110 protein-coding genes and 1 pseudogene (2 of these 111 cut by a window edge) are annotated in these 112,595 nt (G+C 65.4%); 59 read left to right on the plus strand and 52 right to left on the minus strand.

Translation table 11 applies throughout. The features are described from left to right. From AZKH_RS19960 to AZKH_RS20030, 15 genes are all read right to left on the minus strand, one after another. Positions 1 to 60: the beginning of an AEC family transporter gene (locus AZKH_RS19960; protein ID WP_015437606.1), read on the minus strand. The gene continues 831 nt to the left of window position 1, outside the view; the window shows 60 of its 891 coding nt (coding positions 1-60); its start codon is at positions 58 to 60; its stop codon lies beyond the left edge, outside the window. A 64-nt stretch (positions 61 to 124) separates the two neighbouring features. Then, complete coding sequence (locus tag AZKH_RS19965) at positions 125 to 1,291, minus strand: CaiB/BaiF CoA-transferase family protein (protein ID WP_015437607.1); 1,167 nt, start codon at positions 1,289 to 1,291, stop codon at positions 125 to 127. A gap of 14 nt (positions 1,292 to 1,305) precedes the next feature. After that, positions 1,306 to 2,538, minus strand: a complete 1,233-nt coding sequence (locus tag AZKH_RS19970) for a phenylacetate--CoA ligase family protein (protein ID WP_015437608.1) — start codon at positions 2,536 to 2,538, stop codon at positions 1,306 to 1,308. Positions 2,539 to 2,810: 272 nt separating this feature from the next. Continuing rightward, positions 2,811 to 3,659, minus strand: a complete 849-nt coding sequence (locus AZKH_RS19975) for an ABC transporter ATP-binding protein (protein ID WP_015437609.1) — start codon at positions 3,657 to 3,659, stop codon at positions 2,811 to 2,813. 99 nt (positions 3,660 to 3,758) lie between these two features. Beyond that, positions 3,759 to 5,084 carry an ABC transporter substrate-binding protein gene (locus AZKH_RS19980; RefSeq protein WP_015437610.1) on the minus strand — a complete coding sequence of 442 codons (1,326 nt, stop codon included), beginning with the start codon at positions 5,082 to 5,084 and terminating at the stop codon, positions 3,759 to 3,761. 89 nt (positions 5,085 to 5,173) lie between these two features. Next, on the minus strand, positions 5,174 to 6,241 hold the full coding sequence (locus AZKH_RS19985) for a branched-chain amino acid ABC transporter permease (protein WP_015437611.1): 1,068 nt from the start codon (positions 6,239 to 6,241) through the stop codon (positions 5,174 to 5,176). A 39-nt stretch (positions 6,242 to 6,280) separates the two neighbouring features. Next, positions 6,281 to 7,207: a branched-chain amino acid ABC transporter permease gene (locus AZKH_RS19990; protein WP_015437612.1), complete on the minus strand. Its 927-nt coding sequence runs from the start codon at positions 7,205 to 7,207 to the stop codon at positions 6,281 to 6,283. 34 nt (positions 7,208 to 7,241) lie between these two features. After that, positions 7,242 to 8,072, minus strand: a complete 831-nt coding sequence (locus AZKH_RS19995; RefSeq protein WP_015437613.1) for an ABC transporter ATP-binding protein — start codon at positions 8,070 to 8,072, stop codon at positions 7,242 to 7,244. An 11-nt stretch (positions 8,073 to 8,083) separates the two neighbouring features. Further along, positions 8,084 to 10,060: a long-chain fatty acid--CoA ligase gene (locus tag AZKH_RS20000; protein WP_015437614.1), complete on the minus strand. Its 1,977-nt coding sequence runs from the start codon at positions 10,058 to 10,060 to the stop codon at positions 8,084 to 8,086. A 273-nt stretch (positions 10,061 to 10,333) separates the two neighbouring features. Next, a complete protein-coding gene (locus tag AZKH_RS20005) occupies positions 10,334 to 12,307 on the minus strand; it encodes a cytochrome c family protein (protein ID WP_015437615.1) in 1,974 nt (657 codons plus the stop codon). 101 nt (positions 12,308 to 12,408) lie between these two features. Beyond that, positions 12,409 to 14,580, minus strand: coding sequence for an MtrB/PioB family decaheme-associated outer membrane protein (locus AZKH_RS20010; RefSeq protein ID WP_015437616.1), 2,172 nt, complete (start codon positions 14,578 to 14,580; stop codon positions 12,409 to 12,411). Between the two features lie 18 nt (positions 14,581 to 14,598). Continuing rightward, positions 14,599 to 15,546: a DmsE family decaheme c-type cytochrome gene (locus AZKH_RS20015; RefSeq protein ID WP_015437617.1), complete on the minus strand. Its 948-nt coding sequence runs from the start codon at positions 15,544 to 15,546 to the stop codon at positions 14,599 to 14,601. 32 nt (positions 15,547 to 15,578) lie between these two features. Beyond that, positions 15,579 to 15,926 (minus strand): c-type cytochrome, encoded by a 348-nt coding sequence (locus AZKH_RS20020; RefSeq protein WP_015437618.1) that lies wholly within the window; start codon positions 15,924 to 15,926, stop codon positions 15,579 to 15,581. A gap of 275 nt (positions 15,927 to 16,201) precedes the next feature. Continuing rightward, on the minus strand, positions 16,202 to 16,852 hold the full coding sequence (locus AZKH_RS20025) for a response regulator transcription factor (protein ID WP_015437619.1): 651 nt from the start codon (positions 16,850 to 16,852) through the stop codon (positions 16,202 to 16,204). Between the two features lie 12 nt (positions 16,853 to 16,864). Continuing rightward, positions 16,865 to 18,901: a cache domain-containing protein gene (locus AZKH_RS20030; protein WP_041656432.1), complete on the minus strand. Its 2,037-nt coding sequence runs from the start codon at positions 18,899 to 18,901 to the stop codon at positions 16,865 to 16,867. Positions 18,902 to 19,079: 178 nt separating this feature from the next. Here AZKH_RS20030 and AZKH_RS20035 point away from each other — a divergent pair, with 178 nt between their 5' ends. Further along, a complete protein-coding gene (locus AZKH_RS20035) occupies positions 19,080 to 19,718 on the plus strand; it encodes a DedA family protein (RefSeq protein WP_015437621.1) in 639 nt (212 codons plus the stop codon). A gap of 117 nt (positions 19,719 to 19,835) precedes the next feature. Beyond that, positions 19,836 to 21,710: a bifunctional diguanylate cyclase/phosphodiesterase gene (locus tag AZKH_RS20040; RefSeq protein ID WP_015437622.1), complete on the plus strand. Its 1,875-nt coding sequence runs from the start codon at positions 19,836 to 19,838 to the stop codon at positions 21,708 to 21,710. 81 nt (positions 21,711 to 21,791) lie between these two features. Here AZKH_RS20040 and icmF read toward each other — a convergent pair whose 3' ends face one another. Continuing rightward, positions 21,792 to 25,070, minus strand: coding sequence for a fused isobutyryl-CoA mutase/GTPase IcmF (icmF, locus tag AZKH_RS20045; protein ID WP_015437623.1), 3,279 nt, complete (start codon positions 25,068 to 25,070; stop codon positions 21,792 to 21,794). 153 nt (positions 25,071 to 25,223) lie between these two features. Here icmF and AZKH_RS20050 point away from each other — a divergent pair, with 153 nt between their 5' ends. The 3 genes from AZKH_RS20050 to AZKH_RS20060 all read left to right on the plus strand — a co-directional run bounded on the left by AZKH_RS20050 (position 25,224) and on the right by AZKH_RS20060 (position 29,213). Beyond that, positions 25,224 to 26,303 carry an AraC family transcriptional regulator gene (locus AZKH_RS20050; RefSeq protein WP_015437624.1) on the plus strand — a complete coding sequence of 360 codons (1,080 nt, stop codon included), beginning with the start codon at positions 25,224 to 25,226 and terminating at the stop codon, positions 26,301 to 26,303. Positions 26,304 to 26,385: 82 nt separating this feature from the next. Continuing rightward, positions 26,386 to 28,485, plus strand: a complete 2,100-nt coding sequence (locus AZKH_RS20055) for a PAS-domain containing protein (RefSeq protein ID WP_015437625.1) — start codon at positions 26,386 to 26,388, stop codon at positions 28,483 to 28,485. Then, positions 28,482 to 29,213 carry a response regulator transcription factor gene (locus AZKH_RS20060; RefSeq protein ID WP_015437626.1) on the plus strand — a complete coding sequence of 244 codons (732 nt, stop codon included), beginning with the start codon at positions 28,482 to 28,484 and terminating at the stop codon, positions 29,211 to 29,213. The genes AZKH_RS20055 and AZKH_RS20060 overlap by 4 nt, the downstream gene beginning before the upstream one ends. On the opposite strand, the gene AZKH_RS20065 is transcribed toward AZKH_RS20060, so the two are convergent. The 5 genes from AZKH_RS20065 to AZKH_RS20085 form a co-directional block, all read right to left on the minus strand. Further along, the gene (locus tag AZKH_RS20065; RefSeq protein ID WP_015437627.1) at positions 29,158 to 29,988 is read right to left on the minus strand and encodes a metal ABC transporter permease; all 831 of its coding nucleotides are present in this window, start codon (positions 29,986 to 29,988) and stop codon (positions 29,158 to 29,160) included. The two genes, AZKH_RS20060 and AZKH_RS20065, sit on opposite strands and share 56 nt — an antisense overlap. Then, a complete protein-coding gene (locus AZKH_RS20070; RefSeq protein ID WP_041656434.1) occupies positions 29,985 to 30,899 on the minus strand; it encodes a metal ABC transporter solute-binding protein, Zn/Mn family in 915 nt (304 codons plus the stop codon). Before AZKH_RS20070 ends, AZKH_RS20065 begins: the two co-directional genes overlap by 4 nt. A 29-nt stretch (positions 30,900 to 30,928) precedes the next feature. Further along, a complete protein-coding gene (locus AZKH_RS20075; RefSeq protein ID WP_015437629.1) occupies positions 30,929 to 32,356 on the minus strand; it encodes a hypothetical protein in 1,428 nt (475 codons plus the stop codon). A gap of 73 nt (positions 32,357 to 32,429) precedes the next feature. Then, the gene (locus tag AZKH_RS20080; RefSeq protein ID WP_015437630.1) at positions 32,430 to 32,789 is read right to left on the minus strand and encodes a hypothetical protein; all 360 of its coding nucleotides are present in this window, start codon (positions 32,787 to 32,789) and stop codon (positions 32,430 to 32,432) included. A 112-nt stretch (positions 32,790 to 32,901) separates the two neighbouring features. Then, positions 32,902 to 34,569 carry a hypothetical protein gene (locus tag AZKH_RS20085; protein WP_041656435.1) on the minus strand — a complete coding sequence of 556 codons (1,668 nt, stop codon included), beginning with the start codon at positions 34,567 to 34,569 and terminating at the stop codon, positions 32,902 to 32,904. Between the two features lie 125 nt (positions 34,570 to 34,694). Between AZKH_RS20085 and AZKH_RS20090 the strand changes: the two genes are divergently transcribed. Continuing rightward, a complete protein-coding gene (locus AZKH_RS20090) occupies positions 34,695 to 35,171 on the plus strand; it encodes a VOC family protein (protein ID WP_015437632.1) in 477 nt (158 codons plus the stop codon). Between the two features lie 15 nt (positions 35,172 to 35,186). On the opposite strand, the gene AZKH_RS20095 is transcribed toward AZKH_RS20090, so the two are convergent. The 6 genes from AZKH_RS20095 to AZKH_RS20120 form a co-directional block, all read right to left on the minus strand. Next, on the minus strand, positions 35,187 to 36,053 hold the full coding sequence (locus tag AZKH_RS20095) for a neutral zinc metallopeptidase (RefSeq protein WP_015437633.1): 867 nt from the start codon (positions 36,051 to 36,053) through the stop codon (positions 35,187 to 35,189). Between the two features lie 97 nt (positions 36,054 to 36,150). Next, entirely contained in the window at positions 36,151 to 38,385 is a 2,235-nt protein-coding gene (locus tag AZKH_RS20100) for a bifunctional diguanylate cyclase/phosphodiesterase (protein ID WP_015437634.1), read from the minus strand. Further along, positions 38,369 to 39,499, minus strand: a complete 1,131-nt coding sequence (locus AZKH_RS20105; protein WP_015437635.1) for a sensor histidine kinase — start codon at positions 39,497 to 39,499, stop codon at positions 38,369 to 38,371. Before AZKH_RS20105 ends, AZKH_RS20100 begins: the two co-directional genes overlap by 17 nt. A 70-nt stretch (positions 39,500 to 39,569) precedes the next feature. Beyond that, the gene (locus AZKH_RS20110) at positions 39,570 to 40,355 is read right to left on the minus strand and encodes a gamma-glutamyl-gamma-aminobutyrate hydrolase family protein (protein WP_015437636.1); all 786 of its coding nucleotides are present in this window, start codon (positions 40,353 to 40,355) and stop codon (positions 39,570 to 39,572) included. Between the two features lie 33 nt (positions 40,356 to 40,388). After that, positions 40,389 to 41,507 (minus strand): YbdK family carboxylate-amine ligase, encoded by a 1,119-nt coding sequence (locus AZKH_RS20115; protein WP_015437637.1) that lies wholly within the window; start codon positions 41,505 to 41,507, stop codon positions 40,389 to 40,391. Continuing rightward, a complete protein-coding gene (locus tag AZKH_RS20120) occupies positions 41,504 to 42,709 on the minus strand; it encodes a cation:proton antiporter (protein WP_015437638.1) in 1,206 nt (401 codons plus the stop codon). Before AZKH_RS20120 ends, AZKH_RS20115 begins: the two co-directional genes overlap by 4 nt. 451 nt (positions 42,710 to 43,160) lie before the next feature. On the opposite strand from AZKH_RS20120, the gene nifA reads away from it, so the two are divergent. The 17 genes from nifA to AZKH_RS20205 all read left to right on the plus strand — a co-directional run bounded on the left by nifA (position 43,161) and on the right by AZKH_RS20205 (position 57,619). Next, entirely contained in the window at positions 43,161 to 44,792 is a 1,632-nt protein-coding gene (gene nifA, locus AZKH_RS20125) for a nif-specific transcriptional activator NifA (protein WP_015437639.1), read from the plus strand. Between the two features lie 271 nt (positions 44,793 to 45,063). Beyond that, positions 45,064 to 46,629: a nitrogenase cofactor biosynthesis protein NifB gene (nifB, locus tag AZKH_RS20130; protein WP_015437640.1), complete on the plus strand. Its 1,566-nt coding sequence runs from the start codon at positions 45,064 to 45,066 to the stop codon at positions 46,627 to 46,629. Between the two features lie 42 nt (positions 46,630 to 46,671). Next, positions 46,672 to 46,893 (plus strand): 4Fe-4S binding protein, encoded by a 222-nt coding sequence (locus AZKH_RS20135; protein WP_015437641.1) that lies wholly within the window; start codon positions 46,672 to 46,674, stop codon positions 46,891 to 46,893. Between the two features lie 12 nt (positions 46,894 to 46,905). Next, positions 46,906 to 47,280, plus strand: a complete 375-nt coding sequence (locus AZKH_RS20140) for an iron-sulfur cluster assembly accessory protein (protein ID WP_015437642.1) — start codon at positions 46,906 to 46,908, stop codon at positions 47,278 to 47,280. 10 nt (positions 47,281 to 47,290) lie between these two features. Beyond that, entirely contained in the window at positions 47,291 to 48,061 is a 771-nt protein-coding gene (locus AZKH_RS20145) for a 4Fe4S-binding leucine-rich repeat protein (RefSeq protein WP_015437643.1), read from the plus strand. Between the two features lie 25 nt (positions 48,062 to 48,086). Further along, positions 48,087 to 48,428, plus strand: coding sequence for a nitrogen fixation protein NifZ (locus AZKH_RS20150; protein WP_015437644.1), 342 nt, complete (start codon positions 48,087 to 48,089; stop codon positions 48,426 to 48,428). Continuing rightward, on the plus strand, positions 48,425 to 48,667 hold the full coding sequence (locus AZKH_RS20155; RefSeq protein WP_015437645.1) for a nitrogen fixation protein NifZ: 243 nt from the start codon (positions 48,425 to 48,427) through the stop codon (positions 48,665 to 48,667). Before AZKH_RS20150 ends, AZKH_RS20155 begins: the two co-directional genes overlap by 4 nt. A 17-nt stretch (positions 48,668 to 48,684) precedes the next feature. Continuing rightward, the gene (locus AZKH_RS20160) at positions 48,685 to 49,083 is read left to right on the plus strand and encodes a DUF3024 domain-containing protein (RefSeq protein WP_197538736.1); all 399 of its coding nucleotides are present in this window, start codon (positions 48,685 to 48,687) and stop codon (positions 49,081 to 49,083) included. 14 nt (positions 49,084 to 49,097) lie between these two features. After that, entirely contained in the window at positions 49,098 to 50,243 is a 1,146-nt protein-coding gene (locus AZKH_RS20165; protein WP_015437647.1) for a cysteine desulfurase family protein, read from the plus strand. 31 nt (positions 50,244 to 50,274) lie between these two features. Beyond that, positions 50,275 to 50,484, plus strand: coding sequence for a putative nitrogen fixation protein NifT (gene nifT / locus AZKH_RS20170; protein WP_015437648.1), 210 nt, complete (start codon positions 50,275 to 50,277; stop codon positions 50,482 to 50,484). 1 nt (position 50,485) lies between these two features. Beyond that, on the plus strand, positions 50,486 to 50,749 hold the full coding sequence (locus tag AZKH_RS20175; protein ID WP_015437649.1) for a hypothetical protein: 264 nt from the start codon (positions 50,486 to 50,488) through the stop codon (positions 50,747 to 50,749). Between the two features lie 17 nt (positions 50,750 to 50,766). Then, the gene (locus AZKH_RS20180; protein WP_015437650.1) at positions 50,767 to 51,915 is read left to right on the plus strand and encodes a DegT/DnrJ/EryC1/StrS aminotransferase family protein; all 1,149 of its coding nucleotides are present in this window, start codon (positions 50,767 to 50,769) and stop codon (positions 51,913 to 51,915) included. Positions 51,916 to 51,936: 21 nt separating this feature from the next. Next, positions 51,937 to 52,785 carry an SIR2 family protein gene (locus tag AZKH_RS20185; protein WP_015437651.1) on the plus strand — a complete coding sequence of 283 codons (849 nt, stop codon included), beginning with the start codon at positions 51,937 to 51,939 and terminating at the stop codon, positions 52,783 to 52,785. Between the two features lie 44 nt (positions 52,786 to 52,829). Then, positions 52,830 to 53,450, plus strand: a complete 621-nt coding sequence (clpP, locus tag AZKH_RS20190; protein WP_015437652.1) for an ATP-dependent Clp endopeptidase proteolytic subunit ClpP — start codon at positions 52,830 to 52,832, stop codon at positions 53,448 to 53,450. Positions 53,451 to 53,466: 16 nt separating this feature from the next. Next, positions 53,467 to 54,747, plus strand: a complete 1,281-nt coding sequence (clpX, locus tag AZKH_RS20195; protein ID WP_015437653.1) for an ATP-dependent Clp protease ATP-binding subunit ClpX — start codon at positions 53,467 to 53,469, stop codon at positions 54,745 to 54,747. Between the two features lie 224 nt (positions 54,748 to 54,971). Further along, positions 54,972 to 55,316, plus strand: coding sequence for a hypothetical protein (locus AZKH_RS20200; RefSeq protein WP_015437654.1), 345 nt, complete (start codon positions 54,972 to 54,974; stop codon positions 55,314 to 55,316). A 170-nt stretch (positions 55,317 to 55,486) separates the two neighbouring features. Then, positions 55,487 to 57,619, plus strand: coding sequence for an AAA family ATPase (locus AZKH_RS20205; RefSeq protein WP_015437655.1), 2,133 nt, complete (start codon positions 55,487 to 55,489; stop codon positions 57,617 to 57,619). Positions 57,620 to 57,655: 36 nt separating this feature from the next. On the opposite strand, the gene AZKH_RS20210 is transcribed toward AZKH_RS20205, so the two are convergent. Beyond that, a complete protein-coding gene (locus AZKH_RS20210; RefSeq protein WP_015437656.1) occupies positions 57,656 to 58,063 on the minus strand; it encodes a group II truncated hemoglobin in 408 nt (135 codons plus the stop codon). A 10-nt stretch (positions 58,064 to 58,073) separates the two neighbouring features. Then, positions 58,074 to 58,499 (minus strand): response regulator, encoded by a 426-nt coding sequence (locus AZKH_RS20215; RefSeq protein WP_041656442.1) that lies wholly within the window; start codon positions 58,497 to 58,499, stop codon positions 58,074 to 58,076. A gap of 425 nt (positions 58,500 to 58,924) precedes the next feature. Between AZKH_RS20215 and nifH the strand changes: the two genes are divergently transcribed. The 11 genes and pseudogenes from nifH to AZKH_RS28045 form a co-directional block, all read left to right on the plus strand. Next, the gene (gene nifH, locus AZKH_RS20220; RefSeq protein ID WP_015437658.1) at positions 58,925 to 59,806 is read left to right on the plus strand and encodes a nitrogenase iron protein; all 882 of its coding nucleotides are present in this window, start codon (positions 58,925 to 58,927) and stop codon (positions 59,804 to 59,806) included. Positions 59,807 to 60,010: 204 nt separating this feature from the next. Next, positions 60,011 to 61,465: a nitrogenase molybdenum-iron protein alpha chain gene (gene nifD, locus AZKH_RS20225; RefSeq protein WP_015437659.1), complete on the plus strand. Its 1,455-nt coding sequence runs from the start codon at positions 60,011 to 60,013 to the stop codon at positions 61,463 to 61,465. A 39-nt stretch (positions 61,466 to 61,504) separates the two neighbouring features. Further along, positions 61,505 to 63,064 (plus strand): nitrogenase molybdenum-iron protein subunit beta, encoded by a 1,560-nt coding sequence (gene nifK / locus AZKH_RS20230; protein WP_015437660.1) that lies wholly within the window; start codon positions 61,505 to 61,507, stop codon positions 63,062 to 63,064. A 104-nt stretch (positions 63,065 to 63,168) separates the two neighbouring features. Then, entirely contained in the window at positions 63,169 to 64,590 is a 1,422-nt protein-coding gene (gene nifE / locus AZKH_RS20235; RefSeq protein WP_015437661.1) for a nitrogenase iron-molybdenum cofactor biosynthesis protein NifE, read from the plus strand. Continuing rightward, the gene (gene nifN, locus AZKH_RS20240) at positions 64,583 to 65,977 is read left to right on the plus strand and encodes a nitrogenase iron-molybdenum cofactor biosynthesis protein NifN (RefSeq protein WP_015437662.1); all 1,395 of its coding nucleotides are present in this window, start codon (positions 64,583 to 64,585) and stop codon (positions 65,975 to 65,977) included. The genes nifE and nifN overlap by 8 nt, the downstream gene beginning before the upstream one ends. 24 nt (positions 65,978 to 66,001) lie before the next feature. Further along, positions 66,002 to 66,412, plus strand: coding sequence for a nitrogen fixation protein NifX (gene nifX / locus AZKH_RS20245; RefSeq protein ID WP_015437663.1), 411 nt, complete (start codon positions 66,002 to 66,004; stop codon positions 66,410 to 66,412). Then, positions 66,405 to 66,881 carry a NifX-associated nitrogen fixation protein gene (locus tag AZKH_RS20250; RefSeq protein ID WP_015437664.1) on the plus strand — a complete coding sequence of 159 codons (477 nt, stop codon included), beginning with the start codon at positions 66,405 to 66,407 and terminating at the stop codon, positions 66,879 to 66,881. Before nifX ends, AZKH_RS20250 begins: the two co-directional genes overlap by 8 nt. 14 nt (positions 66,882 to 66,895) lie before the next feature. Then, the gene (locus AZKH_RS20255) at positions 66,896 to 67,093 is read left to right on the plus strand and encodes a CCE_0567 family metalloprotein (RefSeq protein ID WP_015437665.1); all 198 of its coding nucleotides are present in this window, start codon (positions 66,896 to 66,898) and stop codon (positions 67,091 to 67,093) included. A 4-nt stretch (positions 67,094 to 67,097) separates the two neighbouring features. Next, positions 67,098 to 67,403, plus strand: coding sequence for a ferredoxin III, nif-specific (fdxB, locus tag AZKH_RS20260; RefSeq protein WP_015437666.1), 306 nt, complete (start codon positions 67,098 to 67,100; stop codon positions 67,401 to 67,403). A gap of 13 nt (positions 67,404 to 67,416) precedes the next feature. Next, entirely contained in the window at positions 67,417 to 68,043 is a 627-nt protein-coding gene (locus tag AZKH_RS20265) for a nitrogen fixation protein NifQ (RefSeq protein WP_156822137.1), read from the plus strand. Continuing rightward, positions 67,994 to 68,176 (plus strand): annotated as a pseudogene (locus AZKH_RS28045) (hypothetical protein); the annotation flags it as partial. The gene AZKH_RS20265 and the pseudogene AZKH_RS28045, both read left to right, overlap by 50 nt. Here the strand turns inward: AZKH_RS28045 and AZKH_RS20270 are convergent. From AZKH_RS20270 to AZKH_RS20290, 5 genes are all read right to left on the minus strand, one after another. Continuing rightward, positions 68,143 to 68,637: a hypothetical protein gene (locus AZKH_RS20270; RefSeq protein ID WP_015437668.1), complete on the minus strand. Its 495-nt coding sequence runs from the start codon at positions 68,635 to 68,637 to the stop codon at positions 68,143 to 68,145. The pseudogene AZKH_RS28045 and the gene AZKH_RS20270 sit on opposite strands and share 34 nt — an antisense overlap. Positions 68,638 to 68,744: 107 nt before the next feature. Further along, the gene (locus AZKH_RS20275) at positions 68,745 to 69,257 is read right to left on the minus strand and encodes a hypothetical protein (protein ID WP_015437669.1); all 513 of its coding nucleotides are present in this window, start codon (positions 69,255 to 69,257) and stop codon (positions 68,745 to 68,747) included. Positions 69,258 to 69,333: 76 nt separating this feature from the next. Continuing rightward, positions 69,334 to 71,142, minus strand: a complete 1,809-nt coding sequence (locus AZKH_RS20280; protein ID WP_015437670.1) for an L-lactate permease — start codon at positions 71,140 to 71,142, stop codon at positions 69,334 to 69,336. Positions 71,143 to 71,397: 255 nt separating this feature from the next. Continuing rightward, positions 71,398 to 71,877, minus strand: coding sequence for a glycine zipper 2TM domain-containing protein (locus AZKH_RS20285; protein ID WP_015437671.1), 480 nt, complete (start codon positions 71,875 to 71,877; stop codon positions 71,398 to 71,400). 104 nt (positions 71,878 to 71,981) lie between these two features. Beyond that, the gene (locus AZKH_RS20290; RefSeq protein WP_231874433.1) at positions 71,982 to 72,611 is read right to left on the minus strand and encodes a M48 family metallopeptidase; all 630 of its coding nucleotides are present in this window, start codon (positions 72,609 to 72,611) and stop codon (positions 71,982 to 71,984) included. A gap of 396 nt (positions 72,612 to 73,007) precedes the next feature. On the opposite strand from AZKH_RS20290, the gene AZKH_RS20295 reads away from it, so the two are divergent. The 4 genes from AZKH_RS20295 (at position 73,008) to AZKH_RS20310 (ending at position 77,130) form a co-directional block, all read left to right on the plus strand. After that, positions 73,008 to 73,634 (plus strand): acetate uptake transporter family protein, encoded by a 627-nt coding sequence (locus AZKH_RS20295; protein WP_015437673.1) that lies wholly within the window; start codon positions 73,008 to 73,010, stop codon positions 73,632 to 73,634. 10 nt (positions 73,635 to 73,644) lie between these two features. Further along, the gene (locus tag AZKH_RS20300) at positions 73,645 to 74,199 is read left to right on the plus strand and encodes a cache domain-containing protein (protein ID WP_015437674.1); all 555 of its coding nucleotides are present in this window, start codon (positions 73,645 to 73,647) and stop codon (positions 74,197 to 74,199) included. Between the two features lie 318 nt (positions 74,200 to 74,517). Then, positions 74,518 to 75,333 (plus strand): formate/nitrite transporter family protein, encoded by an 816-nt coding sequence (locus AZKH_RS20305; RefSeq protein ID WP_041656445.1) that lies wholly within the window; start codon positions 74,518 to 74,520, stop codon positions 75,331 to 75,333. A gap of 57 nt (positions 75,334 to 75,390) precedes the next feature. Next, positions 75,391 to 77,130: a bifunctional protein-serine/threonine kinase/phosphatase gene (locus AZKH_RS20310; protein ID WP_015437676.1), complete on the plus strand. Its 1,740-nt coding sequence runs from the start codon at positions 75,391 to 75,393 to the stop codon at positions 77,128 to 77,130. Positions 77,131 to 77,167: 37 nt separating this feature from the next. On the opposite strand, the gene AZKH_RS20315 is transcribed toward AZKH_RS20310, so the two are convergent. Next, positions 77,168 to 77,428, minus strand: coding sequence for a hypothetical protein (locus tag AZKH_RS20315; RefSeq protein WP_015437677.1), 261 nt, complete (start codon positions 77,426 to 77,428; stop codon positions 77,168 to 77,170). A gap of 148 nt (positions 77,429 to 77,576) precedes the next feature. Here AZKH_RS20315 and AZKH_RS20320 point away from each other — a divergent pair, with 148 nt between their 5' ends. Beyond that, on the plus strand, positions 77,577 to 77,861 hold the full coding sequence (locus AZKH_RS20320) for a hypothetical protein (RefSeq protein WP_015437678.1): 285 nt from the start codon (positions 77,577 to 77,579) through the stop codon (positions 77,859 to 77,861). Between the two features lie 445 nt (positions 77,862 to 78,306). On the opposite strand, the gene AZKH_RS20330 is transcribed toward AZKH_RS20320, so the two are convergent. The 6 genes from AZKH_RS20330 to cysE are packed head-to-tail and all read right to left on the minus strand — an operon-like array spanning position 78,307 to position 83,064. Then, positions 78,307 to 78,603 carry a ferredoxin family protein gene (locus tag AZKH_RS20330; protein ID WP_015437679.1) on the minus strand — a complete coding sequence of 99 codons (297 nt, stop codon included), beginning with the start codon at positions 78,601 to 78,603 and terminating at the stop codon, positions 78,307 to 78,309. Further along, positions 78,600 to 79,898, minus strand: coding sequence for an FAD-dependent oxidoreductase (locus AZKH_RS20335; RefSeq protein WP_015437680.1), 1,299 nt, complete (start codon positions 79,896 to 79,898; stop codon positions 78,600 to 78,602). Before AZKH_RS20335 ends, AZKH_RS20330 begins: the two co-directional genes overlap by 4 nt. 10 nt (positions 79,899 to 79,908) lie before the next feature. Next, the gene (locus AZKH_RS20340; RefSeq protein WP_015437681.1) at positions 79,909 to 81,000 is read right to left on the minus strand and encodes an electron transfer flavoprotein subunit alpha/FixB family protein; all 1,092 of its coding nucleotides are present in this window, start codon (positions 80,998 to 81,000) and stop codon (positions 79,909 to 79,911) included. Positions 81,001 to 81,025: 25 nt separating this feature from the next. Beyond that, positions 81,026 to 81,871 carry an electron transfer flavoprotein subunit beta/FixA family protein gene (locus AZKH_RS20345; RefSeq protein WP_015437682.1) on the minus strand — a complete coding sequence of 282 codons (846 nt, stop codon included), beginning with the start codon at positions 81,869 to 81,871 and terminating at the stop codon, positions 81,026 to 81,028. A gap of 9 nt (positions 81,872 to 81,880) precedes the next feature. Next, positions 81,881 to 82,213, minus strand: coding sequence for a nitrogenase stabilizing/protective protein NifW (gene nifW / locus AZKH_RS20350; protein WP_015437683.1), 333 nt, complete (start codon positions 82,211 to 82,213; stop codon positions 81,881 to 81,883). Beyond that, positions 82,210 to 83,064: a serine O-acetyltransferase gene (gene cysE, locus AZKH_RS20355; protein ID WP_156822138.1), complete on the minus strand. Its 855-nt coding sequence runs from the start codon at positions 83,062 to 83,064 to the stop codon at positions 82,210 to 82,212. The genes nifW and cysE overlap by 4 nt, the downstream gene beginning before the upstream one ends. Before the next feature lie 284 nt (positions 83,065 to 83,348). On the opposite strand from cysE, the gene AZKH_RS20360 reads away from it, so the two are divergent. Both AZKH_RS20360 and AZKH_RS20365 read left to right on the plus strand, forming a co-directional pair. Further along, entirely contained in the window at positions 83,349 to 83,651 is a 303-nt protein-coding gene (locus tag AZKH_RS20360; protein ID WP_015437685.1) for a hypothetical protein, read from the plus strand. Continuing rightward, complete coding sequence (locus AZKH_RS20365) at positions 83,638 to 83,967, plus strand: hypothetical protein (protein WP_015437686.1); 330 nt, start codon at positions 83,638 to 83,640, stop codon at positions 83,965 to 83,967. The genes AZKH_RS20360 and AZKH_RS20365 overlap by 14 nt, the downstream gene beginning before the upstream one ends. A gap of 65 nt (positions 83,968 to 84,032) precedes the next feature. Here the strand turns inward: AZKH_RS20365 and fdx are convergent, their stop codons facing one another. The 10 genes from fdx to scpA form a co-directional block, all read right to left on the minus strand. Next, positions 84,033 to 84,374, minus strand: coding sequence for an ISC system 2Fe-2S type ferredoxin (fdx, locus tag AZKH_RS20370; protein ID WP_015437687.1), 342 nt, complete (start codon positions 84,372 to 84,374; stop codon positions 84,033 to 84,035). 19 nt (positions 84,375 to 84,393) lie between these two features. Continuing rightward, positions 84,394 to 86,280, minus strand: a complete 1,887-nt coding sequence (gene hscA, locus AZKH_RS20375; RefSeq protein WP_015437688.1) for a Fe-S protein assembly chaperone HscA — start codon at positions 86,278 to 86,280, stop codon at positions 84,394 to 84,396. 41 nt (positions 86,281 to 86,321) lie between these two features. Continuing rightward, a complete protein-coding gene (iscA, locus tag AZKH_RS20380) occupies positions 86,322 to 86,645 on the minus strand; it encodes an iron-sulfur cluster assembly protein IscA (protein ID WP_015437689.1) in 324 nt (107 codons plus the stop codon). A gap of 10 nt (positions 86,646 to 86,655) precedes the next feature. Then, positions 86,656 to 87,069 (minus strand): iron-sulfur cluster insertion protein ErpA, encoded by a 414-nt coding sequence (gene erpA, locus AZKH_RS20385; protein WP_015437690.1) that lies wholly within the window; start codon positions 87,067 to 87,069, stop codon positions 86,656 to 86,658. A 38-nt stretch (positions 87,070 to 87,107) separates the two neighbouring features. Further along, complete coding sequence (gene iscU, locus AZKH_RS20390; protein WP_015437691.1) at positions 87,108 to 87,533, minus strand: Fe-S cluster assembly scaffold IscU; 426 nt, start codon at positions 87,531 to 87,533, stop codon at positions 87,108 to 87,110. A 9-nt stretch (positions 87,534 to 87,542) separates the two neighbouring features. After that, on the minus strand, positions 87,543 to 88,754 hold the full coding sequence (locus tag AZKH_RS20395; RefSeq protein ID WP_015437692.1) for an IscS subfamily cysteine desulfurase: 1,212 nt from the start codon (positions 88,752 to 88,754) through the stop codon (positions 87,543 to 87,545). Between the two features lie 247 nt (positions 88,755 to 89,001). Then, positions 89,002 to 90,993, minus strand: a complete 1,992-nt coding sequence (gene accC / locus AZKH_RS20400) for an acetyl-CoA carboxylase biotin carboxylase subunit (RefSeq protein ID WP_015437693.1) — start codon at positions 90,991 to 90,993, stop codon at positions 89,002 to 89,004. Between the two features lie 24 nt (positions 90,994 to 91,017). Further along, entirely contained in the window at positions 91,018 to 92,550 is a 1,533-nt protein-coding gene (locus AZKH_RS20405) for an acyl-CoA carboxylase subunit beta (RefSeq protein ID WP_015437694.1), read from the minus strand. Between the two features lie 52 nt (positions 92,551 to 92,602). Next, positions 92,603 to 93,631, minus strand: a complete 1,029-nt coding sequence (gene meaB / locus AZKH_RS20410) for a methylmalonyl Co-A mutase-associated GTPase MeaB (RefSeq protein ID WP_015437695.1) — start codon at positions 93,629 to 93,631, stop codon at positions 92,603 to 92,605. 96 nt (positions 93,632 to 93,727) lie between these two features. After that, a complete protein-coding gene (gene scpA, locus AZKH_RS20415; protein ID WP_015437696.1) occupies positions 93,728 to 95,893 on the minus strand; it encodes a methylmalonyl-CoA mutase in 2,166 nt (721 codons plus the stop codon). A 332-nt stretch (positions 95,894 to 96,225) separates the two neighbouring features. On the opposite strand from scpA, the gene AZKH_RS20420 reads away from it, so the two are divergent. After that, positions 96,226 to 96,897, plus strand: a complete 672-nt coding sequence (locus AZKH_RS20420) for a GntR family transcriptional regulator (protein WP_015437697.1) — start codon at positions 96,226 to 96,228, stop codon at positions 96,895 to 96,897. A gap of 2 nt (positions 96,898 to 96,899) precedes the next feature. Here the strand turns inward: AZKH_RS20420 and fumC are convergent, their stop codons facing one another. Continuing rightward, complete coding sequence (fumC, locus tag AZKH_RS20425) at positions 96,900 to 98,300, minus strand: class II fumarate hydratase (protein ID WP_015437698.1); 1,401 nt, start codon at positions 98,298 to 98,300, stop codon at positions 96,900 to 96,902. 183 nt (positions 98,301 to 98,483) lie between these two features. Between fumC and AZKH_RS20430 the strand changes: the two genes are divergently transcribed. The 17 genes from AZKH_RS20430 to AZKH_RS20510 all read left to right on the plus strand — a co-directional run. Then, a complete protein-coding gene (locus AZKH_RS20430) occupies positions 98,484 to 100,187 on the plus strand; it encodes a sensor histidine kinase (RefSeq protein WP_015437699.1) in 1,704 nt (567 codons plus the stop codon). Positions 100,188 to 100,200: 13 nt separating this feature from the next. Further along, the gene (locus tag AZKH_RS20435) at positions 100,201 to 100,881 is read left to right on the plus strand and encodes a response regulator transcription factor (protein ID WP_015437700.1); all 681 of its coding nucleotides are present in this window, start codon (positions 100,201 to 100,203) and stop codon (positions 100,879 to 100,881) included. 137 nt (positions 100,882 to 101,018) lie between these two features. Next, positions 101,019 to 102,638, plus strand: coding sequence for a S8 family serine peptidase (locus AZKH_RS20440; protein WP_015437701.1), 1,620 nt, complete (start codon positions 101,019 to 101,021; stop codon positions 102,636 to 102,638). Positions 102,639 to 102,873: 235 nt separating this feature from the next. Then, positions 102,874 to 103,215 carry an addiction module protein gene (locus AZKH_RS20445; protein WP_015437702.1) on the plus strand — a complete coding sequence of 114 codons (342 nt, stop codon included), beginning with the start codon at positions 102,874 to 102,876 and terminating at the stop codon, positions 103,213 to 103,215. Further along, positions 103,212 to 103,505, plus strand: coding sequence for a type II toxin-antitoxin system RelE/ParE family toxin (locus tag AZKH_RS20450; protein ID WP_015437703.1), 294 nt, complete (start codon positions 103,212 to 103,214; stop codon positions 103,503 to 103,505). Before AZKH_RS20445 ends, AZKH_RS20450 begins: the two co-directional genes overlap by 4 nt. Before the next feature lie 319 nt (positions 103,506 to 103,824). Beyond that, complete coding sequence (locus tag AZKH_RS20455; protein ID WP_041656451.1) at positions 103,825 to 104,211, plus strand: response regulator transcription factor; 387 nt, start codon at positions 103,825 to 103,827, stop codon at positions 104,209 to 104,211. Positions 104,212 to 104,406: 195 nt separating this feature from the next. After that, on the plus strand, positions 104,407 to 104,949 hold the full coding sequence (locus AZKH_RS27010; protein WP_083903191.1) for a class I SAM-dependent methyltransferase: 543 nt from the start codon (positions 104,407 to 104,409) through the stop codon (positions 104,947 to 104,949). 244 nt (positions 104,950 to 105,193) lie between these two features. Then, positions 105,194 to 106,126, plus strand: a complete 933-nt coding sequence (locus tag AZKH_RS20465; RefSeq protein WP_231874434.1) for a phosphatase PAP2 family protein — start codon at positions 105,194 to 105,196, stop codon at positions 106,124 to 106,126. A gap of 372 nt (positions 106,127 to 106,498) precedes the next feature. After that, a complete protein-coding gene (locus AZKH_RS20470; protein ID WP_015437707.1) occupies positions 106,499 to 107,119 on the plus strand; it encodes an isoprenylcysteine carboxylmethyltransferase family protein in 621 nt (206 codons plus the stop codon). Positions 107,120 to 107,424: 305 nt separating this feature from the next. After that, positions 107,425 to 107,604: a Flp family type IVb pilin gene (locus AZKH_RS20475; RefSeq protein ID WP_015437708.1), complete on the plus strand. Its 180-nt coding sequence runs from the start codon at positions 107,425 to 107,427 to the stop codon at positions 107,602 to 107,604. Positions 107,605 to 107,726: 122 nt separating this feature from the next. Next, positions 107,727 to 107,894, plus strand: coding sequence for a Flp family type IVb pilin (locus tag AZKH_RS20480; RefSeq protein ID WP_015437709.1), 168 nt, complete (start codon positions 107,727 to 107,729; stop codon positions 107,892 to 107,894). Between the two features lie 110 nt (positions 107,895 to 108,004). Then, entirely contained in the window at positions 108,005 to 108,172 is a 168-nt protein-coding gene (locus AZKH_RS20485; RefSeq protein ID WP_172642474.1) for a Flp family type IVb pilin, read from the plus strand. 115 nt (positions 108,173 to 108,287) lie between these two features. Then, positions 108,288 to 108,455 carry a Flp family type IVb pilin gene (locus AZKH_RS20490; RefSeq protein ID WP_015437711.1) on the plus strand — a complete coding sequence of 56 codons (168 nt, stop codon included), beginning with the start codon at positions 108,288 to 108,290 and terminating at the stop codon, positions 108,453 to 108,455. Between the two features lie 96 nt (positions 108,456 to 108,551). Continuing rightward, on the plus strand, positions 108,552 to 109,121 hold the full coding sequence (locus tag AZKH_RS20495; RefSeq protein ID WP_015437712.1) for a prepilin peptidase: 570 nt from the start codon (positions 108,552 to 108,554) through the stop codon (positions 109,119 to 109,121). Between the two features lie 23 nt (positions 109,122 to 109,144). After that, complete coding sequence (locus AZKH_RS20500) at positions 109,145 to 110,452, plus strand: ATPase with chaperone activity (protein WP_015437713.1); 1,308 nt, start codon at positions 109,145 to 109,147, stop codon at positions 110,450 to 110,452. Between the two features lie 123 nt (positions 110,453 to 110,575). Continuing rightward, positions 110,576 to 111,439 carry a Flp pilus assembly protein CpaB gene (cpaB, locus tag AZKH_RS20505; RefSeq protein ID WP_015437714.1) on the plus strand — a complete coding sequence of 288 codons (864 nt, stop codon included), beginning with the start codon at positions 110,576 to 110,578 and terminating at the stop codon, positions 111,437 to 111,439. A gap of 35 nt (positions 111,440 to 111,474) precedes the next feature. After that, on the plus strand, positions 111,475 to 112,595 hold the 5' portion of the coding sequence (locus AZKH_RS20510; RefSeq protein WP_041656453.1) for a type II and III secretion system protein family protein. Its footprint extends 604 nt past the window's final position; only the first 1,121 of its 1,725 coding nucleotides appear in the window; it begins with the start codon at positions 111,475 to 111,477; its stop codon lies beyond the right edge, outside the window.

Raw genomic sequence — 112,595 nt, forward strand, 5'->3', positions numbered from 1 at the left:
CAGCACGGCCCCGAGCAGGATGAGGGAGAAGTCGGGTAGAAGCAGGGCGAGGCTGTGCATCGCCGAAGCTTACCGTGCGGGAACGAGTGTTGCGAGCGCCGGCACGCGGGCGCCGCGACGATGCTTACACGACGCCGGCGGCGCGCAGGCGCTGGATCTCGGCGGTGTCGAGTCCGAGCGCTGTAAGCACCTCGTTCGTGTCCGCACCGGCTGCGGGGGCCGACGTGAAGCTTGCCGGACTGAAATCCGACATCCGCACGGGCGGAGCGAACTGGCGGACGCCATCGACTTCGACGACCATGCCGCGCGCACGCAGCTGAGGGTCGTGGAGGCTTTCCTCCAGACGGAGGATCGGGGTGACGCAGCAGTCGATTCCGTCGAAGTGTTCGACCCACTGCGCTTGCGTGCGGCTGGCGAAGATCGCCGCGAGTTCGGCCTTCACGCGCGCGCCCTCTTCGCCCGTGGCGAGATGGCCGGGTTTCAGGTCGGGCCGTTCGAGCGCATCGCACAGCATCGACCAGAATTTTTCCTCCAGCGCGCCGACCGCCATGTGGCGTCCGTCGGCCGTCTCATACACGCCGTAGCAGGGCACGCCGCCGGTCAGCAGGTCCTCCCCGCGCGGCTGCGCGCGTCCGTGAGCGAGTACTTCCGCGAGCGGGAAGATCGCGTGGGCGAGCGCGGCGTCGGTCATCGACACGTCGACGTGGCGCCCCTGCCCCGTCGCCCGTGCATCGATGATCGCGACGAGGAGGCCGAAGAGCGCGCTCATCGTGCCGCCGAGGAGGTCGCCGATCTGCAGGTTGGGGATCACCGGCGGGCCGCCCGCGGCACCGATCTGGTCGAGCACTCCCGCGTAGCCGATATAGTTGATGTCGTGACCGGCGTGCAGTGCGTAGGGACCGGTCTGGCCGTAGCCCGAGATGCTGCAGAGGACGATCTTGGGGTTGGTCTCGGCAAGTGTCGCGTAGCCGAGGCCGAGCTTGTCCATCACGCCCGGCCGAAAGCCTTCGACGACGACGTCGGCGCCTTCGACGAGGCGCAGGAAGAGCTCGCGCCCGGCCGCCTGCTTGAGATCGAGGCGGACGCTCTTCTTGCCGCGATTGACGATGCGGTAGAAGTAGCTGGTGTCGTCCTTCATCGCGCCCATCGTGCGGGCGTAGTCGCCCGCGCCGGTGTCCTCGACCTTGATGACTTCGGCGCCGTAGTCGGCGAGGTGTTGCGTCGCAAGCGGGCCGGGCAGCAGGCGGGTGAGATCGAGAACGCGCAGGCCTTCGAGGGGTTTGGGTCGCATCGGCAATATCGGATTCAGTCGTAGGTTCGGATGTCGTCGATGACCTTGCCGTCGTTGGCGAGACTGCCGGGCGCGCAGAAACTGATTTCGCCGCGCAGCTTGGTGACTTCGCGGATGCTGGTGGCGATGGCGTCGACGAGTCCCTCGCCGACGGTCTCGACTTCGCAGTGCAGGGTCATGCGATCGTTCAAGCCGGGATTATCCACGACGAGGCGGGCCTTATGCACATCGGGATGGCGCTTGACGACGTCGGCAATCTGGCTGGGGTGCACGAACATGCCCTTGACCTTGGTGGTCTGGTCGGCGCGCCCCATCCAGCCCTTGATGCGGACGTTGGTGCGTCCGCAAGGCGAGGCGCCGGGCATGACGGCGGAGAGGTCGCCGGTGCCGAAACGGATCAGCGGGTAGTCGGGGTTGAAGGTCGTGACGACGACTTCGCCGACTTCGCCCGGAGGGACGGGGTCGCCGGTGCCGGGGCGGACGATTTCGAGGATGACGTCCTCGTCGAGCACCAGGCCTTCGCGCGCCGGGGTTTCGTAGGCGATGAGGCCGATGTCGGCGGTCGCGTAGGCTTGCGAGGCCTGGATGCCGCGCGCGGCGAAGGCGTCGCGGATGCTCGGCGGGAAGGCTTCGCCGGAGACGAAGGCTTTGGTGAAGCTGTGGGCGATGCCGAGTTCGTCGGCCTTTTCGAGGATGATGCGCAGGAAGGACGGTGTGCCGACGTAGGCGTTGGGCCGGAGGTCGGCGATCGCGGCGACCTGTTGTTCGGTCTGGCCGACGCCGGCCGGGAACACGGTGCAGCCGAGCGCGTGGGCGGCGGTCTCCATCATCGAGCCGGCGGGCGTGAAGTGGTAGGAGAAGGTGTTGTGGACGAGGTCGCCTTCGCGGAAGCCGGCGGCGAAGAAGGCGCGGGCGAGGCGGTAGTAGTCGGGGCGGGCGCTTTCCGGTTCGTAGAGCGGTCCGGGGGAGGCGAAGACGCGGCGGCAGTCGGCGCCCCAGCGCGTGGCGGCGAATCCGCCGAAGGGGCGTGCGGCCTTTTGGCGTTCGAGGAGTTCGGACTTGCGCGTGACCGGCAGCTTTGCGAGGGCTTCGCGGCTCGCGACGGTCGCCGGATCGATGCCTTCGAGGAGCTGAGCAAAGGCCGGAGCGTTCGCCTTGGCGTGGGCGATCTGGGCCGGCAGGCGCGCCATCAGGTCGCGCTCGCGCTCGACGGGGTCACGGGTTTCTCTGGCGTCGTAGTAGGTCATCGGTCGATCCTTCGCGCAATACAGGGCCAAGTCGGGCGATTGGCGTTTTGTTTGATACCGCTGCGGCGGACTGCCCGCCCCCGTCCGGGGCGTGTTCCGCGCCTCGTTGGCGCAAGCGGACGCCTCGGCACGAAACACGCCCCGGACGGGGGCTATGCCGTGCCGTGATCGAGGGCGGGCAGGTGCGGTGCGAGGCAAGGCGGGAGGGGGCGCCGTGTGCTGCTCCACACAAGCCCCCGAGCAACGCCGCGTCGCGCCACAATCGCCCGTCCTCAGGAGAGCCAGCGTTTACGGCGGCGGTAATGTTTCACTTCGCGGAAGCTCTTTCTCCCCTCGCCCGACAGGCCGAGGTAGAACTCCTTCACGTCCTCGTTATCGGCGAGCTCCTTCGCGTCGCCTTCCATCACGACGCGGCCGTTTTCGAGGATGTAGCCGAAGTCGGCGTAGCGCAGCGCGACCATGGTGTTCTGTTCGGCGAGCAGGAAGCTGACCTGCTCCTTGGCGTTGAGGTCCTTCACGATCTCGAAGATTTCCTCGACGATCTGCGGCGCGAGGCCCATCGAGGGTTCGTCGAGCAGGATCATTTCGGGTTTGGCCATCAGCGCGCGGCCGATCGCGCACATCTGCTGTTCGCCGCCGGAGGTGTAGCCGGCTTGCGAGCTGCGCCGCTGTTTGAGGCGCGGGAAGTAGTGGTAGACCTTCTCGAGGTTGTCCTTGAGCTCGCCACGCGAGATCGAGCGCGTGTAGGCGCCGGTGAGGAGGTTTTCCTCGATCGACAGGTGGCCGAAGCAGTGGCGGCCTTCCATCACCTGGATGACACCACGCTTGACGAGGTCGTTGGGGGTCATTTGGTCGATGCGCGCGCCCTTGAACTCGATGCTGCCCTTCGTGACGTCGCCACGTTCGGCGCCCAGCAGGTTGGAGATCGACTTCAGCGTCGTCGACTTGCCGGCACCGTTCGCGCCGAGCAGCGCGACGATCTTGCCTTTCGGCACTTCGAGCGACACGCCTTTCAGTACGAGGATCACGTGGTCGTAGATGACCTCGATGTTGTTGATGCTGAGGTAGGGCGAGGCCCCGGTCGCGGCAGCGTTTGTGACAATATTGGTGGCTGTATTCATTGTGTCTTCGCCTTTTGTCTCCGTCCCGTCTCCCCGTACGGGGAGACCTCCCCGCGGGGACAACCCGGGCACGCCCGAAGCAGTCCCCGCGAGCGCGCGTCAGCTCTCCTTCGAGCAGTCGCGCGGGGTGATGCCCTTTTCCTTCGCGTAGGCCGCGGCGGATTCCTCGATCATGCCGCGCACGAGCGGCTTGTCGCCTTCGACCCAGTCGGTGACGACCTTCCACTTGGCGCCGTCCCACTGCTGGAACTTCACCTTGCCGGCGCCCTCGTGGTCGGCGCAGGTGACGTTCAGATCGGGCATGAAGCCGGTGGCGCCGAGGGCGGCGAGCTTCTTGTCGTCGATCTTCAGGTGCTCGAAGCCCCAGCGGACCTGTTCGCCGGTGAGCGGCTTGCCCTTGCCGAATTTCTCCTGCGCCGTGCGGATGGCCTCGACGGTGATGATTCCGTGCACGACGCCGCGGTTGTAATACACGCTGCCGAGGCGGGACTTGTCTTCCATGTTGCCCTTGCTCTTCCCGTACACGAACTTGTCGATGTCCTTGATCACCGGGTAATTGGCACCGGCGACGTTGAAGCCCGCGGAGGTGTAGCCCTTCGCGGCATCACCCGCGGGGATCGTGTCCTCCTCGGCGCCCGACCACCACACGCCGACCATCTTCTCGCGCGGGAAGCCGGTGCGCTGGGCGGTGCGCAGCGCGGTCGGGTTCATCACACCCCAGCCCCACAGCACGACGTAGTCCGGCTTGGACTGGCGGATCTGCAGCCACTGCGACTGCTGCTCGTTGCCCGGATGGGCGACGGCGATCTTGAGGACTTCGAAGCCGTGCTTGGCGGCGAGCTTGTCCATGATCGCGTGCGATTCCTTGCCGTAGGCCGAATCGTGGTACAGCAGGGCGATCTTCTTGCCCTTGAGCTTGTCCATCCCGCCTTCCTTCGTGCCGATGTAGTTCACGATGGCGGAGGCTTGCGACCAGTAGGTCGTGATCAGCGGGAAGACCCACGGGAAGACGCGGCCGTCGGCAGCGTCGGTGCGGCCGTAGCCCATCGTCACGAGCGGGATCTTGTCCTGTGCGACGCGGTCGAGCACCGAATAGGTGATGCCGGTGGAAAGCGGCTGGAACACGGAGTTGCCGGTCGTGCCCTTGCCTTTGAGGCGCTCGTAGCATTCGACGCCGCGGGCGTTGTTGTATTCGGTTTCGCACTCCTCCCACGCGAGCTTGACGCCGTTGATGCCGCCGTCGCGCTCGTTGATCAGCGTCATGTAGTCGATCCAGCCGCCGTAGATGCCGGAACCGCCGGATGCATAGGGGCCGACCCGATAGCTCGGCAAGCCGATGAACTGTTGCTGCTGCGCGGCGGCATAGCCGGTGGCGAGCAGTCCTGCGACAGCGGCTCCCAGCAGCACGGTGGTCTTCAATTTCATGATTGCGCCTCCTCGTTTGTGTGGTCCAACTGTTTCTTTGCCACGTTCGCCGGACCTTGTGCGAATGGCATGCCGGCTAGATGCCGATCTTAGTGCGGGAACGGCCACAGACGGAGCTTTTCCTTGCCGATCTGCCACAGCCGCGCAAGGCCGTGCGGTTCGACGATCAGGAAGAAGATGATCAGCCCGCCGAAGATGATCAGTTCGAGGTTCGCCGCGAGACTCGCGGGCACCGCGCCGCCCAGTGTCGAATGCATCGCGACGTTGAGGAAGATCGGCAGCAGCACGATGAAGGCCGCGCCGAGGAAGGAGCCCATGATCGAGCCCACCCCGCCGATGATGATCATGAAGAGGATCTTGAACGACAGGTCGAGGTTGAAGCCTTCGGGCTCGACCGTGCCGAGGTAGGTGTAGCCGTACAGCGCGCCGGCGACGCCGCAGTAGAAGGAGCTCACCGCGAAGGCCTGCAGCTTGGTCCGCATCGGACGGATGCCGATGACTTCCGCGGCGACGTCCATGTCGCGCACCGCCATCCATGCGCGGCCGGTGGTCGAGCGCACCAGGTTCTTCGCGAGCAGCGCCAGCACGGCGACGATCGCGAGCGAGATCAGGTACTTCTTCTCCGGCGAGTCGAAGGCGAAACCGAAGATCACGATCTCCTGCGTCGTGATGACGCCCGAGCTCGAGTGGTTCGAGAACCACGGGAACTTCACCAGCGCCCAGACGATGAAGAACTGCGCCGCGAGTGTGGCCACCGCGAGGTAGAAGCCCTTGATGCGCAGGCTCGGCAGCCCGAACAAGATGCCGACCGCCGCCGCGCACAACCCGCCAAGGATGATCGCGACGATGAAGGGCATGCCGTCGATGCGCAGCATGAAGTTGTAGGCGCCGAAGGCACCGACCGCCATGAAGGCCGCCGAGCCGAGCGACAGCTGGCCGGCGTAGCCGGTGAGGATATTCAAGCCGATTGCCGCCAGCGAGAAGATCAGCACCGGGGTGAGGATCGCCTGCAGCCAGTACTGGTTGGCGAAGGCCGGAACGGCGAGGAAGAAGAACGCCAGGATCGCCCAGAATCCGACACGGTCCTGACGGATCGTGAAGATCTGCTGGTCTTCCTGGTAACTGGCCTTGAACTGGCCCGCTTCACGGTAAAACATGCGTTGTCTCCGTAATCTTTGTCGTTGTGTGCGGACGGGTCAGACCCGGTCAATATGCCGCTCGCCGAACAGACCTTCGGGGCGCACCAGCAGGAAGCCCAGCGCGAGGATGTACGGGAACCAGGACTCGATGCCGCCGCCGACGAAGGGGCCGATGTAGACCTCGGCGAGCTTCTCGGTCGAGCCGATGATCAGCCCACCGAGGATCGCGCCTGGCACCGAGGTGAAGCCGCCGAGAATCAGCACCGGCAGCGCCTTCAGCGCGGTGAAGGTGAGCGCGAACTGCACGCCGTTGCGCGAGCCCCAGATGAGTCCCGCGACCAGCGCGACAAAGCCCGCGACGCCCCACACGATGGCCCAGATGTGCTGCAGCGGGATGCCGATGGAGAGCGCCGCCTGGTGGTCGTCCGCGACCGCGCGCAGCGCACGGCCGACGCGGGTGTATTGGAAGAACAGCGCGAGCGAGATCACCAGCGCGCCGGCGACCGACGCGGCGAACACGTCGAACTTCGACACCAGGATGTTCGCGCTGTCCATGATCCAGCCGATCGGCTCGTCGGCAATCCCCAGGTCCAGGCCGCGCACGTTGGCGCCCCAGATGCCCTGCGCGATGCCTTCGACGAGGAAGGTCAGGCCGATCGTCGCCATGAAGAGCGTGATGTGCGGCTGGTTCACCAGCGGTCGCAGCACGATCCTCTCGGTCGCGATGCCGAGCACCACCATCGACGCCAGCGCCAGCACGAAGGCCAGCCCGAACACGAGCGTGCTGCCCGCCTCCAGGCCAAACCACGTCGGCAGCACTTCGGTGAAGCCGACGAAAGTCAGCGCGGCGAAGAACACCATCGCGCCCTGGGCGAAGTTGAACACCCCGGACGCCTTGTAGATCAGCACGAAGCCCAGCGCCACCAGCGCGTACAACACGCCGGACAGCAGGCCGCCGATCAGCACTTCGAAAAAGAACCCCATTGTTGTCTCCTGATCCTTTGATCCGCAGCGGCGATCAATGCGAAGTGCCGAGGTACGCGGCGATCACTTCGGGATTGTTCTTGACCTCGTCCGGGGCGCCGTCGCCGATCTTCTTGCCGTAGTCGAGCACGACGACGCGGTCGGAGATGTCCATGACGACGCCCATGTCGTGCTCGATCAGCACGATCGTGGTGCCGAACTGGTCGTTCACGTCGAGGATGAAGCGGCACATGTCCTGTTTCTCCTCGACGTTCATGCCGGCCATCGGCTCGTCCAAGAGCAGCAGGCTGGGTTCGGCGGCGAGTGCGCGGCCCAGTTCGACGCGCTTTTGCAGGCCGTACGGGAGACGTCCGACCGGGGTCTTGCGGATGCTCTGGATCTCGAGGAAGTCGATCACCTCCTCGACTTTCATGCGGTGCTCGATCTCCTCCTCCTGCGCCCGGCCCCAGAACAGCGCGTGCTGGAGCATGTTGCACTTCATCTTCAGGTTGCGGCCCGTCATGATGTTGTCGAGCACGCTCATGCCCTTGAAGAGCGCGATGTTCTGGAAGGTGCGCGCGATGCCCTGCGCGGCCGCCATGTGCGGCTCCATCTTGCGGCGCTCTTCGCCGCGGAACATGATGCGGCCTTCCTGCGGGTGATACACGCCGTTCATCACGTTGAGCATCGAGCTCTTGCCGGCGCCGTTCGGGCCGATGATCGAGCGGATTTCGTGCTCGCGCACGTTGAAGCTGATATTGGTCAGCGCCTTCACCCCGCCGAAGGACAGCGAGATGTTCTGCAGGTCGAGGATCACGTCGCCGATGCGGCCACCGTTCGCCCCTTCGCCCGCCTGCGCCGCCTGAGGCATGTCATTCATCATCATTGCTCCCCTCCTCACGCCGCCCGCACGGCCGCCTGCGGCGCGAAGGTCTTGGCTTCCTCGATGCGCAGGTCGGCGCTGACGCGGCCCTCGCGCCCGTCCTCGTACTTCACGACTGTCTCGATGTGCTGGATCTTGCGTCCGCTGAAGAGCGCGTCGATCAGGACCACGTAACGTTCGGCGACGAAGTTGCGCCGCACCTTGCGCGTGCGCGTCAGTTCGCCGTCGTCGGCGTCGAGCTCCTTGTGCAGGATCAGGAAGCGCTTGATCTGCGAGCCGCTCATCTTCGGGTCGGCGGCAAGATCGGCATTGACCTTCTCGACGCAGTCGCGGATCAGGTCATAGACCTTGGCCTGCGAGGCGAGGTCGGTGTAGCCCGAGTAGGCCATGCCCTGGCGCTCAGCCCAGTTGCCGACGGCTTCGAGGTCGATGTTGATGAAGGCGGTGACGTAGTCGCGGCCGTTGCCGAAGGTCACCGCCTCCTTGATGTGCTGGAAGAACTTGAGCTTGTTCTCGATGTAGTTCGGCGCAAACATCGAGCCGTCGTTGAGCTTGCCGACGTCCTTGGCGCGGTCGATGATCTTCAGGTGGCCTTCGGCATCGAAGAACCCGGCGTCGCCGGTCATGAAGTAGCCGTCGGCGTTGATCGACTCGGCGGTCGCGTCGGGACGCTTGTAGTAGGCCTTCAACAGCATCGGCCCCTTGACGAGGATCTCGCCGTTGTCGGCAAGCTTCACTTCGACGAAGGGCGCGGGCTTGCCGACGGAGTCGAACTTGATCTGGCCGTCGGGCTGCAGGCAGACGTAGGCGCAGGTTTCGGTCTGGCCGTAGAACTGCTTGAGGTTCACGCCGATCGAGCGGTAGAAGCGGAAAAGGTCCGGCCCGATCGCGGCGCCCGCGGTGTAGGCGACGCGGATGCGGCTCATGCCGAGGACGTTCTTCAGCGGACCGAACACCAGCAGGTTGCCGAGCCAGTACTGGAAGCGGTCGCCGGAGGACACCGGCTTGCCGTCGAGGATGTCGGCGCCGCAGCGCTGGGCGACGCCGAGGAAGTGATGGAAGATCTTGCGCTTGATCGCGCTCGCGTCTTCCATGCGGATCATCACCTGCGTGAGCAGGTTCTCGAACACGCGCGGCGGGGCGAAGTAATAGGTCGGCCCGATCTCGCGCAGATCGGTCATGACCGTCTCGCCGGATTCGGGGCAGTTGATCGTGAAGCCCGCGACCATCGCCTGCGCGAAGGAAAACAGGTGGTCGCCGACCCAGGCCATCGGCAGGTAGGAGAGGATGTCCTCCTGGTCCGTGAGCCCGTCGACCTGCATCGCGCCCTGCGCGGCGGAGATGAAGGCGCCGTGGGTCTGGCACACGCCCTTCGGCTTGCCGGTGGTGCCGGAGGTGTAGAGCATCACCGAGATGTCGTCGCCCGCGCCCTTTTCGATCTCGGCGTCGAGGAAATCGGTGTGGTTGCGGTCGTGGATGCGCCCCGCCTCCTGCAGCGAGTCGAGGCCCATCAGCATCGGCTGGCTGTAGTGGCGCAGCCCGCGCGGATCGTCGTAGATGACGTGCGCGAGGAAGGGCACGTCGGGGACGATCTCGAGCATCTTGTCGACCTGCTCCTGATCTTCGACGACCGCGAAGCGGATCTCGGCGTCCTGCAGCACGTAGGCCATTTCCTGCGCCACGGCGTCCTGGTAGAGCATCACCGGAATGCCGCCGAGGCACTGGCATGCTGCGACCGACCAGTACAGCCGCGGACGGTTGTCGCCGATGATCGCGAGCCGGTCGCCGCGCTTGAAGCCCAGTTCGGCGAGCCCGCAGGCGATGGCGCGCACGCTCTGCGCGACTTCGGCCCAGGTGTAGGTCTGCCAGATGCCGTATTCCTTCTCGCGCATCGCCGGCCGGTTCGGCCGCACCGCTGCGTGGTGCATCAACAGCCGCGGAAACGTGTCCAGGGCGGCCGCGTGCACGGCTTGCCCGTTACTGTCGGACATACCACCTCCTCCTTCGGTTTTTAAGCTGCGTCTCCATCCCGGCCCTTGGTTTTCGGAATTGGGTCCGGGGGTTCGGCACAATCGTGTGCGCCTGGGCGTCTTCCCCCGTCGAACGACGAGGGCGCGCTTTTGTCTGCGTGCAGTTTCGCAAGCCATGTTTGCGCAACTGTTTGCGGAATGTACTGAATCGTAACAAGTGCGATTCACGCGAAATGTGGACGAAAAAAAGGGGAGGATCGCTCCTCCCCTTCGTCATGACAGCCTAGCCGTGGGTCAGCTGAAGAAGCCGGTTCCGACCAGTACCAGCAGCGTCAAGCCGGCAGTGATCAGCACCAGACCGAGGATCACCGAGCCCACGTGCATGGGGCGCGAGGGCGCATCGACGAGGTACTTGTCCAGCTCGCCCGACTCGACGAGGCGCTGGTATTGCGCCGGGTGTTCGCGGCGGAACTCTTCGAGCGACTGCGTGCCGGTGAACATCACGACGTCCGGCGGCGGCAGCTTGTCGGGGCGGAAGTGGTTGTTGAAGAAGTGCACCGTGAAGAGGAACACCGCAGCGAGGAAGGCTTCCTCGCCGTGCACCAGCGTCGCGACGTTGAACACCCAGCCCGGCAAGAAGCTCGCCGTGACGTGCGGGAAGGCCAGCATCAAGCCGCTCCAGCCGATGATGTTCACGCCCCAGAACACCGCCCAGTAGTCGAACTTCTCGAAGTAGGTCCAGCGGTCGAAGTGCGGCCGCGGGCCCTTGCCGAAGAACCACTTGAACATCCCGACGCAGTCGGCGAGATCCTTCCAGTTCGGGATCAGCGAATCCGGCCCGAACCAGCGGAACTTGCGCTTGCGCAGCAGGCGCTGCATGACGTACACGAAGTGGATCATGAAGATGCCAACGAAGAGCGAAGCGGCGACGCGGTGGATGATGCCGAGCACCTTCGGTCCGCCGACAGCGGCGGCGACCTTCGGCGCCCAGGCGCTATCGGCGAAGAGCGCGGTCGTGCCGGTCAGCACCAGCGTCATCGTCACCAACGCGAAGGCGAGGTGCGCGACGCGCCAGCCCCAGGCGAAGCGGCGGAAGTGCTTTTCAGGAACGGCGCCGGCGGCTTCGTTGCGCACGCGCTGCTCGGCCTTGCGTTCCTTGGACTCCTTCCATTCGCGGTAGTACCACAGGCCGCTGTGCGCCCAGAAGAAGGCGAACACGCCGATCAGGAGCGCCGACATGAACTTGCCGGTGATCCACATCTGCGGGTACTTGCCGAAGTCGTGGGTGTTGGCGTGCGGGCCGAAGCTCGTGAAGCCGGCCGTCGCCGTGGCCATGCCGGGCTTCTTGTCGTCATGGCACTTCTGGCAGGTCTTCAGGCGGTTGTCCGCGTGGACCTTCGACTTCGGATCGTCGCCCTTCCTCATGCCGTGGCTGCCGTGGCAGTCCGCGCACTTCGCCGTGTAGGTGTAACCGAGCCGGTTCACCTGGCCATGATAGGTGTCGCGGTAGCTGAACAGCTGCTCGTTGTGGCAGCCGCCACAGGCTTCGACGTTCTTGAGCTTGAAGGGGTCGGACGAGGCGCCGCGGATCTCGTGCGTCGTATGGCAGTCGATGCACACCGCGCCCTTCGGATCGTTCTTGCCCATTACGAGTGCGCCGTGCACCGAGCTCTCGTAGTCCTCGAACTGGTCCTCGTGACAGGACTCGCCGCAGGTCTTGGGGATCGTCAGCCGCCACTGCTCGCGGGCCGCCGTGCCGGCCTTCGGCACCGCGAACTCGTGCGTCGCGTGGCACTGGTTGCAGGTCGCCTTCGGACGGTCGGGATTGTCGGCGTCGGGACGTGCATGGAAGGACGCCTTGTAAGCCTCGATGTTCTTCGCGACGATGCCGAGACGTTCCTTCGCGCTCGGCTGGCTGTCGGTCTGCGCCGTCTTCCACAGCGTCTCATGGCAGGTCGCACAGTCCGGCTTCGCGACCCCGGCGGCTTTCTGGTGCAACGCCTTGGCGTCGACGATATCCGTGTGGCAGGCGACGCAATCCATGCGCGCATGCACACTCTTCTCAAGCTTGGCCGGATCGACGGCGGCGAGCGCGATCTTCTCGCCCTGCTTGTCCTCGACCTCGATCTTGCGCTTGCCGGTCTGGTGGCAACTCAAGCAGGTTGCGTTGTCGAGCTTGGTAGCCTCACCCGCGGCCTGCGCCGAAAATGGCAAAAGGGCCGCGGTGGCGAAGATCGCCAGCGAGGCCCGCAATGACTGGATATTCACGCGTGGTACTCCTGAATGCTTGTGCGTGGAGGACTTCCGGCGACACTCGTGGCGCCGCCGGAAGGCGCCGGGCCCGCACAGGCCCGGCAGCGTGCCTTCGGTCAGAAGGCGTGCGACAGGGTGACGCCGATCACGTGGGTGATCTGGTCGGGCTTCTGAAAGACGCGGGTGCCGTCCGAGTAGCGCCAGCTGTTCCAGGTGTAATCGTCCAGCTCACGCTTGTCCCAGACGTAGTCCAGGCGCACGCCGGTCGCCTTGGTGACGGCGTACTTCGCGAACAGCCGCACGGTGTTCTGCAGGTACTTCGTGTCCGGCAGGATTCCGGCGCCGACCGCGACCGGCGAGGACGCGCCGACGTCGGTGATGCTGATGTCGTACTCGTTCACGTCCCGGCTGAAGAGATACTGCCCGCCCACCGACCACTTCGCACTCAGCCGTCCGTCGAAGCCCGCACCGACCGACTGCGAGGTCAGGTTCAGGCTCGAAGCCCAGGGCACGCAGGTATTCGTCCGCTTCTGCGCCGCCGTCGTGCCCGAACCGTCGCACTTGGAGCCGAAGGTGCTCTGCTGCGAATGCTGTCCGATCTCGTTCTTGCCGACCGAATACCACGCGGAGGTCTTCCAGTTGTCGTCGATGCGGTAGGAGGCATCGAAGGCGAGCAGCTGCGAGCGGCCGTGGTTCAGGCCGATGTCGTTGATGCGCGTGTCGTAGTTGTCCTGCGCGTATTCGTAGGACATCTGCAGCGACAGCGCATTGGTCGGCAGCCAATCGAGCAGCAGGCGGGCCTTGTCGCGTTCGCGGTTGGAGAACTGTGTCGGCGCCGTCCAGTGCTCGCCGACCGCCAGGCCGCCCGGGACGAGGACCGTCACCGGCGTCGTGCCCCAGCGCGAACCGTCGCGGTTGCTGTGCGACACGGTGATGCTGCCGTTCACGGTATCGCTCAGCGACTTGCGCAGGTCCAGCCGCCAGGTGCCTTCCTGGATCTTGTCGCGGTACAGCTCGTCCATGCCTTCGTACACGCGATAGTCATAGTCGTAGCCGGCCGTCAGGTTGTAGCCCATCGGCAGACGGTAGCTCGCCTCGACCTTGGCGCGCTGCGTCTTCTGCGACTCGGGGTTGTTCGGCACTGCGGCGCCGCCGTGCGCGTAGTCGATCAGGTAGGTTTCCTGCGGCGTCTTGTCGTCGCGGTTCTCGTAGGCATACGACGCGAGCACGCTCAGTTCGCGGGTGATGCGCGAGGTCAGCGACGTGAAGACGTTCGTCGTCACGACTTCGCCACCCAGATCCTTGCGGGTCGTGATCGTCGCCGGATTGCCACCGCCGACGTTGATCAGCGAGGCGTCGATGAAGTCGTCCTCCTGGATCGCGTAGGTCCGGCCGACGTTCATCTTGAACTGCGTGTCGCTCGAGAAGTTGTAGCCGCCGGCGAGCTGGAATTCGTGCGCGTGGTTGTCCGGCACGAGCGACAGCGGGCTCATCCCCGTGCGATTGTTCGGCGTCGGCGAGGTTACGAAGAGCGCATTGCCGGCCTTGTTCTCGTAGAAGCTGCCGTAGTAGCCCGCCGAGAGGTAGTACTGGCGCGTCGCGTAGTCGAGCGAGGCCTCGAACTGCTGGTGGTTCGAGTCGATCGGCTCGGCGAGGAAGATCTGGCGGTTCGAGGTCGCCGCGGTCGCGCCGTTGACGCCGGCAATCGCCTGGCCGTTGGCGCCGAACAGGCGCTCGCCCTTCTTGTCTTCGCTCTTGAAGCTGAAGTTCGCCTGCAGGTGCTCGGACAGGAATTTGCGGGCCGTGAGCGAGGTCGCCGTACGCTCGGTCATCAGCGTCTCGTGCGTGCCTTCGGACGGGAACACCGCCGGCACGGTCAGCGTGTTGTCGCCGAGGCCCTTGACCGGCGTGCTGACCTCGACCGGCGCGATGCGCGGGATCTGGTTGTAGCCGATGCCGACCGCCCAGTCGCCCTGCTGCTCGACCGAACCTTTCAGTTCCTGCGTGCGCAGGCCGAGGTCGCGGCCTTCGATCTTCATCCAGCGCCCTGCTTCCGAACGCTGTACGACGTTCACGTCGGCGCTGCCGTGCACGCCGTCCGTGTTGATGCCCGTGTATTGGCGATACAGCGGGTTGGCCTGATTCACGTATTGCGCCTTCACGGCGACTTCGGCGACGTTCGGGTTGATCAGTTCGTCGACTTCATCAGCGAACGCGGAAGCGGCAGGGAAAGCCAGCGATACCGCGAGCGCGATGACCGTCTGCTTGAACATTCGATTGTCTTGCATGGTTCTTCTCCCTGACTCTTAACGCCAGAAGCGCATTGCCTTGGAGGCATTCGCCGGACTGTTGCTGCCATGGATGTTCGTATGGCAGTTGAGGCAGGCGCGGCCCTGGGTGATGCCCGCGGTGTTGGAGGCGTTGATGCTCACGCCCGAAGCCATGTTGCTGGCGATCGCGGGGATGCCACCGAGGTGGTTCGCCGGGTCGTGGCACTGCTGGCACAGGAAGGGCGGACGGGTCTTCAGCATCGAGTCGGCGACCGTGCCGTGCGGGTTGTGGCAGTTGCCGCAGTCTTCGCTGACGGGGGTGTGGTTATGCACGAAGGGACCGCGCTTTTCCGCGTGGCAGGTGTAGCAGGTCGCGTTGGTGCTGTTCTTGACGAGCAGCTTCGGACCGGTCGAGCCGTGCGGGTTGTGGCAGTCCGAACAGGCCATCTTGCCTTCCGGGATCGGGTGGTGCGACGGGCGGTTGATCTGCGCGCGCTGTTCCTTGTGGCAGGCGAAGCACACTTCCGGCTGGGTACGCTTGTCGCGGACCTTGTCTTCACCGGTGTGCATCTCGTGGCAGGAGGTACAGGCGACGTCGCGCCGTTCGTGCACGCTGCCGGCCCACAGGTGGCGCTTCGGATCGGTTTCGTGACAGGACAGACAGGCGGCATTGCGTTCCGACGCCGGCGTCGCGGTCTTCTTGCCGAAGACGCGGTCGGGCTTGGGCGGCTTGTCGCTGCCCTTGTAGTTCACGTGCTTGTCGCTGTCGCCGTGGCAGTCGGTACAGGTCGGCGTGCGCCCGTCGGCGCGGGTGCCGTGGCGGGTCTTGCCGATGTGCAGCACGCCGGGCGCATCCGCCTCGTCGTGGCACGACGTACATTTCGCATCGCCCTTCAGGACGATGTCCTTGGGCGCGTCCGCGGCGGTTGCCGCCCCGGACCAGATGCTGCCGAGACAGGCGAGGACCGCCAGCAGCTTTGTCATTGTTCTCATGTTACCCCCTGATTTCAAAAGTCTTATTGCGCAAGAATCCACTGCATCAGGTTCTTGAGCTGCGCGTCGTCCTTCGTGTTGATGATCTTGTGATCCTCTTCGGTGCCGTCCTCGAGCTTCACCTTCGGGCCGGTCGTGATGTTCTTGCGGATCTTTTCGAAGGCCTCGGCTTCCTTGCCCTTGTACTTTTCGGCGACCTTCTTGTACGACGGACCTTTCTTGGTCTTGTCGACGGCATGGCACTTGAAGCAGTCGTTGTCCTTCGCGAGGGCTTTGGCCGCGTCGGCGTCGAAGGCGAAGGCGGAGGGGGCGACGAGGATCGCGACGGAAGCGGCAGCAGCGAGCGCGAGGCGGGGAATGCTGAATTTCATGGCGGAGTTCTCCAGTGACACTTTGTTTTTCTCCGGAGAGGGGCGGATTGCCCCTAAACCGAATATGGGCAAATTGTCCCGAATTCGGAGAAACCGCTGCATAGGCGTGGGTTTAATTTGCGTGTAGGAATATTCCTAACGGAATGCGTGAAATTCCCCACGCATAGCGGCGACAGGCGTCGCGCAACGCAAAAATGGCATGCGGGAAGGATAGCGGCCGGGACTACCGGCGCGCCGTGTAGGGACGAACGGGAAGGGAGAAGCGGAAGAGCGGCTTACAGGTCGCCGGCTTCGACGAGGTTGTGGGCGACGGCGTAGCGGATCAGTTCGGAGGTATTCGCCATCGCCATCTTCTGCAGGATCCGCGTCTTGTGGGTACTGATCGTCTTGACGCTGAGCGACAACTCGTTGGCGATCTCGGTGAGGCCCTGCCCCATCACGAGCATGTGGAAGATCTGGTATTCGCGGTCGGAGAGGCTCGTATGGGGCAACTCGTTCGTGGTGGGCATCAGGCCGCGCGCCATCAGCTCGGCGACGGTGTCGCTGACATACACGCCGCCGCGCGCGACGCGCCGGATCGCATGAACCAGGAGATCGGCGTCGCTTTCCTTCGTCAGGTAGCCCGACGCGCCGGCATGCAGCGCACGCACGGCGTACTGCTCCTCATGGTGCATGCTGAGGATCAGGATCGGCAGCCGCGGCTGCTCCTCGCGCACCAGGCGGATCAGATCCAGCCCGTTGCGGCCGGGCATCGAGATGTCGAGCACGAGCACGTCCCACGCCTGCTCGCGCACGAGATGCAGCAGGTCGTGGCCGTTGGCCGCTTCGCCAGCGACCGCGAGGTCCTCGGTGTCGGCGAGAATCTGCTTCAGTCCGTCGCGGATGATGGCGTGGTCGTCGGCGAGCAGAACTCTCAGTTTTTCCATGTCCTACCTCAATCAGGAGTTCGATACGGGGATCGCGACATCGATGACCGTCCCCTCGCCCGGCGCGGACTCGATCGTAAACGAGCCCTGCAGCAGGCGCACGCGCTCGCGCATGCCGACGAGCCCGAACCCGGCCTTCGCCTTCGGATCGCCGAGTGCGAATCCGACGCCGTCGTCGCGCACGGTCAGGCACCAGTCGCGGTTCGTGCGACGGTAGTCGACCCACACAGTGGTCGCCTTGGCGTATTTCGTGACGTTGGTCAGCGACTCCTGCAGCACGCGGAAGAGCGTCGTCGCTTCGGCGCTGCCGTGCTCGGGCTCGCTCTCGCAGACGTCGGACACGACCTCGACGCCGGTGCGCTTCGAAAAGTCGTCGGTGAGCCAGGAGATCGCGGCGTGCAATCCCAGGTCGTCGAGGATCAGCGGGCGCAATTCGTAGGTGATGCGGCGCACCGAGGAGATCGTCTGGTTGAGCTGTCCCTTGACGACCTTGAGCTTGTCCTGCAGGTCCGTCCGGTCGGCGGGCATCTTGCTGGCGAGCCATGAGAGTTCGAGGCGGATGCCGGTCAGCAGTTGCCCGAGCTCGTCGTGCATCTCCCGCGCAATGCTCGCCCGCTCCTCTTCGCGCACCTGCTGCAGCGAGGTCGACAGTTCCTGCAGTTGTCGGTTGGTTTCGCGCAGGTGAGTCTCGATGTTCTTGCGCTCGGTGAGATCGCGCAGCACCACGGTGAAGAAGCGCTGGCCCTGCGAACAGGTTTCGGAGAAGGTGGCGTCGACCGGGAACTCGCGCGCATCCGCGCTGCGGCCGGTCAGTTCGGCGCGGCCAAGCTTGGCGCGCTCACGCTCGCCGGAGCGGCGCCGCCGGCCGACCATCGCGTGGTAGGCAGCCTGCGCCGACGACGCGAGCATCGGCGCGAACGGCTTGCCGGCGACCTCCGCGGCAGTCACGCCGAACATCTGCTCGGCTGCCTTGTTGAACAGGACGATGACGAGATCCTCGTCGACGGTGACGATCGCGTCCATCACCGTCTCGACCATCTGCCGCAGCCGCTCGTCGCTCGCCTGCAACGCGCGGGCCATCGTCGCGCGTCGGCGCATGCTCCAGATCATGCCGGAGGAGGCGGCGAGGATCAGCGCCGCGACGGCGCCGGCGCCAAACAGAATGGGCCTCGCCGCCATCGGCCAGGACACGAGCGCGGCGTCCTGGTCGATCGAAACGCCGATCACGAAGGGGTACTGGGGCACGGGATGATAGGCGACGAAGCGCTCACCTCCGCTCGCCGTTTCCGTCATGAGCCGCGGCTCGGCGGCCTTCTGCTGGCCGGCATCGCCCAGAAAAGGCCCGCCGTCGACCGGTTGGTCAATCCCGTCGAGCCGGCTCGGGAAGCTTGCGACAAGATGGCCGCGCGCGTCGATGAGCTGAACCTGCTTGCCGAAGCGCAGGTCGAGCCGGCGGTAGAAGGATTCGAAATAGTCGGCCAGCACGGCAACCGCCGTCACGCCACGGAAATGCCCGGCCCCGTCCACGAGCCGCATGCTCAGGTAGAAGGTCCATTGGTCATCGACACGCCGGCGATAGAGCCGGCTGACGAAGACTTTCCGCGCGTTGCCATCGACCAGGCTGCTGAAGAAGTCCTGGTCGGCCACCGTGATGCCCGGCCGCCGCCCGAGCAGCGTGGAGTTCATGACCTCGCCGTTGGCGTCGAGTACGAACATCGAACTGTACTGCGGCAGCCCTTCGGCACGCGCCCGGAGCAGCGCCTGCACTGGAAAGCTGTCGAGTTCCAGGCGCTGCCCGATGCCGTCCGACAGCCGCTCCTGGGCGCCGCGCAGCGAAAGGGATACGCCGTCCAGCGTGCGGCTCGTCTGCTCGGCGAGCACGCGGCTGAGGCTTTCGATCTCGGCGCGCGCGTATTCGAGCTCGCGCTGGCGCAGGTCGTACAGCAGGAAGGCCGTACCGCCGACCAGCGCCGACACCATCAGCGTCGTCAGCAGAATCACCGCCCGGACCGGCGGCTCCATCCAGAACATGCGCAACAAACCGGACATTCGGGGATCTCGATAACTTTCCGGGGTGCGCCCCGGAGCGGGCGCCACTATAGGGCGGCATATGTCGCACCACAAGGCCGGAAGGGTTAATTCGGCGCCGTTACAGCGCCCGCCGGAGCGTGCAAGCCCGCGTCAGGTAAAATGAGATCCTTTGCCGCCCACCAGACGACTCTTGCACATGGAATTTCTGCCGCAATTCATCGACGTCATCCTGCACCTCGACAAATACTTGGCCGACCTCGTCCAAGCCTACGGAATGTGGATTTACGTGATCCTCTTCGCCGTGATCTTCAGCGAGACCGGCTTCGTCGTGACGCCCTTCCTGCCCGGCGACTCGCTGCTCTTCGTCGCGGGCGCGCTCGCCGCGGTGGGCGGCATGGACATCGTCCTGCTCCTCGTCGTGCTGACGATCGCCGCCGCGGGCGGCAACACGCTCAATTACATCATCGGACGCTACCTCGGGCCCAAGGTCTTCCACTGGGAGAATTCGCGCCTCTTCAATAGGGCGGCACTGCTGAAGACGCATCTCTTCTATGAGAAACACGGCGGCAAGACGCTCGTGATCTCGCGCTTCCTGCCGCTGTTCCGCACCTTCGCGCCCTTCGTCGCCGGCGTCGGCAGCATGACCTACGCGCGCTTCACGCTGTTCAACGTGATCGGCGCGGTCGCGTGGGTCGTGTCGCTGACGACGGCGGGCTACTTCTTCGGAAACCTGCCGTGGATCAAGCAGAACCTGACGCTCGTGATTCTCGCCATCATCGTGCTGTCGCTCGTGCCGGTGCTGATCGGGGCGATCAAGTCGCGCTCGGCGGCCTAGGCCCGTTGCGCCGTCGGCCCGGCAGCACTAGGATTCAATAAGAGGGCTGCGGTATTTCCTGTAGCCCCGCGTGGGGGTCGACCGCCACCGGTCGCGACCCGCCCCGGAGGGAGTGTCATGAGCTACGCCGAACGCGCGCTGCGCACGCTGAGTGCCGGAAACCGGACGCTTCTGCGCGCGAAGGACGAGCAGACCCTGCTGCAGGAGATGTGCCGGGTCATCGTCGAACTCGGCGGCTACCGGATGGCCTGGGTCGGCTTTGCCGAACACGACGACGCGAAGACGATTCGCCCTGCCGCCCACCGAGGATTCGAAGACGGCTTTCTCGAGCTCGGCCAGTTCACATGGTCGGATGCGGAAGGCGGCCCGACCGCCCAAGCCGTACGGACCGGCAAGCTGGCGGTGGCGCAGGATGTGAGCAGAATCGAGGCGACGCACCTGCCCGTGGCCCTCACGGAGACCATCAAGCGCGGCTATGCGTCGGTGGCCGCGTTTCCGCTGATCATCGAGGGTGACGTGATCGGCAACCTGACGATCTTCGCAGGCGAGGCCGATGCCTTCGACGAAAGCGAATATGCGCTGCTCGGCGAAATGGCGGACGACCTCGCCTTCGGGATCGCGACGCTGCGCATGCGGGCGCGGCATCAGCAGGCCGAGGAGCTCGTGCACCGCATGGCCTACTACGACCTGCTCACGGGGCTGCCCAACCGGACCTCGATGCGCGGCCTCGTGGACGCGGAAATCCTGCGCGCGCAGCAGGATCATCAATCGCTCGCCGTGCTGCTGATGAAGGTCGGGCGCTTCCAGGAGATCAGCGACACGCTCGGCTACGAGGAGGGCGACCGGCTGATCCTCGAAATGGGCACGCGCCTGAGGGAAATCGCCGGGGCCGAGGTGGCGCTCGCCCGCGTCGGCGAGGACGAGTTCGCAGTCGTGATGCCCGGCGCGAGCGCCGAGACCGCGATGCGGGCGGCCCATCGGACGATGCGCGAGGCCGGCGATCCGATCGAGGTCGACGGCCTGTCGGTCGACCCGCATGCATCGATCGGCATCGCGCTCTTCCCCGGCCAGGGCACCTCCTCGGACGCCTTGCTGCGGCGGGCGAAGATCGCCGCGGTGCAGGCCGAGCGCAGCCCCAGCAAGTATTCCCTGTACAAGGGCGCGGAAGACACCGAGAGCCGGCGGCGGCTCGCACTCGTCAGCGACCTGCGGCGCGCGATCGAGCAGAACGAGCTGCAACTCTACTGCCAGCCGAAAGTCGCGATGCGCTCGGGCGAAGTCTGCGGCGCCGAGGGGCTGGTGCGCTGGCTGCATCCGGAACGCGGCATGATCGCGACGTCGGAATTCATCCCGCTCGCCGAACGCGCGGGGCTGATCATGCCGCTGACGCGCTGGGTGCTCGAGGCGGCGTTCCGCCAGAGCCATGCATGGTTCGAGGCCGGCATCCAACGGCCGCTGTCGGTGAACCTGTCGGCGCAGGACCTGCGCGATCCGCGGCTGATCGAGCGCATCAGCGGACTCTTCGCGACCTGGGCGATGCCGCCCGAGACGGTGCAGTTCGAGCTGACCGAGAGCGCGCTGATGGACGATCCGGCCGGCGCGCGCGAGACGCTGTACAAGCTGAAGGACCTCGGCGTCGATCTTTTCATCGACGACTTCGGCACCGGCTATTCGAGCCTCTCCTACCTGCAGCAGCTGCCGCTCGACTCGCTGAAGATCGACCAGTCCTTCGTCACCAGCATGCTCGCGAACGAAGGCTCGGCGATCATCGTGCGCTCGACCGTGGAGTTGGGGCACAACCTCGGCCTGGGCGTCGTCGCCGAAGGGGTCGAAACCGAAGCGCACTGGGAAAAGCTGCAGGCGCTCGGCTGCGACACCGCGCAGGGCCACTTCGTCGGCCGTCCCTTCCCGACCATGCAATTCGACGAATGGGAATCCCAGTCGCCCTGGAACCGGCCCGTGCCCCCCATCGCGCTGCCGCAGGCGATGTGAGCTCGACAGCGGGCGCATAAGCCGGACGAAAAAACGGCGCCTCGCGGGCGCCGTTTTCGTGTTGCCGCCGGAAGCGGCGTCTTACATGTTACGGCGATACTGGCCGCCCACCTCGTACAGCGCGCTCGTGATCTGGCCGAGCGAGCAGTAGCGCACCGCATCGACCAGCACTTCGAACACGTTGCCGTTCTCGATCACGGTCTGGCGCAGCTTGGCCTGCCACTTTGGCGCCTCCTTCTTGTTGCGGGCGTGGAAGTCGGCGAGGCGCTTCAACTGGCCCTGCTTTTCCTCTTCCGTCGAACGCGCCAACTCGATTTCCTGCTGCGCCTGGCCCTTCGGGTTGAGGAAGGTGTTCACGCCGATGATCGGGTAGGAGCCGTCGTGCTTCTTGTGCTCGTAGTAGAGCGACTCCTCCTGGATCTTGCCGCGCTGGTAGCCGGTTTCCATCGCGCCGAGCACGCCGCCGCGCGAGGCGATGGCCTCGAACTCCTTCAGCACCGCTTCTTCGACGAGGTCGGTGAGCTCGTCGATGATGAAGGCGCCTTGGTTGGGGTTCTCGTTCTTCGCCAGGCCCCATTCGCGGTTGATGATCAGCTGGATCGCCATCGCGCGGCGCACGGATTCCTCGGTCGGCGTCGTGATCGCCTCGTCGTAGGCGTTGGTGTGCAGCGAGTTGCAGTTGTCGTAGATCGCGATCAGCGCCTGCAGCGTCGTGCGGATGTCGTTGAAGTCCATCTCCTGCGCATGCAGCGAGCGTCCGGAGGTTTGCACGTGGTACTTCAGCTTCTGGCTGCGCTCGTTCGCGCCGTACTTGTTCTTCATCGCGACGGCCCAGATGCGGCGGGCGACGCGGCCGATCACCGAGTACTCGGGGTCCATGCCGTTACTGAAGAAGAAGGACAGATTGGGCGCGAAGTCGTCGATGTGCATGCCGCGCGCGAGGTAGGACTCGACGTAGGTGAAGCCGTTCGACAGCGTGAAGGCGAGCTGCGAGATCGGGTTCGCGCCCGCTTCGGCGATGTGGTAGCCCGAGATCGACACCGAGTAGAAGTTCTGCACCTTGTGATGGACGAAGTACTCCTGGATGTCGCCCATCATCTTCAGCGCGAATTCGGTCGAGAAGATGCAGGTGTTCTGGCCCTGGTCTTCCTTCAGGATGTCGGCCTGCACGGTGCCGCGCACCGAGGACAGCGTCCATTCCTTGATCTTCTGGAACTCGGTCTCGGTCGGTTCGCGGCCGTTGTCGGCGCGGAACTTCGCGACCTGTTGCTCCATCGCGGTATTGAAGAAGAAGGCGAGGATGATCGGCGCCGGGCCGTTGATCGTCATCGACACCGAGGTCGTCGGCGCGCACAGGTCGAAGCCGTCGTAGAGCACCTTCATGTCGTCGAGCGTCGCGATCGACACGCCCGAGTTGCCGATCTTGCCGTAGATGTCCGGGCGCGGATCGGGGTCGCAGCCATAGAGGGTCACCGAGTCGAAGGCGGTCGACAGGCGGTGCGCGGGCATGCCTTCGGACACGCGCTTGAAGCGGCGGTTGGTGCGGAAGGCATCGCCCTCACCCGCGAACATCCGCGTCGGGTCCTCGCCTTCGCGCTTGAACGCGAACACGCCGGCGGTGTAGGGGAAGGAGCCGGGGACGTTTTCCTTCATCAGGAACTTGAGCGTCTCGCCCTCATCGTCGAAGGCCGGCAGCGAAACCTTGCGGATCTTGGTGCCGGACAGCGAGTCGGAGGTCAGCTTGGTGCGGATCTCCTTGTCGCGGATCTTCACGACGTATTCGTCGGCGGCGTAGAGCTCCCTGGTCTTCGGCCACATGTCGAGGAGCTTCTTGGCGGCCGGCGTGAGCTCGCCGTCCTTCCAGTCGATCATCTCGGCAAACGAGCCGGCTTCCTTGCCGCACTGTTCGAACAGCGCCTTCGCGATCTTCAGCGACTGGCGCTCGCGGGCGACGCGGGCCTGCTGCTGCACGTGCTTGTGGTAATCGCGCACGGTGTCGGCGATCTCGGCGAGGTAGCGCACGCGCTCGGCCGGAACGATCGCGCGGCCGCGGGAGGACGCCTTGGTCGTGACCTTCGGCAGGCTGCCCGGCTTGGCCTTCAGGCCCTTCTCGACGAGCTTCGGGAAGATCGACTGGTACAGCGCGGTGACGCCGTCGTCGTTGAAGCGCGCAGCCATCGTGCCGAACACCGGCATTTCGTCGGTCGCCTGGCCGAAGAGCTCGCGGTTGCGCTGATATTGCTTGCGCACGTCGCGCAGCGCGTCCTCGGCGCCCTTGCGGTCGAACTTGTTGATCGCGACGAAATCGGCGAAGTCGAGCATGTCGATCTTCTCGAGCTGGCTCGCGGCGCCGAATTCGGGGGTCATCACGTAGAGCGACACGTCGACGAAGGGCACGATCGCGGCGTCGCCCTGGCCGATGCCGGAGGTCTCGACGATGATGAGATCGAAGCCGGCGAGCTTGGCGGCGGCGATGACTTCGGGCAGCGCGGCGGAGATCTCGGAGCCGGTGTCGCGCGTTGCCATCGAGCGCATGTAGATGTTCTCGTGCTCGATCGCGTTCATGCGGATGCGGTCGCCGAGCAGCGCGCCGCCGGTGCGCTTCCTCGACGGATCGATCGAGACGATGCCGATCTTCAGCTTGTCGTTCTGGTCGAGGCGGAAGCGGCGCACCAGTTCGTCGGTGAGCGAGCTCTTGCCGGCGCCGCCGGTGCCGGTGATCCCGAGCGTCGGCGTCTTGATCTTGGCTGCGGCGTCGGTCAGCGCCTTCTTGATGTCGGGGCCGTAGGCGCCGTTCTCGAGCGCCGTGATGATCCGCGAGAGGCTCCGCAGTTGCGCGCCACGCTCGCCGGAGCTGAGCTGCTTCATGATCTCGTCGAACGACGCAGGCACGGCGGTGATGGGGTCGTAGTCGGCCTTACCGACGAGGTCGTTGATCATGCCCTGCAGGCCCAGCATCGCGCCGTCTTCCGGCGAGTAGATGCGGGTGACGCCATACTCATGCAGCTCCTTGATCTCGGACGGCACGATCACGCCGCCGCCGCCGCCGAAGACCTTGATGTTCTCGCCGCCGTTGGCCTTCAAGAGGTCGATCATGTACTTGAAGAACTCGACGTGGCCGCCCTGATAGCTGGTGATCGCGATGCCCTGCACGTCTTCCTGCAGCGCCGCGTTCACGATGTCGCCGACCGAGCGGTTGTGGCCCAGGTGGATCACCTCGGCGCCGGTCGATTGCAGAATCCGCCGCATGATGTTGATCGATGCGTCGTGGCCGTCGAAGAGCGCCGCCGCGGACACGAAACGTACCTTGTGCTTCGGCTTGTACGGGGCCAATTTCTTGGCTTCGCTGAGGTTGGTCATATCGGTTCTTCCCCCGGTGAGTGTTTTATGGGCTTAATGGTAGAAGCCCGAGCGGGGGTTTGCCATTGTCCGGCCTGACGGTAATCGTGCAAAATCCGCCAAATTGTCGATCCCGCCATCACTCGATTTTCGACCCACGCGCCGAGCCCCAAGATGAACACGCCCCCCTCTCCCGATCACGCGCCGATGCCGCAGAAACCGCGGCGCCGTGCGACTGTCGCGATGGGTTTCGTGACCGGGATGCTCGCCGGGATGCGCCGGCGCGGGCTCGACGCGGGGCCCTATCTCGCTGCAGCCGGCATCGACCTTGCAGACCCTGCCACGCGGATTCCGATCGACCGCTACGCGCGGCTCTACAACGACATCACGTGCGCGCTCGACGACGAGGGCTTCGGGCTGTTCGCTCAGCCGATGCGGTCTGGAAGTTTCGAGTTCCTGTGCCGCGGCATGCTCGGCGCGGCGACGCTCGGCGAGGCGCTCGACCGCGCGGCGCGTTTCCTGCGCATCGTGCTGCCCGACATGGCGGTGAGCGTGCGGCGCGCGGAGAATCCGGGCGAGGACCGGGCGGAGCTGCGCATCTCGGAAACGCGTCGGCTCGCCGACGTACGCGGAGACCCGGCGCGCGTCTTCGCCTTCGAATGGCTGCTGCGCCTGATCCACGCCGTCGCGTGCTGGCTCGTCGGCCGCGGCCTCGCGCTCGACGCCGTGCTCTTCCCCTATCCGCGCCCGCCGCACGCGGACGACTACGCGCTGGTCTATACGGAACATTCGTTCTTCGACGCCGGCACACTGGTCGCGCGCCTGCAGGACAACCTGCTCGACCTGCCGGTGCGGCGCGACGAGGCGGCGCTCAACACCTTCCTCGACGGCGCGCCGGGCAAGATCACGATGCTGTACCGGCGCGACCGCGACATGGTGCTGCGCGTGCGCGATCTCCTGCGCGACGCGCTGCCCGCGAGCCTCGCGCAGGAGGACGTCGCCGCCCGCCTGCACCTGTCGCCGCGCACGCTGCACCGCCGGCTGGAAGACGAAGGATCGAGCTTCCGTACGATCAAGGATGCGCTGCGTCGCGACATCGCGCTCGCCCGCCTGACGAAGACGGCGCAGCCGGTTGCGGCGATCGCGGCGGAGCTGGGTTACGCGGATACGTCGGCCTTCTACCGCGCGTGCGTCGCGTGGACCGGAGTATCGCCGGAGCGCTTCCGCAGACAGTTGCAGGGGCACGGGCAATGAATTTCCACTTTACGGGCACGTCAACTCGTTGGCCGGTCTGCACTAGAATGCGTATCAAAATTTGTCGGAGACCCCTCGCCTGATGCTCCGCAACGCCCCCTCGCCCGATCCGTCGAAACCCGCGCCGCGCATGTCCTCGCAGGAACTGCGGCGCTACGACCTGTTGCTCGCCGGGCTGGACCTGCTCGACCAGGCGATCGCGGTGTTCGATGCGACGCCCAAGCTCGTCACCTGGAACAAGGCGATGCTGCGCCTGCTGGATTTCCCCGAGAAGATGGTGCGCGTCGGCACGCCCTTCGAGGAATTCGTGCGCTTCAACGCAGAGCGCGGCGAATACGGCGAAGGCGATCTCGAAAAGCTGGTTTCGGAGCGCATGGCGGCAGCGCGCGCCTTCCTGCCGCACTACGTCGAGCGCGAACGTCCGAACGGCAAGATCCTCGCGATCCGCGGCGTGCCGATCCCGAACCTCGGTTTCGTGTCGCTATGGACCGACGTCACCGAGCAGCGCCGCTACGAGGAGGTAATCCGCCAGCAGAACGCCGAGCTCGAAGCGCGCGTGAAGGCGCGCACCAAGGAGCTCGAGAACGCCAACGCGCGCCTCGCGCATGCTAACGCCGAAATCGACGAGATCGCCGGCGCCTTGCGACGCAGCGAGGAGCGGCTGAAGCTCATCATCGACTCGATCCCGGCGCTGATTGCCTACGTCGATCGCAACGAGGTCTACCAGTTCGCGAACCGGGGCTACACGGAGTGGTTCGGCATCGCGAAGGAAGAGATCGTCGGCCGCAGCATCAGGAGCGTGTTCGGCGACGAGCTTTACCCGCTGGTCGGCAAGCAGCTGAAGATCGCCGCGACGGGCGAACGGGTGAGCTACGAATACGCGCGCACGATCGAGAACGGACGCATCGTCCACGCACGCAGCGTGATCGTCCCGGAGGTGTCGGCGCAGGGCGAGGTGATGGGCTACTTCGTGCTGTCGATCGACATCACGGAGCAGAAGGCGAGCCAGGCGGCGCTCGTGCAGGCGCAGAAGATGGAAGCGGTCGGCCAGCTCACGGGCGGCCTCGCGCACGACTTCAACAATCTGCTGACGATCATCATCGGCAACCTCGCCGCGCTGCAGTCGCAACTGCCGCCCGGCGGGCTCGTGTCCGAACATCTCGATCCGGCGTTGCACGCCGCGCGGCGCGGCGCCGAACTGATCAAGCGTCTGCTGACCTTCTCCCGCGGGCAGGTGCTGGAGCCGAACGTCGTCGAGGTCGGCGCGCTCGTGCACAACATGGCGCAGCTGCTGAGGCGCTCGCTGACCGAAAACGTGCGCGTACACACGCGCCTGCCGGCGTCGCCGCTATATGCTTTCGTCGACCCGCACCAACTCGAGAACGCGCTGCTGAACCTCGCGCTCAACGCGCGCGACGCGATGCCCGACGGCGGCGACCTGACGGTGGCGATCAGCGAACGCCACATCCCCGAGAGCCTGTCGGTGCTGGTCGAGCTGCCGGTCGGCGACTACGTGCAGATCGACGTCACCGACACCGGCGCCGGCATCGAACCGGAACTCTTGCCGCGGCTCTTCGAACCCTTCTTCACGACGAAGCCCTTTGGCCGCGGCAGCGGACTGGGGCTCGCGATGGTGTATGGCTTCGTGCGCCAGTCGGGCGGCAACATCCGCGTCCGCAGCACGCCGGGGGCCGGCACGACGGTGACTTTCGTGCTGCCGCGCGCGAGCGAACCGACGGCCGCCGAAACGCAGCCCGCCAGCGCAAACACGCGGACGGCCCGGGCGGTCTCCGGTCCGGTGCTGCTCGTCGAGGACGAACCCGAGGTCCGGCGCATCATCCGCATGCAGCTCACGGCGCTCGGCCATTCGGTAATCGAAGCCGGCGACGGCGTCGAGGCGTGGAGCCTGATCGAGGCCGTGCCCGACATCGCGATCCTCGTCACCGATACGATCATGCCCGGCGGCATCAACGGCCGTGAGCTCGTCACGCGTACCCGCAGCTTGCGCCCCGAGATGCCGATCCTGATGATCACCGGTTACGCGAGTGACAACGCGCTCGCCGGCACCGCCGAGCTCGACGTGCCGGTGCTGCGCAAGCCCTTCGAGCAGGACACGCTCGCCGCCGCACTCGACGCCATCCTCGAACTCGCCCACCCCACCGTGGAAGCCCCCGATCAATGACCGAACACGAGACTTCGTCGCCGCTTATCCTGGTACTCGAAGACGAGCCGGACATTGCGAACCTGATTTGCAGCGCGCTATCCGGCTACGGCTTTCGCAGCGAATCGCTCCGCACTGGCCGCGAATTGCTCGCCCGCGCGCGGCAGTGCTCGCCCGACCTCGTGATCGTCGATCTCGGCCTGCCCGACATGGACGGCATGCAGGTGGTGCGCGAACTGCAGGACGGCGCGCCGTGCGCGGTGCTGATCCTCACCGGTCGCAACGACGTCACCGACCGCGTGCTGGGCCTCGAACTCGGCGCCGACGACTACATCGTCAAGCCCTTCGAGCCGCGCGAACTCGTGGCCCGAGTACGCTCGATCCTGCGTCGCTACGCGCGCTCGGCCGCCCCGGAGGCGCCTGCGGATCCCGTCGAGCGGACCGTTGCGCGCTTCGGCGACTGGCGCTTCGACACGGGGCGCCACATGCTGATCAAGCCCGACGGCGCGGAGGTCGCGCTGTCGTCATCGGAAGCCGCGCTGCTGCTGACATTGGTGCGCCGCCCGAACAAGATCCTCAGCCGCGAACAGCTCCTCGGCGAGCGCGACGTCGATCCCTTCGACCGCAGCATCGACGTGCGCATCTCGCGCCTGCGCCGCAAGCTCGACGACGACCCGCACAGCCCGAAGCTGATCAAGACCGTCTACGGCGCAGGCTACCTGTTCTCGTCGCAGGTGAGCTGGGAGTAGCGGCCAGCGCCCGCTCGGGGCCGGGGCGTGCCGCCAGCGCGCCGACCAGCGCGCAGGCGGCCAAGGTCCACACGATCACCGCGCCCGACGGCAGGTCGAAGACCGCCGACAGCGCGAGCCCGAGCGCGTAGCCGGTCGCGCCGAGGATGTACGCAACGGCGTAGCGCCGCGGACCGTAATGCGCACGCGTGCCGAGCGCCGGGATGATCAGGCTCGAGAACACGAGGTACACGCCGACAAGCTGCACGGACGCCGTCACTGCGAGCGCGAAGGCGCCGTAGAAGCCGAAGCGGCCGAGGCGGCGCACCCAGCCGAGCGCCATCGCGATGACGAGCAGCACGGAGACGCCCGCCAGCCATAGCAATTGCGTCGTGCTCACCCACAGAATCTGGCCGACGAGCAGGTCCTTCAGGTGCTCGCCGCCGTGCGGGTTGCCGGCGAGCATCAGGATGCCCGCGCAGGCGGCGAGGATGAACATCACGCCGATCAGCGCCTCCTGCTGGCGCGGCGCGCGCCGTTCGGTCCAGGTCAGCAGCAGCGCGCCGAGCAGCGCGGCAGTGACCGCCGCGACCTGCACGGCGACACCGCCTTCCGGCATCCCCAGCGCGTCGGCCGCGATCACACCGAGCCCGGCGATTTGCGCGATCGCGAGATCGATGAAGACGATGCCGCGATCAAGCACCTGCGTGCCCAGCGGCACATGCGTGGCGAGCACCAGCAGGCCGGCGACGAGCGCCGGTCCGAGGATGCTCCAGTCGAGCGCGCCCCAGTTCATTTCTTGCCTCCCGCCGCCAGCAGGCGGGCCACGGTGTCGTCGAAGAGGCCGAAGAGATCTTTCGCGCCCTCGGTGCCGCCGACGGTGAAAGGCAGCTTGACGGCCGGTACGCCGGCGTTGGTGTTGAGCCAGTCGGACGCGCGCGAATCCTGATAGGCGGCGTAGATCACCATGCGCACCGGCGTGCCCTTCAGCGTCGACATGACGCCCTGCAGATGCGAGGCCGTCGGTTCGACGCCGGGCTTGGGTTCGAGCACGGCGACTTCCTTGAGTCCGAGCCAGTCATAGAGATACGTGAAGGCCTTGTGCTGCGAAACGACCGGCGCCCCTTTGAGCGGCGCCGCCTGGGTGTTCCAGCGCGTCATCGCCTGCTGCCAGCGCTGCGCGAAGTCCGCCTGGCGCTTGGCGTAGTCCGCCGCGTGCGCGGGATCGACCTGCTGCAGGCGCGTCCCGAGGGCTGTGGCGACCTGCGCAATGTTGCGCGGATCGGTCTGGATGTGCGGATTGCCGGCCGCATGGACGTCGCCTTGCGAGCGGTCGAGCTGCCCGGGCACGTCGAGCTTGCGCACGTAGTCGGCCGCGGCGAAGTTGCCGGGCTGGCCGGCTTGCACCTTCGCGTTGCCGGACTGCTGCAGCAGCACCGGCAGCCAGCCGATCTCGAGCTCGGCACCGGTGCAGACGACGAGGTCCGCGTTGCGGGCGCGCGCGATCAGGCTCGGCTTGGCCTGGATCTGGTGCGGGTCCTGCAACGCGGTCGTCGCGACCGAGACCTCGACGAGGTTGCCGCCGAGTTCCTCGGCGAGCGCGCCCCACTCGGGTTCGCAGGCGAAGACGCGGAGCGCAGCGTCGGCGGGATTCGCGAGCAGCGCCAGCGGCGCAGCAAGCAGTGCAAACAGGGTCTTGCGATTCATGGTGGTTTTCTCCTGGGCCGACGCGGGCATCAGTAGCTGTGCGCGCCGTGCGCGCCGAGGCTCATCTGGTACTGGACGAAGAACTGGTTGTCGGTGACGCCGTCGCGCGAGCGGTCCTGCGCGAACTGCAGGCGCACGCGCGAGAACTCGCTCGGGTTGTAGTCGAGCATCAGCGTGTTCTTGTGCGGGTGGAAGTTGCTGTCGGCGAATGCGAGCGCGCTGCCGCCGAAGTCCGGCGAGCCGGCGTCGAGCCGCTCGGTGCGCAGGCCGACGCGCCAGCCCGGCATGAACTGGTAGATGCCCTGCAGGTACCAGCCAGACTGTACGACGCGGAAGTTGCCGCTGCCGTCGGTGTTGCCGACGTCGTAGACAAGGCTGCCGTCGCGCGTGCCGTGCAGGTATTCGCCTTGCAGCTTGAAGCTGGTGCGCGTCGCGTTGCCATTCGGCGCCCATTTCCAGACGGCGTCGGCGACCCACACGCGCGTCTTGCCCGTAAAGGCGTTGGTGACGCCGTTTCCGGCCGCGTCCGTCGCGTCGAGTTCCTGATCATCGGCCTTCGCATGCAGCAGCGACAGCCCGGCGCGCCAGCTATGGCTGTCGCCAATGTCGCCGCCGGCATGGGCGGTCAGTGCGACCATGCCGGCGCCGTTGCGCGAGGTATCGGTACCCGGGAAGCTGCGCCCGCGCCCGACTTCCGCGCCCAGTTCGAGGTACTGGTCGATCGGCGCGAGCCAGGTGAGCTGCAGGCCGTCGTCGCCGAACTGCGTGCCGAGCATCGCCTGGTAGGCGAGCGGGTTGTCGACGAAGTCCCAGGTGTGGGCATGCTGCGCGTTGAGGTAGCCGATGCCGGAGAAGAAGCGGCCGGCCTTTAGCGAGAAGCCCTGCCCGAGCGAGGTCGTCTGGACGAAGGCTTCCTCGACCGAGACTTCGTTGTCCGGGTGAAGCGCGATGTTGGCCGAGCCGCGCCACCACGGATCGATGTTGGCCGACAGGCCGAGCTCCGTTTCGGCGAGGCTGAAGCCGCGCGTTCCAGGCCCGACTTCGGCATCGCCCGGCAACTGGAAGCCGGTGATGCCGAAATTCTCGGGGTCCTTCGAGGTGCGCGTGTACAGGCCCGAGAGGATCAGCGAGATCGCGGGATTGAAGGCGTTGGCCCCGCCGCCCGCCGCGGCGACGGCCGGCGGTGGCACGTTCGGGACCGGCGCCGCAGCGGGCGCCGCAGCGGCGGCATCAGAGGTGGCGGGCGCTGCCGCGACGGCGGCCTCGGCAGCTTTCAGGCGCTGTTCCATCGCCTGGAGGCGTGCCTCGTAGGCCGCACGCATCGCATCGATTTCCTGGCGCAGTGCGGCGATGTCGGAGGAAGTGTTGGAGGGCGGGGTTTGGGGCGGACTTTGGGCCAGCGCGGCAAACGGCGTGGCGAGGGCGAGCGCGAGGCTCGCCGGCAAGAGCTTCTTCATGGGTTCTTGTTCCTGCAGGAATGTCGAAACGCGCCCGCCCGCAGTCGATGCGGGTAGGCGGCGAGTGAATCGATCAGTGCGGAACGAAGAAGGGAGGTGCGCGGCTGAGGTAGGCTCGTGCCGGCGACGGCAGCCAGTCGCTGTCGAACGCGGCTTGCGGTACTTCGTGGCTCGCCGTCAGGTCCGGCAGCGTTGGCGGCGCACCGCGCAAGCCGCCGCTGCCGATGGCGGCGGCGATCAGGCACAGGTCGCAAGGCGTGTCGGGCAGACCGCCGCCGTCCTCGACCTGAAGGGCCGTCTGCCGGTCGAGATGCGATACCGCATGGAAAATCGCCGCCATCTGCCCGATCGGCAGCAGCAGTGCGAGCCACAGCAGCCACGCAAAATGACGTGGCGCGGTGCGGTAAGGGGATGCAGGCGCGGCGACCGACAACGGATCTATCTCAGCCTGGACGCTTCACGAGTTGAGGTACGGGAACGGCACGAGGGTGTCGTTCTGCCCATTGTAGCGGCCATTCGCGTCGATCTGCGCGCGGGCAATGCCGTCATCCGCCGCGCTTCCACACGGCCGCGAACGCCTTGATCTTGGTCCACACCGACAGGCGCTCGTCCGACAGCGCGTCGAGGAAGTCCGACAGCCGCTTCGACTTCGCCATCGTGTAGAGCGTCAGCGCGGCGGTGGTGCCGGCGACGAAGACGAACAGCCCGAGGCGCTGCATCATCGGCGCATCGGCTTCGGCGAAGAGGTTCATGCCGAGGAAACCGGTCGTGACCGAGCCGATCAGGCCGAAGACCGTGACGACCGTGAGGCGCACGACGGTATTGGCCTGGCGCCGCAGGCTGTCGCCCGCCAGGTAGTCGTCCATGTCGGCGATGCGCTCCTTGACCTCGGCGTAGAGGGGATCGAGCTCGAGGTGCGACGCGGTCATGCGGAAGAGCGTGCGCGCCTGCGCCTGTTCGGCGATCTCGTGGAACCAGTAACGGTGCGTGAAACGCAGGAAGCCTTCGAAGCTGCCGCGGATCGCGCGCTTGAAGCGGCGCACGCTGACCGGATCGGAGACATTCAGGCGCTTCAGCGCTTCGACGAGGCGATCTGAGAACATCAGCAGCGCCGCCTTCTGGAAATGCGCGATCAGGAAAAGCAAGAAGTGCTGGTGGCCGAACTGCGCCCTCACGCCGAATTCCGGGCTGGTGAAAAACGGCGAGCGCGCATCGCCCACGACCACCAGCGAGTGCCCGCTGCACAGGTAGCGCGTATGCGGCGCCGCACCGCCGGCGGACCAGAAGCGGTCGTAGCAGAAGCGCTCCTCGAAGTCCGCCAGATGCGTCTCGGCGAAGGGCGGCTCGTCGCAGGGGCCGTCGGACATCGCCGCGGAGGGCTGCGATCGTGCACCGGTGACGAGGCCGAGCCGGACGAAGTCGTTGCGGGTGAGCGCGGCGGGGTTGTCGAGCGCGAGGTAGGCCATCAGCGGCATGCGGTAATACTCGATCTGGCGGTAGCGCAGCGCGCCCGGGCGGTCGGAGCGATCGCTGACGAGCGGATCGAGCACGAAGGCCCAGTGTGCGGCGATGCGCGGGGCGCGGTGCTGGCGCACGTGGGCGAGGAAGGTGTCGCGCTCGTTCGCGTCGGTGCTCGCGAGCACGGTGCCGTTCGCGTCCAGCCAGTCGAAGACCGCGAGACTGTGCAGCGGATGTTCGTGGGCATCCCAGCCGGACGGATAGGCGCGCCCGAAGCGGTACATCAGCTCCTGCGCGACCGAGAGCGGCAGGTTTTCCGCGCGTACCGCGACTTTCAGCAGGACGACATCGACGTCGAAGAAGAAATGCAGCCTGACCTGCGAGACGTCGAGCCTGACCGGCGCGTCGCCTTCACGCACCGCGACGCGTGCAGCGACGATGTCGCGCCGCTCGAAGATGCGCATCGGCGAATCCTCGTATCCGCCTTCGGCCGAATGGGCCGACACCCCGTCGCCGTACAGGAAACGCTGCACGTAGGGCAGGAAGGTGACGAACTCGTGGTAGTGGCGCTCACCGAAATGATCCCGCTCGCGGCCGCTTTCGCGCCACGCGCAGCTCGCCTCCATTTCCTGCAGCAGCCACCAGGGGCGTGGCTGGACGCCCGAAGCATCGGCGACCGGCAGCAGCCGCAGCGGCCACAGGAGCACCTGGTTGAAATGGCGGACGACGGGTTCTTCAGCCTGTCTCGCAGTCACGTTCAGCCTGCCTCGGGGATCCGGGAGGGGCAGTGTAATCGTATCGGACCGCCGCAGCGACTCGACGCTGACACGAGAAGTCGCCATAATTATGAATTCTTAATCCAATCCGTGCGGAGATTTCCATGACGCAGCGCCCCTTCAAGATCCTCGGCATCCAGCAGATCGCCATCGGCGGCCCGAGCAAGGACAAACTCAAGACCTTGTGGGTCGACATGCTCGGTCTGGAAGTCACGGGCAACTTCGTCAGCGAGCGCGAGAACGTCGACGAGGACATCTGCGCGATGGGCAAGGGGCCGTTCAAGGTCGAGGTCGACCTGATGCAGCCGCTCGATCCGGAGAAGAAGCCCGCCGTGCACGCGACGCCGCTGAACCACGTCGGCCTGTGGGTGGACGACCTGCCGACGGCGGTCGAATGGCTGTCGGCCAACGGCGTGCGTTTTGCGCCGGGCGGCATCCGCCGCGGCGCCGCGGGCTACGACATCACCTTCCTGCATCCGAAGGGCAACGAGGAGTTCCCGATCGGCGGCGAAGGCGTTCTGGTCGAGCTGGTGCAGGCACCGGCGGAAGTCGTCGAAGCGTTCGCGAAGCTCGCGGGCTGAGGGTTTCGACCCCGGTCAGGGGTTCGCCACCTTAAAGGTGTCGCAGGCCTTGAGACTGCCCTTTTCGAGGCCGACGCGGAACCAGCGCACGCGCTGCGCGGAGCTGCCGTGCGTGAAGCTGTCGGGCACCACGCGGCCCTGCGTCTGGCGCTGAAGCTGGTCGTCGCCGATCGCGGTCGCGGCGGCCAGCGCCTCCTCGACGTCGCCCGCCTCCAGCACGTGGCGGGTGCGGTCGGCATGGTTCGCCCAGACGCCGGCGAAGCAGTCGGCCTGGAGTTCGACCCGCACCGACAGCTGGTTGCCCTGGCGCTCGGACATCCGCTCGCGCGCCCGCTGCACCTTCTCCGAAATCCCCATCAGGTTCTGTACGTGGTGGCCGACCTCGTGCGCGATCACGTAGGCCTGCGCAAAGTCGCCGGGCGCGCGGAAGCGCCGCTCCATCTCGTTGAAGAAGGAGAGGTCGAGATACACCTTCCGGTCGGCGGGACAATAGAACGGTCCCATCGCCGCCTGACCCACTCCGCAGCCGCTGCGCGTGGCGCCCGTGTAGAGCACGAGCCGCGGGTCCTCGTAGCGTGCGCCGCCCGAACGGAAGATCTCGCCCCAGGTGTCTTCGGTGTCGGCGAGCACCTGGGAGGCGAAGTGCGCAAGCTTGTCCTCGGCGGGCGGGCGCGGTGCGGCGTGCTGCGTTTGCGCGGGCCGCGGCGCTACGCTCGCCGTGTTGAGCACGACGCGCGGGTCGATGCCGAAATAGGCTGCGACGAGTGCCAGCACGACCGTGCCGATGCCGATGCTGCGGCCGCCGAAGCCGAATCCGCCCCCGCCTCCTTCGCCGCGCCGGTCCTCGACGTTTTCGCTTTCCCGGCCGTCACGAAATAACATGTCTGCCTCTGTTGATTGATGCTGGAAGGGCCGCATTATGGAGCGGTCGACCGGCGCTGCCGTCGCTGGCGCGTAAGCAGGTGTATATCAACGCCCTTCAGTGGCGCACGTGGTCCTTCGGTCGGCCGGCGATCCACGCTTCGAGCGCCTCGACCGGCATCGGCCGGGCATAGAGGAAGCCCTGGACGATGTCGCAGCCAAGCTCGCGCAGGCGGCTGAGCTGGGCGGCCGATTCCACGCCCTCCGCGATCGTGCCGACGCCGAGCTTGCGCGCGATCGCGACGATCATTTCGGCGAAGAGATCGCCGCGCCCGGAATCGATCTCGACGACGAAGGATCGATCGATCTTGAGCGTATCGATCGGGAGTTCGCGCAGGTAGCCGAGCGACGAATAGCCGGTGCCGAAGTCGTCGACGCTGATGTGCACGCCGCTTTCCCGCAGCGCCTTCAGGTTGTCGAGGACAACACCCGGTTCCTCCATCAGGATGCTTTCGGTAATCTCGAGCTCCAGCGCCGACGGCAGAATACCGTGCGCGGCAAGCACGCGCGCGACCGCCGCCGGGAAATCCACGAGGCGGAACTGGGGCATGCTGACGTTGACGGCCATCCGCAGCGCGGGGCCGCCGGCCTGCTGCAGGCGGTGCAAGGTGGCACAAGCCTGGTCGAGGACCCATTCGCCGATCGCGGTGATCAGGCCCGAGTCTTCGGCGAGCGGGATGAACACGTCCGGCGGCTGGACGAAATCGTCGTCGGACGGCCAGCGCAGCAAGGCTTCGACGCCGACCAGCCCGTCGCCGACAAGCGCGACCTGGGGCTGGTACCAGACGGCCAACCGGTTGGCGAGAAAGTCGTGTCGCAAGTGGCGGATCAGGTCCAGGCGCCGTCGCGTACGCTCCTCCATTGCCGGCTTGAAGTCGCACTCGCGTCGATCGGGTGACATGCGCGCCTGCGTGAGCGCCATTTCCGCGCGACGGAATAGCGTGTTGCCGGAGGTGCCGGGCTCGATCTGGCAGCGGCCGAGCCTCGCCGTCACGGCCAGTTGCTGTTCGCCGGCCGCAAACGGCGCCTGCAGCGTGGCGAAGACCCGTTCGGGCGTGAGCAGCGCCGCCGGACCGATGAGGCCGAAGCCGTCGGCGTGGACGCGCGCGAGCGCGCAGCCGGGAAAGGCCTCGGCGAGCCGCGCCGCCACCGCGAGCAGGAGCTGGTCGCCGACGTCGTGGCCCAGTGCGCTGTTGATGTCGGTGAAGCGGTCGAGATCGAGCAGGCAGGCGACGAGCCCGCTTCCACGCTCGCCCGCGCCAGCCTCGGCGAGATCCGTCAGGAAGCTCACGCGGTTGCCGGCGCCCGTCAGCGGATCGTGGAAGGCCAGGTGATTGAGCCGCTCGACGAGCTTGATGTTGCCGAAACAGGACGACAGGTTGGATGCGAAGACCGTCACGAGCTGGCGATCCCCCGCCTCCAGCAAGGCATGGGTACGCAGGAACACCGCCGCCTCGTGATGGCTGCCGTGCAGGTACAGCACCGTGTGCCGCGGACCGAAGCCGTGCGACTTGCGCGCGATGCAGTCGCGGATCACGGCAGTGATCTCGGGGTCACCGAGCTGTTCGAGCGGATGGGAAATGTAAGGGGCCAAGCGCCCGGCGGCGCCGACGACGTGCAGCACCTTGTCGCGATCGTCGAGCGGTGAGCCCTTCTGCGCGCAGACGATGCCGTCACCGGGCAGGTGCAGGAGCGCCGCGATCTGGGTCAGCACGCCTTCGGCGAAGGTGTTGAGCGCATGGGCTTCCATCAGATCGGCCGACGCGCTGACAATCAGTTCGAGGCCACGACGGTTCTCGGCGATCGTGCGGATCTGGTCGTAGGCCCGCACGGCAGCCGTCAGTGTGGTGATCAGACGCGTATGGGTGAGCTCGGCCTTGGTCTTGTAGTCGTTGATGTCGTAGTCGCGGATGACCTTGAGCTCGGGCGCGTAGCCCGGCTGACCGGTACGCAGCACGATGCGGACCTCGCTGCGCTGCATCGTGTCGCGAATATGCCGGACCAGCATCAGGCCGGAATCGGAGCTTTCCATCACGACGTCGAGCAGGATGACGGCGACGTCCGGCTCGCGCGCGAGGCAGGCGGCGGCTTCGGCGGCACAGTTGGCATGCAGCAGACGCAAGGGACGGCCGCACAGCTGTACGTCCTTGAGCACGAAACGCGTGGCCGCATGGACTTCCTCGTCATCATCGACAATCAGCAGCGTCCACCGCGCCGCCGGCTCCCCATCGCGCCGCGAGGGTGGCGGGACGTCGTCGGCGAAGTCGATCAGATCTTCATCCTGGACCATCATGCTCCTCTCCCCTCAAGGCCGTTGAAGGCGCCACGCGCGGAAAGCGCAGGTCGAAGCGCGCTCCGCGGCCCGCTCCGCTCGTCAGTTCAATCGTGCCCCCGAGGGCGGCCGTCGCGAGGTTGTATACGATGTATAGACCGAGTCCGCTTCCACCGCGGCCGAGCCGCGTCGTAAAGAAGGGGTCGAAGACGCGCTTCGCGATCGCGTCCGGAATGCCCGCACCGTCGTCGCTGTAGTGCAGCAGGATCTGGCCGCCGCTGACCACTTCCGCCGCGATATGGATGTGCCCTTCCGAGCGCCCCTCGAAGCCGTGCTGCAGCGAATTGTTCACGAGGTTCGCGACGATCTGCTCGATCGGCCCGGGAAAGCTGTCGAGCTCGATCCCCGCCGGCACCGCGAGCTCGAGACCGTAGGCCGTGTGCTTGAGCTTGGGGTGCAGGGTCGACAAGACCTCCTCGATCGACTGCCGCAGGTCGAAGCGACGACGGCGCATGCTCGTCTGATCCACGGCCACCTGCTTGAAGTTCCCGATCAATTCGGCGGCGCGTCGGCAATTCTTCTCGAGCAGCGAGGCCGCATCGCGGCACTGCGCGACAAAATCGACCAGCGTCTGCTTGCGCAAGGTGCCCGCCTCCAGTTGCTCGTTGAACCCCTGAACCAGCTGGCTCAAGGCCGACGCGACGGTCAGGGAATTGCCCAGCGGCGTATTGAGCTCGTGTGCGACGCCGGCGACGAGGCTGCCCAGCGCGGCGAGCTTCTCGGTCTGCACCAGTTGCTCCATCGCCTGCTCCAGCGCGGCATTCGCGCGCCGGCGCTCGTCCACCTCGCGCTCGAGCCTGTCCTTCGCGCTCTGCAGGTCGCGATTGATGCGCTCGATGTGAAGCTGCGCCTCTTCCAGCTCGCGGGTGCGGGCACGCACCTGATCCTCCAGCCGGATCGTGTCCTGGAACCAGCCGAAATCCGTGTGGCGGGCGTTCATGTCGCGCTCGGCTCGCCCCATCAGCGCCCGCACGATCTTCTTCAGGCGCACGACCTCGCTGCGCAGCCCCTCCGGATCATCCGGAATCGGCCGATCAACCATGGCCGCCGTCGCCCGGGTCGGCAGTGCTGGCATGCGCCCTGCGGATGTGTGGCCCAGTGCTCACCGGTCGTCCCTCCTGCAGAGCTTATCTAATACCTTAGTGTTAATTCTCCGCCGCAGCCCGCGCTGCGGCGAGGAACGATGACATGATCGGACCACCGTCGAGCAGGTCGCCGCCGGCGACGTGGAACTCCGGGTGCCACTGCGTCCCGAAGAGGAAGCCGCTGCCGAGCCAGCGGATCGCCTCGACGATCCGGTCGCCGCTGGATCGCGCCTCGATTGCCAGGTCACTGCCAAGCTTATTCACCGCCTGGTGGTGGATACTATTCACTCGACCGTGCGGCCGCTCGGGGTAGATCTGCGAGAGCATCGACCCGGGCTCGACCTCGATCTCGTGATGGAACTGGTCGTAGAGCACCGGATCGCGGTGCGCATGCGCGCCCGGACGCTGTTCGAGGATGTCCTGGTACAGCGTCCCGCCGCAGGCCACGTTGATCAACTGCATGCCGCGGCAGATGCCCAGCACCGGCTTGCCCTGGATCACGAACTCCCACAGCAGCTCGATCTCGTAGAGGTCGCGGATGCGGTCGCCGGCCCACTCCGGGCGCAGCGGTGCTTCATCGTAGGTCGACGGGCTGACGTCGGCCCCGCCCTGCAGCACGAGCCCGTCCATCGCCGCGACGTAGTCGTGCACCGAGATCGCCGCGCGCGTAATGCCCAGATGCTCGCCGATCGTGGGCATCATGAAGGCCAGCGCCCCGTGGGACATGATCCAGTGGGCGACGGATTGTTCGAGGTACTGCAGGGTCTTGCCCGGAAAGCCGAGCTCCTGGGGCGGCGTGTGCAGCAGGCGGGCCGACATTCCGATGCGTAATGGACCGCGGCTCACGAAGTCCTCATCGTCTGACGTCCTCCGGTTCGCCTACGTCTTCCAGCGCAGGCATTGCAGGCGGACCATGTCGTTGAGCGAACGCGTTTCGGCGAAGTCCGCGCGCAGGCTTTCGGCATCGTTGCGCCCGAAGGCGACCATCTCGCGCAATTCGCGGCACGGGACGTCGGCCTTGAGCTCGATCGCATGCTGCTCGATGCGGTCCATCGTCGCCAGGATGTCCTCGGCGATGCTGCGGTGCTCGTGCGTGCGGGGATCGACGAAAGTGCCGGCCAGGCCGAAACGACAAGCCTCGAAGCGGTTGAAAGTATAGACCAGGTAGTCGTCCTCGGCCGGCCGCAGCGGCCGCTCGACGAGCAGGTAGCGCGCCACCGACTGGATGTAGGCGGCAAGCTGCGCCGCACGGCGCACCGTGAGCGGCGTGTCCATCACGCGCACCTCGATCGTCCCGAATTCGGGCTTGGGGCGGATGTCCCAGTAGAAGTCCTTCATGCTCTCGACGACGCCGGTCGCGGTCATCTTGTCGAAGAAGGTTTCGAAGTCCGCCCACGACTCGACGAAGGGTGCGCGCCCCGACAGCGGGAAGGCGAACACCGAGTTCAGGCGCGCGGACTGGAAACCGGTATCCGAGCCCTGGACGAAGGGGGACGAGGCCGACAGCGCGATGAAATGCGGCAGGTAGCGCGACAGCGAATGCAGCAGGTAGAGCGCGACGTCCGGCCCCGGGCAGCCGATGTGCACGTGCTGGCCGAACACCGTGAACTGCTTGGCGAGATAGCCATACAGCTCCGACAGGTGGTGGAAGCGCGGCGCATCGAAGATGCGGCGCTCGCCCCAGTGCTGGAAGGCGTGCGTGCCGCCGCCGCAGATACCGACGTTGAACTTGCCCGCCGCCTCGACGAGGGCGTCCCGGATCGCGGTGAGCTGTTCGCTGACGTCCGCATAGTGCTCGCAGATGCCGGTCGACACCTCGATCATGCTGTCCGTGATTTCGGGTTTCACGTCGCCCGGCAGCTCGCGCTTGGCGAGGGTGCGCAGCAGGTCCTCGGCGCCGCCGACGAGATCGTAGTCATGGGTATTGACGATTTGCAGTTCGAGTTCGACCCCCAGGGTCAACGGACGCGACTGGCCGAAAGCTTCCAGTGCCATCATCGATCTCCCGTGCAGTTTTCGCTCACGCGCTGCAAAGCCCTCTGAACGGCAAGGGGCCCGAGCAGCTCCATCACGACCATCATGCTCATGACGATGGGTACGAGTTTCGCGCCGAAATCCGGATACATCAGCCGGATGTCCTCGGCGATCACGAAGGCCACGCCCGACATTGGCAACAGTGCGACACCGAGCGCAATCGCCTGACGCCGCGTGATGCCGCTCACCGGCCCGGTCAGCGCGACGCCGGCAGTCTTGCCGACCGCGCGCGCGAGCAGCAGCGCCAGCCCCACGAGCCCGCCCGCCGCGATCTCTTGCAGCGTCACCGACATGCCGGTGAGCATGAAGAGCGGCACGACCAGGACGCCGCCCGCGGTGCCGAAGTGGCGCGGCCACAGCTGCGGGCGCGGGTCCATGTACTTGACGATCGCGCCGGCGATCAGCGGCGCGAGCATGCCCGGCAGCTTGAACGTCTTGAGCAGCGCGAGCACGAACAGCAGCAAGCCGAAGAGCACGACCACGCCCTGCTCGTCCGACAGGTCGAGGCTGCGCCGCAACTGGCGGAAAGCCCAGGCAAGGGCCGCACCGATCGCGAGCGAACCGCCGATCAGATAGAGCGGATGCAGCAGCGCCGCCGTCCAGTCGTTGCGGAACACGCCGTGCATGCCGCCGACGATCAGGTTCGACAGCACCAGCGAATAGGCGACGTTGAGCGCGCACAAGGCCAGCAAACGCTGCGTGACCTGCCCTTCGGCGCGGATCTCGGCGACGACCCGCATCACGACCGCGGGCGAGGTGCTGACGGCGATTGCCGCAACAGTCGCCGACATGCCGTTGCTGTAGTCCAGCCAGCGCAGGACCATGAAGGTCAGCACGAAGCTCAGCAAGGCCTCCGCGACGCTGGAGACCAGAATCCAGGGATTGGCGCGGAACCAGCGCACGTCGAGCCGCACCCCGAGCTCGAAGAGCAGCAGCGCCAGCGCGAGATCGACGGCGATGCGCAGGCCGGCGACGTCATCGCGACCGAACCAGCCGAAGACCGCGGGCCCCATCAGCAGGCCAGCGAGCGAATATCCGGTGATGCGAGGCACGCGCGCAAAGCGTGCCACCAGTTCCCCGCCGAGGCCGGCGCACAGCAGTGCAATGGCGAGACCGAAGGGGGCTTTGAAGTGGAGCGGCCATGTCGGCCAGATCGTGGGATCCATCGGCGTGTCTGTTCCTCATAGTTGTTGTCGCCGTAACCTCGATTGACCGTGAGGCAAGCGTGCAATTCCCGTTTGAGACATTTGGGCACACCTCGCCCCCGGGCCGCCGGCCCGGTTGCGGACCGGCGATTCTATTGGCGCAAATAGTATTTGTCGACATCATTTGCCGCGCGAAGCGACACGAGCGGTGTCGTGAATCCGACAGCCTGTCGCGATTGTCAGGTTTGAATGTTGCAATGCAGCACACACGTGTCGCGGACAACGGCAGCGCCAGCCGCCTCGCGCGCGGATCGCACGACATTCGTGACATACGGCACAGAGCTTGCGTCTGGCAAACCATCGATTCGCAGCCGAACGGCCCGGGCAGCACGCAGCCGCCGCGGCGGGGACCCTCGGCAGCAGAAATGCCGAAGGCATTATTGATGTCCGCTTATTCGCTTAGGAGGGGCCGATGAGCAAGACTCCGGTCCGTAACGAGCATCTCCAGCTGGTGACGATCTATGAGATCAGCAAGATCCTGGGCGAGCCCCTGGAGCTGCCGAAGATGCTGCGCAAGATCCTCAACGTCTTCGCGATCTACTTCGAAACCCGCCAGGGCACGATCAGCCTGGTGCACGAATCCGGCGAATTGCACCTCGTCGGTGCAAGCGGGATGTCCGGCGACGAATTCCGCAAGTGCCGCGAATGCGTCGGCGACGGACTGCCGGGACGCATCTTCAAGACCGGCATGCCCATCGTGATCCCGGATATCACGAAGGAGCCGCAGTTCCAGCACTGCCAGGGCTGCACCGTCGAGCTCGAAAGCCATGGCCGGCGCGTCGCCTACATCGGCGTGCCGATCAAGACCGGCCGCGAGGTCGTGGGCGTGATGGGCATCGAACGCGTGATCTTCAATCCGTCTCACCGCTTCGACGAGGACGTGAATCTGCTGAAGATGGTCGCGAACCTGATCGGACAGGCGGTGCGGCTGCACCGGGAGGCCGGGGTATCCGAGGGTGCGCCTGCCGCCGATCCGCACGTCGTCGCCGTGCCCCGGCGGCGCGAGCGCTATAGTCTCGAGAACGTCGTCGGCAACTCGTCGTCGATGCAGAAGGTGTTCGCCGAGGTGCATCAATCGGCGCCGTCGCGCTCGACGATCCTGCTGCGCGGCGAAAGCGGCACCGGCAAGGAGGTGATCGCGCGCTCGATCCACTACCTGAGCCCGCGCCGCGACGGCCCCTTCATCAAGGTGAACTGTGCGGCGCTGTCAGAGACGCTGCTCGAATCGGAACTCTTCGGCCACGAAAAGGGTGCCTTCACCGGCGCGCAGTTCGAGCGCAAGGGGCGCTTCGAGCTCGCCAACGGCGGCACGCTCTTCCTCGACGAGATCGGTGAAATCTCGCTCGCCTTCCAGGCGAAGCTCTTGCGCGTGCTGCAGGAGCGCGAGTTCGAGCGCGTCGGCGGCAACCGACCGATCAAGGTCGATGTGCGGCTGATCACCGCGACCAACCGCGACCTGGAGCGCGCGGTCACGAAAGGCGAGTTCCGCTCGGACCTCTACTACCGCATCAACGTCGTGAGCATTTTCATGCCGCCGCTGCGCGAGCGCCGCGAGGACATCCCGGCACTCGTGCAGCACTTCCTGACGCGCTACTGCAGTGACAACGACCGCGAGCTCGACATCGCCCCCGAGGCGATGCATATCCTGAAGCACTGCTACTGGCCGGGGAACGTGCGCGAACTGGAAAACTGCATCGAGCGCACGGCGACGATGACGCGCGGCGGCGTGATCCGCGAAACGAACATCCCCTGCCACTTCAACCGCTGCCTGACGCAGGTGCTGCACGTATTGAGCACCGAGGACAGCTGCGAAACCCCGGTGCGGAGCAGCTTCGGCACGGTTCCGATCAAGCAGGTCCCGATGGAGCCGGAGTCCGCGAAGGCGCCGCAGCCATCGCCAGACTTGTCGGAACGCGACACGCTGCTGTGGGCGCTGGAGCAGTCGCGCGGCGTGCAGGCGAAGGCGGCGCGGCTGCTAAACCTGTCGCCGCGCCAGTTCGGCTACGCGCTGCAGAAGCACGAGATCCGCGTGAAGAAGTTTTGACGCACCGCGGCAGGCAGGCTCGCCCTGAAACGGCGCGGACCCACGTCTGCGCCGTTTCTATTTGAATGAGCACCTTATCGCACCGCAGCAAAGCCGCCCGACAAATCCCGACGCATGCGTTGCGAATGTCCGGATTGTCGCTTTTCACACAGATCGCAAAACCAAGACAAGCACTTGATTTTACTAGATTAACACCCGTGGCATGGTTCTGGCTGTAGGGAGATCGAAGGGGCAAGCCTCCCGTCACCAATTCACCGAGTCAGAGGTCTCCATGGAACCTACCGCCTACGTTGGTGTGCAAGAAATCAAGCCGCTGCAGCAGTTGCTCGAGAAGGTCGCGGAACACAAGGGCTGCGGCACCTCATCTGGCACGTCCGGCGGCAGCGGCAAGTCGAGCTGCGGCTCGTCGGCAGGGCCGGCCGATATGTCGCCGGAAGTGTGGGAGAAGGTGAAGAACCATCCCTGCTACAGCGAAGAGGCGCACCACCACTACGCGCGCATGCACGTCGCGGTGGCACCCGCCTGCAACATCCAGTGCAACTACTGCAATCGCAAGTACGACTGTGCCAACGAGTCGCGCCCAGGGGTCGTCAGCGAGAAGCTCACGCCCGAGCAGGCGTCGAAGAAGGTGCTCGCGGTGGCCTCCGCGATCCCGCAGATGACGGTGCTGGGCATCGCCGGCCCCGGGGACCCCCTCGCGAACCCGGAAAAGACCTTCAAGACCTTCGAGCTGATCTCCAAGACCGCGCCGGACATCAAGCTCTGCCTGTCGACGAACGGGCTGACGCTGCCCGATCACGTCGAGACGATCAAGTCCTTCAACGTCGATCACGTGACGATCACGATCAACATGGTCGATCCCGAGGTGGGGCAGCACATCTACCCGTGGATCTACTACCAGAACAAGCGCTGGAAGGGCATCGACGCGGCGCGCATCTTGAGCGAGCGTCAGTTGCTGGGCCTGGAGATGCTCACCGCGGCGGGCATCCTGTGCAAGGTCAATTCGGTGATGATCCCCGGCATCAACGACCAGCATCTCGTGGAGGTGAACCGCGCGGTGAAGTCGCGCGGCGCCTTCCTGCACAACATCATGCCGCTGATCTCGGCGCCCGAGCACGGCACCGTCTTCGGCCTCAACGGCCAGCGCGGCCCCTCGGCGCAGGAGCTGAAGGCGCTGCAGGACGCCTGCGAAGGCGAGATGAACATGATGCGCCACTGCCGCCAGTGCCGCGCCGACGCCGTCGGGCTGCTGGGCGAGGACCGCAGCGCCGAGTTCACGACCGAGAAGATCGACGCGATGGAGGTCGAGTACGACGCGGCGACGCGCCAGGCCTATCAGGAACTCGTCGAGGAGCAACGCCAGGCGAAGGTCGCGGCGAAGCAGGCGGAGCTCGCCGGGCTCGCCGGCGCCGACAGCGACATCAAGCTGCTGATCGCGGTCGCGACCAAGGGCGAAGGCAAGGTCAACGAACACTTCGGTCACGCGAGCGAGTTCCAGGTGTACGAGCTCTCCACGACCGGGGCCAAGTTCGTCGGCCACCGCCGCGTCGATCTCTACTGCCAGGGCGGCTACGGCGAGGAGGACACCCTGCCGACGGTGATCCGCGCGATCAACGACTGCCACGCGGTGTTCGTCGCGAAGATTGGCGGCTGCCCGCGCGACGAGCTGAAGGCGGCCGGCATCGAGCCGGTGGATCGCTATGCCTACGAGTTCATCGAGCAGTCGGCGATCGCGTACTTCCGCGACTACCTGGCGAAGGTCGCGTCCGGCGAAATCGTCCATCAGGACCGCGGCGACGCCGACATCCGCCAGGGCGCCTACATCGCCGCTGCGTGAGCGGCGCGGCAGATCCCACCCAGACATCATCAGGAGAAAATCATGGCCTACAAGATCGTTTCCTCTCAGTGCACGGGCTGTTCGGCCTGTGAGCCCGAGTGCCCCAACGTCGCGATCCGCGAGAAGAACGGCACCTTCGTCATCGACCCCGCGAAATGCACCGAGTGCCTCGGCCACTTCGATGAGCCGCAGTGCGTCGCCGTCTGTCCGGTCGACGACACCTGTGTCATCGACAAAGCCTACCCCCGTTACCAGGCCGCCTGAGGAGAGCGCGACATGAACATCACGATCACGCCCGCCGCGGAAAAATTCATGCGCCGCATGGTGCGCTTCGGCGGCGGAGGTCCCGAAGCCGGCTTCCGGCTCGAGGTCAGCGCGGGCGGCTGTTCGGGCTACGCCTCGGAGTTCAACGTCGAAGCGCCCAGGAGCGGCGACGCGACGCTCGACTGGAACGGCCTCAAGCTGATCCTGCCCACCGAATCGCGGCTGCTCCTCGAAGGCGTGACGATCGACTTCGCCGAAACGCCGATGAGCTCGGGGCTGAGCTTCATCAACCCGAACGCCGCCGCCTGCGGCTGCAGCACGAGCGCGCCGGCCGGCCCGGCGGGGGTGACCGCGGTCAGCATCGACTCGATCCGGCGCAAGGCCTGAAGGCACGATCATGGTCCCCGCCCCTGACTCCCCCTCCGACGGCATCCCCGCCGTCGACTGGCAGGGCCGGGCGATCGACTGTGCGAGCTGCCCCCATCGCGAGCTGCGCGACGCGGGCCGCTGCGCGCCGGGCCACGCCTGCGTCGCCGACCGCTACGCGAAGCGCATCGACCGCTTCTTCGCGTGGAATCCGGGCGTCGCCGACCAAAGCCTCGACCACCCCTACTTCGAAGTGCGCGCGGTCGCCGCAAAACACGCCGACGTCTTCCGCCTGCCCGCGCTGATCGGCGATCCGGACGAGACGGTGCGCTGGAGCGTCGCGCAGCGCCTGCCGCAGCGCTACCTGATGCAGCTGCGCGACGACCCCGACCGCGAGGTGCGCATCCGCGTCGCGGCGCGGCTCGACGCGTCCGAGCTGAAGTCGATGATCGGCGACGCGGACTACTACGTGCGCACCATCGTCGCTCGCCGGCTGCCCGCCGGGCTGCTGCCGCGCCTCGCGGACGATCCGGACCGCGAAGTGCGGGTCGAGGTCGCGCGCCGTCTCGACCTTGACGCCCTGCGCGCGATGGCGGGCGACGCCGATCCGGCCGTCCGCCTCATCGTCGCGCAGCGCCTGCCGCCCACACAGGTCGCGCTGCTGATCGACGACGCCGACTGGCGCGTGCGCTACGAAGTCGCCCAGCGCATCGAGCCCGCTCGCCTCGCCCCGCTGCTCGACGACGAGGACGCGGCGGTGCGCGAAGCCGCGCGCGGGCGATTCGAGGACCGCGTCGCATGAACCCGACCGAAACGAGGAGCACGCCATGAAGATCAACCGCGACGGCGACATCGTCGAACTCAACGCGCCGCCCCGCTTCAACTACGGCGAGAAAGTCATGAGCACGAAGACCGTGCGCAACGACGGCACCTTCCCGGGCCGCGAGATCGGCGACATCCTCGTCAAGAAGGGCGACGTCGGCTACGTCAGCAGCATCGGCACCTTCCTGCAGCAGTTCTACATCTACGGCGTCGAGTTCGTCGATCACGGCTACCGCGTCGGCATGAAGGGACGCGAGCTGGTGTCGCTCGACGCCGCCACCGAAGACGAGGACGACGAGTCCCTCGCCGCCCCCCCGCTCACCATGACCTCCGGAGCCGCATCATGATGGACTTGAGATTGCCCAAATTCGACTGGGGCATGCGCGTCGTCGCCGTCGCCGACCTGCTCAACGATGGCTCCTACCCGGAACGCGCGCCCGACGCGCTGCTCGCCGGCGCGGGGACGATCGGCGAAGTCGTGCAGGTCGGCCGCCACACCGAGACCGACACGCCGGTGTACCTCGTCGAGTTCCCCGACGGCAGCGTCATCGGCTGCCTCGAAGAAGAAATCGTGCGGGCGCCGTGATCATGAAGGCCCGCGCGATGAAATCTCCCGACCCCGCCCCCGCCGCCCCCGCCACAATGGCCGCGGCGCCCGCGCCCGCCGCCCGCTTCGGCTTCCGCACCCATCCCAACGAAGTGGACCTGCGGCGCATCGAGCGCCTGCTCGAAAAGCGCATGCGCTACCGCTACGTGTCGCCACGCGTCGAAGCCTGTGAGGACGGCTATCGCGTCGTCAGTCCGTGCTGCTCGCGCACCGTCGACGAATCCGGTGGCGAGATCGACATCGCGCGCCTCGAATATGACGCTGCCGCCGGCAACTGGCGGCTGTACTCGAAGGACCACGCGCGCGGCGAATGGATGTTCTACGACAGCGGCCGCCAGATCGACGCGGTGCTGATGGCGCTGCTCGCCGATCCCTACCGCGTCTTCTGGCCCTGAACGGACAGCGATCCATGGACGCGCCGATCTACCTCGACCACAACGCGACGACGCGGCCCGCGCTGGAAGTCGTCACCGCGATGACGGACTGCCTCGAACACGGCTGGGGCAATCCGTCGAGCGCACACCGGCTCGGCGCCGAAGCGAAGGTACGCCTCAACATCGCGCGCGCCCAGGTCGCTGCGCTGGTCGGGACCGCCGCGGCGCGCATCGTCTTCACCGCGAGCGCGACCGAGGCGAACCACATGGCGATCCTCGGCGCTCTCGCGACGCGGCCGGACAAGCGCCACGTCGTCACGAGCATGGTCGAGCATCCGTCCTCGCTGATGCTCTTCCGCCACCTCGAAAGCCAGGGCGTGCGCGTGACCAGGCTGGGCGTCGACGCAGCCGGCCAGCTCGATCTCGCCGAACTGGATATGGCGATCTGCGACGACACCGCGCTCGTGAGCCTGATGTGGGCCAACAACGAGACCGGCATACTGTTTCCGGTCGCCGACATCGCGGCGATCGCGCAGCGCCGTGGCGTGCTCTTCCACTGCGACGCCGTGCAGGCCGCCGGCCGCGTGACGATCGACCTGTCGCAGCTGCCGATCGACCTGCTGACGCTGTCCGCACACAAGCTGCACGGCCCCAAAGGCGTCGGCGCCCTTTACCTGCGCAAGGAGCTCGCGCTGCCGCCGCTGGTCTTCGGCCATCAGGAACGCGGCCGCCGCGGTGGCACCGAGAACCTTGCGGCGATCGTCGGCTTCGGCATCGCGGCCCAACTCGCGGCGCGTGCCCCTGCCGAGCACATACCGCGCATCGCAGCACTGCGCGACCGCCTCGAAGCCGGGCTGATCCGGCGCCTGCCCGAGACCCGCATCACCGGCGCTGGCGCCGAACGTCTCGGCAACACCTCGAACCTGCGCTTCGCCACCGTGGACGCCGAGATCGTGCTCGACCGCCTCGACCGCGCCGGCGTCTGCGTCTCCGGCGGCTCGGCCTGCGCCGCCGGCGGCACCGAACCCTCGCCGGTGCTGCTCGCGATGGGCCAGAGCCGCGCCGAGGCGCTCGCCGCACTGCGCTTCTCGCTCGGGCGCGACACCACCGCCGTCGACATCAACCGCGTGCTCGACCTGCTGCCCGGCATCGTCCGCCCGCTGCTCGGGGAGGCCGCATGAATCCGATCCACGCAAACCTGGAGCTCGCACCATGAAAGTCATGATCCGCAAAGACCACGCCGGCGCGCTGTCGGCCTATGTGCCGAAGAAGGACCTCGAAGAGCCCATCGTCGCGATGGAGAAGGAAGGCCTCTGGGGCGGCAAGGTCACGCTCGGCAACGGCTGGCAGCTGGAACTGCCGGACCTCGCGCCCGACACGCGGCTGCCGATCACGGTCGAAGCGCGCCGCCTGGGAGACTGAAATGGCAGTCTCGCCCGAACAACTCGCTCACGTCTGTACGCTGCTGGGCCGCACCGCGCCCGCCGAGAACCCGCTGCCGACCCTGCGCGCAGCCCTTCCCGGCATGGTCTTCACGCGCTGCGACGCCTCCGACATGGAAAGCGAGACGCCCGCGACGCGCGCCGGCGATTACGACCTCTTCCTCGTCGACAACTCCGACCACTGCTGGCGCATCACGACCGACCCGCAGCACGCCGGCGGTGTCGTGATCGCCGCCCACAGATAGCCATTCGGGAGACGCACATGGACGACGGCTGGATCCCCCTCAACGACCCGGACATGAGCCTCGCCGAGATCGACGCGGTGAGCGCGGTGCTAAAGTCGTCGCGCCTGTCCGCCGGCCCGCAGGTCGAAGCCTTCGAGGACGAATTCGCCGATTACGTCGGGCGTCGCTACGGCATCGCGGTCGCGAGCGGCACGCTGGGCCTGATGCTCGGCCTGCGCGCGATGGGCATCGGCCCCGGCGACGAGGTCATCGCGTCGGCCTACGGTTGGCACCAGATCGCCCACGCGATCGTGCTCGCCGGCGCGACGCCGGTCTTCGCCGAGATCGACTACTGGTCCGGCTGCCTCGCGCCCGACAAGGCCGCGCAGAAGATCGGCCCCAAGACGCGCGCAATCGTCGCCGGCAACAGCAACGGCCACCCCGCGGCGTGGAACGAGTTTCGCCAGCTCGCGGCAATCCACGGCCTGAAGCTGATCGAGGATTCGACCGAAGCGATCGGCTCGCGCTATCAGGGCCGGCTCGTCGGCAGTTTCGGCGACCTCGCGATCTTCGACTTCTCGCAGCCCTCGGCGCTGTGCTGCGGCGAAGGCGGCATGATCGTCACCGACGACCCGGAGCTCGCGAGCGAACTGCGCTACCTGCGCAGCCGCGCGCTCGACGAGCGCTTCTCGATCTCGATCGCCAACCGCGTGCCCGCCCAGGCCGGAGTGAGCGACCTCACCGCCGCGCTCGGGCTCGCGCAGCTGCAGCGCATCGACGAGATCCTCGCGCGGCGCAAGAAGGTCGAGAGCTACTACCTCGCCCAGATCCAGTCCTTCGAAGGCATCAAGCCGCCCTACCTCGCGCCCGAGATCGACGAGATCCACTGGCTGCTCTTCCTCGTGCATCTCGGCACGCGCTTCACGAAAAGCGCGCGCAACCAGATCGTCGACGACCTCGCGACCGAATCGATCGAGGCCGCCGCCTTCTGCTATCCATTGCACCAGCAGTACTTCTACACGACGCTCGGCTACAAGCGCGGCGATCTGAAAGTCACCGAAAAGATCGCCGACCGCGCGTTGGCACTCCCCTTCCATGCCCACCTCGCCGAAGACCAGGTGCGCTTCATCGTCCAGACCGCCAAGGATTCGTCGGTCAATGTCGGCGCCGGCGCGGCGATCTACTGATACACCCCTCGGAGACCGGAAATGACTGCAAACGCCCCAGTGCTCGACGACATTGCCGCCTCGCTCGCCCGCGGCACGCTGATCCCCTACCTCGGCCCCGGCCTGCTCGAGCTCGTGCCCGACGCGCCGGTGCCCGCCTCGCCCGAGCAGCTCGTCGCGAAGCTCACCGCGAAGACCACCGTGCCGCACAAGATCCGCAACAAGCTCACGGCCGCCGCGCAGTACATCGAGAACTTCAAGCACCGCAAGAGCCTCGTCGCGCTGATGAACGAAGCCTATGCGGCCAGCACCCCGCCCTCCGCCCTGCATCGCCGGCTCGCCGAGCTGCCGCTTCCGCTCGTCGTCGACGCCTGGTACGACGACGCGATGCAGACCGCACTCGCCGCCCGTACCGACTGGGGCCAGGTGCAGGGCTTGGCGCAATCCGAGCACTTCGGCACCTGGTTCGGCTTCTACGGCGCCGACGGCGCGGTGACGCCCGACGAATACGCCGCCGGCTGGACGACGCTCCTCTACAAGCCGCTGGGCGGACGCGCCCCGGCCGCGAACTACCTCGTCTCCGACTCCGACTACGTCGAAGTGCTGACCGAGATCGACATCCAGACGCCGATCCCGCCGGCCGTGCAGAACATCCGCGCCGGACGCAATTTCCTCTTCCTCGGCTGCCGCTTCAACGACCAGCTGCAGCGCACCTTCGCGCGCCAGATCATGAAGCGCTCGTCGGACCGCCACTGGGCGGTGCTGCCGGGCGAGCCGACACGCAACGAACTGCGCTTCCTCGCCGAACAGAACATCACGCGCATCGACCTGCCGCTCGCCGAATTCGCGGCGCGCTTCGCCACGCTCGGCGCGGAGGCGACGGCGGCATAAACCGGCACCCCAAGGTCCCCCTCCCCAAGAAAGGAGCGCACCCCATGTACGCAGGCGACCACTGGAACCCCCAGGCCCTCGGCCTGATCCCCACCGTCATCGAACAGAGCGGCCGCGGCGAGCGCGCATACGACATCTACTCGCGGCTGCTGCGCGAGCGCGTGGTCTTCCTCGTCGGCCCAGTGAACGACGCCACCGCGAACCTCGTCGTCGCGCAGCTGCTGTTCCTGGAATCCGAGAACCCGGACAAGGACATCTTCTTCTACATCAACTCCCCGGGCGGCTCGGTCACCGCCGGGCTCGCGATCTACGACACGATGCAGTTCATCAAGCCCGCCGTGTCGACGCTGTGCGTCGGCCAGGCCGCCTCGATGGGCGCCTTCCTGCTCGCCGCGGGTGCGGCCGGCAAGCGCTTCGCGCTGCCCAACTCGCGGATCATGATCCATCAGCCGCTGGGCGGCTTCCAGGGCCAGGCGTCCGACATCGCGATCCACGCCAAGGAGATCCTCTACCTGCGCGAACGCCTCAACGCGATGCTCGCGAAGCACAGCGGCAAGCCGGTCGAACAGGTCGAGAAGGACACCGACCGCGACAACTTTCTTTCCGCCGAAGCGGCCGTCGCCTACGGGCTCGTGGACCAGGTCCTGAGCCATCGCGGCGCATAACAGGGAGGACTGCATCATGTCAGAGAAGAATTCCCCGACCGGCATCCCGGTCCATTGCTCCTTCTGCGGCAAGAGCGCGCACGACGTCCGGCGGCTGGTCGCCGGGCCCTCGGTCTTCATCTGCGACGAATGCATCGACCTGTGCAACGACATCGTCCGCGACGAGGACTTCAAGGCCACCGCCGCGGCGTCGGTCGCCGGTGGCGACAAGGCCCTGCCGCGGCCGACGCAGATCCACGCGATCCTCGACCAGTACGTGATCGGCCAGGACCGCGCGAAGCGCATCCTCGCGGTCGCCGTCTACAACCACTACAAGCGCCTGCGCCATGCCGCGGCGAACACCAACGAAGTCGAGCTCGCGAAGAGCAACATCCTGCTCGTCGGCCCCACCGGTTCGGGCAAGACGCTGCTCGCCCAGACGCTGGCGCGCCTGCTCGACGTGCCCTTCGTGATGGCCGACGCGACGACGCTGACCGAAGCCGGCTACGTCGGAGAGGACGTCGAGAACATCATCCAGAAGCTGCTGCAGAAGTGCGACTACGACGTCGACAAGGCCCAGCGCGGCATCGTCTACGTCGACGAGATCGACAAGATCGCGCGCAAGTCCGACAACCCCTCGATCACGCGAGACGTCTCCGGCGAAGGCGTGCAGCAAGCGCTGTTGAAGCTCATCGAAGGCACGGTCGCCTCCGTGCCACCGCAGGGCGGACGCAAGCACCCCGGGCAGGACTTCATCCAGGTCGACACCAGCAACATCCTCTTCATCTGCGGCGGCGCCTTCGACGGACTGGAGCGCGTGATCCGCCGCCGCCACGAGAAAGGCGGCATCGGCTTCGGCGCCGAAGTGAAGAACGCCGAGGACACGCGCAGCACCGGCGAGCTGCTCGCTGGCGTCGAGCCCGCCGACCTGATTCGCTTCGGCCTGATCCCCGAGTTCGTCGGCCGGCTGCCGGTCGTCGCGACGCTCGCCGAGCTCGACGAGGCGGCGCTCGTGCAGATCCTCGTCGAGCCGAAGAACGCGCTGGTCAAGCAATACCGCAAGCTGCTGGAGATGGAAGGCGTCGAGCTGGACATCGCACCCGACGCCCTCGGCGCGATCGCCCGCAAGGCGCTCGCCCGCAAGACCGGCGCGCGCGGCCTGCGCTCGATCCTCGAAGCGTCGCTGCTCGACACGATGTACGCGCTGCCGGGGCGCGAGGACGTCGAGGCGGTCCGCGTCGACGCCGCGGTGATCAACGCCGGCACGCCGCCGACGCTGGTCCCGAAGGCCGGCCAGACCGGACGCGCCGCTGCCTGACGCCAGGAGGTGCTACGAAAAGGCCGATCAGTGGTGAACGTCACAACCCGACACGACAAGGGGTCCCCAACACGGCCGTCGAAAGCATAAACTGGCCGACAATGAGCCCGAGTGTCGGTAACGCTCGGGTCCATCCGAGAAGGAGGAGCTAGGTCGCGTCGGGCCTCGCGCGCCCGGACGACGTAGCGGAGTCGATCCAGCCGCAATGCGCCGAGGAGGTGGACATGGACTCAGGGACGACGGGACATTACGCCGCGCCATCCTTTCAGCGACTGCTTTATCGCTACCTCTGGCCCTTCCAGTACTTCCGCGACGTCACGCGCGGCGGCTGTCTCGAACGACAGCAGAACTACCGCCACAACCGCGCGATGCGGCGCTACCTGCCCGGCTTCATCGCCAAGTGGATCTTCCTCACGGCGCTGTGGTTCTTCATCGGTGGCACGATGCATGAGCTCGGCGTCGCCCCGCTCGCCGCCGGCTGCTTCATCGTCGCGATCTGGACCATGATCGTCGTGGTCGTCCTCGGCGTCGACTGGTTGTGGCTGGAGCGCTTCCCGGAACTGTTCTAGGGTCTGTTCAGCGCCCGGCGTTCAATTTGTCACGTAGCGGCCGCGTCCCGCTCGTTATGCTGAACCCTCACGAAACTCGCCGGTCCCACTCAGCTTGAACCAGTTTGTTGAACGGCGTGAATCATCGGTTCCGGGTTGGAACATGGCTTAGCGCTACGTGGAGGACTGCCATGTCAGATTTGTCGAAACCCAACGAATTGTCCAAGCCCCGGGATGCCCGACCGGCACCCACCGGCCTGCGGCTGACCGTCACCAAGGCGGCAAGCCGGCTGCAGGACTGGTTCGCCGTCCAGTCGATGACGGTCAGGCTCGCGGTGATTGCGATGGCCATTGCGATCCCGCTGACCGCGTTCTACTCGGTCACCCTCGCGCAGAAACGCGCCACGCTGGCCGAAGAGGTCAAGGCGATGGCCGTCGGCGGAGTTCCCGGCGAAGGCGTCTGGACCTTCAACGACAAGTTGCCGGTCGTCCTCGGCAGCGGCTCGATGCTCAGCTTCCTCGAGTCGAACCCGATCGATCGCGTCGCGGTGATCTACGAGCCGCTGATGTGGAACGTTTCCGAGCGCGTCATCCTGATCGAGTCGGGCGGAAAGCAGTACGCCTACTACCCGAGCGACATGGAAACGCGGATCTTTTCCGACAAGGCGGTCACCGCGCCCTGGGGCGCCAAGCTCAACTTCATCCCGCGCGGCGAACTCAGTCCCGCCGCGCTCGACGTGTTCGAGCGCCTCGACGAGCGTTTCGCCAACGGACGTCCGCGCTCCGAACACGACGGCCTGCGCGCCGGCGTCAGCGCCGCACTCTCGGCCGCGCTGATGATCGGCCTGCTCGCCTTCCTCTTCATCCAGCTGAAAGGCCAGTTCAAGTCGCTGAAATTCATCGAGCCGGGTCAAGTGCGCGGCTCGATCGACGAGCTCGTCGGCATGGACGACATCAAGGCCGAGGTCGCCCAGATCAAGGACCAGTACGAGCGCCGCGCGCTCTACGCCGAGTATGGCATCCGCAAACCGTTCAACGTGATGTTCAGCGGCCCCGCGGGCACCGGCAAGACCAAGCTCGCGAGCTACCTCGCGAAGGAACTGCACCTGCCGATCCTCTTCCACTCCGCGGCGAATCTCGAGACCGGCTACGTCGCCGGCGGCTCGAACACGCTCAACCGCATCCTCGCGATGGCCAAGCGGCGCAAGCGCTGCATCGTCTTTCTCGACGAGGCGCAGGATCTCTTCATGAAGCGCGGCGGACGGCGCAAGTTCGACGACGACACCGCGAACACGCTGCTCTCGGTGCTCGACGGCGTGCGCACCAAGGCCGACGCCGAGATCATCTGGATCGTCGCCAGCAACTTCAACAGCGAAACGATGCAGATGGACGAGGCGATGCTGCGCCGCTTCCAGATGAAGGTCGATTTCCGCCTGCCGAACCGCGACGAACGGCTCGCGATCATCCGCCATTACCTCGCGCAGCGTGCCGACAAGGTGCTGCCTAACCTCGATCTCAGCCACATTGTCGGGGTCACCGAGGGCCGCAGCCCCGCCGACCTCGAAACGATTGTCAACCAAGCCGGCATCACGGCGGTGCAGGCGGGCGAGATGATCGGCGCCGATACGCTGATGCAGGCCGCCGAACGCGTTATGGTGGGCAACGTCAATTCCAGCACCACCGACGAACGCGAGCGCGACCGCCGCGTCATCGCCGTGCATGAGTGGGGCCACTTCCTCGTCGACCTCGAACGCGAACGCAAGCTCACCAACGACGACTGGGACCACATCCTCGCCGACCTGAAGACCATCAAGATCTCGCTCAAGGCGATCCCGCGCAACAACGCGTTGGGCTTCGTCTTCCACAAGCAGGGCACCAACCTCTTGAAGACCAAGGGCGACATCGAGCACGACGTGCGCGTGCTGCTCGGCGGCATGGCGAACGAGGAGCTCTTCTTCGGCGAGGACGGCACGACCAACGGCGCGCACAACGACATCACGCGCGTCACACAACTGCTGCACCACGCGGTCGCCGAAATGGGCATGTACCGCAAGACGCGCCTCAACTTCGGCGCGCTCGCCAACGACAACCAGGCGACGAGCCGCACCCTCGACGAGGAAACGCGCAGCCTGATGGAGGCGCAGAGCGAACGCCTCTACGCCGAGACGAAGGTCTTGCTCACAGACCTGATGCCGCTCACCGAGCACCTCGTCGGCAAGTTGCTGGAAACGAGCGAGATGAATCTCGACCAGGCGCTCGTCGAGATCCGCGCCTTCGAGGCGGAACAGGCGCGGCGCCAGGAACAGGCGAAGGCCGTCGCGTAGTGACGAGGGGCGGGACGAAATCCCGCCGTCACCGGTTCAATGCCGGATGATCGCGTCCGCGACCTTCGCAAACGCCGCGACGAGTTGCGCGCGCAACTCCGCGTCGGCGACCTGTTCATCGAGCGTGCGGACCATGCATAGCATCCACGCATCCCTGTCCTTCGTGTCGACACCGAAACTCGCATGCGCGCGGCCCAGACGCGGCGGGCCGCGGTGACGGGCATAGAGCGGCGGGCCGCCGAGCCAGCCGGACAGGAACATGAAGAGATGCTCCTTCACCTGCGTCAGATCCTGCGGATGCATCGCGCGGATCTCCGCCGCCTCCGGCAGCTCGCTCATCAACTGGTAGAAGCGCTCGACCATCGCCCAGACGGCGGGTTCTCCGCCCAGCTTCTCGTAATGCGGGTTGGCGTTGACGACGATTTTCGGGATAACGGCTTGCATCAGGTCTTCCTTAGCGGACCACGAGCGGAATGGAGAGCGACGTACGGCGCCCGAGTTGTGCATCGACCTTGCGGCGCACGGCAGCGAGATCGAGCGGACGTATCAGGATGCCGTCGGCGCCCCAATTGCGCAATACCTGGATTCCGGAAGCATCAGCCGAATCGCATACCAGAAGGATTTTGACGCCGGCCAGATGGTTCTTGATCGTCCCGATCACGCCGGCGGCATCGCCTGCGCATAGACCGATCCCGAGCAGGACGAGATGCGGCGGCCACGCACTGCCCTTGTCGAGCGCCGCATCGAGCCGCCCGAAGAGATGGGTCTCGTTGTCGTCGGCGAGCATGAACTGCAGCGCGATGCCGCTCACCTCATCGTCGTCGACGACGAAGATCCGCTTGTTCTCGACGGCCCGCTGAACATCCACACCGATCTGCATGATGCGCTCCCGCTTGTCGAATAGTCCCGGACAAGCAAGGCCCATTCCCGTCCCGCCACACGCGCCGCAATCCCTCGGCCTTCCAGCTCCGAGCATGTCCGACTAGCCGAAATCGCGCTTCATCGCGGTGCGGCCGCACCGCCTTTCCGCACAAACCGCTGTGGCCTTTGTTCAGTTTGTAAAGCCCGGATGCGGCACCGCACAAAAGACGACAAATGCAAAAACATACCGCAAATTCAATCCCTTGCGCCGCATTTCAGTCAGTGGCACAGGCTTTGCTGAAGAGGCTTGCACCGTGATGAATCGCCGAACGCGCAACTTGAGACGAAGACCTATAAGAGTTTCGGAGCGGCCAATACCGGATGCGCAACAACGGTAAGCGCTGAGCACCTCAACCTGATTTTTCGATGTCAAGGAGATTGAAAATGTCTGACCTCAGGCAAATCGCTTTTTACGGCAAGGGCGGTATCGGCAAGTCGACGACCTCCCAGAACACCCTCGCGGCGCTGGCCGAGATGGGCCAGAAGATCCTCATCGTCGGCTGCGACCCGAAGGCCGACTCGACCCGCCTGATCCTGCACGCCAAGGCCCAGGACACGGTGCTCTCGCTCGCCGCCGACGCCGGCTCGGTCGAGGACCTCGAGATCGAGGACGTGCTGAAGGTTGGCTACCGCGGCATCCGCTGCGTCGAGTCCGGCGGCCCGGAACCCGGCGTCGGCTGCGCCGGCCGCGGCGTCATCACCTCGATCAACTTCCTCGAGGAAAACGGCGCCTACGAAGGTGTCGATTACGTCTCCTACGACGTGCTGGGTGACGTCGTCTGTGGCGGTTTCGCGATGCCGATCCGCGAGAACAAGGCCCAGGAAATCTACATCGTCATGTCGGGCGAAATGATGGCGATGTACGCCGCCAACAACATCTCGAAGGGCATCCTGAAGTACGCCAACGCGGGCGGCGTGCGCCTCGGCGGCCTCGTCTGCAACGAGCGCAAGACCGACAAGGAGTACGAACTCGCCGAAGCGCTGGCGAAGAAGCTCGGCACCTCGCTGATCCACTTCGTGCCGCGCGACAACGTCGTGCAACACGCCGAACTGCGCCGCATGACGGTGCTGGAGTACGACCCCGAGTCCAAGCAGGCGGGCGAGTACCGCACGCTGGCGACCAAGATCCACGCCAACAAGGGCAAGGGCGTGATCCCGACCCCGATCACGATGGACGAGCTCGAAGACCTGCTGCTTGAGTTCGGGATCATGCAGAAGGAAGACGCGTCGGTCATCGGCAAGAGCGCCGCCGAGCTGGCTGCGTAAGCGCCTCCCGCGCGCCTGCATCCCCGCGCGGGATCGCAGGCGCGCAACGCGGAGACCTCCGCGAAAAGTGTGGCGCGGCCAGGGTGGCCGTTCGCCCGCCCGCCGGTCCGCGCTTTGCGCAGAGCTCTCGCAAGTCGAGGGCGTGCCGGATTGACGACTTAGCTGACCACTCAGCGACAACTTAGACCGTGACTGGAGAGCACCATGAGCCTCACCGTTGAAGAAACCAAGACCCGAAACAAGGAACTGATCGACGAGGTCCTCGAGGCCTATCCCGAAAAGACCGCCAAGAAGCGCGCCAAGCACCTCGCGGTGCATGAGGAAGGCAAGCCCGACTGCAACGTCAAGTCGAACATCAAGTCCCTGCCCGGCGTGATGACGATCCGCGGCTGTGCGTACGCGGGTTCGAAGGGGGTCGTGTGGGGCCCGATCAAGGACATGGTGCACATCTCGCACGGCCCGGTCGGCTGTGGCCAGTACTCCTGGGCGGCGCGCCGCAACTACTACATCGGCACGACCGGCGTCGATACCTTCGTGACGATGCAATTCACGTCCGACTTCCAGGAGAAGGACATCGTCTTCGGCGGCGACAAGAAGCTCGAAAAGATCATGGACGAGATCCAGGAGCTCTTCCCGCTCAACAAGGGCATCACCGTGCAGTCCGAATGCCCGATCGGCCTGATCGGCGACGACATCGAGGCGGTGTCGAAGAAGAAGTCGAAGGAATACGGCGGCAAGACCATCGTGCCGGTGCGCTGCGAAGGCTTCCGCGGCGTGTCGCAGTCCTTGGGCCACCACATCGCCAACGACGCGGTGCGCGACTTCGTGTTCGACAAGACCGACCCGGACAAGAACAAATTCGAACCCAGCCCCTACGACGTCGCGATCATCGGCGACTACAACATCGGCGGCGACGCGTGGAGCTCGCGCATCCTGCTCGAAGAGATGGGCCTCCGGGTGATCGCGCAGTGGTCGGGCGACGGCACCCTCGCCGAGCTGGAGAACACGCCGAAGGCCAAGCTCAACGTGCTGCACTGCTACCGCTCGATGAACTACATCTCGCGCCACATGGAAGAGAAGTACGGCGTGCCCTGGGTCGAGTACAACTTCTTCGGTCCGTCGAAGATCGAGGCCAGTCTTCGTGAAATTGCCAGCCACTTCGACGACAAGATCAAGGAGAACACCGAAAAGGTCATCGCCAAGTACCGCACGCTGACCGACGCGGTGATCGCCAAGTACAAGCCGCGCCTCGAAGGCAAGACGGTGATGCTCTTCGTCGGCGGCCTGCGTCCGCGCCACGTGATCGGCGCGTACGAGGACCTCGGCATGAACGTCGTCGGCACCGGCTACGAGTTCGGCCACAACGACGACTACCAGCGCACGACGCACTACGTAAAGGACGGCACGCTGATCTACGACGACGTCACCGGCTTCGAGTTCGAGCAGTTCGTCGACAAGATCAAGCCCGACCTGGTCGGCTCCGGCATCAAGGAAAAGTACGTCTTCCAGAAGATGGGCGTGCCCTTCCGCCAGATGCACTCGTGGGACTACTCCGGCCCCTACCACGGCTACGACGGCTTCGCGATCTTCGCCCGCGACATGGACATGGCCATCAACAGCCCGGTGTGGGACCTCGCCAAGGATCCCTTCGCCGCCTGACGGCGAACCCCAACTTCACGATCCCAACGGAGAATCCAAATGCCGCAAAACGCTGAAAAGGTCATCGACCACGAGATGCTGTTCCGCCAGCCCGAATACACGGCGCTGTTCGAGAACAAGAAAGCCAACTTCGAGTTCGGCCACCCGGCCGACAAGGTCGCCGAGATCCGCGACTGGACGAAGTCCTGGGACTACCGCGAGAAGAACTTCAAGCGCGAGGCGCTGACGGTGAACCCCGCGAAGGCCTGCCAGCCGCTGGGCGCGGTCTTCGTCGCCAACGGCTTCGCCAAGACGCTGTCCTTCGTGCATGGCTCGCAGGGCTGTGTCGCCTACTACCGCTCGCACTTCTCGCGCCACTTCAAGGAGCCGACCTCCTGCGTCTCCTCCTCGATGACCGAGGACGCGGCGGTGTTCGGCGGCCTCAACAACATGGTCGACGGCCTCGCCAACACCCTGAGCCTGTACAAGCCGGAGATGATCGCCGTCTCCACCACCTGCATGGCCGAAGTGATCGGCGACGACCTCGACGCGTTCATCAAGACCGCGAAGCAGAAGGGCAGCGTGCCCGCCGAGTACGACGTACCCTTCGCCCACACCCCGGCCTTCGTCGGCAGCCACATCACCGGCTACGACAACGCGCTGAAGGGCATCCTGCAGCACTTCTGGGACGGCAAGGCCGGCACCGCGCCGAAGCTCGAACGCACGCCCAACGAGACGGTGAACTTCATCGGCGGCTTCGACGGTTACGTCGTCGGCAACATGAAGGAGATCAAGCGCCTGTTCTCGATGATGGGCGTCGAGGCGACCTTCCTGTGCGATCCGTCCGACGCCTGGGACACCCCCACCGACGGCGAATTCCGCATGTACGACGGCGGCACGACCAAGGAAGAAGCGACCGCCGCCATCAACGCCAAGGCGACCTTCATCTACCAGGAGCACAGCGCCGAGAAGACCGCCAAGTACATCGCCGAGAAGGGCCAGGAAGTCGTCGCGCTGAACTCGCCGATCGGCGTGACGGGCACCGACAAGTTCCTCAAGGAGCTGTCGCGCATCACCGGCAAGCCGGTGCCCGAGGCGCTGAAGCGCGAGCGCGGCCGCCTGGTGGACGCGATCACCGACTCGCAGGCCCACCTGCACGGCAAGAAGTTCGCGCTTTACGGCGATCCGGACCTGATGCTGGGCCTCACGCAGTTCCTGCTCGACTTGGGCTGCGAGCCGACCCACGTGCTCTCGACCAACGGCGACGACAAGTGGGCGGCGAAGGTGCAGGCGCTCTTCGACGCGTCGCCGGTCGGTCGCGACTGCCACGTCTATCCGAAGCGCGACCTGTGGCACATGCGCTCGCTGCTCAACACCGAGCCGGTGGACTTCCTGATCGGCAACACCTACGGCAAGTACCTCGAGCGCGACACCGGCACGCCGCTGATCCGCATCGGCTTCCCCATCTTCGACCGCCACCACTACCACCGGCTGCCGATCTGGGGCTACCAGGGCGGGCTGCACGTGCTGATGCAGATCCTCGACGAGTACTTCGAAGCGCTGGACGCCAACACCAACATCCCGTCGAAGACCGACTACAGCTTCGACATCATCCGGTAAGGCGTCCCCGGACGCGCCGGGCGGGCGGCTTCGGTCGCTACGCCCGGCGCCTTCTGAACAGGCAGCACGCATCGCACGGCAAACGCAGCGTACGGAGGCACGAGATGAGCGCCCTGCTCAACCAGAAGATCCAGGCTGTTTTCGACGAACCCGGTTGCGACAAGAACCAGGGCAAGTCGGAGAAGGAACGCAAGAAGGGCTGTACCAAGCAGCTCGCGCCCGGCGCCGCGGCCGGCGGCTGTGCCTTCGACGGCGCGAAGATCGCGCTGCAGCCGATCGTCGACGTCGCCCACCTAGTGCACGGCCCGATCGCCTGCGAAGGCAACTCCTGGGACAACCGCCACGCGCTGTCCTCGGGCCCGCTCACCTACCGCACCGGCTTCACGACCGACGTGAACGAGATGGACGTCATCTACGGCGGCGAGAAGCGGCTCTACAAGGCGATCAAGGAGATCATCGACAAGGTCGATCCGCCCGCGGTCTTCGTCTACCAGACCTGCGTCACCGCGCTGATCGGCGACGACATCGAGGCCGTGTGCAAGGCCGCGACCGCGAAGTTCGGCAAGCCAGTGATCCCGGTCAATTCGCCCGGCTTCGCCGGCGTCAAGAACCTCGGCAACAAGCTCGGCGCCGAAGCGCTGCTGGACTACGTGATCGGCACCGAGGAACCGGAATTCACCACGCCTTACGACATCAACATCATCGGCGAGTACAACCTCTCGGGCGAGCTGTGGCAGGTAAAGCCGCTGCTCGATGCGATGGGCGTGCGCGTGCTGTCCTGCATCAGCGGCGACGCGCGCTACAAGGAAGTCGCGTACTCCCACCGCGCCCGCGCGGCGATGATGGTGTGCTCGAAGGCGATGATCAACGTCGCGCGCAAGATGGAGGAGCGCTACGACATCCCCTTCTTCGAAGGCTCCTTCTACGGCATCGGCGACATATCCGATTCGCTGCGCGAGATCGCGCGCCTGTTGATCCAGAAGGGCGCGCCGGACGAGCTGATGGCGCGCACCGAGGCGCTGATCGCCGCCGAGGAAGCACGCGCCTGGGCGCGGCTCGAACCCTACAAGCAGCGCCTCGCGGGCAAGCGCGTATTGCTGATCACCGGCGGCGTGAAGTCCTGGTCGGTTGTCGCCGCGCTGCAGGAAGTCCGCATCGAGATCGTCGGCACCAGCGTCAAGAAATCGACGAAGGAAGACAAGGAAAAGATCAAGGAGATCATGGGTCTCAGTGATCACGACCGAGCGCACATGATCGACGACATGAGCCCGCGCGAGATGTACGCGATGCTCAAGGAAGCGCGCGCCGACATCATGCTCTCGGGCGGCCGTTCGCAGTTCGTCGCGCTGAAGGCCAAGATGCCCTGGCTCGACATCAACCAGGAACGCCACCACGCCTACGCGGGCTACGAAGGCATGGTCAAGCTCGTCGAGGAGATCGACAAGACGCTTTACAACCCGGTGTGGGAGCAGGTCCGCAAGGAAGCCCCCTGGGATGCCCCCGTAGCGGAGGTGGCCCATGGCTAAGGTCACGATCCCCAAGAAGGCCTGCGCCGTCAATCCGCTCAAGATGAGCCAGCCGCTCGGCGCGAGCTACGCCTTCCTCGGCATGAACCGCTGCATGCCGGTCATGCACGGCTCGCAGGGCTGTACCTCCTTCGGGCTGGTGGTGCTCGTGCGCCACTTCCGCGAAGCGATCCCGCTGCAGACCACCGCGATGAACGAAGCGACGACGATCATGGGCGGGATGGAGAACATCGAGAAAGCCATCCTCAACATCCGCTCGCGCGCCAAACCCGACCTCATCGCGATCTGCTCGACCGGCCTCACCGAGACCAAGGGCGACGACGTCGACGGCTTCCTCAAACTCATCCGCCAGCGCCACCCGGAGATCGCCGACACCGCGATCGTCTACGTCTCGACGCCGGACTATCTGGGCGCCTTCCAGGACGGCTGGGCGAAAGCGACAACGGCAATCATCGAGACGCTCGTCGAGCCGATCCAGATCCGCCCCGTACGCTCGCGCCAAGTCGCCGTCCTCCCCGGCTGCCACCTCACCCCGCGCGACATCGAGGAAGTGCGCGAGATCGTCGAATCCTTCGACCTCGCGCCGATCTTCCTGCCCGACGTCTCCGGCTCTCTCGACGGCCACATCGCCGACGCCTTCAGCCCGACGACGATCGGCGGCACGACGCAGGCCGACACGCGGCGGCTGGGCGCCTCGCTCGCGACGATCGCGATCGGCGAACAGATGCGCCCAGCCGCCGCCGCGCTCGAAGCCCGCGCCGGCGTCCCCTACCGCGTCTTCGACCGCCTCACCGGCCTCGACGCGATGGACCAGTTCATCGCCCACCTCGCCGAGATCTCCGGCACGCCGGTGCCCGAAAAATGGCGCCGCCAGCGCAGCCAGCTGCAGGACGCGATGCTCGACGGCCACTTCTTCTTCGGCGGCAAGAAGATCGCGATCGGCGCCGAGCCCGACCTACTGTGGACGCTCGGCAGCCTCGTCACCGAGATGGGCGCGACGCTGCACGCCGCGGTCACGACCACCGCCTCGCCGCTCCTCGAACGCCTGCCCGCCAACGAAGTGCTCATCGGCGACCTCGAAGACCTGGAGACCGGCGCCCGCGGCTGCGACCTGCTGATCACGCACTCCCACGGCCGCCAGGCCGCCGCGCGCCTCGCCATCCCCTTCCACCGCGCCGGCCTGCCGCTCTTCGACCGCCTCGGCGCGGGCGACGTGCTCTCGGTCGGCTACCGCGGCACGAAGGCGCTGATCTTCACGCTCGGGAACATGTTCCTCGCCGAGCACGAACACCACGAGGTCGCCCCCACGCAATGGGCGCTACCCGAAGAGACGCTGCGCGCCGTCGAACAAGCCCGGCCCGCGCCGCCCACCACCCTCGCCGCCTGAACCCGCACGAGAAAGGAGCTGACCATGAAAGTCGCCTTCACGACCCAGGACCTGCAAAGGGTCGACGCCCACTTCGGCTGGGCCAAGAACATCGCCATCTATGACGTCCGCCCCGACGGCTACGACTTCGTCGAGACCTTCGTCTTCGACGGCGACCTGCAGGAAGACGGCAACGAGGACAAGCTCGCGCCCAAGCTCGAAGCGATCCACGACTGCGCGATCCTCTACGTCGCCGCGATCGGCGGCTCGGGCGCCGCGCGCGTCGTCGCGAACAAGATCCACCCGGTCAAGGTGCCGCAGCCCGAGCCCATCCTCGACATCCTCGACAAGCTGCAGGCCACGCTCGCCGGCACCCCGCCGCCGTGGCTGCGCAAGGCGCTGATGAAGGGACAGGAACGCGATTTCGATTTCGAAGACGAGGTGGAACATGGCTGAGACAGCAGAAGCAACGGCGGTCGCCGCCGACCCGATGACGAACGAGTTCATCGTCGAGCTCGTCAAGCAGTGGCGCGCCCAGGACACCCACGGCACCTGGGACGGCAAGCGCAACGAGTCGCTGCTCGCGCCCTACATCGTCACCAAGGAGCAGCGTCGCGAGATCCCGATCATCGGCGACCCCGACCCCGAGACGCTGTGGCGGCTCGAGCTCTTCTACAACGCCGTCGGCCTCGCGATCGAGCGGCGCACCGGAATCATGGTCAAGCCGATGATGAAGATGAGCCACGAAGGCTTCGGCCAGCTCTACCTCGCCGCCGGCCGCCTCATCGTCATCAATCGCTACCTGCGCGACATCCACCGCTTCGGCTTCGAGTCGATGGAAAAGCTCGCCGCCGAAGGCACGAAATGGGTCGAGGCCGGCTGCGAGATGATCGCCAAATTCCCCGAAGTCGCGAACTACGGCTGACCCAGGAGGATGACATGGACACGCTCGACGACCTGAAGGCCCAGGTCAAGAAACTCTCGGCCCGCGCGATGAACCTCAAGATGGAGCTGCACGACCTCTCCGAGGAGCTGCCGATCGGCTGGGAGAAGATCCCCGAAGTCGCCGCCAAGGCCTACCAAGCCTTCGACGAACTCGCCGCGATGCGCGCCCGCATCGCCGAACTGGGAGGCTGAGGTCATGGCCGATTTCACCATCACCCTGCCCAGCGGCCGCGCCTGGACGCCGAAGTTCGCGGAATCCATCAACGAGGAAAAGTGCATCGGCTGCGGACGCTGCTTCAAGGTCTGCGGCCGCGACGTGCTGCAGCTCGTCGGCCTCAACGACGAAGGCGAGCGCATCGCGGTCGGCGACGATGAGGACGACGACGAATACGAAAAGAAGGTCATGACGATCGCCAACCCCGAGAACTGCGTCGGCTGCGAGGCCTGCATGAAGATCTGCCCGAAGAAGTGCTACACCCACAGCGCCGCGCAGGCGGCCTAAGCACGTGGGCATCATGACGGCCGCAGCCCGCCCCCCCAACGGCGCCCTCGCTGCGGTCGCCCGGCTACGCCGGGCCACGGCCGGCTCCTCCCCGACCTACCCCGACCTCATCGCCGCGGCCCGCAACCCCAACGACGTCATCACCCTCACCCTCGCCGGCGTCATCACAAACGCGCCCCAGCGCCCAGCCCCCTACCACGTCCCCATCGCCGGCCTCGCCCCCCAATCCCTCTCGGCCCTCCTCGCCGACCTCTTCCCCCGCCTCACCCACGCCCACCACGCCGCCCTGCTCTCAACTCCCGCCGAAGACGCCGGCATCGACGAATTCCACGACCTCGTCACCCTGCTCCTCGAACACCGCACCCACCCCGACGCCACCTCCCACTCCCTCGCCCACGCCCTCGCCACCGCCTGCATGGGCGCCAACCACCTGTGGCAAGACCTCGGTCTACCCCACCGACGCGCGCTGTCGGAACTGATGGGCACACACTTCACAACCCTGGCCCGCCGCAACACGGGCGACATGAAGTGGAAGAAGTTTCTGTACAAGCAGCTCTGCGAACAGGAGGAGATCTTCGTGTGCAAGTCGCCGAGCTGTGCGGAGTGTTCGGATTACCAAGCGTGTTTCGGGCCGGAGTGACACAAGCCCAACAGTCCGCCGGTTGAGCATGCAAGGCGATTCGGCGGGGGCTACGCCCACGTCTTTGGGGGAGTGCGGGACACCGGACTGGGATGGTCCTCAGCTCGGGCTGCTGCCGCAGAATATCTCGTAGTTTCCGTCCGCCGGAGCCACCCTGACACTGATGGCGAATGACGTCGCCCTTAGCCTTTCAAAGGGCAGTGCGACGCTGTGGGAGATACGAACCGGCCCCCTGAATGCCCCCACGGCGGTCGGGCGAACGATCGACTCGGCCAGCGTGTGGTCCGTCAAAGTGTAGGTCGGGCCCGGCGCTCGATTCGCACACGATCCTTCGAACAGATACGAATAGAGGTGTATCGGTCGTGACGCGTAGCTCGGCACGCCGCTGGCGGTGATCGTAATCCCTGTCTTGTCACCGACGGGATAGACGACGGCGTTGCCGGTTCTCCCGGCGTTGTAACGCGTGGAGTCGAGGCGGACGGTGATGAAATCCTTGGCCCCTTCATTCCCAAGCGCTTCCGTGACGGCGAGCGGGCCGAGAAAAATCATTCCCACCCCCGCTGCCAATACCGTTGCAAGGCGTGCGTTGGACATGATGACCTCCTTCGACGCTCAGGCACGATGCCTCATCGGGGTCGACCTCACCGAAGATCAGAGGTTGCACATGAGGGATTTGCCCGGCGGCGCGGCGGGACGCGCGGTCAGGTGGCTGCGCTGTCCTTGTATTCCCCGACCGCCGCCTGGATAACCTCGCGCGCGAGGTCCGTCTCCTGCTCGCTGCGCGTCTCGGCGATCAGCACCGACTGCCCGCTTGAAACCGCGTCGTGCACGAGATCCGAGAACTTGCCACCGACCTTTTCCGCCCCCGCCGCGGCGCCGACAATGCCGCCGAGCGCCGCGCCCCATCCAAGCATCGCGAGCGGCGCGAGCAGCGGGCTCGCGACGAAGAGGCTCACGTTCGCGGCGACCAGCGCGAGTTGCCCCACGGCACCGAGTCCGGTGCCGACCACAGTGCCGATCGCGCCATCGACCAGCACGTCCTTCAGCACGCTGCGGCTCTCGGCCTCCGCCGGTTTTGTCGTTTCCAGCGACTCGCCGGCCAGCAGCTGCAGGCGTTCCCGCGGCAGCCCGCGCGCGACGAGTTCCCGGTATGCCTGGTCGGCCTCGTTGCGATGCACGAAGAATCCCGAAACGTGATGTACGTAGTCGTCCATGCCTTGTCTCCCGGCCCGCGGGCCAATGCTGAGACAAGACTCCAGCAAACGACGCTCCCGCGCCGGCCGATGGAAGCTATTTCGGCGGCAAGGCCGGAATCACTCCTGGGAACACGTAGGCCTGCAACATCACGATCACCCCGATCACCGCAGCCCCGGCAAGCGAGTGCCAGAACACCGTGCGGAAGATCGGGCCGAGGGCGTGGCTGCGCTCTTTCGGGTCCTCATAACAGGCGGCGCAGGCGACCATGATCGATTGCGCATCGATCATCTTGCCCATCACGCCGCCGGTCGAGTTGCTCGCAACGATCAGGACCTCGTTCAGACCGAGCTGCTGCGCAGTGATGCGCTGCAGGCTGCCGAACAGCGCGTTCGATGCGGTATCCGAGCCGGTGAGGAAGACACCGAGCCAGCCGAGATAGGCCGCGAAGAAGGGATAGAGCGGCCCCGCGCCGGTGAAGGCGAGGCCGAGGACCGCATCGGTGCCGGAATAGCGAGTCAGGAAGCCGAGGCCGAGCACCAGGGCGATGACGACCACGGGCGTCTTCATGCGACGACCGGTCAGCACAACCGCCTCGCCCCACTGCGACGCACTCAGCCGCAGGACCAGGCCGGAGAGCAGCGCGGCGGTGAAGACACCGGTACCGGCGGCAGACAACCAATTGATCGTGAAGCGCGCCGCCTCGGGCTTCGCCCCTTCCAGCACCACGGGCGGCATGCGCTGCACGAGGTTATGGAGCGCGGGCATGTCCCACACCGGCAGCGACAGCGTGCCGGTGAAGGGCGAACCGAGCAGCGTCGTCTTGAACGCGACACCGGCGAACAGCGTGTTCAGGTATTTTTTCCATTCCGGCATGCCCCAGATGGCACAGCACAGAATGAGGATGGCCCACGGCAACCACGCATAGACCGTTTCCCCGACCGTGTAGGGATACTTCCAGCTGCTGACGTCCGTCGTCACCGCCGCCGCCTTGCCCTCGCGCGCGAGCGCCTCGCGCTCCGAGCGCAACAGGAAGCGCGTCTTCGGGTGCCACACGAAGCGCAGGAAGAGCGCAGTGACGATGACGGAGAAGACGCCCGACACCACGTCCGTCATCAGGTGGAATTCGTTCGTGCTCGACGCGAAGTACTGCATCACGGCAAACGACACGCCCGCACACAGCGTCGCCGGCCACACCTCGAAGACCTCCTTCCAACTGCCGCCCTCCATCTTCACGAATACGGCGACCAGCCAGAAGGGCACGAGCACGGACACCCACGGCAACTGGCGGCCCGCCATCGTCGACAAGGTCAGCTGATCCAGGCCGCTGACCGCTGCGAGCGTCACGATCGGCGTACCGATCGCCCCCCATGCCACCGGTGCGGTGTTCGCCAGCAGGTTGAGCACCGCGGATTGGAAAGGCTTGAACCCCAGCCCCACCATCACGGCGCCGGCGATCGCCACCGGTGTGCCGAAGCCGGACGTCCCCTCGATGATGGCGCCGAAGGAAAACGCGATCAGCACGCATTGCAGCCGCCGGTCGAAGGAGATGTGGATGATGGATTCCTTGACGACCTCGAACTTGCCGGTGGTCACCGTCATTGTGTACAGGAACATCGCCCCCAGCACGATCCAGATGATGCCCAGGAATCCGGACAGCGAGCCCAGCGCGAAGGCCGACACCGCCGCCGCCACCGGCATGCGGAACGCCAGGCAGGACACGAGGAAGGCGGCGACCACGCCGAACATCGCCGCGTAGGGCGCGCTGATGCCCAGATGTCGGACGCCCTGGGCGTCGCGGTGCGGATGCAGGGCAATGAAGTACAGCAGGACGCCGATCGGAATCGCCGCGGCGAGCGTCGAGAGGAACACGTTTCCCAGCGGATCGTAGGTCTGGTAATACATGGCCCGAGCTCCTTTCGAGGACGATGCTCAAGTGGAAAGCGCGCGGACGAATTCTTTGTCCACTGTCTTCTTTATAGACGCATTACCGAAAGTGGGGAAAGAAGGCGAAGACTACGATTCCTGCTCGTACCTTTTGGCATTCACCGCTTTTATCGTCATCATTCCGCGACGACGTTGCCGATCAAGAGGTGCCGGCGGAACGCATTGCGCCTTCCGCCGGCAATCCGCGGACGCCGCTCGCGTCCGCCTCACGGCTTACGGTTCGTAGGGGTCTGCGATGCGCCCGCCCACAATACTCCCGACCACGGCTCCGACGGCAGTGGCCGCGACTCGCCCGCCGCCCCGGCCGAACTGATTTCCGATCACACCGCCGGCAATGGCGCCGACGGCCTGTCCGACAGCGCGGTTTCCGTCGTAGCGCTGATATGAGGCCGGGCGCTCGTAATAGCCGGAATAAGGACGCGGCTGCTCGTAATAGCGCACCTCGGGTTGCTGGTAGTAACGCACCGGCGCCTGCTCGTAGTACACGGGCCGGTCGCGATACTCGATGCGCTCGCGATACACGACGCGGGGCGCTTCGCGATAAATCACCGCAGGCTCCTCATACACGACTGCGGGCCTGTCCCGACGGTAATGGCGCTCGTAGCGGACGTCATCATCGCAGTCGCGGTACGCGAATGCATTCGCACTGAACACAGCCGAAACGACCAGCGCCGGAATCCAGAACCTGTTCATTTTTCGCTCCTGACGGAAGACTCATGGAGCGGTATGCCCCATGAGCCAATAACGTTCGTGCGGAAAATCCGGCACACCGGGCTGTGTTCGAATTTGTAAGGCGCTCACCGATCGGCGAGTGCGCGTGCTGCAGCGACCCGCTCTGCGCTGTCCGGGTGCGTGCTGAGGAAGGCGAAGCGTGGCGACTGGGCGCTGCCCCCGAGCTTCTCGAAAAACCGCACTGCTCCCTCGGGGTCGTAGCCCGCGCGACGCATCGATGCGATGCCGGCCTCGTCGGCGGCGCGTTCGTCATCCCGGCTGTAGCCCTTCTCGGTAAAGCTGGTCGCGAACTCGGCAAACAGGGGCGTCAGCGGGAAGGCCACCGCGGTCAGCAGAATGCTCGCCACCGCCACGATGCCGCCGGTTTCGTTCTGGCGCGAGCGCCGCTGTTCGGAATGCCTCAGGTTCAGGTGCGCGAGCTCATGGCCGATCAGCGCCGCCCACGCGGGCTCGTCCGGGCCGAGGAGTTCGACCATCCCCGTGTGGATGCCGATGGTCTCGCCCTGCGCGCTGCGCACCGCGAAGGCATTGGCCGTCGGATCGTCGATCAGCAGGTACTGCGGTCGCGCACCGGGCGTCACCGCTTCGACGCGTTGCGCGGCCTCCCAAGCCGCCCGCAGCGCTGCCGCATCGAGCCAGCGCACACCGCTGCCTACCGGCAGCCCGACCCGCGCGCCGTCAACGGATCCGAGCACGGCCAGCGGCCACGCCGACACAGTGCCAACGTGCCGCGACGCCCCGCGCGGCGCCTTGTCCATCGGGGGATGTCCCGGCGGTACATGTGGCTGTGTCGCGCAGCCCGAGGCCAGCGCGAGCAGCGCCATAAATGCACGTTGACGAACCGGGACGGAAACCTTGGCCATCCGCCTAGCATACACACAGTTTGTCAGGCCTGCCCTGCCACGATGAAATATCCACTTTCACTTGATGACAATTCAATTATCATATTGGCATTGCGTTTTGCATATCATGCAGGCAGCCGAATAACCGCGCCATGCTTCCCCTTGTCCCGCTCGGGCAACGGAGCGGAAGCCGGAAGCGCACCAGAGGGCGGCGGCCAAGAATTTCTAACGGGAGAGGGAGTGGCGAGTATGGCTGAACAGAAACTAGGCAATCCGGCCGTCGTCGGCCTTGCGGGCTTCGGTCTGACGACGATGATCCTGCAATTCCATAATGTCGGCTGGATGGGGATCGGACCCGTGATCTGGGTGGGACTGATCTTCGGCGGTCTGGCGCAGATGATCGCCGGCCTGCAGGAGATGAAAACCGGCAACAACTTCGGCTACTGCGCCTTCACGGCCTACGGTTGCTTCTGGATCGCGCTGGCCCTGATGCTGATCGGCAACCAGTTCAACATCTACGTCTCGAGCAAGACCGACATCGGCTGGTTCCTCGTCGCCTGGACCGCGTTCACCGCGATCCTGTGGGTCGGGTCGATGCGCATCCACAGTGCGCTGGCGATCACCTTCACGATGCTGCTGGGCGGCTTCGTCATGCTCGACCTGGCCCATTTCGGCTATCCGGAGCTGACGGTCGTGGCGGGCTACGAGCTGATGGCGACCGCGGCGATGGCTTGGTACATCATGGCTCACCTGATCTTCCTCGACCTCTTCGGACGCGATGTGCTGCCGGTGGGCCAGCCCTGGATCAAGGGACCGCGGCAGACGTCCGAACGCGGCGTCGTCTCGGTGCTGAAGGTCGGCGAGCGTACGGCCTGAGGGGACGCAGATGACCCGGGTTCGGATTCAAGCGCTGCTGTGCTCGCTTTTCATGCTCGCGGGGGCTGCCCTCGCCGCGCCGGTCGCCGAAGACTCGGCGACGCCGGAGGATGCGGTGACGAAGGTCTGGGCGGCGGCGAAATTCCTCCAGACCAAGGGCGTGTCGGGAATCGCCGCCTTCAATAGCAAGGACGGGCCCTGGGTCTGGAAGGACAGTTATGTGTTCGTGTTCGATTGCCGGCTCGACCGGATGGTGGCACACCCGCTGCGCCCCGATCTCGTCGGTCGTCCGATCCTGCAGGTCACGGACAACAACGGGCGCTACATCTTCGCCGAGCTGTGCAAGGCCGCCGCGCAGCCCCGCGGCGGCTGGGTGGAGTACGCATGGCCCAAGCCGGGCGCGGGCGGAGCCTCACGCAAGCTGAGCTACGCGGTGACGGCCGACATGGCTTTCTCGGCGGGCATCCAGGTCGGCGCCGGCATCTATGACGAAAAGCTGACGCCGGTGGCGCTCAACAAGATCGTCGAGACGTTGGCGGACCCGGACAAATACCCGGCCCATTGAGACTGGCCACGGGACGCGGCTGCTTGCACCAAAATCAGGCGGCCGCGCCCGCCGACGCCCCAAGCCGGGGCGAAGCTTCCGAAAATCCGCCCGAAGAAGGCGCCACCTGGCGCTATTAAAGGCGATGCTGTCTTTGGCACGTGACGTGCTTTGAAGCGATCAGATCGGGCCAACGGCGGCTTGATGCAGTTGCGGCGAGCGAGATGCCGCAACCACGCTTACAAAGGACAACGGCGTCCATTCCAGCTCTCCATGCGAGGGACGGGAATGGGCGTTTTTTTTCGTCTGCACGATTCACTCAAGACCCAAGGAAACGTCATGTCTTACATCGCGCCAGCAGAGTTCGTCACCAAGATGGTGGATGCCGGGGAATCCAAGATCTTCATGTCCACGCGGGACACCATCGTTCGCGCCTTCATGGCGGGCGCGATCCTGGCGATCGCCGCCGCGTTCGCGATCACGATCAACGTGCAGACCGGACAGCCGCTCCTCGGGGCCACGCTCTTTCCGGTCGGCTTCTGCATTCTTTATCTGCTGGGCTTCGACCTGCTGACCGGCGTATTCACGCTGGCGCCGCTGGCGCTGATCGACAAGCGTCCCGGTGTGACGCCGGCCGGCGTGCTGCGCAACTGGGCGCTGGTCTTCGTCGGCAACTTCGCCGGCGCGCTGACGGTGGCACTGATGATGGCGGTCATCTTCACCTTCGGCTTCACCGAGGCGCCCAACATCGTCGGCCAGAAGATCGGCACCATCGGCGAAAGCCGGACGGTCGGCTATGCCGCGCACGGCGCGGCGGGCATGCTGACCCTCTTCATCCGCGGCCTGCTGTGCAACTGGATGGTGTCGACGGGCGTCGTCGGCGCGATGATGTCGACCAGCGTGTCGGGCAAGGTGATCGCGATGTGGATGCCGATCATGCTGTTCTTCTACATGGGCTTCGAGCATTCGATCGTGAACATGTTCCTGTTCCCGTCGGGCCTGATGCTGGGCGGCAATTTCTCGATCTACGACTATATGGTCTGGAACGAGATCCCGACCGTGCTCGGCAACCTGCTCGGCGGCATCACCTTCGTCGGCCTGACGCTGTACTCGACCCACGTCCGCACCGCGCCCAAGCGCGTCGTCGCCCGCTAAGTCTCAGGCATCGGGAGGGCCGCGCTCCTTGTGGGGCGGCCCCTCTTGCCATCTGCGATGTCCAGCACGCTCGCGATCGCCGCCGGCCAGTTCTCCGACAAGGGCCGCAAGGAAATCAACCAGGATTTCCACGGCCTGTGCGTCCCTGCCGAACCGCAGCTGAGTTCGAAGGGCATCGCGATCGCGATTGCCGACGGCATCAGCAGCAGCGCCGTCGGCCACGTCGCGAGCGAATCGGCGATCAAGAGCTTCCTCGAGGACTACTACTGCACGTCCGAAGCGTGGTCGGTGAAGACCTCCGCGCAGCGCGTGCTGTCCGCGACAAATTCCTGGCTGTATTCGCAGACGCGCCAGAGCCAGTACCGCTACGACCAGGACCGCGGCTACGTCTGCACGCTGAGCGCACTGGTCATCAAGTCCGCGACCGCGCATCTCTTCCACGTGGGCGACAGCCGCATTTATCGGCTGCGCAATGGCCGGCTCGAACAGCTGACCGAGGACCACCGGCTGGTCGTGGCCGAAGACCAGAGCTATCTGAGCCGCGCACTCGGCATCGGCGCCCAGGTCGAGATCGACTATCGGACGCTGGACATCGAGCCGGGCGAGGTCTTCGTGCTGGCGACCGACGGCGTGTACGAACACGTGGCGCCGAGCTTCGTCATCGATGCCGTAAGGAACTTCTCCGACGATCTCGACAAGGCGGCCCGACGCATCGTGCACGAAGCCTACGCGCTAGGCAGCACCGACAACCTGAGCGTCCAGATCGTGCGCGTCGAGGCCCTGCCCGAGCAGACGGCGGACAAACTGTATCGACAGCTCGCCGAGCTGCCGCCGCCTCCGATCCTCGCGGCGCGGATGGACTTCGACGGTTACCGGATCGTGCGCGAAATCCACAGCAGCAGCCGCAGCCACATCTATCTCGCCGAGGACTTGGACACCGGCAAGCTGGTGAGCCTGAAGATCCCGTCGATCGACCTGCGCGGCGACCCGGCCTATCTCGAACGCTTCATGCTGGAGGAATGGATCGCGCGGCGCATCGACAGCGCGCACGTGCTGAAATCCTGCGCGCCGACGCGCAAGCGCAATTACCTCTATGTCGTCACCGAATACATCGAGGGTCAGACGCTCGCGCAGTGGATGACGGACCACCCCGCGCCGGAGCTCGAAACGGTGCGCGGCATCGTCGAGCAGATCGCCAAGGGTCTGCGCGCCTTCCACCGCATGGAGATGCTCCACCAGGATCTACGGCCGAACAACATCATGATCGACGCCACCGGCACGGTGAAGATCATCGATTTCGGCGCGACGCGCGTTTCCGGCCTGGCCGAGGCGGACTCGGCAAATCTGCAGCCCCACATCCTCGGCACCGCCCAATACACCGCGCCCGAGTACTTCCTCGGCGAAGCGGGCTCGCCGCGCTCGGATCTCTTCTCGCTCGGCGTGATCACCTACCAGATGCTGTCGGGACGGCGGCTTCCCTATGGCGCCGAGGTGGCGAAGTCGCGGACCAAGGCGGCCCAGCGGAAGCTGAAGTATGCCTCCGTGCTCGACGACACCCGCGAAATTCCCGCCTGGATCGATGCCGCCCTCGCGAAAGCCGTCCATACGAATCCGTACAAGCGCCATGAAGAGCTCTCGGAGTTCGTCCACGACTTGCGGCAGCCGAACGCGGCGCTTCTCGGCAAGGGCCCACCGCCGCTGATCGAACGCAATCCGCTGATCTTCTGGCAGGCGCTGTCGTTCATGCTGACGATCGCGCTGATTGTCGTGCTGGGGAGTCGGACGGTCTTGAAATAGCGCGCGCCCGGCGACAGACAGCCCGGACGCTTCCACTTCACCGCCTGAATTCGCGGAAGCCGGCGATGCGCGCGAGGTCGGCCTTCACTTGGTCGCGGGTGCGTTCGTACGTGATCTCGCGGCCCATGGCACTCCCGACATACGCGGCGCCGTTACGCGTCGGCGACAAGGTGCAACGCACGCTGTGGACGCCCTCACCCAGCACGACTTCGATCCTGTCCAGGCTCTTGTTCAAGACGACGACCTGTATTTCCTGGCCGCTGCTGACGACGCGTACCTTGATTTTCTCGTTGTTCATGGTCGATCCAGTCTGTTGAGCCGCGTCGCTGCAAAAGGCAGCGACCGGGTAGTGTAGCCTCCATTACCGTGGCGGGCATCGCCGCAAGGGTGCATCATGATCCATGACGTGAGGGACCGGCCTGCGGGATTTCCGCAAGGAGAGGGGCATGACGAACAGGATCACCATACGCGCAGCCGATGTGCAGGTCGGCGACCATATCTATGACGGTCCCGGAACCAACGTCCACCCGACGTTTGCATGGGAAACCGTCACCGGCGTCAAGCTGGTGGACGGATTGATCGTGCTGATCGTGGGCCGCCTCGATGCCGCCCAAGGCGAGTTCTGGTTCGAGCCGGACGAAGCCGTCACGATCATTCGCTACCCCCCGGAGGCACCGCAAGAACCCGCAGCCAAGCCGCACCGGAAGCACGGCCACGGGCATTCCGGATAGTCTGCGCGGCGCGCGACAGGGCGGCGGCACGGAATCGGGTACGCGTTAGGCCGCGGGAAGCGGCGTCACGAACGGCCTCTTGGGCGTCGCGAGGCGCCGAGTCCGGTCGCGCTCACCATATCGCCTCGGGCGCGAGCAGGCGTTCGACCGGCCGGCCTTCGACGAGGTGCTCGTTGAAGATCTCGGCGACGTCCTCCTTCTGCACGCCGCGGTACAGCACGCCCTCCGGATAGAAGCACGTTGGTGCCCTGGTCGCAGGGGCCGAGGCAGCCGCTGTAGGTGACGGCGACGGTGCTGTAGAGGTTGCGCTTCTGCAGCTCCTGCCAGAAGGTCTGCAGCACGTCGTTGGCCCCCTTGTGGGCACAGGCGCCACGCGGGTGGCCGGCTGGACGGTTCTGGGAACAGACGAAGACGTGTCTTTGCGGTCTGGGCATGTCGATGACTCCTAGCCGAACTTGAAGAGGATGCCGTAGCCGCCGCGCGGGTATTCCCACGCGACGTTGCGATGGTCGGTGCAGATCACGCGGCAGGTGCCGCATTCGAGGCAGCCGTCGGTGATCAGCGCGATCTGCCCGTTGCCTTCGGCCGTGTAGCAGCCCGCCGGGCAACACACGGTGCATTGCTGGCTCTTGCACTGGTGGGCGCAGACGTCCGGATCCTTGATCGCGATGTGGGGGCGGCCCGCGTCGACGCGATAGCGGTTCTGGAACAGTTTTTCCTCGATCTTGATGGCGGCACTCATTCGAAGGCCCTCCAGAGCTTGAAGGCGTCGCCCATCAGGCCGAAGAGCGAACGCTTGCGGGTGAATGTCTTGCGGATCTCGCGCTCCTTGGTCTTCTTGTCGATGCCGTCGACCTTGAGCATGGTGTGCGCCGCGCGATTGAGGAGTTCCGGGTAGTCGGTGAAGAACTGCGGATTGCGGTGGAAGATGCCGGGCATCTCGCTGTACTTCTTGAGGTCCTTCATGACGAAGCTGTCGTCGAGCTTGGCGCGGTAGCGGGAGAGATTGGTCGCGCTGCAGGCCTTGCCTTCGCCGAGGATCTCGATCGCGGTTTCGGCGGCGATCCGGCCGGTCGTCATCGCGAGATTGGAGCCTTCGCGATGCACGGCGTTCACGAACATCCCCGAGTCGCCGACGATCATCCAGCCTTCGCCATAGAGCTTGGGCATGGCCTTGTAGCCGCCTTCGGGGATCAGGTGGGCGCAGTATTCCTTCATCTCGCCGCCTTCGAGCAACGGCTGGATCGACGGGTGGGCCTTCATCTCTTCAAGGAGGCGGTAGGGCGAGCACTGCTGCGCCTTGAAGTCGGACAGCATGCAGCCGACGCCGACGGTGATCGAGTCCTTGTTGGTGTAGAGGAAGCCGGTGCCCATCATCCCTTTGGTGATCTTGCCGAACATCTCGATCACGACGCCTGCGCCGTCGGAGATGTTGAAGCGGCTTTCGACGACCTCCTCGGGCATGAAGTGGATCTCCTTCACCGCGAGCGCGACGTCGCCGGGGTCGAGCTCGGGGCGGAAACCGGCCTTGCGCGCGAGCACGGAATTGACGCCGTCGGCGAGGATCACGACGTCGGCGTAGATCGAGCCGCCTTCGCGGTCGGTGCGCACGCCGACGACGCGCTGGCCGTCCATCAAGAGATCCGTGACGGTCGTCTCGCAGATCAGCAGAGCGCCCGCCTGCTGCACCTTGCCCGAGAACCACTTGTCGAACTGCGCGCGGATGATCGTGTAGCGGTTGTACGGCGGCTTGTTGAACGCATTGGAGCGGTAGTGCGTGCCGACGAAGGAGTCATCGTCGAGCACCCACATGCGCTGCTCGATGATGTGGCGCTCGAGCGGCGCGTCGTCGCGGAAGTCCGGGATGATCCGTTCCAGTGCGTCGGCGTAGAGGATCGCGCCCTGCACGTTCTTCGAGCCGGGGTATTCGCCGCGCTCAATCTGCAGCACCTTGAGCCCGGACTTCGCCAGCGTGTAGGCCGCGGCGTTGCCGGAGGGGCCGGCGCCGACGACGATTGCATCGAATTTTTCAGCCATGATCTGCTCCTCAAACGGCGATCTTCGCCAAGGCGAGTTCCTGCCTGAAGACTTCGGTCAGCGCCGGCAGGATGGTCATGGCGTTGCCGACGATGCCGTAGGTGGCGAAGTCGAAGATCGGCGCGTTGGGGTCGGAGTTGATCGCGATGATCACGTCCGAGCCTTCCATGCCGACGCGGTGTTGCACGGCGCCGGAGATGCCGGCGGCGATGTAGAGCTTGGGCCGCACGGTCTTGCCGGACTGGCCGACCTGGCGGTCGAGCTCGACCCAGCCGGCCTGCACGACCGGGCGCGACGCGCCGACTTCGCCGCCGAGCACCGCGGCGAGATCCCAGATCAGCTGGAAGTTCTCGGGCTTCTTCATGCCGCGGCCCCCGGCGACGATGACGTCGGCAAAGGGCAGCTGCGGCTTGTCCTGGCGCGCGTCGGGGATGTAGTCGAGCACCTTGGTGACGATGTCGGTCTCGATCAGGTGCAGCGGATGCTCGATGATGCGGCCGCGGCGCGAGGCGTCGCGGTCCGGCATCGCCATCACGCGCGGGCGCACGGTCGCCATCTGCGGCCGGTAGTTCAGCGTCAGGATCGTGCACAGCAGGCTGCCGCCGAAGGTCGGGCGCGACGCGGCGAGGCTGCGGTTGTCCGGGTCGATGCGCAGCTCCGTGCAGTCGGCGGTGAGGCCGGTCTGCAAGGTCGTCGCGACGCTGCCGGCGAGGTCGCGGCCCTGGGTCGTCGCGCCCAACAACAGGATCTCGGGCTGGTAGGTATTCACCAGCTCGGTGAGCCCCTTGGTGAAGGGTTCGTTGCGGTAGTTGGCGAGGACCGGGTCCTCGATCAGGTAACAGGCGTCGGCACCGTGGAAGAAGGCCTCGTCGCAGAAGCGCCGCGTCCGCAGTCCGGGGGCGCCGAGCACCACCCCGAACAGCTCGACGCCGAGGTTGTCAGCAAGTTTGCGGCCTTCGCCGAGCAGCTCCCACGACACCGGATGGACTTCGCCCTGCTCGTGCTCGACGAACACCCAGACGCCCTGGTAGGCCTTCAGGCGCTCGTCCAGCTCGTACTTGCCCTTGGCCGGTTTGCGCGCCGGCGCGCTCGCTTCGCTCATGATGTTCTCCGTCGTTCGCCGGCCTTCAGGCCAGCTTCTTCACCAGGCCGTCGCGCAGCTTGGCGTGCTGCGTGAAGAACTTGCCCACCACGGTTAGCGCGATATCGCGCGGCTGGTCGCTCTCGGTCTCGATCATCTCGGCTTTCTGCTCCTTCGCCTTGGGCGCGAAGACCTTGCTGACGACGGTCGGCGAACCCTTCAGGCCGATCTTCGCGACGTCCTCGATACCGGCCTGTTCGCGGTTCCACACGCGGACCTCGGCGCGCGCGGCGCGGAACATGTTCTCCATGCTCGCGAAGCGCATCTCGTTCGTGCCTTCGAGCATCGTCACGAGCGCCGGCAGCGTCGTCTGCAGCACCTGCACGCCGCCCTCGGCGCGGCGCTGCACGCGGATCTCGCGCTTCGCCAGATCGACGCCGTCGACCTGCGAGACGTAGGTCAGCAGCTGCAGGTCGAGCCGCTTCGCGATGCCGGGGCCGACCTGCGCGGTATCGCCGTCGATCGTCTGCTTGCCGCAGAACACGAGATCCACCGCCTCGTTCTCGCCGATCTTGCGGATCGCGGCGGCGAGCGCGTAGGAGGTCGCGAGCGTGTCGGCGCCGGCGAAAGCGCGGTCGGTGACGAGGATCGCCTCGTCGGCGCCGAAGGAAACGCACTTCCGGAGCGCCGCCTCCGCCTGCGGCGGGCCCATCGTCAGCACCGTCACGCGGCCGCCGAACTGGTCCTTCAGGCGCAGCGCCTCTTCGAGCGAGAACAGGTCGTAGGGATTGACGATCGCAGGCACGCCCTGGCGCATGATCGTGTTGGTCACCGGATGCACGCGGATCTGCGCGCTGTCCGGGACCTGCTTGATGCAGACGACGATGTGCATGGCGCTCTCCTATTGGCTCGACGGCAGCGTCGTGCGCAGCGAATCGAGGCTCACGCCGCGCGCCCCACCCGCCTCCTGGAAGACCTTGAAGACCTTTTCCTCGGCCGGCGTCGAGCGCACGAAGTCGTCATAGGCGCGCGCGAGCAAGCCCTGGTAGCGCTTGTAGAGCTCGGTCTCGTCGGATGCGGCGAGCGTCTTCTCCTGGCGCAGGTACTGATAGAAGCGCTTCAGGATGTGCAGCCGGTTCACGTTGACGATGGCCTGCTGGTAGGGCACGGCGAAGAAATCGAGGAATTCCTCGGCGGCCGAGAGGTTCGACAGGCGCTCGGTGAGGGTGCTCATGGTCTTTCTCCTGCGGGTGAATGGGCGCGCCGGGGCAGCGGCGCGACGGTGAAGGGAACCGCCGAACCGGGCTGGACTACAGGCTGGAAGGCGGGCTGCACGCAATGGTCGTCCGACTCGCAGCCTTGGCAGCCCGCCTCCCCCACTTCCAGGTTCCCCGCGGCGACGCGGCGTTCGAGATCGGCGATGCGGTCGAGCAAGCAGCCGATCGCCTTGCCGACCGGATCGGGCATCAGGTGATGGTCGAGATCGATGCCCTGCGCCGTGATGCGGCGTCGGTTCTTCGGCAGCACGGTCCGGCCCGGGATGCCGACGACGGTCATCCCGGCGGCGACGTCCTCGATCACGACCGAATTGGCCGCGACGCGCACGTTGTCGCCGACGCTGATCGGCCCGAGGATCTTCGCGCCCGCGCCGACGACGACGCCGCTACCGAGCGTCGGATGGCGCTTGCCGGGGTTCCACGAGGTGCCGCCGAGCGTGACGCCGTGGTACATCGTCACGTCGTCGCCGATCTCGGCCGTCTCGCCGATCACGACGCCGCAGCCGTGGTCGATGAAGAAGCGGCGGCCGATCCTCGCGCCGGGGTGAATGTCGACCTGCGTGAACATCCGCGCGAGGTGGCTCAAGAGGCGCGCCGGATAGCGGAATCCCCGCTGCCACAGCGCGTGCGCGACACGGTGCGCGGCCAGCGCATGGACACCCGGGTAGATCGTCAGCACTTCGAGCCGGTTGCGTGCCGCCGGATCGCGGGCGAAGACGCAGGATACGTCCTCGCGCAGCAGCGCAAGGAGCCCCGGCGTGGGCGCCACGACCGGTGCGAGCGTCGTGCAGTCGGAGAGCGCGCTCATGGGCGAGCTCCGTTCGTCTCTGCGCTGCCGTCGCGTCGGGTGATGTGCTTGGAGCTGCGAGTCATGATCTGCCTCGTTGCCGGTGATTGTCCCGACAATCATTCAGCAAGTCATGTGCCACAGAATATTTTATTTGTTTTCAGATAGTTATCCATACGCCGACTTCACCATGCAGTGCACAAAAGATGCATTGTGCGGTTTGTCGGGATTGCAGGGTGGGTAGGGCGAGATCTAAGTGGATGCCGCGCCCGAATTTGATGACAAAAGGCACACATCAGCGTAGCATGGTCACCATGAAACCATTCCGCTGGAGTCCGGAGAAGAACGAGGTCCTCAGATCCGACCGGGGTATTTCATTCGAAAGGATCGTCGTCGCAATCGAGTCCGGCGGACTGATCGACATTCTGGCGCACCCGAATCAGGCGAAGTACCCGAGGCAACAGGTCCTGGTTGTCACCTGTGACGACTACGCGTATCTGGTGCCGTTCGTCGAGGAAAGTGATTATTTCTTTCTGAAGACCATCATCCCCAGCCGCAAGGCGACACGGGATTATCTGAAGCAAGGTGAAGCAGATGCCGAGAATTGACGCTGAAGAACTTGAAATTCTCGATGCCTACGAGAAGGGGCAGTTGAAGTCCGTCGCAACCAAGGCGGAAATCGCGAAATTCAAGGCCGCCGCGCGGGCGACCGCGATCAAGGATCGCCGGGTCAATATCCGCCTGTCTTCCGGCGACCTGAACGACATTCAGGTCAAGGCCCTCGAGGAGGGGATTCCTTACCAGACCCTCATCGCGAGCGTGCTGCATAAGTACGTTACCGGCCGCTTGACCGAGCAGCCCAAAACGGTCGCGAAGCCAGCGGGTGGGGCCACCGAAAAGCGGCGTACCCCGAAGCACAGCTGAAACGGGAACGGCCCCGTCGAACACTCAGGGCCGGATTTCGTCCCGCACCTCGAAGAGACGCACAATCAATCGTGCGTCTCCCGCGCCAGGTTCCGCGTGTATCGCGGCAACTCCACGACGAGATTCTCGCCGCGAATCACGACTTGGCACGCGAGGCGCGATTGCGCCTCCAGCCCCCACGCGCGGTCGAGCTGGTCTTCCTCGTCGGAGGACGCCGGCGTCAGCGACGCGAAGCCTTCGCGGATCACGACGTGGCAGGTCGCGCAGGCGCAGGATTTCTCGCACGCATGCTCCAGCGCGAGGCCCTGTTTGAGCAGCGCGTCGCACAGGAAGGTGCCGGACTTCGCCTCGAAGACGGCGCCTTCGGGGCTCAGCGTCGCATGCGGCAGCAGCGTGATGCGCGGCATGGAGGTGTCCTTGTCGGGCTCAGACGAGCTTTTCGAGCTGGTCCAGCCGGTGGCCGGAGAAGGCGCGCTGGACGCCCACGTTCATGCGGCGGGCGGCGAATTCGGTGGTCGCGCGGTTGAGGGCGTCGGTCGCCTGGCGCAGCGCGGCGAGGCTGTCGGGGTTATGCACTTCGAGCAATTCGCCGACGGCGTACATCGCCTGCGCGATCGCGGCGCGTTCGGGCGGCGCAAGCAGCGCGTGGCCGTCCTCGGCGAGCGCTGCTTCGGTCGCATCGAGCAGGCGCCGCGCATCGACCTGGGCCTCGCGCACCATGCGCTGCTGCAGATCGTCCTCGGCGCGCGCCTGCGAGTCTTCGAGCATGCTGGCGATCTGCGTGTCGGTGAGGCCGTAGGACGGCTTCACGACGACCGAGGTCTCGACGCCGCTGCTCTGCTCGCGCGCCAACACCGACAGCAGGCCGTCGGCGTCGACCTGGAAGGTCACGCGAATGCGCGCCGCGCCCGCGACCATCGGCGGGATGCCGTGCAACTCGATCTGCGCGAGCGAACGGCAATCGGCGACGAGCTCGCGCTCGCCCTGCAGCACGTGGATCGCCATCGCCGTCTGGCCGTCCTTGAAGGTCGTGAATTCTTGCGCGCGCGCAACGGGGAGCGTGGAGTTGCGCGGGATGATCTTCTCCATCAGCCCGCCCATCGTCTCCAACCCGAGCGACAGCGGGATCACATCGAGCAGCAGCCAGTCGTCCTCGCCGCGATTGCCGGCGAGCACGTTCGCCTGCATCGCGGCGCCGAGCGCGACGACCTGGTCGGGATCGAGATTGGTCAGTGGCTCGCGGCCGAAGGCCTTTGCGACCGCCGCGCGCACGTGGGGCATGCGCGTCGCGCCGCCGACGAGCACGACGCCGCGGATCTCGTCCACCGCGAGGCCTGCGTCGCGCAGCGCCCGACGCGCCGGTTTCAGCGTGCGCTCGACCAGATCCTGCGTGATCGCAACGAAGGTCTCGCGCGACAGGATGAGATCGACGGGGTCGTCCGTTCCCATCGGTACGCAGATCACCGCCCGGTCGGCCGCCGACAGCGCTTCCTTCGCCGCACGGCAGCGCGCGAGCAGGGTCTGCAGGTCCTGCGGCGACGGCTGGCCGAGGCCGACCTCGGCGCGCGCCCAGGCGGCGATGCGGTGGTCGAAGTCGTCGCCGCCCAGCGCGGCATCGCCCCCGGTCGAAAGCACCTCGAAGACGCCGCGCGAGAGCTTCAGGATCGAGATGTCGAAGGTGCCGCCGCCCAAGTCATACACGGCATAGACGCCCTCCGCCGCGTTGTCGAGGCCATAGGCGATCGCGGCAGCGGTCGGTTCGTTCAAGAGGCGCAGCACGTCGAGGCCCGCGAGCCGCGCCGCGTCCTTCGTCGCCTGGCGCTGCGCGTCGTCGAAGTAGGCCGGGACCGTGATCACCGCGCCGACGAGCGCCCCGCCCAGGCTCGCCTCGGCGCGTTCGCGCAACGTGCGCAGCACTTCAGCGCCGATCTCGACCGGGCTCTTCGCGCCCGCGACCGTCTCGACCCGCACCATGCCCGGCGCGTCGACCAGGCGGTAGGGCACCGTCTGCCCGCCCCGCTCGACGTCAGCGAGCCCGCGCCCCATCAGCCGCTTCGCCGACGAGATCGTGTTCAGCGGATCCTCGCTCTGGCGCGCGAGCGCGTCCTGTCCCGTCGTCACGTCGCCATCCGCGTGAAAGCGCACGACCGAAGGCAGCAGCATCCGACCTTCGGCGTCGGGGATGACCGCCGCGCTGCCGCTGATCACGCTCGCGACGAGCGAATTGGTCGTGCCCAGATCGATGCCGACCGCCAGCCGGTGCTGGTGCGGTGCGGCGGAGCGGCCGGGTTCGCAGATCTGCAGGAGGGCCATGTTTCGTTTCCTAGGGGGATGGGATGGACGAGGCGGGTCGCTCAGACGGTGAAACTCTCGCCGCAGCCGCACTGGTCCTTGACGTTCGGGTTGTGGAACTTGAAACCTTCGTTGAGCCCTTCGCGGACGAAGTCGAGCTCGGTGCCATCGAGATAGATGTGGCTCTTGCGGTCGACGAGCACCGTCACACCGTGGCTCTCGAACTTCAGGTCGTCGGCATCTTCCTCGTCGACGAACTCCAGCGCGTAGGCCATACCCGAACAGCCGCTGGTCTTGACCGCGAGGCGCAGACCGACGCCCTTGCCACGCTTGGCGAGGAAGGCATTGACGCGGCGGGCGGCGGTTTCGCTCAATGTGACGGACATGATTCGCTCCTCAGACGGAGAAGGAACTGCCGCATCCGCAAGTGGACGTGGCGTTCGGGTTCTTGATGACGAAGCGCGAGCCTTCGAGGCCGTCCTCGTAGTCGATCTCGGCGCCGGCGAGATACTGGAAGCTCATCGCATCGACGACGACCTGCACGCCGCGCCGCTCAACCGCGACGTCGTCCTCGGCGACCGCCTCGTCGAAGGCGAAGCCGTACTGGAAGCCCGAACAGCCGCCTCCGGAGACGAAGATCCGCAGTTTCAGACCGGGATTGCCCTCCTCGTCGATCAGCTCGCGCACCTTGTCGGCGGCGGCGTCGCTGAAGACGAAGGGCAGCTCGTCGGAGGCGGGCGCGTCGAGCGTCGCACAGGTGGCGGGGGACGAGGGCTTGCAGGTGGAGGTCGGGGTGGCGCAGCTGGACATGGGTCTCTCCTTCGGGCGTCGGGGCGGACGGATGGGGGTCAGGCGGTGGCCGGTTCGCAGGCCGGGAATTCGGAGGACTGGGCAGGCGACTGCTTGGCGCGGTAGTCCGCCACCGCCGCCTTGATCGCGTCCTCGGCGAGGATCGAGCAGTGGATCTTCACCGGCGGCAGCGCGAGCTCCTCGGCGATCGCGGTGTTCTTGATCGCGAGCGCCTCGTCGAGCGTCTTGCCCTTGACCCATTCGGTGACGAGCGAACTCGATGCGATCGCCGAGCCGCAGCCGTAGGTCTTGAACTTCGCGTCCTCGATCACGCCGTCCTTACCGACCATGATCTGCAGCTTCATCACGTCGCCACAGGCCGGCGCGCCGACCATGCCGGTGCCGACGCCGGCTGCGGCCGTGTCGAGCGAGCCGACATTGCGCGGGTTTTCGTAGTGGTCCAGAACCTTGTCGCTGTATGCCATTTTGATCTCCTAATGCGCTGCCCATTGCACGGAATCGAGGTCGATGCCGGCCTTGTACATGTCCCAGAGCGGCGACAGCTCGCGCAGCTTGCCGACCTTGTCGCGGATCAGGCGGATCGCGAAATCCACCTCCTCGACGGTCGTGAAACGCCCGATGCTGAAGCGGATCGAGCTGTGCGCGAGTTCGTCGGAAAGTCCCAGCGCACGCAGCACGTACGAGGGCTCGAGGCTCGCCGAGGTACAGGCCGAGCCGCTCGAGACCGCGATCTCCTTGATCGCCATCAGCAGCGATTCGCCTTCGACGTAGTTGAAGCTGATGTTCAGGTTGTGCGCGACGCGCCGTTCGAGGTCGCCGTTCACCGACACGGCTTCCATGTCGGCGAAGCCCGCGAGTAGGCGGTCGCGCAGCATGCGGATGCGCTCGTTCTCCGCGCCCATCGTCTCCCGCGCAATGCGGAAGGCCTCGCCCATGCCGACGATCTGGTGCGTCGCGAGCGTGCCGGAACGGAAACCGCGCTCGTGCCCGCCGCCGTGCATCTCGGCCTCCAGGCGCACGCGCGGCTTACGGCGCACGTAGAGCGCGCCGATGCCTTTCGGGCCGTAGGTCTTGTGCGCCGAAAAGCTCATGAGGTCGACCTTGAGCGTCGAGAGATCGATGTCGACCTTGCCCGTCGCCTGCGCTGCATCGACGTGCAGCAGCACGCCGCGCTCGCGGCATATCTCGCCCATCTCGGGGATCGGCTGGATCACGCCGATCTCGTTGTTCACGAACATCACCGACGCGAGGATCGTGTCCGGACGGATCGCCGCGCGGAAGGCGTCGAGATCGACGAGGCCGTTCGCCAGCACGTCGAGATAGGTCACCGAATAGCCCTGGCGCTCCAGCTCGCGCATCGTGTCGAGCACCGCCTTGTGCTCGGTCCTCACCGTGATCAGGTGCTTGCCCTTGCCCGAATGGAAGCGCGCAATGCCCTTGATCGCGAGGTTGTTCGATTCGGTCGCGCCCGAGGTCCAGATGATCTCGCGCGGATCGGCGCCGACCAGCGCCGCGACGTCTTCGCGCGCCGCCTCAACCGCCTTCTCGGCATCCCAGCCGTAGGCGTGCGAGCGGCTTGCGGGGTTGCCGAAAAGCTCCGTCAGATACGGAATCATCTTTTCGGCCACGCGCGGATCGACCGGCGTGGTGGCTGAGTAGTCCAGATAAATCGGTGTTCGGCTCATCCTCGGCTCCGGTAGCGTTCGCTGTCGTCTGGCCAGCTGTCGCCTACCTTCCGCAAGGACCGTACCAATCACACCAACGTGCCTAAACATCTGAATTGACGCGTTTTGTCTGGACTGCGACAACGCAACGACAATCCCGCTTTGTCGCGTTTGTCGACTTTTGTGCACTGCGCAACAAAAAAGGCCTGCTCGCGCAGGCCTTCTTCCTCATGCCGACTTGCCACCGCTCGCGCAGTGGCATCCGCGATCATTCGAACTCGATGATCACCTCGTCGACCGACAGGCTCGCGCCCGGGCTCGCGACGAGCTTCTTGACCTTGCCGTCCTGCTCGGCCTTCAGCACGTTTTCCATCTTCATCGCTTCGATAATCGCAAGCTTCTCGCCGGCCTTCACTTCCTGGCCTTCGGCGACACAGATGTCGCGCAGCAGGCCCGGCATCGGCGACAGCAGGAACTTCGACATGTCCGGCGGCAGCTTCTCGGGCATCAGCGCGAGCAGTTCGGCCGCACGCACCGTCATCACGATCGGCTCGACGAACAGGCCGAAGTGCGAGATGCGATAGCGCAGGCCGCGGCGTTCGATCTGCAGGCAGATCGGCGTGCCGTTGACCGTGCCCTGGAACAGCAGGTCGCCGAAGGTCCAGTCGGAGACGATGCGGTAGGTCTTGTCACCATAGGTGATTTCCATGCCGCTATCGACGCGCTGGACAACCACCGGGTACTGCTTGCCGCCCATCACGACCACCCACCGGCTGCCGACCTTGCGGCCGTGGCCGGCGAGCTGGCCGTCGATCTGCACCGCGCGGTCGATGTAGCGCAGGCGCGCGAAAGTCGCGACCGCCGCGAGCAGCGCCGGATCGTCGTGCGGCACCATCGAGGCGTCGAAGCCCTGCGGGTACTCCTCGGCGATGAAGCCGGTGTTGAAGTGGCCCGAGCAGAAGCGCGGGTGCTGCAGCAGCGCCGCCTGGAACGGGATGTTCGAGCTGATGCCGCGGATCACGAAGGCGTTCAGCGCGTCGCGCATGCGCTCAATCGCCTGCTCGCGGGTCGCGCCGTGCACGATCAGCTTCGCGATCATCGAGTCGTAGTACATCGAGATCTCGCCGCCTTCATACACGCCGGTATCGACGCGCACCTGGCCCGGGACTTCCTTCGGCGCCTGGAACTTCACCAGCCGCCCGGTCGAGGGCAGGAAGCCGCGGAACGGGTCTTCGGCGTTGATCCGGCACTCCATCGACCAGCCGTTGATCTTGACGTCGGCCTGGGTGAGGGGCAGCTTTTCGCCGTTGGCGACGCGGATCATCTGCTCGACGAGGTCGAGGCCGGTGATGAGTTCCGTTACCGGGTGCTCCACCTGCAGGCGGGTGTTCATCTCAAGGAAGTAGAACTCCTTGGTCGCGCCGCTGACCACGAACTCGACCGTGCCGGCCGATTCGTAGTTCACTGCGCGCGCCAGCGCCACCGCCTGCTCGCCCATCGCCTTGCGCATTTCGGGGTCGACGAAGGGGCTCGGTGCCTCCTCGATGACCTTCTGGTGACGGCGCTGGATCGAGCAATCGCGCTCGTTCAGATACACGTAGTTGCCGTGCGAGTCGCCGAGCACCTGGATCTCGATGTGGCGCGGCTCAAGCACGTACTTCTCGATGAACACGCGGTCGTCACCGAACGAATTCTTGGCTTCATTGACGCACGACGAGAAGCCTTCGAAGGCCTCCTGGTCGTTGTACGCAACGCGCAGGCCCTTGCCGCCGCCGCCGGCGGAAGCCTTGATCATCACCGGGTAGCCGATTTTCTTGGCGATCTCGACCGCCTCGGCCGGACCGGAGATCGCGTCGTTGTAGCCAGGAATCGTGTTCACGCCGGCTTCGATCGCGAGCTTCTTCGACTCGATCTTGTCGCCCATCTTCGCGACCGAGTAGTGCTTCGGCCCGATGAACTTGATGCCTTCCTCTTCGAGACGGCGCGAGAACTCGGCGTTTTCCGACAGGAAGCCGTAGCCCGGATGGACCGCCTCGGCGCCGGTCTGCTTGCAGGCGGCGATGATCTTGTCCATCACCAGGTAGGACTCTTTCGACGCCGCCGGTCCGATGTACACGGCCTCGTCCGCGAGCTCGACGAAGAGCGCGTCCTTGTCGGCCTCGGAATGGACGGCGACGGTGGCGATGCCCATCTTGCGGGCGGTCTTGATCACGCGGCAGGCGATTTCGCCGCGGTTTGCAATCAGGATCTTCTTGAACATGTCTTTATGAACCTCTCGCGGCGATTACAGAGGGATGTTGCCGTGCTTGCGCCACGGATTCTCGAGTTCCTTGTTCTTCAGCATCGACAGCGAGCGGCACACGCGCTTGCGCGTCTCGTGCGGCATGATGACGTCGTCGATGAAGCCGCGCGCGCCGGCCACGAACGGGTTCGCGAAACGCGCCTTGTACTCGGCTTCGCGCGTGGCGAGCTTCGCCGGGTCGTCCTTCTCGCCGCGGAAGATGATCTCCACCGCGCCCTTCGGGCCCATCACCGCGATTTCGGCTGACGGCCATGCGAAGTTCACGTCGCCGCGCAGGTGCTTCGACGACATGACGTCGTAGGCGCCGCCGTAGGCCTTGCGGGTGATGATCGTGACCTTCGGCACGGTGCATTCGGCGTAGGCGTAGAGCAGCTTCGCGCCGTGCTTGATGATGCCGCCGTATTCCTGAGTCGTGCCCGGCATGAAGCCCGGGACGTCGACCAGCGTCACGACCGGGATGTTGAACGCGTCGCAGAAGCGCACGAAGCGCGCCGCCTTGATCGAGCTCTTGATGTCGAGGCAGCCCGCGAGCACCAGCGGCTGGTTCGCGACGATACCGACCGGGGCGCCTTCCATGCGCGCGAAGCCGACGATGATGTTCTTGGCGTAGTCCGGCTGGATTTCGAAGAAATCGCCGTCGTCGACCATCTTGACGATGACTTCCTTCATGTCATACGGCTGGTTCGGGTTGGTCGGCACCAGCGTGTCGAGCGACATGTCGAGGCGGTCGGCCGGGTCGATCGCCGGAACGGTCGGGGCCTTCTCGCGGTTGCTCGACGGGATGAAGCCGACGAGGCGGCGGGTCATCATCAGCGCCTCGACGTCGTTCTCGAACGCGAGGTCGGCGACACCCGACTTGGTGTTGTGGGTCACCGCGCCGCCCAACTCCTCGGCCGTCACTTCCTCGTGGGTCACGGTCTTCACGACTTCCGGACCGGTCACGAACATGTAGGACGAATCCTTCACCATGAAGATGAAGTCGGTCATCGCCGGGCTATACACCGCGCCGCCCGCGCAAGGGCCCATGATCAGCGAGATCTGCGGCACGACGCCGGAGGCCATCACGTTGCGCTGGAACACGTCGGCATAGCCGCCGAGCGAATCGACGCCTTCCTGGATCCGCGCGCCGCCCGAGTCGTTGAGCCCGATCACCGGCGCACCGACCTTCATCGCGTGGTCCATCACCTTGCAGATCTTCTCGGCGTGGGTTTCCGACAGCGAGCCGCCGAACACCGTGAAGTCCTGCGAGAACACGAACACGAGGCGCCCGTTGATGGTGCCGTAGCCGATCACCACGCCGTCGCCCGGAGTGTGGTCCGCTTCCATGCCGAACTCGGTGCAGCGGTGCTCCTTGAACATGTCCCACTCTTCGAAGCTGTCCTCGTCGAGGAGCAGTTCGATGCGCTCGCGCGCGGTGAGCTTGCCCTTGGTGTGCTGGGCGTCGATGCGCTTCTGCCCGCCGCCGAGGCGCGCCTTGGCGCGCTTCTCGTCGAGCTGACGAATGATGTCTTGCATTGATGACCTCCTTTACGGTTCTGCCACTCCAGCCGTCGAGCGACCGGACAACTCAGTTCAGATAGCCGAGCAGGCGCAGCGCGGCGGCCGAAGGCGTCGTCGCGCCCTCCTCCACCGCACGGGCGAGCCCGGGCAATTCGTGTTTCACTTGCGGATGGCTGCGGAAACGGCTGCGCAGCCCGGCATCGATCAGGTCCCACATCCACGCGAGCGCCTGGTGGCGCCGCTTGGCCTCGAACTCGCCGGAGCCCTGCATCGCCTTGCGATAGTCCGTGACCGCCGTCCAGAAATCGGCGATGCCCTGCTTCTGCAAAGCGGAGAGCGTCAGCACCGGCACCGTCCAGTTGGGGCTGGCCGGGCGCAGCATGTGCAGCGCGGTCTTCATCTGCGACTTCGCGCGCATCGCCGCACCGGCGTCGATGTCCGCCTTGTTGATGACGATGAGATCGGCGATCTCCATGATGCCTTTCTTGATCGCCTGCAGGTCGTCGCCCGCATTCGGCAACTGCAGCAGGCAGAAGATGTCGCTCATGCCGGCGACAGCGGTTTCAGACTGGCCGACGCCGACCGTCTCGATGATGATCACGTCGAAGCCGGCGGCCTCGCACACCAGCATCGTCTCGCGCGTCTTCTCGGCGACGCCGCCAAGGCTGCCCGCGGACGGGCTCGGGCGGATGAAGGCGGCGGGGTTCTGGCTCAGCAGTTCCATGCGCGTCTTGTCGCCGAGGATCGAGCCGCCGGTCAGCGACGAGGACGGGTCGACCGCCAGCACCGCGACACGCAGGCCCTGCTCGATCAGGTACAGGCCCAGCGCCTCGATGAAGGTCGACTTGCCGACGCCCGGCACGCCGGAGATGCCGACCCGCATCGCGCCGCCGGTCTGCGGCAGCAGCGCTTCGAGCACATGGCGCGCGCGCACCTTGTGGTCCTCGCGCTGCGACTCGATCAGCGTGATCGTCTTCGCGAGCGGACGCAGCTGGCGCGCGAGCACGCCCTCGACCAGCGCGCGGTCGGCGGCATCGAGTTCCGGCACGAAATCGGCCATTGCTTCCGGCAGGTGTTCGGGCTTGTTCATCGGCATCGAGACGTCGGTTGCATCACGTTCGCGGGACCTTCCCGCGGTTCATCGACAAAAAGGGCGACGCGGCCATCCGACCGGTCGCCCCGCAGGCGAGGATCAGCCGTTCGCGCGCGCCGCGCGGATCTGCTTGAGCACTTCGCGCGCAGACGTCTGGATCGCCGTGCCCGGCCCGAAGATGCCCTTTGCCCCGGCAGCATACAACGCATCGTAATCCTGCGCCGGAATCACGCCGCCGACGAACACGACAATGTCCTCCGCGCCGAGCCGCTTCAGCTCATTCACGATCTGCGGCACCAGCGTCTTGTGACCGGCGGCGAGGCTGGAGCAGCCCACCGCATGCACGTCGTTCTCGACCGCGTGGCGCGCCGCCTCTTCCGGGGTCTGGAAGAGCGGCCCGATGTCGATGTCGAAGCCGAGGTCGGCGAAGGCCGAGGCGACGACCTTCGCACCGCGGTCGTGGCCGTCCTGGCCGAGCTTGGCGATCATGATGCGCGGGCGGCGGCCCTCTTCGGCGACGAAGGCTTCGATGTCGGCCTTCAGTTCCTTCCAGTCGGAATCGTTTTCCACGACGGCTCCATACACGCCGGACACGGCTTGCGGGTTGGCACGGTAGCGACCGAAGACCTTCTCCAGCGCGTCCGAGATCTCGCCGACGGTCGCGCGCAGGCGCACCGCCTTCACCGACAGGTCGAGCAGGTTGCCGTCGCCCGTCTCGGCGCACTTCGTCAGCGCGTCGAGCGCGGCCTGCACGGCGGCGTTGTCGCGCGTCGCGCGGATCTTGTTCAGGCGCGCGACCTGCGATTCCCGCACCGCGTGGTTGTCGATGTCGAGGATCTCGATCGGGTCTTCCTTCGCCAGCTTGTACTTGTTCACGCCGACGATGACGTCCTTGCCCGAGTCGATGCGCGCCTGCTTGTCGGCAGCGCATTCCTCGACCTTCATCTTGGCCCAGCCGGACTCGACCGCCTTGGTCATGCCGCCCATCGCCTCGATTTCTTCGATCAGCGCCCAGGCCTTGTCGGCCATGTCCTGGGTCAGCTTCTCCATCATGTAGGAGCCGGCCCACGGATCGACGACGTTACAGATGTGCGTCTCTTCCTGGATGATGATCTGGGTGTTGCGCGCGATGCGCGCCGAGAACTCGGTCGGCAGCGCGATCGCCTCGTCGAGCGCGTTGGTGTGCAGCGACTGCGTGCCGCCGAAGACCGCCGCCATCGCCTCGATCGTCGTACGCACGACGTTGTTGTACGGGTCCTGCTCGGTCAGCGACCAGCCCGAGGTCTGCGAGTGCGTGCGCAGCATCATCGACTTCGCACTCTTCGGGTTGAACTGCTTCATGATCCGCCACCACAGCAGACGCGCCGCGCGCATCTTGGCGATCTCGAGGTAGAAGTTCATCCCGACCGCCCAGAAGAACGAGAGGCGGCCCGCGAAGGTGTCGACGTCCATGCCGCTGTTGATGCCGGTGCGCACGTACTCCATGCCGTCGGCGAGCGTGAACGCGAGCTCGATCGCCTGGTTCGCACCGGCTTCCTGGATGTGGTAGCCCGAGATCGAGATCGAGTTGAACTTCGGCATGTGCTGCGCCGTATACCCGAAGATGTCAGCGATGATCTTCATCGACGGCGTCGGCGGGTAGATATAGGTGTTGCGGACCATGAACTCCTTGAGGATGTCGTTCTGGATGGTCCCGGACAGCTTGTCCTGGCTCACGCCCTGCTCTTCGGCGGCGACGATGTAGCCGGCGAGGATCGGCAGCACGGCGCCGTTCATCGTCATGGACACCGACACCTTGTCGAGCGGAATCTCGTTGAAGAGGATCTTCATGTCCTCCACCGAGTCGATCGCCACGCCGGCCTTGCCGACGTCGCCGACGACGCGGGGATTGTCCGAGTCGTAGCCGCGGTGCGTTGCGAGGTCGAACGCCACCGACACGCCCTGGCCGCCGGCGGCGAGCGCCTTGCGGTAGAAGGCATTCGACGCCTCTGCGGTCGAGAAGCCCGCGTACTGGCGGATCGTCCACGGCTTCACGGCGTACATGGTCGGCTGCGGGCCGCGCAGGAAGGGCTCGAAGCCGGGCAGCGTGTCGGCGTGCTCCAGGTTCGCGACGTCGACCTTCGTATACAGCGGTTTTACCGCGATGCCCTCCGGAGTCACCCAGTTCAGATTCTGGACGTCACCACCCGGTGCGTGCTTGGCAGCAAGCTTGTTCCAGGCATCCATATCCATTTGCGGATACGCCGGCATCTTGGCGTTCGACATGACAAACCCTCTCTGTGAATCCGTTTGGCCGCGGGAAGCGGCATTCGCTTGACCTGATCTCCAGCACCATCGACTGCGACGACGAGACCGCCCGCGGGACTCAAGCCCACGGACGGTCGCCGACGCCCCGGCTTGCGGCGTAGCTCCCTCTCCCTCGATCCGCCGACGCTGCCAGGCAGCGGAGCGGATTCTCCCTTTCTACGCCGTGCACGGGATGTTGACTTGTACTGGCGAGCGAATAATACTTTATCCATAATTATGAATGCAACTGTAACCGCGACGCCTTTTCAACGACAATCGCGGTCGCCCAAATCCTGCGTATCAGATCGCCCATGACTGCATCCCGTATCGCCCCACTCGCCCTGTACCAGGAGGTGGCCGAAAGGCTGCGCCAGCGCATCTTTTCGCATGAATTGCAGGCCGGAACCTGGATCGACGAGCAAGCGCTCGCCGACGATTACGGCATCTCGCGCACCCCGCTGCGCGAGGCGCTGAAGGTGCTCGCCTCCGAAGGCTTGGTCACGCTCAAGCCGCGGCGCGGCTGCTACGTGACCGAGATCTCCGAGCGCGACCTCGACGAGATCTTCAGCGTGATGTCGCTGCTCGAAGGCCAGTGCGCGCAGATCAGCGCGAAGAAGGCCACCGAAGCCGACCTCGACCGCCTGCGCGAGATCCACGCCCAACTCGAAGCGGCTGCGAAGAAGGACGACATCAATGGCTTCTTCGAGGCCAACCAGGCCTTCCACCTCGCGCTGCAGCAGATCGCCGACAACCGCTGGCTGCTCCATTGCATCGAGGACCTGCGCAAGGTGATCCGCCTGTCGCGCCATCATTCGCTCTTCAGCGAAGGACGGCTGGAGCAGTCGCTGCAAGAACATCGCGGCATCCTCGCCGCACTGACCGAGCGCGACGCGGAGGCCGTCGAGTTGCGCATGCGCGAACACATCCTCAGCGGACGTGCGGCGCTCGTACGCATCGCGCAGGCGAAAACCAAGACGGCGTAAAATCACGCCCCCGGCCGCGTCATCGCCTCCGGATCGACCCACAGATCGAACTCCTCCGCCGCGACGTAACCCGACGCTAGCGCCGCCTCGCGCAGCGACAGCCCCTCGCGGTGCGCCTTCTTCGCGATCTCCGCCGCACGGTCATAGCCGATGTGGCGGTTGAGCGCCGTCACGAGCATCAGGTTCTTCGCGAGGTTCGCGCGGATGCGCGGCAGGTTGGGCATCAGCCCGCGCGCGCAATGCGCGTCGAAGGCGTCGCAGGCATCCGCAAGCAGCGCGATGCTCTCCAGCACGTTGTGCGCCATCACCGGCTTATACACATTCAACTGGAAGTTGCCCTGCGTGCCGGCGAAGGCGACCGCGGCGTCGTTGCCGAAGACCTGCACGCACACCATCGTCAGCGCCTCGCACTGCGTCGGATTCACCTTGCCGGGCATGATCGACGAGCCGGGCTCGTTTTCCGGAATCAGCAATTCGCCGATGCCGCAGCGCGGCCCGCTCGCGAGCCAGCGCACGTCGTTCGCCATCTTCATCAGGCCGCCGGCGAGCGTGCGCAATGCGGCCGAAGTCTGCACCAGCGCGTCGTGCGCGGCGAGCGCGAAGAAGCGGTCCGGCGCGCTGCGGAAAGGCAGGCCCGTCAATTTCGCGATCGCCCCGGCGGCGCCATCGCCGAAGCGCGGATGCGCGTTGAGCCCGGTCCCCACCGCCGTGCCGCCGATCGCGAGGTCGTACAGACCGGGCAGCGCGGCACGCACCCCCGCGAGGCCGAATTCGATCTGAGCGACCCAGGCGCCGATTTCCTGCCCGAGCGTGATCGGGGTCGCGTCCTGCAGGTGGGTGCGGCCGGTCTTGACGACGTCCTCGTAGGTTTTCGCCTTGTCGGCGAGTGTGTCGTGCAGGCGCGCGACCGCCGGCAGCAGGCGGTTGGTCAGTTCGCCGACGATCGCGATGTGCATCGCGGTCGGAAAGGTGTCGTTCGACGACTGCCCGCGGTTCACGTGGTCGTTCGGATGCACGGGCCGCTTCGAGCCCATTTCGCCGCCCGCGAGCTCGATCGCGCGGTTGGCGATCACCTCGTTGGCGTTCATATTGGATTGCGTGCCCGAGCCGGTCTGGAAGACGACGAGCGGAAAGTGCTCGTCGAGCGTGCCATCGATGACCTCGTCGGCGGCGCACTCGATCAGGGCGGCGATTTCCGCGGGCAGTTCGCCGAGCTCGGCATTCGCCTGCGCCGCGGCCTTCTTCAGGATACCGAGCGCACGGATCATCGGCCGCCCCCAGCGGAAGCGCTCGGTGCCGATCGGGAAATTCGCCACGGAACGCTCGGTCTGCGCCCCCCAGTAACGATCCGCCGCCACCTGAACAGGTCCCATCGAATCGGTTTCGGTACGCATCTCGCTCATCGCCTTCTCCCGTCATCCCCGGATACACGGCATTTGACGCTTGTGGGCGCCCGGGATTCCACGCACTTCGCCCATGCAGCAAAACGTGATTTTGTCACTTCGTAGCACGTGAAGCATGCCGATAAGATAGCCCGAGATCGGTAGGCGCAAGGCGCGTCAAGACCGAAGGGAGAAAAAACAAAAATGGATCGCGTCAGCACGGCCGCGGAGTCGATGCCCGCTCCAGGCCACACGTTCGCTCACGCAAGCAACAGCCCGGAGCTGCGTCGCGTGCTCGCGAACATTCGCGTGCTGGTCGCGATCGTCGCCGCGACCGAGGCGCTTTCGCTGTCGCCCGAGACGCGGTCCCATATCATGCTTGTCGTTCTGGCCTACGCCGGCTGGGCCGGCTGGCTATGCTGGGCCGAGCTGAACGGTCGGCACGCCTTCCGCTCGTCGCTCACGTCGTGGGTCGACGCGACCTGGATCCTTTTCTTCGGCTGGATCGCCAGCACCCAGAGCAGCCTATTCACACTGCTGCTGCTGTTTCCAGTGCTCTTCGCGTCGCTGAGCTTCGGCTTCGTGTCGGGACTGCTGGTTTCCTTTTATTCGACGATTGCGGCGGGGGCGATGCAGATCATCCACGGCCACCAGGAAGGTATCTCAGCGACCGAGACTCTCCTTCAACCGCTGTCCATCCTCGTTCTGGGGCCGCTGGTCGCAGGCCTTGCGCAGGCCGGCGTGCAGATGAACGAACAGATGAGAATTGCCGACCGCCTGCAAGGCCAGTTGGACCCGCGACTCGGCGTAAAGCGTGTCGGTGAAACGATGCTGTCTTCGCTCGCGCGACACTTCTCGGCCGACCTCGGCCTCTTGCTGATCTGGCTGCCCGGCAGCGATCCGCGCGTGTTCCGGCTCGACCGCAGCGGCAAGACCGTCGAGCTGTCGGGCGAACTGCACGCGAGCGTGCTCGAACTGCTGGTCCGTCTGCCGTCCGACACCGCCAACGTCCATCATCAGGCCCATTTCCTCGGCCGCTACCCGATCCGCTACCACGGCGGCTTTCACGTGGTGGACAAGGCGCCGTCCGGTGCCGCACGCCCCCCTGTCCAAGCGCTGGCCGAATCGCTCGATGCGCGTTCGATGATCTCCGTGCCGATCTGCCGGCGCGGCCCCCATCCCTGCCGGCTCGTGCTCGAATCGGGGCAACGGCATTACCGGCTGCGCGACGCCGAACTGCTGTCGGGCGTGATGGAGCAGCTCGGGCCGATCATCGAGAACGCCGGCCTGCTGGAGCGACTGGCCGACGAAGCCATGGCGACCGAACGCGCACGCATCGGCCGCGATCTGCACGACACCGCGATCCAGCCCTACCTGGGCCTTAAGTACGGAATCGAGGCACTGGTCCGCAAGGCCGCTCCGGACAACCCGCTGCGGAGCGACGTCGTCGCGCTGCAGGAAGTGGCACTCGAGGAACTGCATCATTTGCGCGAGCTCGTCACCGGCATGCGCAGCGGCGCCAAAGGCGTCGACGACGCCCTCGCCCCCGCTCTGCGCCGTCAGGCAAAGCGCTTTTCCGAACTCTTCGGCATCGAGGTCGGTGTGCGCTGCGAAGGCGAACCCGCAGTCAGCCGGAAACTCGCCGCGTCGATCTTCCCGATGGTCAGCGAGGCCCTGACGAACATCCGCCGCCACACGCGGGCCACCCGGGCCGAGATCGTGGTCGGCGAAGACGCGCATCGCTACGTGATCCACATCACGAACATGCATGACCCGCTGTCGCCGCCGCCGTGCTTTATTCCACGCTCGGTCGTGGAACGCGCCGAATCTGTAAGTGGATGTGTAGCAGTCGACGTACAGCCGTCCGGCGTCACTGATCTAATGATTTCCATCCCGAAGATGTCTTGAGGAGCGAACGACCATGGTAGAGACCACTGAACGGCCGATCCGCGTATTCCTCGTCGACGACCATCGCGCCACGCTGTGGGGCCTGGAACGCCTGATCGGCGCGACCGAAAGAATGAACCTCATCGGCAGCGCGACCAGCGTGAGCGAACTGCTCGCGTCGCCCGCCAGCCGTGAAGCCGACGTGATCGTGCTGGACCTCGACCTCGGCGGATGCGACTCCACGGAATCCTTTGCCCAACTGATGAACGATCGCAATGCCAAGGTACTGGTCCTGACCGGCGCCCGCGACCTCGACGCCCATCGGCGCGCCGTGATCGCAGGCGCCCGCGGCGTCGTGCGCAAGGAAGAGCCTGTCGATGTGCTGCTGCGTGCGATCGAGCGCGTCCACGCGGGCGACGTCTGGGTCAACCGGACCCTGATCGGCGACATCATGAACATGCTGACCGGCAGCAAGCCGAAAGCCGCTCCGGATGACGCACACATCGCGAGTCTCACGCCCAAGGAACACGAAGTCATCGCCGCGGTGGTCCGCCACAAGGGCGCCAAGAGCCTCGTCGTCGCGGACGATCTGGGCATCAGCGAACATACGCTGCGCAACCACCTGACGGCCATCTACCACAAGCTCGAGGTCCACGGCCGGCTCGAGCTCTACGTCTACGCGAAGGAACACGGGATCGGGGTGACTGCCGCGTAGGCGGTTTCGCACAAGACCGCGTAGTTCAATTCTCCCTCCCGACAAAGGCGTCTTCGCCCGCGCGCGGGGCGGCAGGCGACTTCTAATGTGATAGGACAAGCGCGTTCCGCACCGCGCGTCACAGGGGAGATAAAGCCATGCGTCATGCCGTCTTTCTGGCGCCGATCGTCGGCGCCTGTCTCATGTCTGGAGCATCGCTCGCCCAGGCCGGCGGACTTCCCCAGGGCGTCGCCGCGCCGCCGCGCTTTGCCCCGGATCAAGTGCTGGTCGCCTTCCGCCCGGGTACGCCCGGTGCCGAGATCGCGCAGACGCACGCAGCGGTCGGCGCACAGATCCTGAAACGCTTCGACCGCATCGGCGCGCAGCTGCTGACCGTTCCATCGGGCAGCGTGGAGGCCGCGATCGCGCTCTACCAGCACAATCCGAACGTCCGCTATGCGGAACCGAACTTCTACCGCACCCTCATCCTGCCGACCGAAGGCAAGGATCCCCCGCCCCCCGTGGGACTGGGCATCGACTACTTCGGCCAGCAATGGGGCCTCAACAACACGGCCCAGCCGCTGTACGACCCGGACACGGGCGGCACCGTAGCGGGAACCTTGAACGCCGACATCGACGCGCCGCAGGCCTGGGACATCTCGCAAGGCAGCGACACGATCCATATCGCGATCCTCGATGCCGGCGTGGAATGCACCCACGTCGACCTCGTCGGCAAATGCGTCGAAATGCAGAACTTCACGATCAGCAGCACGACGACCGATCTCGTCGGCCACGGCACCCACGTCGCCGCCATCGCCGCCGCGAACAGCAACAACGGCAAGGGCACGGCGGGCGTCAGCTGGAACTCGAAGATCGGCGCGCTGAAGGTCTGCCACGAATATCCGTCGGAGTCCTTCCCGCTACTCGGCATGTGCGAGGTGGCCGACTCGGTCGCCGGCATCCTCTATGCCGCCGACCATGGCTACCGCGTCATCAACATGAGCTACGGCAGCGATCCCGATCCCTACTCGCCGTCCCAGGCCGAAGCGGATGCCGTGAAATACGCCTGGAGCAAGGGCCTCGTGCTCGTGGCGGCCGCCGGCAACGACTACGCCCCGACGCGCATCTACCCGGCCGCGTTTCCGGAGGTGATCTCCGTCGCCGCCACCGACCGCCACGACAACCTCGCCTATTTCTCGAGCTTCGGCTCGACCTGGGTCTCGGTCGCGGCGCCCGGTCACAACATCCTGTCGGCCTACCCGAACGCCGCCTGCGGCCTCGCGCCTGACGATCCGGAAGGCTGCTACCAGTGGCTGTCGGGAACCTCGATGGCCTCGCCGCACGTCGCCGGCCTTGCCGCGCTCGTGCTCGCCCGTTACCCCGGCATCACGAACACGCAGGCGCGCAGCTACATCGAAACCAGCGCCAACGCTCAAGGGGCCCTCGGGCAGAACTTCCGCGCCTGGGTGAAATACGGCCGCGTCAACGCTGCCCGCGCCCTCACCGCCGACAATCCCCCGCCGCCGCCCGCCACCATCACGCTCACCGCCAGCGGCTACAAGGTCAAGGGCCTACAGAAAGCAGACCTGAAGTGGAGCGGCGCGACCTCGACCTACGTCGATATCCGGCGCAATAGCGTCGTCATCTCCTCCCCCGGCGAACCCAACGACGGCGCCTACACCGACGCGATCAACAAGAACGGCAGCGGCTCGTATACCTACAAGGTATGCGAAGCAGGGACCTCCAACTGCTCCAACGACGCCGTCGTGGTCTTCTGAAGCCACGCCTCGAACCTACCGGGCGGCACAGCCGCATGTACGGTTAGAGACCGCCCGGTGGCGAGCCGCGCCGTACTCGCCGCCACCCCATTCGCGCGGGTCACCGCGGCTCACCTCCTCACCCGCCACGACCACGCCTCGCGCTTCCAGGCCAAGCGCCGGCTCGTCCGCCTGCTTTACGAACGATACTGGGACAAGGCACCGCATCCTGCGCCCGTTCTCGGTGCTCAACTGGATGATGCAACTGCCGAAGGACCTCGAAGCCGAACTGTGGCAGGATATCGAAGGCATTGGAGGAGCGCGGAAAGCACGATCGGTAACCACGGTCAAATGGGCTGCAGGAGGTCGAAAAGTGACAATTCAGTTTGAAGTCTTGGAGGCGGAAGCGCTCAAGCTTGGTACCGCTGACCGCGCGAGATTGGTGGAGCACCTGATCGCCAGCCTCGACGAAGACACCGAGATTGAAGAGGCGTGGGCCGCTGACGTAGAAAGGCGCATGGAGGCAATCGACACAGGCTCGGCTCAGCTCATGCCCGTCGCCGATGTCATAGCGCAAGCTCGCGCAGCGCTCAAGTGATCGTCCTTATCCACCCTGAGGCGGCTGTGGAGCTCAAAGAGGCCGCGTCGTTCTATGCGGAACGTGCTCACAAGGAATTGGGCCTTGCATTACTCGCCGAATTCGAGCGCGCCATCGGGTTGCTTTCCGACAACCCGGAGCTTGGTGCCATGTGGAGAGGCGTGGCCCGTCGCTTTCCCTTGCGGCGCTTCCCATATAGCGTGATTTATCGCTTCATCGGCGGGTCAATCCAAGTGCTTGCAGTTGCCCATCAGCGGCGGCGCCCGGGGTACTGGAAGAAGCGTCGATAGGCCGCCGACCTTTGGCACCTTCCCCTCCTGTGGGGAAACCCCGCTCTGCTGCCCAAGACTAACGTGTCCGCATGCTGAGCGCCTTTTCTCGAGCGCGTCGACCACGCCGACTCCGAGCAACTCGAAACCTGGGCCGACCGGGTGATCGACGCGGCGAGCCTCAACGAAGTCTTCGCCGAAGACTGACGTCCCGTTCGCGCGCCCCTTCCAGGTAATTTGTCACGGTCGTACCGCGCACTTCTTCCCATAGGCGGAACTACCGGATTGCCGGTATCTTGCAATCACCGCGGCCCGCGCCGCATGCGTGGAGCACGCCGCCGTGCCCTGCGACACCCTCGCCCCTCCAATTGAAGTCCTGCTCGTCGATGATCAGCGTGCGATTCTTGCCGGCGTCACTGCGCTAATCGAAAGTGAGCGACCGTGCATGCGGGTCGCCGGGTGCGCCCGCAGCGGCCCGGAGGCGCTCGAACTTGCGTGCATGCTCCAGCCGCAGGTCATCGTGCTGGATATCGATCTCGGCGGGACAAACGGACTGGATCTGATCCCCCTGTTCAATCGCTGCTGCAGCGCGGCGATCATCGTATTCACCTGCGTCGCCGAACCGGCACTTCGTCGCCGTGCGCAGCAACTCGGCGCTGCCGCCTTCGTGCCTAAGACTGCTAGCGGCGACGACCTAATTGCAGCAATTCGTGCGGCGACCGATTAACCGCAAGTAGTTGCATGACATTTTTCATAGGCAGTCCCATTCAATCAGTTCAATCGCTTTGATTCGGACTCATCTCTTGTTCTCTGCGTCGCTTACCCTAAAGACTTGAGTTTGTATCCGCGGCCGACTCACCCAAAACAGTTGCCCCAGAATCACGCTAAGATGCTCCCTACATTCTGCATTCGACTCCACCAAATGCACCTTGAACTGCTGCTTGCGATGCTAAGGAATCCTGCGTCGACGGGCGCCCTATTGCCATCCTCGCGAACACTCGCGAACGCCATGGCCAGTGCCGCGACCGGCGCCGATCTCATCGTCGAACTCGGGGCGGGGACAGGTCCGGTCACCAATGCGCTCCTGACTAAGCTACCCGGTGTGCCGCTGATCGCCGTCGAGTTGCAGGCATCCCTCGCCCACCGGCTTCAGCACCGCTATCCTGCGATCGACGTTAGGCAATCATCGGCCAAACAGGTTGTCGATGGTCTGATCGATCGCCCCGGCAAGATCGTCCTCGTCTCCAGCCTGCCTTTCCGTTCCCTGCCTCGGCATGTCGCAACGGAAACAGCGCATAGCCTGTGTCGGTTCCTCGCACACGATCAAGGCCGCAAACTCGTCCAGTTCACCTACCAACCGCGTGCGCCCTTTGCCGCCCCACGGCATCTCCGCTGGAAGCGCACAGCAATCGTGTGGCGAAACACCCCACCTGCGGGAATATGGGAATTACGGGTCGAGTCCTGAGCAGCACGACAACGCAGCGATTCGCCGAGGCCCCTCCACCCTCGTCACTCAAGCGACGATGACAATTGTCACGCTCGGCTTGGTCCAATTCGACGAAAACAAACAGCCACATTCTCCGATGCAGCGTCAAGCATTCTGACCGACGATGAAAAAGCTAGAGATGGAACGCCAAGTCCGAGTTTGAAGACCGTTTCGTCAATTTGACAAGCTTTACCGCCTCTGAATTGAACGATAGGTGACGACGATGCCAGGAAGGCAATCGCTTTTATTTCGTTTTCCCGAGCTACTGTCAGTTGTTTTGCTGCTAGCAGTAGATATGCTCTGGTCCGCGTACATCGGAATAGCCTTTCGAGACTACGGGAACATCCTCGTTGCAGATGCTGTGCTGCTGGCTATGTGGGCCTTCTACGGCATCTCGGGACGCAGCCGGCGCCTTTCGGAGATGGGCTATTACGGGGCGCTCTGGATCAGCTTCAGCGCAATTGGGGCCATTCTGACGTATCTCGCCGCATACATGCGGGCGCCATTATATGACACCCAATTTAGCGAGCTTGACCGTGCCATTGGCTTCTCATGGCTCGCGTGGTTTGAATTGACCCGCGCGAACATCGTTCTGGATACGTTGCTTCGCCTTGCTTATCACAGCCTGATTGTCCAAATCCTTGTTTCAATTATCCTCTTTGCCCACGCCGAGCGCACAAGCCGGAACCGGGAACTGTTCTGGACGGCCGTTATCGCGCTGGTCATCACATCGGCCCTTTCCGATGTCTTTCCAGCCGCCGGCACGTTCTACCACTTCAACATCGAACTGGCGCGCGCCGTCCATTTGCCTCATCTTCTCAACCTTCTCGCAGGGACACAGGCAGGCTTTTCCTTTGATGACATGCAGGGCATAGTCACATTTCCGTCTTATCATGCGGCTATGGCCATCATATTTATGTACGTTCATCGTGGCCAGCGTGTCTTATTCCCATTGATTACAGCACTGAACGCGCTCATGCTGCTATCGACGCCCACGCATGGAGGACACTATCTGGTCGATATAATTGCGGGCTGTATTGTCGCGTTGGTCTCGATTGCGCTGCTGCGATATGCGGTGAATGATTTGAGCAGGACGAAAGCATCTGTATTTCTGTCACCGCGAGGGATTGGCGCCTCGCCGACGAGCTCGTTATAGAGCAACACCCATATACCAATAATGCTTGAATCTGATGCGGTCGTCAGCACTCAATTGCTGCCTGATATTGACAGGGGGACACGCCCCCATCGTTGCACTGACCTGCGCCGCCCCTCTGGCGCACGTCATCGTGCGCTGTACCTCGGCGCCACCGACATCTTGCCGAAGTCCGGCGCGGGGGCAGATCGGCACAACTCTCGGCCCCCCGGACTGGGCGGTCGGACGTGACAACTGTCATGACCGAGCCGGTTGAAGAAAGCCAGCGCGGCTAGTCGCATCGACCGATGCCGCGTCAGCGCTTCCAGACGATCATGAGAACTCAGAGGCAGCGAACGCTCGTTCGTGGGCGAATTGCACTTGGGGAGCTTCCAAATGAGTCGAATTCACGAAATTATTGCGTCCGCACGAACGCAGATTTTTACTGGGACCTTCCTGGCCGCGCTGTGGGTCTTCTTCGCAATCGCGCATCTTGTCACCTTCAATCTCACGGGAAAGGCCAGTCTCCTCGTGTTTAGCACTGCAGAGACCCTCATTGCGGTGTTCTTCCTGCTCCGCACCCCGCCCAGGACCTTCACGAGCAGCCCCCACGAATGGGTCGTCGCAGTGCTGGGAACATTTCTACCCCTGTTGCTCCGTCCGACAGCCGACTCGCCCGTGCCAGCCGCCGAGTGGGGCCTGGTGGTCGGCTCGGCGATGCAGATTGCCGGCGTATTGTCACTGAATCGCAGTCTGGCACTGGTGCCTGCGCTGCGGGAATTGAAGACCGCGGGCATGTATCGCCTCGTGCGACACCCGATTTACTTCAGTTACCTGATCTCGTTCTCGTTCTATCTGGCAGCAAATTATTCGCCTCGGAATCTTCTGATCGTCACAGCCAGCCTGTGCCTATTACTAGCACGCGTGTACTTCGAAGAAAGGCTTCTCGGGCAGACAGCCGAGTACCGTGCGTACCAGAGCCGCGTCAGGTGGCGGCTCATACCGTTCGTGTTCTGATGCGCACCGCTTGACCATATCAACCTCCCGTCCGGACGGCTGCCGTTCGCGTGCCCCGAATTATCACGTTGGTTGTTCCACCCCTACGCGGAACGCCTGCCCGATCTGCTCCATCCTTATCACCAAACACGAACACGAGCTCTCACCCCGCACCGACGGCCGCATGGCAACGCACAGCCCTCCATGACAACTGTCACCCACGCCCCCCGTTGCATATGACTAGCCGCCTTGGGTGCAGTTGCTGATGCCGCAGTTCCAGCTGGTGCCTAATCTGAACTCAACACGCACAGGACGGGAAGATTGAAATGAAGACCGTGCAAATCAAGAGGGGATTCAACGCATTCCTGGCGGAGCAGGACGGCGTCACGGCTATCGAGTATGCGTTGCTGGCGGCGTTGATTTTCGTGGTCATCGTCACAGCCGTCGGCCTCGTCGGCACCAACGTAGCGGCACTCTTCGCCTTCGTGGCCGGGGTGTTCCCATGATTGTGCGCAACAAATCGAGCGAGGCCACGCGTTTCGCTTCAAAGTTTCCGGATCGGGTTCCCCGTTTCGGATGGGTAGCCGGGGAACCGGCCTTGTAGTTTCTTTGCTAGATGGAGGCTGAAATGGACATGATCAAGAAATTTATTCGGGACGAAGAGGGTGTCACGGCGATCGAATACGGATTGATTGCGGCGCTCATTGCCGTCGTCATCATCGCCAGTGTGCGTGCGGTCGGAACCAACCTTCAAGCCGTATTCACCGCAATCAGCACTGCGCTGGCATCCGTCTAACGCTTGCACCGAAGGTTGGTTGGACCTCAAAACTGCGGCTCAACCAAACTTCGGCACAAGAGGAAGCTATAGCTCTGGCAAATAAATTTCGCTCATTAATGGGGATTGAAATGAAACTAGTCAAGAAGTTCATCTGCGATGAAAACGGCGTCACCGCGATCGAATACGGGCTGATTGCGGCGCTTATCGCAGTTGTCATCATCGCCAGTGTGCGGGCGGTCGGAACAAACCTTCAAGACGTATTCACCGCAATCAGCACTGCGCTTGCCTCCGTTTGACCTGACGCTTGCACCGAAGGTTGGCTGGACTGCCAAAATGCGGCCGAACTAACCTTGCGTTCTATGCGTAAGCAATAACTCTCACAATAGATTCTATTCACTCAAGGGGATTGAAATGAAACTGATCAAGCAATTCATTCGCGACGAAGACGGCGTCACGGCGATCGAATACGGGTTGATTGCCGCGCTTATCGCAGTTGTTATCATCGCCAGTGTGCGGGCGGTCGGAACCAACCTTCAAGCCGTATTCACCGCAATCAGCACTGCGCTAGCCTCGGTCTGAGCGAATCATGCACCTTGCACGACAGGATCGTTGGACCGCGGCCCAACGATCCTTGACCAACGGTACTAATAGCTCTCGACCAAACCGGTGGCTCAAATGAATTTCGGACTCGTAAGCCTGCTCGGCGCGCTTGTAATGGCAGTGGTCTCCGACCTGTATGCTCGCAAGGTACCGAATCTCCTGGTTCTGGGCGGCATACTCGCCGCCTTGGCCATCCATGCGATGGCCGCGCCGGGCGCTGGAATCCTTGAGGCTTCTGGCGGCGCAATTGGCCTACTCTCATCCTTGGGCGGAATTGCAGTGGGCTTCGCCGCCCTCGTACCCCAATACGCCCTGCGCGCCATGGGCGCCGGCGACGTCAAGCTGATGATGATGGTCGGGGCCTTTCTCGGTCCGCTTCAAACTCTCGGTGTGGTCGTACTCACCTTCGTCGCGGGCGGGGTGCTCGCCATCGGCATGGCGCTCTGGCAGCGCTCGTTCAAGCAACTCGCGCTGAATCTGCACGTCATGCTAACCACCAGCGCAGTGCACGCAGCCACCGGCGCCAGCCCGAAATTCGAACCGTTGCAACAGACCGCCGGGCGCATGCCCTACGCAGTTGCGATTGCGGCGGGCACTCTCCTGCAGCTCTATCTGGTCCGCTCGGGAGGCTGGGCCTTGAGCTGAATTGACCTCCACGGAGCACCGCCATGAACGCACTGTCCAGCGCCAAAGTCGTGCCGATCGACGAAACGCCCGCATTCCCCCGCGCCCCGCGCACGCTCGAGGAAACCGGCTTGCCGCTGCTGTTTCTCGTCGAGCTCGCGACCAAGCTATTGTTCGTTCGCGGCCAGATGCGCCTTACTGAAATTTCCCAGCGCCTGCACCTGCCGGCGACGGTGCTCGAAAGCCTGCTCGCCTTCATGCGCGCGGAGCGGATCTGCGAGGTAATGCGCCGCGGCGAGACCGATGGGGACGTCCTCTATGAATTGACCGATGCGGGCCGGGCGCGCGCCGGCGAGTACCTCGCCCGGTGCAAATACGCCGGCGCTGCACCTGTCAGCCTTGCGGCCTATGTCGCCCAGATCGAGCGGCAGTCGGTAACGAAGATGCAGGTGACTCGCGAAGGCGTCGACGAGGCATTCCGCGGGCTTATCATCAGGCCGGAGCTGCGCGACCAGTTGGGCGCCGCGATGAGTTCCGGGCGCGCGCTGTTCCTCTACGGCCCCGCCGGGGCGGGTAAGACCTATCTTGCCGAGCGGCTCTCGTTGCTGCTCGACGGAGACGTCGCGGTGCCGCACGCGATCGTCGTCGACGGCGAGATCATCCAGGTGTTCGACCCGCTGATCCATGAACCGGTAGAGGACGATCATCGTCCCGCCGGCCTCGATAACCTGGCACGCCCCGACCAGCGCTGGGTGCGCTGCCGCCGGCCGGTCGCGATCACCGGTGGCGAACTGACGCTGCGCATGCTCGATCTGGACTACGACGCGAGCACCGGCTTCTATCAGGCGCCGCCACACGTGAAGGCCAACAATGGCCTGTTTGTCGTTGATGACCTCGGCCGCCAGTTGATCAAGCCGGAACAGCTGATGAACCGCTGGATCGTGCCGATGGACCGCCACCATGACTATCTCGCGCTGCATAGCGGGACGAAGTTCACGCTGCCCTTCGACGTGGTGCTGGTGTTCTCGACCAACCTGATGCCCTCCGAGGTGGCCGACCCGGCATTTCTTCGCAGACTGGGTTACAAAATTCACATCGGGCCGATGAATGAGGACGAATACAGGAACATATTCACGGCAGTCTGCGAAGACCGAGGCGTACCCTTTGATCAGGTGGCATTCACGACACTGGTCGAGGAATATCACAAGGTCCACAGGCAGCCGCTGCTGGCATGTTATCCACGCGACATAGTCAATCAGATCGCCGATTTGGCCCGTTACCGCGGCGAACCGGCAAGACTGACACCGGACGCGCTGCACTGGGCCTGGCACAACTACTTCGCATCCCGTTAGGGCTGCGGCAGCAAGGGAGGCGCCGACGGCCGTGTTGCGGTCTCGGCACCTGACGGCCCGCCACGGCGGGTATTTGCGGGGCCGGCGGATTTCTGCTGACGGTCCGGATACAAGGGGACTCTCATGAAGACCAAAGGTCTTGTCTTTCTGTTCGTCGCAATGCTGGCCGGCCTAGCCGCTGTACTCCTCGGGACAAAGTGGCTGCAAGCGCAATCCGCGGGGGATGGCAACCGCATCGCCGTCGCCGCAGTCGAGCTGCAACTGGGCAGCCGCGTCACACCCGATTCTGTCCGCCTGGTGGAATGGCCGTCGGGCAGCGTGCCTAACGGCGCGTTCAATGATGTTTCGAAACTCGACGGCCGTGTTGCGATCACCGGCATCCAGCCCGGCGAGCCGATCCTCGAATCGCGTCTCGCGCCGGTCGGCACGAAGGGCGGGCTTTCCGCGGTGGTGCCGGAAGGCAAGCGCGCCATCACCGTGCGCGTCAATGATGTCGTCGGCGTCGCGGGCTTCGCGCTGCCCGGCAACTATGTCGACATCATCGTTAATACCGAAAAGGTAGGCGATCACGCAAACGACAAGGACCAGATGATCTCGAAGATCGTCCTCGAACACATCCTGGTGCTTGCCGTCGCGCAGGAAGCGAATCGCGACGAAACGAAACCGAAGGTCGTCAATGCCGTGACGCTGGAAGTGACGCCCGAGCAGGCTGAGCGCCTGGACCTCGCCCGCAGTGTCGGCAACCTGTCGCTCGTGCTGCGCAACCAGGTCGACGGCAAACCGACGGAGACCGCCGGCATCACGAAGGCGATGCTGTTGCGCACCGCTGTCATGGCGCCCCCGACACCAGCGCCTGCCCCGGTGAAGGTCGCCGTCGCACCGCGACGCGCCGCTCCTAAACCTCAGCCCGCTACCGCACCGGCACAGCCCGCACGCGTATGCGTCGAGGTGATCCGCGGGGTCAATAAGGTCAACGAATGCTTCTAGTCACATCCAAATCCGAATGGACGCATGAGGACATCATGACCACGAAAAAGAACAACCAGAGTCGCAAGGTCGCAACGTACGGGACGTTGGCAGTGAGCGCGCTGCTGTTGTCGGGCACCGCCCACGCAGCCGTCGCGGCCGCACCGTCCCCGGCAAAACCGGCTCCCGTCGCGGTCTCCAGCGGATCGCCCTGCGGACGCGTCGAGATCGCGCCGATGGTGACGGTCCCAGTCGGCAAGTCGTCGGTGATCCGTCCCCAGACGCCGGTCACGCGGATCCTGCTGGGCAACCCCGAGAATACCCGCGCAGCGCGGCCGAGCGTCGAAGCCCAGAAGGACGACAAAGGGGCGCAGCAGACACAGCAGGACGACGGCCGCCCCGGCGTCGCCCAGGTGGACGTGCTGCTGCTGAGCCCTAACGAGATCTACCTGCTCGGCAAAACGGTCGGCTCGACGAACGTCGTGCTCGTAGACCGCACCGGCGGTTGCACGGCGCTGGATGTGACGGTGACCATGGACGTGACCTCGGTGCAGGCGGCCTTCGCGACGCTCCTGCCTCACGAAACCGGCATCAAGGTGAGTTCCGCCTACGACTCGCTGGTCTTGAGTGGCACCGTCAGCGACGCAACGAAGGTTGATCGCGCCGTCGAAATCGCCGCCGCGTACGTGCGCGATGGCGGCGGCAAGGGCGGGCGCAATGTGCGCGTGCTCAACATGCTGCAGGTCGGCGCGCCGCAACAGGTGATGCTCGAAGTCAAGGTTGCCGAGGTGTCGAAGGCGGTACTCGACCGCTTCGGCATCGATTTCTCACGCGCCTACGTTGACGGTTCGGTCCTGCGCTTCATGTCCGGGATTCTCGGCGGCAAGGCGGGATCACTCGGACAACTCTCCCGCGTGGGGCCGAATGGAGTGCCGCTGAGTTCCGTTGGCGCAGTGGTCGGCGGCACGATTCCGAGTTCCATCGGCAGCGCCGGGAACGTCACCCAGGAACTGACCCAGGTTGGTGACCAACTCGTGCCCAAATTCACGACCACCTTCGGCACTGTCCCGGCCGAAGGCGTCACGAACCTCGGCCTGGACATGCAGAAGACCGACGGGCTCGTGAAGATCCTCGCCGAACCGACCGTGATGGCGATCAGCGGCCAGGAAGGCAGCTT

Source organism: Azoarcus sp. KH32C (assembly GCF_000349945.1).
GTDB lineage: Bacteria > Pseudomonadota > Gammaproteobacteria > Burkholderiales > Rhodocyclaceae > Aromatoleum.

Bases quoted from the DNA above. Each gene is read 5' to 3' on its own strand.
- AZKH_RS20200 (WP_015437654.1), top strand. From the start codon at position 54,972: ATGGACTCAGGGACGACGGGACATTACGCCGCGCCATCCTTTCAGCGA.
- AZKH_RS20500 (WP_015437713.1), top strand. From the start codon at position 109,145: ATGAACGCACTGTCCAGCGCCAAAGTCGTGCCGATCGACGAAACGCCC.
- AZKH_RS20120 (WP_015437638.1), bottom strand. From the start codon at position 42,709: ATGGATCCCACGATCTGGCCGACATGGCCGCTCCACTTCAAAGCCCCC.
- nifB (WP_015437640.1), top strand. From the start codon at position 45,064: ATGGAACCTACCGCCTACGTTGGTGTGCAAGAAATCAAGCCGCTGCAG.
- AZKH_RS20315 (WP_015437677.1), bottom strand. From the start codon at position 77,428: ATGAACAACGAGAAAATCAAGGTACGCGTCGTCAGCAGCGGCCAGGAA.
- AZKH_RS19965 (WP_015437607.1), bottom strand. From the start codon at position 1,291: ATGCGACCCAAACCCCTCGAAGGCCTGCGCGTTCTCGATCTCACCCGC.
- AZKH_RS20075 (WP_015437629.1), bottom strand. From the start codon at position 32,356: ATGAAGAAGCTCTTGCCGGCGAGCCTCGCGCTCGCCCTCGCCACGCCG.
- AZKH_RS20275 (WP_015437669.1), bottom strand. From the start codon at position 69,257: ATGGACGACTACGTACATCACGTTTCGGGATTCTTCGTGCATCGCAAC.
- erpA (WP_015437690.1), bottom strand. From the start codon at position 87,069: ATGTCCAGCTGCGCCACCCCGACCTCCACCTGCAAGCCCTCGTCCCCC.
- AZKH_RS20490 (WP_015437711.1), top strand. From the start codon at position 108,288: ATGAAACTGATCAAGCAATTCATTCGCGACGAAGACGGCGTCACGGCG.
- AZKH_RS20065 (WP_015437627.1), bottom strand. From the start codon at position 29,988: ATGAACTGGGGCGCGCTCGACTGGAGCATCCTCGGACCGGCGCTCGTC.
- accC (WP_015437693.1), bottom strand. From the start codon at position 90,993: ATGTTCAAGAAGATCCTGATTGCAAACCGCGGCGAAATCGCCTGCCGC.
- AZKH_RS20040 (WP_015437622.1), top strand. From the start codon at position 19,836: ATGAGCTACGCCGAACGCGCGCTGCGCACGCTGAGTGCCGGAAACCGG.
- cysE (WP_156822138.1), bottom strand. From the start codon at position 83,064: ATGAGCGCGCTCTCCGACTGCACGACGCTCGCACCGGTCGTGGCGCCC.
- AZKH_RS20175 (WP_015437649.1), top strand. From the start codon at position 50,486: ATGGCAGTCTCGCCCGAACAACTCGCTCACGTCTGTACGCTGCTGGGC.
- AZKH_RS20140 (WP_015437642.1), top strand. From the start codon at position 46,906: ATGAACATCACGATCACGCCCGCCGCGGAAAAATTCATGCGCCGCATG.
- AZKH_RS20145 (WP_015437643.1), top strand. From the start codon at position 47,291: ATGGTCCCCGCCCCTGACTCCCCCTCCGACGGCATCCCCGCCGTCGAC.
- icmF (WP_015437623.1), bottom strand. From the start codon at position 25,070: ATGACCAACCTCAGCGAAGCCAAGAAATTGGCCCCGTACAAGCCGAAG.
- AZKH_RS20135 (WP_015437641.1), top strand. From the start codon at position 46,672: ATGGCCTACAAGATCGTTTCCTCTCAGTGCACGGGCTGTTCGGCCTGT.
- AZKH_RS20330 (WP_015437679.1), bottom strand. From the start codon at position 78,603: ATGAGTGCCGCCATCAAGATCGAGGAAAAACTGTTCCAGAACCGCTAT.
- AZKH_RS20070 (WP_041656434.1), bottom strand. From the start codon at position 30,899: ATGAATCGCAAGACCCTGTTTGCACTGCTTGCTGCGCCGCTGGCGCTG.
- AZKH_RS20300 (WP_015437674.1), top strand. From the start codon at position 73,645: ATGACCCGGGTTCGGATTCAAGCGCTGCTGTGCTCGCTTTTCATGCTC.
- AZKH_RS20310 (WP_015437676.1), top strand. From the start codon at position 75,391: ATGTCCAGCACGCTCGCGATCGCCGCCGGCCAGTTCTCCGACAAGGGC.
- AZKH_RS20285 (WP_015437671.1), bottom strand. From the start codon at position 71,877: ATGAACAGGTTCTGGATTCCGGCGCTGGTCGTTTCGGCTGTGTTCAGT.
- AZKH_RS20465 (WP_231874434.1), top strand. From the start codon at position 105,194: ATGCCAGGAAGGCAATCGCTTTTATTTCGTTTTCCCGAGCTACTGTCA.
- nifK (WP_015437660.1), top strand. From the start codon at position 61,505: ATGCCGCAAAACGCTGAAAAGGTCATCGACCACGAGATGCTGTTCCGC.
- AZKH_RS20035 (WP_015437621.1), top strand. From the start codon at position 19,080: ATGGAATTTCTGCCGCAATTCATCGACGTCATCCTGCACCTCGACAAA.
- clpX (WP_015437653.1), top strand. From the start codon at position 53,467: ATGTCAGAGAAGAATTCCCCGACCGGCATCCCGGTCCATTGCTCCTTC.
- AZKH_RS20250 (WP_015437664.1), top strand. From the start codon at position 66,405: ATGGCTGAGACAGCAGAAGCAACGGCGGTCGCCGCCGACCCGATGACG.
- AZKH_RS20025 (WP_015437619.1), bottom strand. From the start codon at position 16,852: ATGGAAAAACTGAGAGTTCTGCTCGCCGACGACCACGCCATCATCCGC.
- AZKH_RS20270 (WP_015437668.1), bottom strand. From the start codon at position 68,637: ATGTCCAACGCACGCCTTGCAACGGTATTGGCAGCGGGGGTGGGAATG.
- AZKH_RS20435 (WP_015437700.1), top strand. From the start codon at position 100,201: ATGGTAGAGACCACTGAACGGCCGATCCGCGTATTCCTCGTCGACGAC.
- AZKH_RS20345 (WP_015437682.1), bottom strand. From the start codon at position 81,871: ATGCACATCGTCGTCTGCATCAAGCAGGTCCCGGACAGCGCGCAGATC.
- AZKH_RS20305 (WP_041656445.1), top strand. From the start codon at position 74,518: ATGTCTTACATCGCGCCAGCAGAGTTCGTCACCAAGATGGTGGATGCC.
- iscU (WP_015437691.1), bottom strand. From the start codon at position 87,533: ATGGCATACAGCGACAAGGTTCTGGACCACTACGAAAACCCGCGCAAT.
- AZKH_RS19995 (WP_015437613.1), bottom strand. From the start codon at position 8,072: ATGATGATGAATGACATGCCTCAGGCGGCGCAGGCGGGCGAAGGGGCG.
- AZKH_RS20440 (WP_015437701.1), top strand. From the start codon at position 101,019: ATGCGTCATGCCGTCTTTCTGGCGCCGATCGTCGGCGCCTGTCTCATG.
- AZKH_RS20150 (WP_015437644.1), top strand. From the start codon at position 48,087: ATGAAGATCAACCGCGACGGCGACATCGTCGAACTCAACGCGCCGCCC.
- AZKH_RS20185 (WP_015437651.1), top strand. From the start codon at position 51,937: ATGACTGCAAACGCCCCAGTGCTCGACGACATTGCCGCCTCGCTCGCC.
- AZKH_RS20015 (WP_015437617.1), bottom strand. From the start codon at position 15,546: ATGACAAAGCTGCTGGCGGTCCTCGCCTGTCTCGGCAGCATCTGGTCC.
- AZKH_RS20160 (WP_197538736.1), top strand. From the start codon at position 48,685: ATGAAATCTCCCGACCCCGCCCCCGCCGCCCCCGCCACAATGGCCGCG.
- AZKH_RS20480 (WP_015437709.1), top strand. From the start codon at position 107,727: ATGGACATGATCAAGAAATTTATTCGGGACGAAGAGGGTGTCACGGCG.
- AZKH_RS20215 (WP_041656442.1), bottom strand. From the start codon at position 58,499: ATGCAGATCGGTGTGGATGTTCAGCGGGCCGTCGAGAACAAGCGGATC.
- AZKH_RS20470 (WP_015437707.1), top strand. From the start codon at position 106,499: ATGAGTCGAATTCACGAAATTATTGCGTCCGCACGAACGCAGATTTTT.
- AZKH_RS20000 (WP_015437614.1), bottom strand. From the start codon at position 10,060: ATGTCCGACAGTAACGGGCAAGCCGTGCACGCGGCCGCCCTGGACACG.
- AZKH_RS20090 (WP_015437632.1), top strand. From the start codon at position 34,695: ATGACGCAGCGCCCCTTCAAGATCCTCGGCATCCAGCAGATCGCCATC.
- fdxB (WP_015437666.1), top strand. From the start codon at position 67,098: ATGGCCGATTTCACCATCACCCTGCCCAGCGGCCGCGCCTGGACGCCG.
- nifH (WP_015437658.1), top strand. From the start codon at position 58,925: ATGTCTGACCTCAGGCAAATCGCTTTTTACGGCAAGGGCGGTATCGGC.
- cpaB (WP_015437714.1), top strand. From the start codon at position 110,576: ATGAAGACCAAAGGTCTTGTCTTTCTGTTCGTCGCAATGCTGGCCGGC.
- AZKH_RS20030 (WP_041656432.1), bottom strand. From the start codon at position 18,901: ATGTCCGGTTTGTTGCGCATGTTCTGGATGGAGCCGCCGGTCCGGGCG.
- AZKH_RS20105 (WP_015437635.1), bottom strand. From the start codon at position 39,499: ATGCCAGCACTGCCGACCCGGGCGACGGCGGCCATGGTTGATCGGCCG.
- AZKH_RS20430 (WP_015437699.1), top strand. From the start codon at position 98,484: ATGGATCGCGTCAGCACGGCCGCGGAGTCGATGCCCGCTCCAGGCCAC.
- AZKH_RS20320 (WP_015437678.1), top strand. From the start codon at position 77,577: ATGACGAACAGGATCACCATACGCGCAGCCGATGTGCAGGTCGGCGAC.
- iscA (WP_015437689.1), bottom strand. From the start codon at position 86,645: ATGTCCGTCACATTGAGCGAAACCGCCGCCCGCCGCGTCAATGCCTTC.
- scpA (WP_015437696.1), bottom strand. From the start codon at position 95,893: ATGTCGAACGCCAAGATGCCGGCGTATCCGCAAATGGATATGGATGCC.
- AZKH_RS20335 (WP_015437680.1), bottom strand. From the start codon at position 79,898: ATGGCTGAAAAATTCGATGCAATCGTCGTCGGCGCCGGCCCCTCCGGC.
- fdx (WP_015437687.1), bottom strand. From the start codon at position 84,374: ATGCCGCGCATCACGCTGCTGCCGCATGCGACGCTGAGCCCCGAAGGC.
- AZKH_RS20295 (WP_015437673.1), top strand. From the start codon at position 73,008: ATGGCTGAACAGAAACTAGGCAATCCGGCCGTCGTCGGCCTTGCGGGC.
- nifD (WP_015437659.1), top strand. From the start codon at position 60,011: ATGAGCCTCACCGTTGAAGAAACCAAGACCCGAAACAAGGAACTGATC.
- AZKH_RS19990 (WP_015437612.1), bottom strand. From the start codon at position 7,207: ATGGGGTTCTTTTTCGAAGTGCTGATCGGCGGCCTGCTGTCCGGCGTG.
- nifN (WP_015437662.1), top strand. From the start codon at position 64,583: ATGGCTAAGGTCACGATCCCCAAGAAGGCCTGCGCCGTCAATCCGCTC.
- meaB (WP_015437695.1), bottom strand. From the start codon at position 93,631: ATGCCGATGAACAAGCCCGAACACCTGCCGGAAGCAATGGCCGATTTC.
- AZKH_RS20050 (WP_015437624.1), top strand. From the start codon at position 25,224: ATGAACACGCCCCCCTCTCCCGATCACGCGCCGATGCCGCAGAAACCG.
- AZKH_RS20180 (WP_015437650.1), top strand. From the start codon at position 50,767: ATGGACGACGGCTGGATCCCCCTCAACGACCCGGACATGAGCCTCGCC.
- AZKH_RS20265 (WP_156822137.1), top strand. From the start codon at position 67,417: ATGACGGCCGCAGCCCGCCCCCCCAACGGCGCCCTCGCTGCGGTCGCC.
- AZKH_RS20340 (WP_015437681.1), bottom strand. From the start codon at position 81,000: ATGAGCGAAGCGAGCGCGCCGGCGCGCAAACCGGCCAAGGGCAAGTAC.
- AZKH_RS20100 (WP_015437634.1), bottom strand. From the start codon at position 38,385: ATGATGGTCCAGGATGAAGATCTGATCGACTTCGCCGACGACGTCCCG.
- clpP (WP_015437652.1), top strand. From the start codon at position 52,830: ATGTACGCAGGCGACCACTGGAACCCCCAGGCCCTCGGCCTGATCCCC.
- nifE (WP_015437661.1), top strand. From the start codon at position 63,169: ATGAGCGCCCTGCTCAACCAGAAGATCCAGGCTGTTTTCGACGAACCC.
- nifW (WP_015437683.1), bottom strand. From the start codon at position 82,213: ATGAGCACCCTCACCGAGCGCCTGTCGAACCTCTCGGCCGCCGAGGAA.
- AZKH_RS20395 (WP_015437692.1), bottom strand. From the start codon at position 88,754: ATGAGCCGAACACCGATTTATCTGGACTACTCAGCCACCACGCCGGTC.
- AZKH_RS20475 (WP_015437708.1), top strand. From the start codon at position 107,425: ATGAAGACCGTGCAAATCAAGAGGGGATTCAACGCATTCCTGGCGGAG.
- AZKH_RS20115 (WP_015437637.1), bottom strand. From the start codon at position 41,507: ATGATGGCACTGGAAGCTTTCGGCCAGTCGCGTCCGTTGACCCTGGGG.
- AZKH_RS20280 (WP_015437670.1), bottom strand. From the start codon at position 71,142: ATGTATTACCAGACCTACGATCCGCTGGGAAACGTGTTCCTCTCGACG.
- nifA (WP_015437639.1), top strand. From the start codon at position 43,161: ATGAGCAAGACTCCGGTCCGTAACGAGCATCTCCAGCTGGTGACGATC.
- AZKH_RS20405 (WP_015437694.1), bottom strand. From the start codon at position 92,550: ATGCAAGACATCATTCGTCAGCTCGACGAGAAGCGCGCCAAGGCGCGC.
- AZKH_RS20495 (WP_015437712.1), top strand. From the start codon at position 108,552: ATGAATTTCGGACTCGTAAGCCTGCTCGGCGCGCTTGTAATGGCAGTG.
- AZKH_RS20060 (WP_015437626.1), top strand. From the start codon at position 28,482: ATGACCGAACACGAGACTTCGTCGCCGCTTATCCTGGTACTCGAAGAC.
- AZKH_RS20020 (WP_015437618.1), bottom strand. From the start codon at position 15,926: ATGAAATTCAGCATTCCCCGCCTCGCGCTCGCTGCTGCCGCTTCCGTC.
- AZKH_RS20420 (WP_015437697.1), top strand. From the start codon at position 96,226: ATGACTGCATCCCGTATCGCCCCACTCGCCCTGTACCAGGAGGTGGCC.
- AZKH_RS20205 (WP_015437655.1), top strand. From the start codon at position 55,487: ATGTCAGATTTGTCGAAACCCAACGAATTGTCCAAGCCCCGGGATGCC.
- AZKH_RS19970 (WP_015437608.1), bottom strand. From the start codon at position 2,538: ATGACCTACTACGACGCCAGAGAAACCCGTGACCCCGTCGAGCGCGAG.
- AZKH_RS19985 (WP_015437611.1), bottom strand. From the start codon at position 6,241: ATGTTTTACCGTGAAGCGGGCCAGTTCAAGGCCAGTTACCAGGAAGAC.
- AZKH_RS20255 (WP_015437665.1), top strand. From the start codon at position 66,896: ATGGACACGCTCGACGACCTGAAGGCCCAGGTCAAGAAACTCTCGGCC.
- AZKH_RS19980 (WP_015437610.1), bottom strand. From the start codon at position 5,084: ATGAAATTGAAGACCACCGTGCTGCTGGGAGCCGCTGTCGCAGGACTG.
- AZKH_RS20485 (WP_172642474.1), top strand. From the start codon at position 108,005: ATGAAACTAGTCAAGAAGTTCATCTGCGATGAAAACGGCGTCACCGCG.
- hscA (WP_015437688.1), bottom strand. From the start codon at position 86,280: ATGGCCCTCCTGCAGATCTGCGAACCCGGCCGCTCCGCCGCACCGCAC.
- AZKH_RS20360 (WP_015437685.1), top strand. From the start codon at position 83,349: ATGGTCACCATGAAACCATTCCGCTGGAGTCCGGAGAAGAACGAGGTC.
- AZKH_RS20155 (WP_015437645.1), top strand. From the start codon at position 48,425: ATGATGGACTTGAGATTGCCCAAATTCGACTGGGGCATGCGCGTCGTC.
- AZKH_RS20210 (WP_015437656.1), bottom strand. From the start codon at position 58,063: ATGCAAGCCGTTATCCCGAAAATCGTCGTCAACGCCAACCCGCATTAC.
- nifT (WP_015437648.1), top strand. From the start codon at position 50,275: ATGAAAGTCATGATCCGCAAAGACCACGCCGGCGCGCTGTCGGCCTAT.
- nifX (WP_015437663.1), top strand. From the start codon at position 66,002: ATGAAAGTCGCCTTCACGACCCAGGACCTGCAAAGGGTCGACGCCCAC.
- AZKH_RS19975 (WP_015437609.1), bottom strand. From the start codon at position 3,659: ATGAATACAGCCACCAATATTGTCACAAACGCTGCCGCGACCGGGGCC.
- fumC (WP_015437698.1), bottom strand. From the start codon at position 98,300: ATGAGCGAGATGCGTACCGAAACCGATTCGATGGGACCTGTTCAGGTG.
- AZKH_RS20365 (WP_015437686.1), top strand. From the start codon at position 83,638: ATGCCGAGAATTGACGCTGAAGAACTTGAAATTCTCGATGCCTACGAG.
- AZKH_RS20445 (WP_015437702.1), top strand. From the start codon at position 102,874: ATGATGCAACTGCCGAAGGACCTCGAAGCCGAACTGTGGCAGGATATC.
- AZKH_RS20055 (WP_015437625.1), top strand. From the start codon at position 26,386: ATGCTCCGCAACGCCCCCTCGCCCGATCCGTCGAAACCCGCGCCGCGC.
- AZKH_RS20095 (WP_015437633.1), bottom strand. From the start codon at position 36,053: ATGTTATTTCGTGACGGCCGGGAAAGCGAAAACGTCGAGGACCGGCGC.
- AZKH_RS27010 (WP_083903191.1), top strand. From the start codon at position 104,407: ATGCACCTTGAACTGCTGCTTGCGATGCTAAGGAATCCTGCGTCGACG.
- AZKH_RS20010 (WP_015437616.1), bottom strand. From the start codon at position 14,580: ATGCAAGACAATCGAATGTTCAAGCAGACGGTCATCGCGCTCGCGGTA.
- AZKH_RS20165 (WP_015437647.1), top strand. From the start codon at position 49,098: ATGGACGCGCCGATCTACCTCGACCACAACGCGACGACGCGGCCCGCG.